This is a genomic window from Wolbachia endosymbiont (group B) of Ennomos erosarius (assembly GCF_964026905.1).
In the GTDB taxonomy this organism is placed as follows: Bacteria; Pseudomonadota; Alphaproteobacteria; order Rickettsiales; family Anaplasmataceae; genus Wolbachia.
The window spans coordinates 749,728-865,070 of the sequence record NZ_OZ034708.1 but is presented as its reverse complement, the minus strand read 5'-3'; the positions used below and the strand labels follow the sequence as shown (position 1 = coordinate 865,070).

Here is a 115,343-nt window from a genome sequence, read left to right as displayed (position 1 = left end):
GATGCTGAATTAAAGAATCCAAAAGTTTCTCGTCCTTTGCCTAAGTATTTAAGTGTCGAAGAAATATTTTTGCTAATGGACACAGTGAGAAAATCAGCAAGCGAATCGAATAAAGAGATAAGCAGTAAAAGGCTATGTGCGATTTTAGATATCCTTTACTCTTCTGGAATGCGTGTTTCTGAACTAATTAATATGAAGTTATATGAAGTGTCACATTTAATAAACAGTAATAACAAAGAATGCTATATAATAATAAAAGGAAAAAGTGGTAGAGAGAGGCAAATTCTTTTTAATGAACAAGCATTGCAGAGCCTTAGAAATTATTTATCAGTTCGTGACAATCTGATCCCTAACGGAAAGGAATCCGATTGGCTATTCCCAGGTGATAAACCTAATAAACCAATTACAAGGCAGAGGGTCGGTCAATTAATGAAGGAGTTAGCAAGAAAATGCAATATTGATGAAAATAAGATCTCTCCACACGTGATTAGGCATTCTTTTGCTACCCATCTACTGGATAGCGGAGCAAATATTGTGTTGATACAGAAAGTTCTTGGCCATACTAACCTTTCTACAACACAAATATATACTCATATTGCTAACGAAAAGTTAAAGGACAAATTAGCTGATTCGCATCCTATTACTCAGATGATCAATAATTAAACTTATTGCTTTTAATTTGTAGTAAAGTTAAATTTAAATAAATTTATGTGAGTTTGTGATTTCAAGTTTATTGTTTAACTTCTTCCTTATATTATGGGAAGTATTCTATACTTTAATTACTCTCCCTGTAATTTTCTTTCCTGAGTGTGTAATAACCATTTTCCTCGTCTGCTCGGTGAGAGTTGTATTGTTCATGCTGCGTTTATTATGTGGCATTAAATATGAAGTGAGGGGAATGGAAAACATTCCTAAGCAACCTTTTATAATTGCATCCAAACACCAATCTCCATTTGAAACATTTATTTTTATACTACTATTTAGAAAAGCGGTTTTTATTTTAAAACGTGAATTGAAATGGATTCCATTCATTGATTTGCACCTCATAGCGCTGAAAATGATTTTTATTAACCGTTCAGATGGTATCAGTTCTATACGTCATATAATCAAACTAGCAAAAATGCGTATAAAAGAAAATAGAAGCATAATAATATTTCCTGAAGGTACAAGAACGACTATAAACCAAAATATAAAATATCAACCAGGTATTGCTGCTTTATATAGCGTATTATCTGTTCCTGTGTTACCGGTTGCTTTAAACACTGGTTTGTTTTGGCCAAAAAGCATACTTTCTCTGAGAAAGAATCCCGGAAAGGCAGTAATAGAAATATTGCCCCCAATATATCCTGGGTTAAACAAAAATGAATTCTTGCAAAGTTTAGAAAAAATTATTGAAGAGAGAAGCGGTAGATTAACCACAGAAAAAACTGATATTGCAAATTAATAAAAAAATTTTATAATTAAAAGAAAAGTACAGTATTTTAGGTATTAATATATGGCAAATCATAAGAGTGCTAAAAAAATGATAAAGGTAATAGCAAAGCGCACTTTAATAAATAAGATGCGGAAAAGTAAAACTCGCACCTCTATTAGAAAATTGGTTGATATAATCAAGTCTGGCGACAAAGAAAATGTTGTTCTGGCATTTCGGAATGCTGAATCTAATTTACACAAGTGTGTAAATAAAGGTGTTATTCATAGGAATACTGCTGCGCGTAAAATAAGTCGCTTAAATGCAAAAGTAAAAGCATTGATGACCGCTTAATACGGTTAATGTAAAGTTAACTGTATTAATATATACTCTTCAGTTTGTATATTCTGTATAAAATTTAAGTAGCTTAAGTGATGGATAAAAAAGTGCTATTAGAACTAAGTAATGGATTAAAAATCGAGCTACCTGTATTAAGTGGAACAATAGGTCCTGACGTGTTAAATATCAAGGATTTATATAAGACGACAGGATTATTCACTTATGATCCGGGGTTTGTTTCTACAGCTTCATGCTCTTCCACAGTTACATTCATTGATGGAGATGAAGGAGTTCTTAAATATAGGGGACATGATATAGCTGATTTGGCAGAGAATAATAGTTTTACTGCTGTGATTTATTTATTGCTCTATGGTGAATTACCCAGTTCAGAGCAACACAAAAAATTTCTTCTCAAAATACAAAAATTATCCAAAGTATCAGAGCAAGTTACAAATGTAATCAAAGCATTTCCAAAAACTGCTCACCCTATGTCGATTTTAATTGCATGTTTTGCAAGTTTGTCAGCATCTTACCATGAAAAGCATGGCAACAATATCAATGGTGAAGATCTAGATTTTGGAATTTCTGCAATAGCACAAGTTCCTGCAATTGTTGCAATGATTTATAGGCATATCAACAATCAGGAATTCATAAATGCTAACAATGAATTAAGTTACAGTGAAAATTTCTTAAAGATGATATTTGGCGATGCTGTTGATAATGATAAAAGCGCCCTTTTTGCAAAAGCTCTAGATAAAATATTTACTCTCCATGCTGATCATGAACAGAATGCTTCTACGGCGGCTGTCAGATTGGTGGGATCGGCTGGTTCTAATCTGTTTGCAAGCCTCTCTGCAGGAGTTGCTACACTTTGGGGACCAGCACATGGTGGAGCTAATGAGGCAGTTATAAATATGCTAAAAGAGATAGAGCAAAGTGGAGATATAGATAAATTCATCGAAAAAGCTAAAGATGATAAAGATCCATTTAAATTGATGGGATTTGGACATCGTGTTTATAAAAATTATGATCCGCGCGCACGCATATTGAAAGACGCTTGCCATGAGGTTCTAAGTAAACTAGAACAAAATAATGAATTGCTCAAAATTGCAAAAAAACTTGAAGAAATAGCTTTAAAGGATGAATATTTTATTGTGCGTAAGTTATATCCAAATGTTGATTTTTACTCAGGTATAATAATGAATGCTATCGATATTCCCTCAAATATGTTCACGCCTATTTTTGCACTTGCAAGAACCACTGGTTGGGTTACTCAGTGGTATGAAATGATAAATGATAAAGAAACTAAGATCTGTAGACCAAGGCAACTCTATTTTGGTAAATAAATTTATTTTCACTTCATTAGACTTCTTGCATAACCCAAACTAAGTAGAAAAAAGGTGTCATCTGAGTAGCTGACACTGGAGTAATGCCCTCCTTTGTCATCCCAGTGCCTTGACTACTTGGATCCAGATTGGGCACTAAGTTGGTAAGCATAAAAGTATTATGTTAAAACACAGCGTTCTTGATGAGATTACGGCAAGGCTGGATTCCAGCGGGCTTTGTTGCATAGCACCTTAAGCAGTGATGGTTTACGACAAATTTATGTAATGATTTCAAATTTAGCCATACCAATATCAGTGAATTTGTTGAGCAAATAGCACTTAATTAGTAATTCTTTTTCACGATTTACTTCAGATTTATTCCTAAAGCTAAATCCAAATACTTGCTTCAACCTTGAGAAAAATCCTTCTATGTAAGATCTCTTTCCATAAATTGCTTTCTTTTTCCACTCTTTTACACCATCTTGTCCATATAATTTTATTAACCTAAAAACGCGAATTCTGGATTAAGGAAGGAAGAAAGTATAGGAAATAGAAGGCTTTTTGGATTTGATGGAATAGGAAATGAGAGTAGAAAAGATATGAACCAAAAAATTAACAGGGGATCTATGGCGAGTGTGTTCAATTTCTAGTCTATTTTTTAGGTAACCAAAAACAGTCTCAATGATAGACCTTTTTCTCAGTAAAATCTTCTCATTTAGCGAAATCAATGCATTTTTCATACCTTTTTTCACCTTGGTAACAAGTTTCAAACCTCGGTCAAACAGCTTCTGAAAAAGCTCTTTTGCAATATAACCTTTGTCACCAAACAAAAGGCCGGTTAATTTTTCCGTCAGATTTGGCACAGGTATCCTATCATCAACATTGCCTTTTGTTAGCGTAAGTGAATGAATTTCACCATTTTCATTGATTACCATATGTAATTTGAAACCAAAAAACCAGCCGTAAGTACTCTTGCTTAATTTTGCAATTCCAGCAAAAACTTTGTTTTTGGATATTCTTTTTGCATGACAAACTGCAATGGGAGTTGTGTCTATATATGAAATTCCAGTGTTTTCTGACTGTCCACAAAGCCAATGCAACAACATTGCTAAATGCCACAAAACCCTAGGCTTTAGAGCAACAAACCTGGTATATGAAGGCAACTTTGGAAACTCTGATTTGTAGAGCAACGTTAGGTAATGTAGATAGAAAGTTTTGAAATTTTTACACGGAGATTGTTGATATAGCAGGATTATTGTCATGATTTCGGAGTGCTCAATTTCCGTTGTTCTTGTGGGTTTTTTACCATTTGGCAGTAGTTTACCTGCAAAATTTTTCTCTATATCTCTGCAAAAATCATCGACCAAACAAAACAGTTTGTTATATCTTCCATGGTTAACCTCATCTGTTTTTTTATAACTGCTGAGTTTACCCTGTTTTCTTGCCTTTTCTATTCTCCTTTAATCCAGAATTCGCGTTATAAGTAAAAGAAATCTTCAAAGTAGGTAGGGCAACTATTTACAGATGGAAAAAAATCAAACAAGATACTGGAGATATAAAATCGAGGACCTGCTATCAAAAAGGTCATAGTCATATAATAAAAGATCAAGAAGAATTCAGGGAATTTCTCGATAAAAATAATGATAAAACTTTACAAGAACTATCGAAGATATGGCGAAAAAAAGTATCTCCAACAACAATACACCGAGCAATAAAAACACTTGGTTACAGCTATAAAAAAAACTTTTTATCATCCGAAAAGGGATACTGGAGCAAGAAAAAAGTTTCAAGAAATAATTGCAGAAATTCCAAGAGATAAGCTTGTATTTATAGATGAATCTGGCATTGAAGACAATGTGTGTGTTGAGTATGGATGGAGTGCAAAAGGCACTCGTTGTTATGGTGAAAAGGCCTATCGGCATAAGAGGAGAATAAGTATGATTGCAGGACTTCATAATAACCAAATTCTTGCACCTTTGATATTTGAAGGAAACTGTGACAAAGCTATTTTTGAAAGCTATGTTGAGCAAATTTTAATTAAGAATTTGCGGGCAGGACAGACTATTGTTTTAGATAATATCAACTTTCATAAAACGCCAAAAGTGAAAACTTTAATAGAGTCAGTAGGATGTAAAGTTTTATATTTACCAACCTACTCACCTGATCTCAACCCTATTGAGCACTATTGGTTTAAAATTAAGCACAATATTCGAAAAATATCTCACATGTTTGCTGATTTTTTCAATGCCGTTTACTTTATCCTTAAAAATGTCTCTACCTTTGTGGATTAAGCTATACAAGTGAAGAGGGGCTAATTAGTGAATTTTGTGAGAAGATAAAAGGTATAACAGCACAAAATAAACAAGAACCTGAAGAAAATATTCTAGAAAGTATTGAGAAAATAGTAAATGAGTACTTATAACGCGAATTCTGGATTAAGGAAGGAAGAAAGTATAGGAAATAGAAGGCTTTTTGGATTTGATGGAATAGGAAATGAGAGTAGAAAAGATATGAACCAAAAAATTAACAGGGGATCTATGGCGAGTGTGTTCAATTTCTAGTCTATTTTTTAGGTAACCAAAAACAGTCTCAATGATAGACCTTTTTCTCAGTAAAATCTTCTCATTTAGCGAAATCAATGCATTTTTCATACCTTTTTTCACCTTGGTAACAAGTTTCAAACCTCGGTCAAACAGCTTCTGAAAAAGCTCTTTTGCAATATAACCTTTGTCACCAAACAAAAGGCCGGTTAATTTTTCCGTCAGATTTGGCACAGGTATCCTATCATCAACATTGCCTTTTGTTAGCGTAAGTGAATGAATTTCACCATTTTCATTGATTACCATATGTAATTTGAAACCAAAAAACCAGCCGTAAGTACTCTTGCTTAATTTTGCAATTCCAGCAAAAACTTTGTTTTTGGATATTCTTTTTGCATGACAAACTGCAATGGGAGTTGTGTCTATATATGAAATTCCAGTGTTTTCTGACTGTCCACAAAGCCAATGCAACAACATTGCTAAATGCCACAAAACCCTAGGCTTTAGAGCAACAAACCTGGTATATGAAGGCAACTTTGGAAACTCTGATTTGTAGAGCAACGTTAGGTAATGTAGATAGAAAGTTTTGAAATTTTTACACGGAGATTGTTGATATAGCAGGATTATTGTCATGATTTCGGAGTGCTCAATTTCCGTTGTTCTTGTGGGTTTTTTACCATTTGGCAGTAGTTTACCTGCAAAATTTTTCTCTATATCTCTGCAAAAATCATCGACCAAACAAAACAGTTTGTTATATCTTCCATGGTTAACCTCATCTGTTTTTTTATAACTGCTGAGTTTACCCTGTTTTCTTGCCTTTTCTATTCTCCTTTAATCCAGAATTCGCGTTATTTGTAAACCAAATGTTAGCCAGTTCATCTTTAAATAACTCCAAATCCGCATCTGGCGTAATCACTTGATGATCAAGCTCATCATATATTCCTTTCACTACTTCTTGATGCTGCGGACAACTAAGTAAAATTTTGAAATCTTCTTTATCTGGATGTGCTCCTCAATCTCCACAAACTTTCAACACTCCTCTATCGAAGTCAGTTAATTCTGGAAACGGTGGCTGGTTGTGAACTGAAAAATGGTTCAAAATTGACCTTAACATTTTCTTCTACATAGCCGGTGTGAAAATAATGATCCTTAATATAAAAAATAAATCCTATTATTGGTATTATTAAACACAAAATTAGTTTAACTGTCTTCGACATAATCACGTTCACAAAAAAGCTAGCTTATAAGAAACAATTTAAAAAAGTTTTAATCTAATGTTGAGTGCATTTTTGCAGAGCAGCAACTCCCGGCATTTCATCGCCACCCAGCCAACTTAAAAACGCTCCTCCACCAGTGGAAACACATGTAAAATCCTTATCGGTAAGGCCTGCAGCGCTTATTGCAGATAGACTATCGCCTCCCCCTATTATGCTGGTTAACTTTCCTTTGTGCGTTAAATCACTTACGACTTTCATTACCCCTATTGTACCACTTGCAAAAGCTGAATGTTCAAAAACACCAATAGGTCCATTCCACAGCAGAGTCTTACTGCTTGCTATTATACTGCTTATTGTACTCAAAGTTTGTGGTCCGATATCCAAAATTATATCACCGTCCAAAATGGACTCAGTTTTTCTTGAAATACTAGTGCTGTAATCAGAGTTTACTGCAACCAGAACGTCTTCTGGCACAACTATTTTGCAATTGTTTTTATTTGCTGTTTCAACAATATTATGTAGAAGGTCGTCAACACCATTTTGAAAGAAAGATTTCCCTATATTTACTTTGCTAAATGACAAAAAATTATTGGCTATTGCACCACCTAGAACTAGGTAATCAACCTTTTCTGTTAGCTTTATAAGCATTTTTATCTTAGTTGACATTTTGGCTCCCCCAACTATCGCAGTAATAGGTTTAGCTTTAAACGATACAGCTTTTCCAAGATACTTTAGCTCATCTTGTAAGCAAAATCCTGCATAGGAGGGTAAAAATTCTGTAATGCGTGAAATAGAAGCGTGAGCTCTGTGAGAGCAAGAAAATGCATCATTGACATATATATCCGCTAGAGATGCTAGTTGTTTGGCAAAATTTGAGTCACTTTGCTCTTCCTCTTTATAAAATCTTAGATTCTCTAGTAATATTATATCTCTTGCATCCATAGCACTCACTGCTTTCTGCACTTTTTCACCAACGCAATCATCAATGAATTTCACTTTTTTATTTAGTAACTGCGATAAAGTGTCAATTACATTTTTTAGCGACAGATTATTGTCTCTGGCCTTTGGGCGTCCGAAATGCGATATAATAATAATCTTTGCACTCGCATTTACTAAATACTGAATAGTAGGCAATGCTCTCAAAATACGAGTGACGTCACGAATTTCTCCATCTTTTATAGGAACATTGAAATCAACTCTGAGTAAGACGGTTTTATTGTGAAGATCACAATTTCCTATACTAGGTATGTTCATTACAAAATTGAAGCTATAAAGTCACTATACAGCAGTTTGATCTAAAGTAAAGTTTTGAGTTATACGAACGTTTAAGGAAATTTGCATCCAGATGGTGTCATCCTAGTACCTTCTCCTGTCATCCGAGTAGCTGACTACTTGGATCCAGATTGGATACTGAGTTGGTAAGTATAAAAGTATGGCTAACGCTGACTAAGTTTCCCTACGTCATACCGCGATTCATTCGCGGTATCTTAGCATAGATCCCGCTAACACGTAGCGGGATGACGGTTGTCAGGGTGTCATCCAAGTAGCCTCTTTCTTGTCATCCCAGTGCCCAGACACTGGGATGGCTTTGTTGCATAGCAACCGAAAAATCTGGTGGCTACTGACTAAATTCATTATAAAATAGCGATTTAAGGATAAATATGCCACAAAAAATGAGAGTCAGTAACCATAGCGAATATAACAAATTTCTAGAAAAAAGAGGAAATATTTTTCGTCACATCGATAAAGCTATCGAAAATTGGTATGAAATTGGGCCAAAATGCAGGGTGGCAACAATATTTACAGCAATAAAGTGGTGATTTTGATACATATAATAACCCATCTATTCAGAATAGGTTTGAGTGGGATTTTTAGAAGGATACATTGAACAAATAGGAAAAAATTTAGGTTATTAGCTATTCACAAGCATCAAAAGAAACTTGATATTAAGATCAATGATTGCAGAAAATAACATGGAAGATATCGAAATTGCTATAGACAGTACAGGAATTAGTATATACAACAACACACAGCAAAGAAAATAGCAAAGATAGAGAGTATCGCGGCTATAAACAAGTAAGAAAATTGCACATAATGTTGGGCAAACAAGTCATAGCTACAAAATACAGTAATGACGCGAATTCTGGATTAAGGAAGGAAGAAAGTATAGGAAATAGAAGGCTTTTTGGATTTGATGGAATAGGAAATGAGAGTAGAAAAGATATGAACCAAAAAATTAACAGGGGATCTATGGCGAGTGTGTTCAATTTCTAGTCTATTTTTTAGGTAACCAAAAACAGTCTCAATGATAGACCTTTTTCTCAGTAAAATCTTCTCATTTAGCGAAATCAATGCATTTTTCATACCTTTTTTCACCTTGGTAACAAGTTTCAAACCTTGGTCAAACAGCTTCTGAAAAAGCTCTTTTGCAATATAACCTTTGTCACCAAACAAAAGGCCGGTTAATTTTTCCGTCAGATTTGGCACAGGTATCCTATCATCAACATTGCCTTTTGTTAGCGTAAGTGAATGAATTTCACCATTTTCATTGATTACCATATGTAATTTGAAACCAAAAAACCAGCCGTAAGTACTCTTGCTTAATTTTGCAATTCCAGCAAAAACTTTGTTTTTGGATATTCTTTTTGCATGACAAACTGCAATGGGAGTTGTGTCTATATATGAAATTCCAGTGTTTTCTGACTGTCCACAAAGCCAATGCAACAACATTGCTAAATGCCACAAAACCCTAGGCTTTAGAGCAACAAACCTGGTATATGAAGGCAACTTTGGAAACTCTGATTTGTAGAGCAACGTTAGGTAATGTAGATAGAAAGTTTTGAAATTTTTACACGGAGATTGTTGATATAGCAGGATTATTGTCATGATTTCGGAGTGCTCAATTTCCGTTGTTCTTGTGGGTTTTTTGCCATTTGGCAGTAGTTTACCTGCAAAATTTTTCTCTATATCTCTGCAAAAATCATCGACCAAACAAAACAGTTTGTTATATCTTCCATGGTTAACCTCATCTGTTTTTTTATAACTGCTGAGTTTACCCTGTTTTCTTGCCTTTTCTATTCTCCTTTAATCCAGAATTCGCGTAAAAAGAATATCCAAAAACAAAGTTTTTGCTGGAATTGCAAAATTAAGCAAGAGTACTTACGGCTGGTTTTTTGGTTTCAAATTACATATGGTAATCAATGAAAATGGTGAAATTCATTCACTTACGCTAACAAAAGGCAATGTTGATGATAGGATACCTGTGCCAAATCTGACGGAAAAATTAACCGGCCTTTTGTTTGGTGACAAAGGTTATATTGCAAAAGAGCTTTTTCAGAAGCTGTTTGACCGAGGTTTGAAACTTGTTACCAAGGTGAAAAAAGGTATGAAAAATGCATTGATTTCGCTAAATGAGAAGATTTTACTGAGAAAAAGGTCTATCATTGAGACTGTTTTTGGTTACCTAAAAAATAGACTAGAAATTGAACACACTCGCCATAGATCCCCTGTTAATTTTTTGGTTCATATCTTTTCTACTCTCATTTCCTATTCCATCAAATCCAAAAAGCCTTCTATTTCCTATACTTTCTTCCTTCCTTAATCCAGAATTCGCGTTAGCAATAACGACTTAATATAAACCATAACTTTTCTGGGTCTTTCGACCCAGAAAAGGTCGCCTTACACCAAACAAAGAATAGAGATAAGATAAACCTTCAACTAGCCCCACTTATTCGCTATATTGTTGGAGGTTTTCATAGTTTTTCTAGTCGATGAACATTTTTAAACAGGTTTCCTCTCTAATTTCCAGCAAATTAAATGAGTTGAAGCAAAGGGGTGTTATAAGCACGAATGCAACAAACTTTATCGTAGAGCCTCCAAGCAATAGAGCGCATGGAGATATTTACACAAACGTTGCTATGGTGCTCGCAAAGCATGAAAAGAAGAATCCAGTTGAGATTGCAGAGGTTTTAGCTAAAGAGTTTGAACTTTTTGATGAAGTTGCAAAAGTGGAAATAGCAGGCCCTGGTTTCATCAACATGCACTTAAAAATAGAAGTGTGGCATGGAATTTTAAAACAAATAAATGAGCTAAAAACAGAGTTTGGTACCCTAGATATAGGGAACAAGCAGGCCATCAATGTTGAGTTTGTATCTGCAAATCCAACTGGTCCACTGCATATTGGTCATGCAAGAGGGGCAGTATTTGGTGACGTTCTGGCAAATTTATTGAAAAAAGTTGGTTATAAAGTTACTAAGGAATACTATATTAACGATGCTGGAGCGCAGATAGATACACTAATAAAGTCAGTATATTTGCGGTATAAGGAAGCTCTGGGAGAAGAAATTAGCATTGAAAAAGGTTTATACCCAGGTGAATATTTAAAACCGATAGGGGAGGAGCTGGCTAAAAAATATGGCAAAGAGCTTCTAAAAAAGCAAGATAATCAGATAATTAGAGACTATACTTTAAGTTCTATCTTAGAACTAATAAAGGAAGACATGAACTTACTTGGAGTAAGTCATGATGTTTTTACTTCAGAGTATGAGCTACAAAAAAGTGGCAAAATTGAAGAGAGTATAAAGATATTGTCTGACAAGGGTCTAGTGTATGAAGGGTACTTGGAGAAACCAAAAGGCAAAGAAAGCGAAAATTGGACTTCCAGAAAAGAAATGTTATTTCGCTCTACAAAATTTGGCGATGATGTTGACCGTGCACTGAAAAAAGAGGACGGCAGTTGGACTTATTTTGCCTCGGATATCGCTTACCATTTTGATAAGATATCACGTGGTTTTAACAATATGATCTTAGAGGTTGGTAGTGATCATAGTGGTTATATCAAAAGGCTCAAAGCAGTCGTCTCTGCGCTAAGTGATGATCAAGCGAAAATAGAGGTAAAACTGCATAATATTGTGAATTTTTTTGAGAATGGCAAACCTGTTAAAATGTCCAAAAGATCAGGAAACTTCCTCACAGCAAGAGATGTAGTGGAAGAAGTTGGCAGGGACATAACTCGTTTTATAATGCTAACACGCAAGAATGATATGGTCTTGGACTTTGATTTTGCTAAAGTTAAAGAACAGTCAAAAGACAATCCTATTTTTTACGTGCAATATGCGCATGCTCGTGCTCATTCGTTAATGCGTAATGCTCCAAAAGAGCCCCCAACAGCAGATCCTTCACTTTTAAAGACCGATGGGGAGCTCTTCCTCATAAAAACCTTAGCAAAGTGGCCAGATGTGGTAAAAATTGCAGCAAGGCTTTATGAGCCACACAGAATTACTTTCTACTTACTTGAAGTTGCAGAAGCGTTTCACGTTTTATGGGGGTATGGCAAGAGTGATCTAAACATGCGGTTCATACTGGAAGACAACTTAAACCTCACCGCTGCAAGAATGTTTCTCGTACAAGCCTTAGCGCACGTCATCGCTTCTGGACTTTCCATCTTTAATATAGAACCTTTGGAAGAGATGAGTTGACTTTTTTTGTGCAAGATTGTTTTTTCAACGAATAAAGGAGTTGACAAAATTAAGTAAAAATGTTATAGTTTATAGTAGTATTTTTTGGTTAATATATGGCTCACAGTCAAAAAAAGCTCAATGTTAATGTAAGTTTTGACAGTAAATTGGCTCAGTATCTTACAGAAATGGCAGAGATTCAAAATAAAACTATCCCTGAAGTTTTAGTAGATTTAGTGGAAGAAGAGTTCGAAGAAGATGTAGAGCTATCCGAAATAGCTGACGATCGCCTCTCTGAAGGTGAAGAAGAAGTAGAGGATGATGAAAACATCTGGAAATAAAACTTACACTATAAAATTCTTAAAAAATGTTATTGAAAAAGAAATTCCAGCTCTTCCGGCAAAGATTAAATTAATGGTTCAGGAGGCCATAAAGAAACGCCTTACAGTTGATCCTTTTAATCTAGGAAAGCCTTTATGTCATAGCTTTAGAGGGCAATATAGGATAAGGGTTAGCAACTACCGTATAATTTACATTATAAATCATTCAGAACGTAAAGTACTTATTACTGCAGTGGGGCATAGAAAAAACATTTACAAACACAGAAGATTACACAATTAAAAATATAAGAAAGACCTCACCGCTGCAACTCGTACAAGCCTTAGCGCACGTCATTGCTTCTGGACTTTCCATCTTTAATATAGAGCCTTTGGAAGAGATGAGTTGACTTTTTTACTTTATGTGTAATAGTTAAAACGCGAATTCTGGATTAAAGGAGAATAGAAAAGGCAAGAAAACAGGGTAAACTCAGCAGTTATAAAAAAACAGATGAGGTTAACCATGGAAGATATAACAAACTGTTTTGTTTGGTCGATGATTTTTGCAGAGATATAGAGAAAAATTTTGCAGGTAAACTACTGCCAAATGGTAAAAAACCCACAAGAACAACGGAAATTGAGTACTCCGAAATCATGACAATAATCCTGCTATATCAACAATCTCCGTGTAAAAATTTCAAAACTTTCTATCTACATTACCTAACGTTGCTCTACAAATCAGAGTTTCCAAAGTTGCCTTCATATACCAGGTTTGTTGCTCTAAAGCCTAGGGTTTTGTGGCATTTAGCAATGTTGTTGCATTGGCTTTGTGGACAGTCAGAAAACACTGGAATTTCATATATAGACACAACTCCCATTGCAGTTTGTCATGCAAAAAGAATATCCAAAAACAAAGTTTTTGCTGGAATTGCAAAATTAAGCAAGAGTACTTACGGCTGGTTTTTTGGTTTCAAATTACATATGGTAATCAATGAAAATGGTGAAATTCATTCACTTACGCTAACAAAAGGCAATGTTGATGATAGGATACCTGTGCCAAATCTGACGGAAAAATTAACCGGCCTTTTGTTTGGTGACAAAGGTTATATTGCAAAAGAGCTTTTTCAGAAGCTGTTTGACCGAGGTTTGAAACTTGTTACCAAGGTGAAAAAAGGTATGAAAAATGCATTGATTTCGCTAAATGAGAAGATTTTACTGAGAAAAAGGTCTATCATTGAGACTGTTTTTGGTTACCTAAAAAATAGACTAGAAATTGAACACACTCGCCATAGATCCCCTGTTAATTTTTTGGTTCATATCTTTTCTACTCTCATTTCCTATTCCATCAAATCCAAAAAGCCTTCTATTTCCTATACTTTCTTCCTTCCTTAATCCAGAATTCGCGTTACTAATTAAGTGCTATTTGCTCAACAAATTCACTGATATTGGTATGGCTAAATTTGAAATTATTACATAAATTTGTCGTAAACCATCACTGCTTAAGGTGCTATGCAACAAAGCCATTCCAGTGTCAGCTACTTGCATGACATCATAGGGGCACTGGGATGACATCATTCTTGACCCCTATATCGCAACGTTCGTACAGTTGTGAGCGGTACAAGTTTAGTCCATATACCTTCCAAGCATAACACGCTCACGAAACTTTAATGCAATAGCTTGATTTCTACTGAAAGACAGCATTATGCCAAGTGCAATGCTCGAAGATAAAAGAGAAGAGCCACCATAACTAAGTAGTGGCAGGGTTATGCCGGTGGTGGGAAAAACACTCAATGTTACCCCTATGTTTATTATGAATTGTGTGATGAATTGAATTGAGATACCAAGAATCACCAACAGATTAAGTAGTTCATTTTCCCTATATGCAACGTAAAGCAAGCGGGCGGAAATGATGCCAAATAACATCAATGTGGCTAAGCACGTAATCAAACCAAATTCTTCTGCTAAAACAGAAAACACAAAATCTGTATGACAATCAGGAAGAGAGGTTTTTACGCTACCTTCACCAGGTCCAACTCCAGTTAATTGACCTCTTTTGAATGCTTCTAATGATTTTGTGACTTGAAAGTTATCGCGCTGCGTAAAAAAGACAAAATTGTAAATCCTTTGCTTTATATGTGGGAGGCATAAGTAAGCTATTGTAGTTCCAGTTGTGGCCATTCCTATTATGCATAGAAAGTATAAAAGTGGTATACATGCAATAAACATTTGACCAATAAAAGAATATGTTAAAAGCATGGACATACTGAAATCAGGTTGCAAAAGTAACAACACAAAAACTAACAGAAATATTATGATTGATATGTGCATTTTAAACTTCATTCCGCTGGCTAAGATACTAGCTATGACAACAGAAAAAAATGGCCTTACGAACTCAGATGGTTGAACTGAAATTTTGACAATATGTAACCATCGTTTCGCACCTTTTACCTCTATACCAAGTATTATCGCAGCTGCCACTAGAATAGTAAATAAAATGAAACCTGCGAATGAGAGGTTAAGTATAGTTCTTGTGTTGAGAAAAGAAAATGTTACTAAGGTAATCAGTGATAGAACTATATAAATTGTATGGCGCCGTATAAAATAATCCTGTGGTAGAGAAAGACGCTGCGCAATTACAGGGCTCGCTGAATAAACAAGAATGAAACTTATAGTGAGCAAAAAAAACACTGGAAGGATAAGATAATAATCTAGGGTTCTATACCAGAGTTTAATATTCATTTTGTTCCAATGTGTAATGCCACTATTCCATAGCTCATATTATGAAACTCAACATTCTTAAAGCCTACCTCTTCAATTTCCATTTTAAAATCAGCCTGAGTTGGAAATTCTCTGATGCTCTTCACTAAATATTCATAAGAACTCTCGTCTTGAGCAACTATGCTGCCAATTTTAGGAATTACTTTAAATGAATATAAGTCATAAAGTTTGGTAAATATCTCATTTTGATAGTGCATAGGGGCAAATTCTAAGCAGATAAATTTTCCATGTGGTTTTAATACCCTGTGCGCCTCATTTAAAGCCTTCTTGCGGTCAGAAACATTTCGAATGCCAAAAGCTATTGTGCAATAATCAAATTCGGAGTCTTCAAATGGTAAACTTTCTGCGTTCGCACATACCCAATCAAAATTAATTTGGTTTGAATTTATAGCTTTATCACGTCCTCTGCTTAGCATATTCTGATTTATATCGCATACTGTAACCTTAGCACTTGGCTCTTTTCTTACTATTCTTATTGCTATATCTCCAGTTCCTCCAGCAACATCTAAAACCTTAGAGTTTTTTGTAAAATGCACACTATTTACCATTTTATCTTTCCATAATCTGTGCATTCCAAGGCTCATTATATCATTCATGGTGTCGTAGCGACTTGCCACGGAATCGAATACCTCTTTAACTAATTGTGATTTCTTCTCGATTTTTATAGTAGACATTACGTAAAGTCGCTCAACTCCTTTATAATTAACGCGAATTCTGGATTAAGGAAGGAAGAAAGTATAGGAAATAGAAGGCTTTTTGGATTTGATGGAATAGGAAATGAGAGTAGAAAAGATATGAACCAAAAAATTAACAGGGGATCTATGGCGAGTGTGTTCAATTTCTAGTCTATTTTTTAGGTAACCAAAAACAGTCTCAATGATAGACCTTTTTCTCAGTAAAATCTTCTCATTTAGCGAAATCAATGCATTTTTCATACCTTTTTTCACCTTGGTAACAAGTTTCAAACCTCGGTCAAACAGCTTCTGAAAAAGCTCTTTTGCAATATAACCTTTGTCACCAAACAAAAGGCCGGTTAATTTTTCCGTCAGATTTGGCACAGGTATCCTATCATCAACATTGCCTTTTGTTAGCGTAAGTGAATGAATTTCACCATTTTCATTGATTACCATATGTAATTTGAAACCAAAAAACCAGCCGTAAGTACTCTTGCTTAATTTTGCAATTCCAGCAAAAACTTTGTTTTTGGATATTCTTTTTGCATGACAAACTGCAATGGGAGTTGTGTCTATATATGAAATTCCAGTGTTTTCTGACTGTCCACAAAGCCAATGCAACAACATTGCTAAATGCCACAAAACCCTAGGCTTTAGAGCAACAAACCTGGTATATGAAGGCAACTTTGGAAACTCTGATTTGTAGAGCAACGTTAGGTAATGTAGATAGAAAGTTTTGAAATTTTTACACGGAGATTGTTGATATAGCAGGATTATTGTCATGATTTCGGAGTGCTCAATTTCCGTTGTTCTTGTGGGTTTTTTACCATTTGGCAGTAGTTTACCTGCAAAATTTTTCTCTATATCTCTGCAAAAATCATCGACCAAACAAAACAGTTTGTTATATCTTCCATGGTTAACCTCATCTGTTTTTTTATAACTGCTGAGTTTACCCTGTTTTCTTGCCTTTTCTATTCTCCTTTAATCCAGAATTCGCGTTATTAGGTTAATAAAATTATATGGACAAGATGGTGTAAAAGAGTGGAAAAAGAAAGCAATTTATGGAAAGAGATCTTACATAGAAGGATTTTTCTCAAGGTTGAAGCAAGTATTTGGATTTAGCTTTAGGAATAAATCTGAAGTAAATCGTGAAAAAGAATTACTAATTAAGTGCTATTTGCTCAACAAATTCACTGATATTGGTATGGCTAAATTTGAAATCATTACATAAATTTGTCGTAAACCATCACTGCTTAAGGTCCTATGCAACAAAGCCGTCTGGAATCCAGTCTTTATTATACAGCCACTTGGTTAGAATTAAGTCTTCTGGATCCCAGTGGGCTTTGTTGCATCGCTACTTATGAAACGCGAATTCTGGATTAAAGGAGAATAGAAAAGGCAAGAAAACAGGGTAAACTCATTGGTTAGAATTAAGTCTTCTGGATCCCAGTGGGCTTTGTTGCATCGCTACTTATGAAACGCGAATTCTGGATTAAAGGAGAATAGAAAAGGCAAGAAAACAGGGTAAACTCAGCAGTTATAAAAAAACAGATGAGGTTAACCATGGAAGATATAACAAACTGTTTTGTTTGGTCGATGATTTTTGCAGAGATATAGAGAAAAATTTTGCAGGTAAACTACTGCCAAATGGTAAAAAACCCACAAGAACAACGGAAATTGAGCACTCCGAAATCATGACAATAATCCTGCTATATCAACAATCTCCGTGTAAAAATTTCAAAACTTTCTATCTACATTACCTAACGTTGCTCTACAAATCAGAGTTTCCAAAGTTGCCTTCATATACCAGGTTTGTTGCTCTAAAGCCTAGGGTTTTGTGGCATTTAGCAATGTTGTTGCATTGGCTTTGTGGACAGTCAGAAAACACTGGAATTTCATATATAGACACAACTCCCATTGCAGTTTGTCATGCAAAAAGAATATCCAAAAACAAAGTTTTTGCTGGAATTGCAAAATTAAGCAAGAGTACTTACGGCTGGTTTTTTGGTTTCAAATTACATATGGTAATCAATGAAAATGGTGAAATTCATTCACTTACGCTAACAAAAGGCAATGTTGATGATAGGATACCTGTGCCAAATCTGACGGAAAAATTAACCGGCCTTTTGTTTGGTGACAAAGGTTATATTGCAAAAGAGCTTTTTCAGAAGCTGTTTGACCGAGGTTTGAAACTTGTTACCAAGGTGAAAAAAGGTATGAAAAATGCATTGATTTCGCTAAATGAGAAGATTTTACTGAGAAAAAGGTCTATCATTGAGACTGTTTTTGGTTACCTAAAAAATAGACTAGAAATTGAACACACTCGCCATAGATCCCCTGTTAATTTTTTGGTTCATATCTTTTCTACTCTCATTTCCTATTCCATCAAATCCAAAAAGCCTTCTATTTCCTATACTTTCTTCCTTCCTTAATCCAGAATTCGCGTTAGAAGAATGTATGAGTAATTTATCCTATGTTGAACTGAAGAATCAAAACGAAGTGGTAAGGTAAATTATATTTCATTAAAGTCATTTATCTTGAAACATAAGCAGGATTTTGTGTAATTGTTTCAATTTAGACCTATTTATTGAAATAATGCGTGAAAATGACAGGTCATTGTACAAGAGGTACCTAATTCGCCGACAAGAATGCTAGATAAAGAAACTTACATTTCAATTATTTCATAATTTCTGTATAATCTTAAAAACTCAATTAGTGCGTTATGAAGATAATAATAGGTAATGCTAGTAAGGAATTAGGGGAATCAGTAGTTAACCGGCTAGATGTTCAACCATCCTCTGCTTGGATATCAAAGTTTACCGATGGCGAGGTAAATGTAGAAGTAGCAAATGATCTATATAATCAAGAAGTATATATAGTACAATCTCTTTCTCCCCCTGTGAATGATAACCTTATGGAGCTTCTGCTTATAATTGATGCAGTAAATAGATTAGGAGCCAAAAGAATAGTAGTAATTATTCCTTATTATGGATATAGCAGGCAAGATAGAGTTATCAAGAACAATAATATGCAATCTGCTTTAAGTGCCAAATTAGTTGCAAATCTTATTCAAACTGCAGGTGCAAGTAGTGTTGCAGTTATTGATTTGCACTCAAGTCAAATTGAAGGATTCTTTGATGTACCGATAACTAATTTGAACTGCTTTGAAGCATTTGTTGACTGTATATACACGAAAAATTTGGCAATTGTTGCACCTGATGTTGGAGCAATTGGCAGAGCACGTGCTTTTGCAAAGACTTTAGAGGAAAAGTGCAAGATAGGGTTAAGTGATAAGATTATTGTAGTAGATAAACATAGGGAGAAAGCAGGCACATCTCAAGTAATGAACATAATAGGAGAAGTTGCGAATAAAAATTGTGTCATTGTTGATGATATAGTTGACTCTGGTGGAACATTGTGTAATGCAGCTCTTGCTTTAAAAGCCCGTGGAGCAAAGTCCGTAATTTCATACATCACACATGGCGTGCTTTCAGGAAGTGCAGTTGAGAGAATTTCCTCCTCTTCTCTAGATAAATTAGTGATTACGGATACCATACTTCACAAACTTGAAAAAACTGGTAAAATAGAAGTTGTTTCGGTCGTAAATATTTTAACTCACTTCATCCAAGGAGGTAAAGATGCCAACTAGATCAACAGAAGATGTTATTACTTCACTAATAGAATTTGCAAATAAGAGAAAAATAACAATTACCAAAGAAGAAATGCTTAAAATTGCACAGCTTGTAAGGATTAAGTTATCAAATGATGAGATTGATCACTACTCCAAAGAACTGACAATGCTGGATTGGATACATGATACTTTATTGCAAGTTAATACTGAAGGTGTTTCTCCTATGCATTATGGCAGTATAGACAAGGACATTCATGTACGCGATGATGTTATAAATTCTCAAAACATTAAAGAAGAGATATTGTCCAATACAAAACCTGAGCATGGGTATTTCGTAGTGCCAAAGGTTATAAACGATTAAGGTATAGCTAACCCAAGAAAGGTTTCCCTACGTCATACCGCAATTCATTCGCGGTATAGATTCCGCTAACGAGTAGCGGAATGACGAATTTATTGTTTTTCAAATTGTAGGTAAACCTAAGCCACTTTAGCTATAAAAAGTAGATCATAGCTAACGTTTAAGCCACACATTAAAGCTTTTAAGAGGTCTTAGTTTACTTACTCCATTATTTTCTTTATTATCAGATATCACTTTTAAATAATATGGAGGAGTAAGTTGTCAGCAATTGCCATTATTGATTTTGGTTCACAGTTTACACAGCTTATCGCAAGACAAGTAAGAGGCATGGGCGTTTATTGTGAAATATTTCCAAGCAACGTCAGTTTTGAAACAATATCAAAATTCAATGGGTTTATTCTCTCTGGAGGACCGCAATCTGTAAATGATGATTGTTCTGAAACAAGTAGAGTAGTACATGAAATTATAAAACTCAATGAGGCAACAAACGTTCCTATACTTGGAATATGCTATGGACAGCAACTCATTTGTCATTATTTTGGAGCAAAAGTAAAAGAGAGTTTCAAACAGGAGTTTGGCAGAACTAAGATCAAGGTACTAAAAGAATCTCCCATTATAAAGGATACGTGGGATGTTAATTCTGAAGTGGATGTATTAATGAATCATGCAGACAGTGTTGATACTATACCACAGGGATTTACTGTTATCGCATCAGGTGTGATAAATCAAACAATTGCAATGATTGTCAACGAACAGCGGAAGATTTACTGTACTCAATTCCATCCTGAAGTGAGGCCCACAACAAATGGCAGTAAATTGCTCTCTAACTTCTTGGATATTGCAAATTGCGAAAGAGACTGGACAATGAAGTCGTTTATTGAGGAGCAGAAGGAAAAAATCAAAAATGTAGTAGGAGAGAAAAAAGTAATCGCTGCAGTAAGTGGTGGGGTTGATTCAAGTGTTGCAGCGGCTCTCACACATAAAGCTATAGGAAAACAATTGAACTGTATTTTTATCGATACTGGGTTGTTACGCAAGAACCAGACCATTACTATGTTGAAAGAGATTCCGATAAACTATGTTGATAAATCAAATTTATTTTTGAGTAGGTTGAAGGGAATAACTGATCCAGAAGAAAAGCGAAAAATTATCGGTAACACTTTTATTGAAGTGTTTGAAGAAGAAGCAAAAAAAATAGGTGATGTGGATTTTTTGATGCAAGGTACCATCTACTCTGATGTAGTTGAGTCAGGGCATGCCTCAGACAACACTAGTACAATTAAGTCTCACCATAATGTTGGTGGGTTGCCAGAAAAGATGAACCTGAAGCTAGTGGAGCCTTTACGTTACCTCTTTAAAGATGAGGTAAGGCTACTTGGAAAGGAAATTGGGCTTTCAGATGAGATAATATTTCAACATCCATTTCCTGGACCCGGACTTGCAGTGAGGATTATAAGTGAAGTCGATGAAGAAAAGGTGCGAATATTGCAAGAAGCAGATGAAATATATATTAATACGATGAAAAATTACGATCTATACGATAAGATATGGCAAGCTTTTGCTGTATTATTACCAATAAAAACTGTAGGCGTCATGGGAGATGGTCGTACGTACGGATATGTTTGTGCTTTGAGGGCTGTAACATCATCTGATGGTATGACAGCCGATGCATTTCCATTTGAAGATAAGGATCAACACTTGTTAGTATTTTGGGATTTTTTACGCAATGTCGGCAGTATCATTGTTAATAATGTTCCCGGAGTGAATAGAGTTGTTTATGATATAACTTCCAAGCCACCAGCAACTATTGAGTGGGAGTAAATCAAAAAGATCCCGCTGCTTGTTAGCGGCTAAGAGATACCTCGTCATCCCGCTACTTGTTAGCGGGATCTAGAGACGCGAATTCTGGATTAAGGAAGGAAGAAAGTATAGGAAATAGAAGGCTTTTTGGATTTGATGGAATAGGAAATGAGAGTAGAAAAGATATGAACCAAAAAATTAACAGGGGATCTATGGCAAGTGTGTTCAATTTCTAGTCTATTTTTTAGGTAACCAAAAACAGTCTCAATGACAGACCTTTTTCTCAGTAAAATCTTCTCATTTAGCGAAATCAATGCATTTTTCATACCTTTTTTCACCTTGGTAACGCGAATTCTGGATTAAGGAAGGAAGAAAGTATAGGAAATAGAAGGCTTTTTGGATTTGATGGAATAGGAAATGAGAGTAGAAAAGATATGAACCAAAAAATTAACAGGGGATCTATGGCGAGTGTGTTCAATTTCTAGTCTATTTTTTAGGTAACCAAAAACAGTCTCAATGATAGACCTTTTTCTCAGTAAAATCTTCTCATTTAGCGAAATCAATGCATTTTTCATACCTTTTTTCACCTTGGTAACAAGTTTCAAACCTCGGTCAAACAGCTTCTGAAAAAGCTCTTTTGCAATATAACCTTTGTCACCAAACAAAAGGCCGGTTAATTTTTCCGTCAGATTTGGCACAGGTATCCTATCATCAACATTGCCTTTTGTTAGCGTAAGTGAATGAATTTCACCATTTTCATTGATTACCATATGTAATTTGAAACCAAAAAACCAGCCGTAAGTACTCTTGCTTAATTTTGCAATTCCAGCAAAAACTTTGTTTTTGGATATTCTTTTTGCATGACAAACTGCAATGGGAGTTGTGTCTATATATGAAATTCCAGTGTTTTCTGACTGTCCACAAAGCCAATGCAACAACATTGCTAAATGCCACAAAACCCTAGGCTTTAGAGCAACAAACCTGGTATATGAAGGCAACTTTGGAAACTCTGATTTGTAGAGCAACGTTAGGTAATGTAGATAGAAAGTTTTGAAATTTTTACACGGAGATTGTTGATATAGCAGGATTATTGTCATGATTTCGGAGTGCTCAATTTCCGTTGTTCTTGTGGGTTTTTTACCATTTGGCAGTAGTTTACCTGCAAAATTTTTCTCTATATCTCTGCAAAAATCATCGACCAAACAAAACAGTTTGTTATATCTTCCATGGTTAACCTCATCTGTTTTTTTATAACTGCTGAGTTTACCCTGTTTTCTTGCCTTTTCTATTCTCCTTTAATCCAGAATTCGCGTTATAGCAGCTCTCCAGAAAAACAGGATGACTGAAGCAAACGTAATATAAAGTTCAGAGGCTTCTTCTATTTTCGTTTTTGAGCAAAATCAATAATAAGAGAGTTTCTTATTTTCATTTTTGACTTTATTTGAAAATAATATATACTATAAAAATAGCGTGCTAGGTTGAATGAATGTATATTAAAGGATCACCATCAGGCAAAGTATTCGCTGGTTATCAGGCATTTATACCTAACCCCTTGCCACCAAAATTTGAATGGGACAATGATTTAGTTAATAGTCTTTCCAGAGCAGATCATATTTTGGGTATGTTATCCAGGGAAGGAGCTAAATTGCCTAACCCTCATCTTCTCATACGACCCTTTATAACACGTGAAGCAGTTCTTTCAAGTAGAATCGAGGGAACTCAAGCAACTCTTGGTGAAATTTTGGCTCAAGAAGCAGGTGCTAACGTAGATCGCAATCCCGATGATTTACAAGAAGTACGCAATTATATATCAGCGCTCGATTATGGACTAAAACGTTTACAATCTTTTCCACTGTCGCTTCAGTTGGTTAAAGAAATTCACGGAAAACTTATGCAAGGTGTAAGAGGTTCTCACGCAATTCCAGGAGAATTTCGCCGAGTGCAAAATTGGATTGGAAGCCCAGGATGTACAATAGACACAGCAAAATATGTGCCACCAATGCCAGGTGAACTGATGGGTTGCTTGAACTCTTTTGAAAAGTTTCTACATGATAGAACATTACCCCCACTTATACATATAGCTCTATGTCATTATCAATTTGAAGCGATTCACCCATTCTTGGACGGCAATGGACGTATTGGACGTTTATTAATAACATTACTTCTGATCGAAAGAAAATTATTACCATTACCTCCGTTATACTTAAGTGCATTTTTTGAAGCTACAAAAAGTGAGTATTATGACCAACTTTACAATATAAGCAACAGAGGCACGTGGCATGATTGGTTCTCTTATTTCTTAAATGGTGTAGTACTGCAATCATTGGATGCATTGTCAAGAGCAGAACGAATTAACATTTTGATTGCAAATTGGCAAACTGAAGTTAGTTCTAAAACTGAGGGAGTTGCGAGTGGTATTGTAAGGTATCTCGCTGTAAACCCTTACTTTACTAGAAACGCGAATTCTGGATTAAAGGAGAATAGAAAAGGCAAGAAAACAGGGTAAACTCAGCAGTTATAAAAAAACAGATGAGGTTAACCATGGAAGATATAACAAACTGTTTTGTTTGGTCGATGATTTTTGCAGAGATATAGAGAAAAATTTTGCAGGTAAACTACTGCCAAATGGTAAAAAACCCACAAGAACAACGGAAATTGAGCACTCCGAAATCATGACAATAATCCTGCTATATCAACAATCTCCGTGTAAAAATTTCAAAACTTTCTATCTACATTACCTAACGTTGCTCTACAAATCAGAGTTTCCAAAGTTGCCTTCATATACCAGGTTTGTTGCTCTAAAGCCTAGGGTTTTGTGGCATTTAGCAATGTTGTTGCATTGGCTTTGTGGACAGTCAGAAAACACTGGAATTTCATATATAGACACAACTCCCATTGCAGTTTGTCATGCAAAAAGAATATCCAAAACAAAGTTTTTGCTGGAATTGCAAAATTAAGCAAGAGTACTTACGGCTGGTTTTTTGGTTTCAAATTACATATGGTAATCAATGAAAATGGTGAAATTCATTCACTTACGCTAACAAAAGGCAATGTTGATGATAGGATACCTGTGCCAAATCTGACGGAAAAATTAACCGGCCTTTTGTTTGGTGACAAAGGTTATATTGCAAAAGAGCTTTTTCAGAAGCTGTTTGACCGAGGTTTGAAACTTGTTACCAAGGTGAAAAAAGGTATGAAAAATGCATTGATTTCGCTAAATGAGAAGATTTTACTGAGAAAAAGGTCTATCATTGAGACTGTTTTTGGTTACCTAAAAAATAGACTAGAAATTGAACACACTCGCCATAGATCCCCTGTTAATTTTTTGGTTCATATCTTTTCTACTCTCATTTCCTATTCCATCAAATCCAAAAAGCCTTCTATTTCCTATGCTTTCTTCCTTCCTTAATCCAGAATTCGCGTTATATGCACTTGATTGACAAATGCTCTCTTATCAAAATCTCAAGAATCTGCACTATATTTAGTGCTGCACCTTTGCGCAGGTTATCAGCCACTATCCACATATTTAATCCGTGCTCAACAGTATTGTCTCGTCTAATACGCGATACATATACAGCATTTTCCTGTACAACATCAATTTGAGTTATGTATTCACTGTCTTCACGCCTGTTGTATACTAAAACTCCACTATCTTCGGCTTCACTTAGCACTTCACGAGCTTGTTCTTCAGTGATATGTTGATCAAATTCCACATTTACTGCCATAGCGTGGCCGATAAAGACGGGTACCCTTACACAAGTTGCAGTAACTTTTATATCTTCCTCTAAAATTTTTTTTGTCTCCTCTTGCATTTTCCATTCCTCTTCTGTAGAACCATTCTCCATGAATTCTCCTACATGGGGAATGCAATTAAACGCTATTTGCTTAGGGAATATCTCAGGCTTTTTAGTCTCATTCATGAAGATTTTTTTTGTCTGATTATAAAGTTCATCCATTGCTGCTTTACCTGCACCAGAAGTTGATTGATAAGTTGAAGCAACGATTCTCTTTATTTTTGCTTTCTGGTGTAATAGATGTAGTACTAGCAACATCTGTATTGTAGTACAGTTTGGGTTGGATATTATGTTGTGGTTTTTATATTCCATAATTTTTTCTTTATTAATCTCTGGAATAATGAGCGGCACACCTTCTTTCATTCTAAAATGGGAAGTGTTATCTATTACGATGCACCCAGCCTTAATTGCAGTCGGTACGTGTTTCTCAGAAACATGAGATCCGGCACAGAAAATGGCTACATTAGTTCCAATGAAGTCATAATCCTCAAGGCATAAAACTGTTAACTCTTTGTCACCAAAACTCACCTTCTTCCCTTCTGATTTTTTCGACGCAAGTGCAATAACAGAATCTATCGCCTCATCTTGAAACTCAGCAAGCGTGCTTAACACCTCACGCCCTACTCTTCCGGTTGCTCCAATAACAGCAATTTTGTATCTCATATAGATAAACCTCTAACTTTAAAGTTATATTATATTTTTACTGACAAAATTTACAATTGTTTTAATATTTTCACCTTGCAATTAATTGTAATTTAGCTATTATTATGCAATATTAGTAATATTACATAATAAAATGAAAGATGAGTAAAGAATACGATGAAACTAAGGTTAAACCTGCAATGTCTACACCTCAAGAGCCTGAAAGAACCAATGGATTAAAGGCTCAAAATGTTCTTTCGAAAAAAAGAAAGCCTGCAATAAATTTTGATGATAAAAAGTATGGTGTAAAAAACCTTAAAATAGACCAACAGTTCCTAAATAAAAGACAAGAACCTTCAAAGCTAAGAGATTTCTTAAGATCAATACCAATAATAGGGAGATTTTTAGCAAGGATTTTCACACCTGAAAAAATAGAAATCATCAGTAACCCTATAATGGAAGCATATGAAAAATCGCAGGCAGGTCACTCCAGTAAGATAAAAGATGAGACTAGTATAGATGATGAACACGCAAAAGAAGTAGATAGTAAACTTGAGAAGGGTAATGTTGAACGAGTGGACAATAAGAAAAGTCGTTATTAAATAAAAGGCCTTAAACTCTATTTTATTGTGCAGAAACTCTGCGATACCAAAATAAATAAAGAGGTACGCCACTTGCGGTGAATAAGCTTGCGATCAGCAAAGTATTCACAGAAGTTTCAAATATTACCCAGCAGCAAAAGGTTGTTGCTATACTGCCAATTAAAAATTTGTAACAACTCTTTTCTTGCACAATAACTTTGAGAAAAGCAAGGCTGCATGCAAGGTAAACAAATAAAAATGAAACTACAGAAAAGTCGATAATTGATGTGATCTGTTTAGCAAAATTGTTGCTTGAAGTGAGAATTAGTAGAACTGAAGTGCCAACAGAGCTGATTATTATGCCCCAGAAAGGAGAACCGTGCTTATTTCTTTTAGCAAAGAACTGTGGCATCAGTTTATCTTCTGCAAGGCCAAGAGCCACTTGTCCACTAGCTAGTACCCAAGCATTTAAACTGCCAACACAAACAATAAAAGCAACAATAGAAATGATCAAATGCCAGTTACCTGGAAACATAATTTTTATTGCGTCAACATACGGCGCTTTTGAATTAACTAGATCATTGCCGTTTATCAATCCCATGATTGCAAGGCTATTAATGAAATATATAACTGCAACAGAGATTGTGCCAAGCACTATGGCTCTTGGTATAGTCTTGGCTGGATCGTTGACTGATCCTGCAGGTGCTGTTGCTGATTCAAGTCCAATAAAACACCATAGAGTGAGTAGTGTAGAGCGAGCAAGGACTTGAGACATCGTGAGGCTTGATATTTCCTCACTTATGATAAAATTATTCCTATCAAAGAAAAACAACGCTGTTACCGGTATAGCAAGCAGTGCGGTAATTTTGACAGTCATCAATAAAAGCTCAACACATCCAGCAGCAGTGACACCTCTTAAATTTATTAGTGTAATGATCGTAAATAATAGTATTTCTAAAAATAAGCGTATATTTTGAATATCTCCATGAAAAAGCGAAGTAAGATAGCCAATACTTGCAACGATTACTGCTGTCGTGCTAACCCATGAAATCACCCAATATGTCCAACCAACAAAGAAAGCTGCAGCAGGGCCAAAAGCATGCTTTACATAAACGTGAGGACCACCCGTTTCCGGAAATTTTGCACAGAGTAAGGCAAAAACCAAAGCAAGAGATATAGCACCAAGCCCTGATATCACCCAGCTTACAAGGCTGTACATGCCATATGGAGCAAGGCTAATTGGAAGCATAAAAATTCCAGAGCCAATTTGGCTACTAATCACTAAGGCAAAAATAGCCCAAAAACCTATTTTATTTGACACAATAATTTTTATCTAAATAGACTAACGATATAACTGAAGCTCAGAAATTTCAATCGATCTTTATAAAAACTTGCATTTTTTTAATTTATGCATATAATGAAATAGATTATTAGGAGAAGGCTATGAATCTGAGGTTAAAAACATTTTTGGTTGTTTGTGGGTATGTTTTATTAATTGGTGCTGCTATTGGAACATTATTTCATCATGATTCTCTGCTTAAGATCTTTATTAATGCGCTTTATGCATTCCTTCTTGCCAAAACTTCAAGTGAGGTATTAGCTGCTTTTGGAACACTTGCAATTTCTCTTGCTGCCTGTGTTGCATGCTATGGCATACATAAGCTCTGTTCTATCTTTACAGAAAAAATTACAAGCAACTATCAGTCTTTCAAAAATGAAAACAGTGATGATAACATTTTTTCTGAAGTATATAATGACCCAACAATAGGGTTAAAAGATAAAATTTTGTTTTTCTCTATATATTTAGTATATTGCATTCAATTACCATTTTTGTACTGTGCATCGAAAATATCTGCCCTTAATCGGGGGCTGCTACTGAACACTGACGGAAGGACACCAGGTATTAACATATTTTTTATGCTTATAAGTGCTGTATTATTAATCCCAGTGGCACTTCTTGAATTGATAAAGTATCCATTAGTGAGGCTTTTCTCACCTTTGGGTTTGAATGTAAAGCAGCTAAGCTTTTTGTTTAATGTAAGTGATGTGGGCACTGGCAGTCAAAGTGTTCATACTAGAAGTTTTGAGGAAAGTGTTATAAAGTGTGCTGAGGAGCTAAAACAGAAATTTGGAACTCAGTCAAATGCACTCAATAAAAAGTATGAAGATTATATAAACAACTCAGATGAGTTAACAGCTGAACAAAGAAATCAATTGCAGAATTATCTTAACTTTAATCATTCTAATATAGCAAATTGGCGAGAATCAAAAACTGGCCTAACTCTTACACAAACTGCAAACTTAGTTTTAGCTGCTGCTGAGAATCAAAAATTAGATGTGAATTCACTATTATTAATGAATTTAAAGGATGGACTTGGTTTATGTCCTCTGGGAATGTTCGATCGTATTATTTATTCGCTTAGTTGTCTTGAAGTACAAAATAATTTCTCGGTTCAAATAAATGGAACAGTGAACGTATTAACGCCTAAAATTACTGAAAGATTTTTAAAAGAATATTGCAATTATAAAAAATTAAAAATTTTGGTAGACAAGTTTGAAGATTTTTACTCCGAAGATTATGCGGATAAAAATAATATAAGCGATGAGGTGAAGAGCAACATTAACCAATCAATAATAGAAATAAGGGAATTTGTCTTTAAAGAGCTTTACATAAAATTTTACGAAGATTATGGAGAACATATTCAAAGGAGTGTCATAAAGCAGAAATTAAGGGAATTAATTACAGATGATAGTATAAAGGAAGCAATTTATTATTCAATGTATAATATAGAAATCCCTGCAGTACCACCTACTTATCTTGAAAGAATAAAAGTATTTTTTGGAGGTCATGCAAGGTCTCCTGCTACTTAGTGGTTTAATTCGTGCTATATAGCTAAAGTGGCTTAGATTTACCGACAATTTGAAAAACGACGAATTCGTCATTCCGCTACTCGTTAGCTGATGAGATGCCGCGAATGAATCCATAGCTGTACGAACATTGTGATTTGAGAGCAATTTCCACAAGGGAGGATGTCATTCCAGTGCTTGGCACTGGAATGGCTTTGTTGCATCGCTAGCTATGATGGATTAAAGATAAAAAAGATGGAGAATATCAGTAGCTTATTATTCTGGTATTTATAACAAGAACGGTCAGTGAATACCTAAATTTGAGTAAAAGAAATTTCACTACCACTCACTAATCCGGCTAAAATTCAAGAATTTCAATCCTTTAGCTATTTTCAATAGAATTAAGTTTATTAATATAAATAATAAATTACTATTCTTAAATTTGATCAGATTGATTGCAAAAAAACAAGATTTTCAATAGGTTGCTTATAATCCTAACTATAGTTAGCCTTTCATAAGTAGCGATGCAACAAATCCCACTGGAATGGCTTTGTTGCATAGCAACCGAAAAAATCTGGTGGCTACTGACAAAATTCATTATAAATAACCATTTAACTGTTGAAGAAAAAATATGCCACAGAAAATGAAAGTCAGTAACCAAAACGGGTATAACAAATTCCTTGAAAAAAGGGGAAATATTTTTCGTTACATCGATGAAGCTATCGAAAATTGGTATGAAAATAGTCCAAAAATGCAGGGCGGCAACTATATTTACAGTGATAAAGTCGTAATTTTGGTGCATATAATTGTCAATCTTTTTAGAATTGGTTTAAGACAAACGGTGGGGTTTATAAAAGGATATCTGCAACAAATAGGAAAAAATTTGGCAGTTATCAGCTATTCACAAGCATCAAGAAGGTTTAAAAAACTTAATATTAAGATAAATGATTGCAGGGTTGATAAAAGCAACATGGAAAATATTGAAATTATCATAGATAGCACAAGTATCAGCATTTACAGTAACACTCCTGGCCACAGTAAGGAAAACAGTGCAGATAGAAAGTACCGAAGCTACGAGCAAGTAAGAAAGTTACATGTTATGTTAAGTGTAAATAGTAAAAAAGCTATAGCTGCAAGATACAGTAATGGCTTCTACTCTGACCACTATGGAGCTTGCGATTTGCTTGAAGAAGTTAATTTTCAGCACAAAATAAAAGCATTATATGCAGATAGGGCATACGATAGGCACAAACTTTATAAATTGTGTAAGAAATACGATATAAAGACAAAAGTTCTACCAAAAAAGGATGCAGCAGAACATTCAAAATAGATTATATGTCTGACAGAAATGCTGCTATTAGGTTAATAAAATTATATGGACAAGATGGTGTAAAAGAGTGGAAAAAGGAAGCAATTTATGGAAAGAGATCTTACATAGAAGGATTTTTCTCAAGGTTGAAGCAAGTATTTGGATTTAGCTTTAGGAATAAATCTGAAGTAAATCGTGAAAAAGAATTACTAATTAAGTGCTATTTGCTCAACAAATTCACTGATATTGGTATGGCTAAATTTGAAATCATTACATAAATTTGTCGTAAACCATCACTGCTTAAGTTGCTATGCAACAAAGCCATCCCAGTGTCACGCACTGGGATGACACCCTTCCTGGCGGAGATTGTTCTCAAATCACAATGTTCGTACAGTTGTGGATTCATTCGCGTTATAAGGAGACATGCAGAAAGGAAAAATCTTATTTTACAAATTAAAAATACAATATACTCAAAAACTTTTCAGAAGATCCATAGGAGGGTTTGCTAATGAGGACTCTTAAGTTGACGCCATTGGCTGAACGGATCAGTTGTGGACGTCAAGCCTATCCTAGTGCTGCATATCAAGCTCATACTCAGTATGTAAATCTTTGACCAAAGCTACAGCGTATTCTTTTTGAACAATTATACTAATTTTGATTTCAGATGTTGTGATAGCAAGTATTTCTATCTTTTTTTCGCTTAAAACCTTGAGTGTGCGGTGCATCACTTCAGTGTTAGACATAACACCAATACCAATTATTGAAATTTTAGCTACATTACCATTTATAGCATAATTTTCATTCTTATTCAGTAACTTTTCCATTAAATCAATATCAAATTTGGAGATAACAAAACTTGACCCATGTATCATATCGATTTTAACGTTTGCCCCTACTATATCTCTTAAAGTACGCAAGTTATTTGCAAGGTTAATGAGAGTTACAAGAGCTTCATTAGTGCTATAAGTTATTCCAGTAATTAAGTATCTCTCTAGTACATCCCTTTTGTGTAGTACTGCGGTGCCTTCTACTTCCTTAAAAGTGGATAGCACTTGCACTTTAATGTTATGTTTCATTGCAAGTTGTACTGAACGATTATGCAGTATTTTAGCACCAGATGACGACATTTCCAACATTTCATCGTAAGAGATAAATTTAAGCTTGCGTGCCCTTGGAACAATTTTCGGGTCTGCTGTATATATTCCATCAATATCAGTAAAAATTTCGCAAGCTCTAACACCAAAGGCTATCGCGAAGGCAACTGCTGATATATCAGAGCCTCCTCTTCCAAAAGTAGTGATTCTATCATCATTTATACCCTGAAAACCAGCGATGATCGCAGCAGTATAACCCTCAGCAAAAGATCTTTTCACACGGTCAATCTTTATTGTTTTTATTTTAGACTCAGAATAAAAATCATCAGTTACAATTGGTAACTGCCAGGCAAGCCACGATTTAGCATTAACTCCGATCGATTGGAGAGTGATAGCTAATAGACTGCAAGAGATTTGTTCTCCTGCTGAAAGCAGGACGTCATACTCTGATAACTCTTGTCTGCAACTTAAATTTGAGATTTTTCTAGCCTGAAAAGCCATTTGGTCAGTAAATCCTGCAACAGCAGATACAACAACGATTACATTACAACCTTTCTCAATATCGTTTTTTATCAAATTTGCAACTCGGTTTAAATCAGTTAGCGAAGTCCCACCAAATTTTTTTATGATTATTTTGTCCATAGTTACAATATAGCTCTCTTCTGAAGAAAAATATAGTTTTTGTAGAGATAGCAGCTTGCAAGCCATTCAGAAAAGGGAAGACAAAGCTATAGCTAACGCGTCATACCACGATTCATTCCATAGCTGTACGAACATTCATTTTTGAAGGTAAATTGCACAGCAAATGGTGTCATCCCAGTCTGGAATGGCTTTGTTGCATAGCACCTTAAGCAGCGATGGTTTACGACAAATTTATGTAATGATTTCAAATTTATCCATACCAATATCAGTGAATTTGTTGAGCAAATAGCACTTAATTAGTAATTCTTTTTCACGATTTACTTCAGATTTATTCCTAAAGCTAAATCCAAATACTTGCTTCAACCTTGAGAAAAATCCTTCTATGTAAGATCTCTTTCCATAAATTGCTTCCTTTTTCCACTCTTTTACACCATCTTGTCCATATAATTTTATTAACCTAATAGCAGCATTTCTGTCAGACATATAATCTATTTTGAATGTTCTGCTGCATCCTTTTTTGGTAGAACTTTTGTCTTTATATCGTATTTCTTACACAATTTATAAAGTTTGTGCCTATCGTATGCCCTATCTGCATATAATGCTTTTATTTTGTGCTGAAAATTAACTTCTTCAAGCAAATCGCAAGCTCCATAGTGGTCAGAGTAGAAGCCATTACTGTATCTTGCAGCTATAGCTTTTTTACTATTTACACTTAACATAACATGTAACTTTCTTACTTGCTCGTAGCTTCGGTACTTTCTATCTGCACTGTTTTCCTTACTGTGGCCAGGAGTGTTACTGTAAATGCTGATACTTGTGCTATCTATGATAATTTCAATATTTTCCATGTTGCTTTTATCAACCCTGCAATCATTTATCTTAATATTAAGTTTTTTAAACCTTCTTGATGCTTGTGAATAGCTGATAACTGCCAAATTTTTTCCTATTTGTTGCAGATATCCTTTTATAAACCCCACCGTTTGTCTTAAACCAATTCTAAAAAGATTGACAATTATATGCACCAAAATTACGACTTTATCACTGTAAATATAGTTGCCGCCCTGCATTTTTGGACTATTTTCATACCAATTTTCGATAGCTTCATCGATGTAACGAAAAATATTTCCCCTTTTTTCAAGGAATTTGTTATATTCGTTTTGGTTACTGACTTTCATTTTCTGTGGCATATTTTTTCTTCAACAGTTAAATGGTTATTTATAATGAATTTTGTCAGTAGCCACCAGATTTTTTCGGTTGCTATGCAACAAAGCCATCCCAGTGTCACGCACTGGGATGACAACTAGAATTATCTTCAGATCACACGTTTGTACAGAAAGTTTACAGTAGGGATTTAATGCGATGAATAAGATAATCAATAACGTATTTGCAAGAGAAATTTTAGATAGCAGGGGTTACCCCACTGTTGAGGTAGAGATTGAGCTCTGTGATGGAGCAATAGGCAGAGCATCTGTACCTTCTGGAGCTTCAACCGGTAAATTAGAAGCCTTGGAACTCAGAGACCAAGATGAGAAAAGGTATTGTGGTAAAGGAGTGCTGAAAGCTGTTCAAGCTGTAAATGGGATAATAGCAGATGAAATCATTGGAATGAATGCAGCGGACCAAAATGCAATTGATAAAGCATTAATTGAACTAGATGGAACAAAAAATAAATCTAAACTTGGAGCAAATGCAACTTTGGGTGTGTCTCTTGCGGTTGCAAAAGCAGCAGCAAACAGTTTCAAAATACCGTTGTATAGATATTTGGGAGGAGAGCAGATGAGTGTTATGCCGGTTCCATTCATTAACATAATTAATGGTGGAGTACATGCAGACAATAAGCTCAATTTCCAAGAATTCATGATTCTTCCAGTCGGTGCTGAGACTTTCAGTGAAGCAATCAGAATATCTGCGGAGGTGTTCCACAACTTACGTAGCATTCTTAAGAAAAAAGGTTATAGCACAAACGTAGGAGATGAAGGTGGTTTTGCACCAAATATTGAAAGTACTGAAGAAGCACTTGATTTGATCATATACGCTATAGAATCAGCAGGTTATTCAGCGCAAAATCACTTTGCACTAGGCCTTGATGTTGCTTCATCTACTTTTTATGAAGATGGAATTTACAAATTTGAAAACAGAGATCTTACTTCAGAGAAATTGGCTGAATACTATTGTGACCTTGTGGAAAAATATCCAATAATTTCTATAGAAGATGCAATGAGTGAAGACGATTACGAAGGTTGGAAATTACTTACTGCAAAATTGGGGAGTAAAGTTCAATTAGTAGGGGATGATTTGTTTGTTACAAATTGTGAACTGATATGCAAAGGAATAGAGGAAAAAATGGCAAATGCTGTACTGATCAAGCCAAATCAAATAGGGACGTTAACAGAAACTTTTGCTGCTATTGAAATGGCAAAATCAAATGGCTATAAAGCTGTTATTTCTCATCGCTCAGGTGAAACAGAAGACACAACAATATCTCATATAGCAGTTGCATCAAATTGCGGGCAGATAAAAACCGGGTCGCTATCGCGTTCTGATAGACTCGCGAAGTATAACGAGCTAATGAGAATAGAAAGCGCATTAGGAAAGGATGCTAAATATTATCGTGGGTTAGCATGGGTTTTATAGACGAAGTAAAATTGTGTTTAAAAGCCGGTGACGGTGGTGACGGCTGTGCAAGTTTTCGTCGAGAAAAGTTCGTTGAATTTGGTGGTCCAAATGGTGGTAATGGAGGAAAGGGTGGAAACATAGTTTTCATCAGCGACGCTAATCTCAACACTTTGCTTCATTTTCGTTATAGAAGACACATTAAAGCAGATAGTGGGAAAAATGGTGCAGGCAGGGATAGATCTGGCACAGCAGGGAAAGACGTTATACTTCGAGTTCCAGTCGGTGCACAAATAATTGATGAAGAAAGTGAAGAGATAATAGTCGATCTTGACAAGCCTGATATGGAATTTTTAATAGCACAGGGTGGAAAAGGTGGACTTGGAAATACTAATTTTAAATCTTCTACTAATAAGGTACCAAGACATTTTACTTACGGTCATCCTGGCGAAGAAAAACATGTATTGTTAAAACTAAAAGTTTTATCAGATGTTGGAATTATTGGCATGCCAAACGCAGGTAAATCAAAATTTTTGACTCGCTGTTCGAATGCGGATACAAAAGTAGGCGATTATCCATTTACCACCGTAAGACCCCACTTAGGTGTGGCAAAAGTGGATGATAGCGAAGTTGTAATAGCAGATATTCCTGGAATAATTACTGATGCTCACCTTGGGGTTGGGCTCGGGCATAAATTTTTAAAGCACATAGAAAGGTGTAAAATTTTACTTCATTTAATCGATGTAACTCACGATGACATTGTTTCTGCTTATAGTTGTATCCATAATGAATTGGAACTTTACAATGGTGATCTTGTTGAAAAAGAAGAGATTGTAGTATTAAACAAATGCGACTTATTGAGGGAAGCAGAAATTCTGGAAAAGAAGAATCACCTAGCTAATTATCTTAATAAAGAAGTACTGTGCTTATCAATTAATGGTGATTTACAGCCCATTTTGAGATTATTAAGTGAAAAATTGAAAAAGAGTAATCCTAAGGAAATCGATGTATATGATCCTTTTAAAGCGTAAATTTTCTATTTGTGGCTGTACAAGAATGGTAGCGTGCGACCAGAACTAAGCGTACAACTGTGCAAACATTGTGATTTGAGTCTACCAGATCCCAGTGGGCTTTGTTGCATAGCACCTTAAACGCGAATTCTGGATTAAGGAAGGAAGAAAGTATAGGAAATAGAAGGCTTTTTGGATTTGATGGAATAGGAAATGAGAGTAGAAAAGATATGAACCAAAAAATTAACAGGGGATCTATGGCGAGTGTGTTCAATTTCTAGTCTATTTTTTAGGTAACCAAAAACAGTCTCAATGATAGACCTTTTTCTCAGTAAAATCTTCTCATTTAGCGAAATCAATGCATTTTTCATACCTTTTTTCACCTTGGTAACAAGTTTCAAACCTCGGTCAAACAGCTTCTGAAAAAGCTCTTTTGCAATATAACCTTTGTCACCAAACAAAAGGCCGGTTAATTTTTCCGTCAGATTTGGCACAGGTATCCTATCATCAACATTGCCTTTTGTTAGCGTAAGTGAATGAATTTCACCATTTTCATTGATTACCATATGTAATTTGAAACCAAAAAACCAGCCGTAAGTACTCTTGCTTAATTTTGCAATTCCAGCAAAAACTTTGTTTTTGGATATTCTTTTTGCATGACAAACTGCAATGGGAGTTGTGTCTATATATGAAATTCCAGTGTTTTCTGACTGTCCACAAAGCCAATGCAACAACATTGCTAAATGCCACAAAACCCTAGGCTTTAGAGCAACAAACCTGGTATATGAAGGCAACTTTGGAAACTCTGATTTGTAGAGCAACGTTAGGTAATGTAGATAGAAAGTTTTGAAATTTTTACACGGAGATTGTTGATATAGCAGGATTATTGTCATGATTTCGGAGTGCTCAATTTCCGTTGTTCTTGTGGGTTTTTTACCATTTGGCAGTAGTTTACCTGCAAAATTTTTCTCTATATCTCTGCAAAAATCATCGACCAAACAAAACAGTTTGTTATATCTTCCATGGTTAACCTCATCTGTTTTTTTATAACTGCTGAGTTTACCCTGTTTTCTTGCCTTTTCTATTCTCCTTTAATCCAGAATTCGCGTAAAAAGAATATCCAAAAACAAAGTTTTTGCTGGAATTGCAAAATTAAGCAAGAGTACTTACGGCTGGTTTTTTGGTTTCAAATTACATATGGTAATCAATGAAAATGGTGAAATTCATTCACTTACGCTAACAAAAGGCAATGTTGATGATAGGATACCTGTGCCAAATCTGACGGAAAAATTAACCGGCCTTTTGTTTGGTGACAAAGGTTATATTGCAAAAGAGCTTTTTCAGAAGCTGTTTGACCGAGGTTTGAAACTTGTTACCAAGGTGAAAAAAGGTATGAAAAATGCATTGATTTCGCTAAATGAGAAGATTTTACTGAGAAAAAGGTCTATCATTGAGACTGTTTTTGGTTACCTAAAAAATAGACTAGAAATTGAACACACTCGCCATAGATCCCCTGTTAATTTTTTGGTTCATATCTTTTCTACTCTCATTTCCTATTCCATCAAATCCAAAAAGCCTTCTATTTCCTATACTTTCTTCCTTCCTTAATCCAGAATTCGCGTTATTAGCACTGTTAGCTCTGAAATATCTGTTGATGATGCAACTGCCGCTAATAAAAATAATAAAGAAGGGCCACAACCTACATATAGCTGACCCAAGTATACCGCGATTCATTCTACAACTGTACGAACATTGTCTAGCAGGAGGGTGTCATCCCAGCGCCCCTATGATGTCATTCCAGCGCGTGACGCTGGAATGACAACTGATACTCCTACTCTTTATGTCATCCAAGTAGCTAACACCGTGATCCAGGAAATCTAATTGTTTTAAATTTTCCCCTCTATACACCTATTTAAAATTTATGTTATTCACATGTGCAATATAATCTATAATAACATTGAATTTATTACCAATACAATATATTAAAAAATATTATGAGCTTTGTGAAAGAAAGAAACACTCCTGTGATGGAGCAATATTTGAACCTGAAAGCTCAATACAAGGATCATCTGCTATTTTATAGGCTAGGAGATTTTTATGAGTTGCTTTTCGATGATGCTATTAAAGCTGCGAAATTGCTGAATATAGTGCTCACTAAGAGAGGTAATTCGTGTGGGCAAGAAATACCAATGTGTGGAGTGCCAGCACACAGTAGCGAATCTTACCTACACAAGCTAATAGATTTAGGATTCAAAGTAGCAATCTGTGACCAATTAGAAACTGCTGATGAAGCAAAAAAGAGGGGCTATAAATCCATAGTAAAACGTGATGTAGTGCGAGTTGTAACTCCAGGTACAATTATAGAAGATTCACTATTAGAGGATAAAAGCAATAATTATCTCGCGTCCATAGTTGAACAAAATGACGAATATGCTATTAGTTGGCTTGAATTATCAACGGGAAAATTTTTTCACACTTTAACGAGTTTGAAAGCTCTAGATAGTGATTTGTTGCGTATATCACCAAGAGAATTATTAATTTCTGAAAAATTCACTGAGGACGAAAAAATTAGATCGGTTTTAAAAAATTATAAAATATCAATTACGCAACACGCACAGAGCTTTTTTGAGTATAGTAAATCTCACAGAACATTATGCGAGTTTTATAAAATCACGGAACTTGGGAGTATAGGAAATTTCAGCAAAGTAGAAATCATGGCGTGTGGTGCACTACTTGAATATGTCAGAGTAACACAAAGGGGCTCTATTCCAAGGCTTGAATTCCCAAAAACCTATAAGCAACAAAATTTCATGCTTATTGATGCTTCAGCAAGGAGAAATCTTGAGTTGTTTTCAACTCAATTTGGTGAAAAGAAAGGTTCACTAATTTCAGTTATTGATCACACAGTTACAGCCTCTGGTGGACGCCTGTTAAAACAAATGCTTGCTTCACCACTTGCTTGCTCCAAGGCAATCAATTTGAGGCTCAGCACCGCTCAATTTTTTGTAAATAATCATGAGCCACGCAGAAAAATACGAGAAATGTTATCTAACATTCCAGATATTGAGAGGTCTTTATCGCGCTTAATACTAGGGCGTGGTTCACCAAAGGATATGAACCTATTAAAAATAGGCCTCGGAAAAACTTTAGAGTTGTCTGAGTTTCTGTCTACCTTGCATAATTATTGTTTAAGTGAAAAATCAGCAACTAACTCTCAGATGTCATTCCAGTGCTTGACCAGAGGAAAGGAATCAGTGTCTACTACTCAGGTGATAAGTAGTGACGAGAGTGAACTAAACACAATACATAAAAGCCTTGGCAATCATAAAGATCTATTTGAACTGCTAAATAGTGCTATACTTGATAATAACCTCAGTTCCATGAAAGAAGGAGGGTTTATTCACTCAAAATACAACTCAGAATTATCTGAGTTATCCTACATATTAAATAACAGTAACAAGTTGATAACCAAACTCCGTGAATCTTATCGCAACCTAACTGGCATTGCCGCACTCAAAATATTACACAACAACATACTCGGTTATTACGTTGAAGTGTCGGCAAATCACAAAATAACTTTGGATATATTTATTCATAGGCAAAGCTTAGCAAATAGCATGCGCTACACTACTAATGAATTGAAAGAACTAGAAAATAAAATTCTTACGGCACGTGATGCTGCAATCGGCTTAGAAATGAAAATTTTTAGTGAACTGTGTAGTGAAGTCGCTAAAGAATCTGAAAAAATTGCTTCTGCTGCAAATGCTTTGGCAAAACTTGATATTAGAACCGCGTTTGCAGAGCTTGCAGTGCAAAATAATTACGTAAAACCCATTATTGATGACAGCAAAGAGTTCAATATCTGTAGCGGAAGACATCCAGTGGTTGAAATTAACGATAAATTCATTGCAAATAGCATCAATTTAGCTGGTATACATCTAATTACTGGTCCTAATATGGCTGGAAAAAGCACTTTCTTGAGGCAAAACGCTCTCATTGCAGTTTTAGCTCACATGGGGTCATTTGTGCCAGCAGAGAGTGCGCATATTGGAGTGATTGACAAGATATTCAGCAGGGTTGGTGCAACAGATAATATAATAGCTGGTTATTCTACCTTCATGGTAGAGATGATCGAAACAGCAACGATAGTAAATCAGGCAACGGACCGTTCCTTGGTGATACTTGATGAAATTGGTAGGGGCACAGGGGTGTATGATGGATTATCTATTGCACAGGCGGTGATTGAACATATTCACAATGTAAATAAGTGCCGCGCCATTTTTGCAACTCATTATCATGAATTAACTAAAGTAAGCAAATACTTGAAGAACGTGAAATGTTTTTGTGTAAAAATAAGAGAGTGGAACGGAGAGGTTATCTTTCTACATGAAGTAATTGAAGGCATTGCAGATGAGTCATATGGAATACATGTGGCAAAACTTGCTGGTTTTCCTGATTCTGTTTTAAATAGAGCAAGTGAGGTGTTTGAGGAGCTAAAGGCTTGAGAGGAAATTCTTACATAACTATTGTTTAAGTGAAGAGTTGCCCACACAGTCCACCATATGTGTCAAATTAAGCTCAAAATTGTAAGCTTAAAATATGGTTGAATAATTGTGTGTATAATTATTAATCTTTTCTCAGTATTTTTACTATGGCTCTTTCTAAATTTCTTGATCCCAAGAATGATGTTGCGTTCCGGCGTATCTTTGGCACTGAAAAAAAATAAAGACATCCTCATTCACTTTCTCAATGATATTTTGGGGTTCACTGGCAAAGATGAAATAAAAGAAATAGAATTCCTCAGCACTATTCAAGATCTTACTAACGCGAATTCTGGATTAAGGAAGGAAGAAAGTATAGGAAATAGAAGGCTTTTTGGATTTGATGGAATAGGAAATGAGAGTAGAAAAGATATGAACCAAAAAATTAACAGGGGATCTATGGCGAATGTGTTCAATTTCTAACGCGAATTCTGGATTAATAGATGAGGTTACCCTGTTTTCTTGCCTTTTCTATTCTCCTTTAATCCAGAATTCGCGTTGAAAAAGCTCTTTTGCAATATAACCTTTGTCACCAAACAAAAGGCCGGTTAATTTTTCCGTCAGATTTGGCACAGGTATCCTATCATCAACATTGCCTTTTGTTAGCGTAAGTGAATGAATTTCACCATTTTCATTGATTACCATATGTAATTTGAAACCAAAAAACCAGCCGTAAGTACTCTTGCTTAATTTTGCAATTCCAGCAAAAACTTTGTTTTGGATATTCTTTTTGCATGACAAACTGCAATGGGAGTTGTGTCTATATATGAAATTCCAGTGTTTTCTGACTGTCCACAAAGCCAATGCAACAACATTGCTAAATGCCACAAAACCCTAGGCTTTAGAGCAACAAACCTGGTATATGAAGGCAACTTTGGAAACTCTGATTTGTAGAGCAACGTTAGGTAATGTAGATAGAAAGTTTTGAAATTTTTACACGGAGATTGTTGATATAGCAGGATTATTGTCATGATTTCGGAGTGCTCAATTTCCGTTGTTCTTGTGGGTTTTTTACCATTTGGCAGTAGTTTACCTGCAAAATTTTTCTCTATATCTCTGCAAAAATCATCGACCAAACAAAACAGTTTGTTATATCTTCCATGGTTAACCTCATCTGTTTTTTTATAACTGCTGAGTTTACCCTGTTTTCTTGCCTTTTCTATTCTCCTTTAATCCAGAATTCGCGTTACATATACACCACTACCACATATCATAGAAAAATTTGCACTATTATTTATGGTGTCCACAGATATCAATTTCAGTTCATGTATTTTGACTTGTCGGGACTTTATATTCACCTTTTGCCCACTTCTTGCCAATTTATACGCCCTTGCTCCTTTGATTTTTATTGCTGAAAATTGAGGAGGAGTCTGCTTGATCTCACCAATAAAATTTTTAATTGCACAATTTATTTGATTATATTGAGGTTCTATAGTGCTAGTTCTAATAATATCACCACCCAAATCGTCCGTTGTTCTTTGTTCACCCCATTTTATTGTGAAATCGTATGCTTTTAAGTCGCAAGATAAATACGGTATAGTTTTTGTTGCCTCGCCAAGAGCAATTGGCAGCACACCTGAAGCTAAAGGATCAAGTGTTCCCAGATGACCAGCCTTTTTTATCCCAAAAATCCTTTTAATTTGAGTTACAGCTTGTGCAGAACTAATTCCTATTGGTTTATCGAGATTCAGCCAACCATGTTTCATAGTTAATTATATACAATTGGTAACAGTTTAGCTTGAAATATATACTTTATGTAAAAAATGGCTTGACCAACATGCATTATTAACACATACTTAATCCTTTTATTAACCTTACTTTAAGAGGACTATTATGACTATAAAAAACATATTGAAGTGGGAAAATACTGCACATATAACAAAAATGAGTATTGAAGGTTTAGTTGCAGTTGCATCTTTAGCGGGAGCAATAACAGCAATATTAATTGCTACTAAAGTAATTGCTGGACCTGCATCTTTAGCACTTGTTGCTAGCCCTGCTGGAATTGCAGTTCTATTTATTGCCGCTGTATATTTTGCCGCAGCAGCTTACTGTTCATATCAGCAAATGAATGCAATAGAAGGCGCGAAGGGTGCACAAGGACCTGAAGGTAAACAAGGACCTGAAGGTAAACAAGGACTACAAGGTGAGAAGGGTGCACAAGGACCTCAAGGTGATAAAGGACCTGAAGGTGATAAAGATAACGTTGTAAAAACATTACTTGATGGACTTAGTGATGATGCTGTTAAACAGCAATTTAAGACTGCGCTTAATATTTCAAACTAATTAAATAAATTAGCATAACCAGAGGTAGATTTTCTACCTCTTTCTTTTTCCTTTCATTTGAATATGTAAAGGTTAAGGCAATCTATCCCACACCTCAGCTACATCCTCACTAAACTCTATTATCTCTGTTTTTTTGAACTGGTAACATTTGTTAATAGATTGAATTCCTAAATTTCCTATAAAAGGAGTGGCGTCATTACCTAAAATTTTACCACTGCGGCAGATTATCAACCTATCGATTAAACTATGCTTCAGTAGCTCTGTGATTAACACTCCTCCACCTTCAACTAATAACCTTGTTATGCCAATTTCTGAAACAAGCTTTGATGCCATGTCTTTTAGACAGACTTTGCCGATAACATCAGGTTCCGATGTCATTCCAGCGCGTGACGCTGGAATCCAGTTTTCATTATGCAATTGCTTGAAGTTTTCTGGATCCCAGTGTCTGGGCACTGGGATGACAGGAGAAGGCGTTGGAATGACAGGAGAGTGTGTTGGGGTGACATCTGGAATAACAGGAGGTTTGTGATTTGAATTGACTATCAAATAATTAATGTTTTTTATTTTTCTCTCTACTTCCTTATTTGTAATCACCCAAGTTATTACTTTATCTGCAGTCTTTGCAATATTGTGCTCTTCCTTCAATTTTGCTTGGCTATCAATAATTAGCCTTATTGGCGATCTATTTTCAAGTCCTGGTAATCTGCAAGTTAAGAGTGGATTATCGTTAATAAGAGTATTGCTGCCAATCATAATCGCATCATATTTTGTTCTAAGCTTCTGTACCCAATTTCTCGTATCTTCACTTGTTATCCATTTGCTATCGCCTATAAATGTTGCAATTTTCCCGTCAAGAGTTGTTGCGATTTTACAGGCTATAAATGGCCTGTGTAGTTTTTTAGTGGTGAAAAAGCCGACATTCAGTTCTTCTGCCTCTTTTTGCATAATTCCTTGTTTCACTTCAATTCCTGCTTCTTTCAGAGCTTTAATGCCTCCACCTAAAACTCTACTATCTGGGTCAATAGTTGCAATTACTACCCTTTTGACTCCAGCTCTTATAATTCCTGCGGTGCAAGGTTCTGTAACTCCAAAATGGCAACATGGCTCGAGCGTGATATACATAGTTGCATCTTGAGTTGAATCTTTCGCGTTTTGCAAAGCGACTACCTCCGCATGCGGACGCCCACCGATCCCTGTATATCCCTCACTAATAATTGTACCATCCTTTACAATAACACACCCGACAGCAGGATTTGGTGCAACATTTCCAAGATTTTTTTCTGCAAGTCTTAATGCAATTGACATGAAATGATCATCAGTCATTAGAAAGAAGTCATTTCATATGAGGTATCAAAAATTCTTCTGTGCTCGTGTATGGCAAATCTATCTGTCATACCCGAGATATAGTCACATATTATTACTGAACGCTGAGATTCACAAGCGAGTTTGCTCCACTCTGTGGGAAGTAATCCTGGGTTTTCATAAAAACATTGAAAAAGTTCCTGTATTATGCGTTTTGCTTTGTTCATCGTTCTACTCAGTTTATAGCTTCTGTATATTTTCTCCATGTTGAATCTTTTCATTTCTTTTGTAGCATTCGCAACTTCTGGTGAAAATGTGACTAGCATTTTATTTAGACTTCTTACGTCTTCTACGCTTTTTATTTTGTGATCTTCAATATTTCTTTCAGTCTGAGAAACAACATCGCTTATCATAGTTCCTATAGTTCCACTCAGTGATTCATGTATGAGTTTGCTCTGAGGTAATTCTGAATATCTGCTCCTTATGTCTTTAAACATTTTTCCAATTAAAGGGACATTCAGCAAATCTTCGATGGTTACTAAATTCGCCCTGAGTGCATCATCAAGATCGTGAACACTGTAAGCAATATCATCGGCAATTGAAGCAACTTGCGCTTCAATGCTTGAAAATTCTCCAAGTTTTAGATCATATTTTTTGTTGTATTCTAGCAATAGCTGATTATTTGTGTGAGATACTGCATTCTGACCAAGTAAGGGACCGTTATGTTTTGCAACCCCTTCAATCACCTCCCAACTTAGATTCATACCATCAAAGTCAGCGTGTTTTTGTTCGAGGTAAGTTAAAATCCTTATAGCTTGAACATTATGATCAAACTCATACTTCTCGTTATCAAGATTCAAATCTTGAACTGATTTCTTTAGAGCATCTTCACCTGCATGACCAAATGGAGGATGACCAAGATCATGTGCGAGCGCTATGCATTCAGTGATATCCTCATTTAAGCCAAGTCTACGCGCAATGGACCTTGCAATTTGTGCAACTTCAAGGCTATGAGTAAGCCGAGTGCGATAGTAGTCGTGCTCATAATTGATAAAAACTTGTGTTTTGTACTCCAATTTTCTAAACGCATTAGAGTGAATGATACGGTCCCTATCACGCTGAAAGCAGCTGCGATTCTCATCTTCTGGCTCTTTGAAGTATCTCCCTTTTGTTTTGCTTGGAAAGCATGCATAATTTAATAGAAAATTATTGTTTGACATGTAAAATTTCTACTATAATAAGTTATTAATAATAAACGGTGGTTACTATGTCAACAAATTACAACATCAACTTAACTGATAATGCACTAAAAAAAATCCACTCTCTTGCAGAGCAGGAAGGGGATAAGAGTTCCATTTTGCGTGTTGCAGTTTCAGGTGGTGGATGTTCTGGCTTCAAATACAATTTTCTTATGGATCAAATGAATAAAAATCTATCTTTGGATGATGAAGATGATGATTACGATGATGAGTTTGATGACGAAGACGAAGATGATGATTATGAAGAAAGCGAGGACTATAGAAGCCACTCCAGTTTTAGCGAAAAAGGTAAAGATATAGTAATTAATGATGAAAATGGCAATCCTGTATTAATGGTTGATAATTGTTCAGCAAAATTTTTAAATAACTCAGTTATAGATTATACTCAGAATCTCAGTGGTTCTGGTTTTCAAATAAAGAATACCCTTGCTAAGTCTCAATGTGGTTGTGGTAACAGTTTTTCGGTTTCCAAAACTTAGATGCCTTCTGGGTCTTTTAAACATGGGTGGTAATGTAGCACTAGAACTAACTTCTGTAGATAAAAGCTTCAAGGACAATTCTGCTGTTGTAAAGGATATCAACTTAAGTGTCACAAGAGGGCAAGTAGTAGCGCTGATTGGCGATTCAGGTGCAGGGAAAACAACTATATTGCAAATCGCAGGCTTGTTGGATAAGCCAACTTCAGGTATAGTTACGATAGATGGAATAAATTGCACACAAGCCAGTAATAAGCATAAAACCCATGTAAGAAGAAATTTTCTTAGTTTTGTTTATCAATTTCACTATTTGTTACAAGAGTTATCGGTGTTGGAAAATATTATGCTTCCTCAACTCATTGCAGGAAAAAGCAAAGCTGAAGCAAAAAAAAATTCGCAAGCAACATTGGAAAAATTTGGTCTGGAAAACAAAGCAAGTAGTATGATATCTGAAGTTTCAGGTGGGGAAAGGCAGAGAGTTGCAATTGCAAGAAGCATTGTAAATTCTCCAAAGCTTTTACTTGCAGATGAGCCAACAGGAAACTTAGATCCAACAAATTCTTTTAACGTGTTTTTACTGCTACATTCATACGTAAAGGAAAATAACAGCTCTATGCTTATAGTAACGCACAATCATCTCCTTGCAGAAAAGGCAGACTGCATTTTCCAATTGAGAGATCGATCATTAGTGAAGTTGTGAATAGGAAAAATAGCACAATTTAAAACTACCTATGCCTTATACTTATCTAACCAATGATCATTAACAGAGTACAACTCGCATGAAATGCTTTCATTGCTTTTTATACACGGACTTTTTAACTTACGCTGTTTACTTAGGGAACACCCCGATAACATAAACACAGCTAAAACAAAAAATAATAGCTTTTTAAACATAACAAAACCTTTTCATTTATATTACTACACTCATTTCTCTTGTTTGTAAAGATTAGGCATATTCTTTTACCCTTACCTCTTTTTTGACCTTTTGAGAAGAAATAGCTGCACTATTCAAGCGCAGTTTTATATAATCGTCTACGATTTGAGTCACTTCCTCTTCTTTATCCCTTAGAAAGTGATTAGTCTCATCTATTATATGGTATTTCATGTGATCACTTTTTACTGAATTTATCAACCTTTTTGCTAATTCTGTTACATCGCTTTCTTCTGAGATTGTATCATTACTGCTTTGTATTATAAGCCCAGAAACTGGACAGGGAGAAAGAAAAGAAAAATCGTACTTAGTTACCGGAAGAGAAAGAGCAATAAAACCCACTATCTCAGGGCGGCGCATTGTTAGCTGCATAGCCACCCATGCTCCAAAAGAAAAACCAGCGATCCAAATTGGAACGTTGCTAGAATTATGTTCCTGAAGCCAATCAATAGCTACCGCAGCGTCAGTTAACTCTCCTATACCCTTATCAAAAGTTCCAGTAGATTTTCCCACACCCCGAAAGTTAATTTTCAATGCAGAAAAATTGTTATCGATAAAAGACGTATATGTACTATGTACAATTTTACTATCCATATTACCACCATATTGAGGATGATGATGTAAAACCAGCACAACCGGCGCGTTGGCATCTTTGCTTTGGTGGTATTCACCTTCTATCTTTTTTGTTGTATTATTCAAAAAAACTTCAACCATGGTAACCCCTAATAAGAACCTGCTTGACAGGTATTGATGACGTGAGTTATTAATTATGTATTAATTTCGCTGTTTTTGCAATAAATTTTTTATCGTATTAAAGCTAACGTACATAGTTATGGTTATAGTTGATGGTAAACTTATTTAAGTGACAGATGAGTCCATTCTCTTTAGAAAATAGTGGTTGCGTATATGCTGATTACAATGCAACTGCTCCAATTAGTGAAAATGTAAAAAAAAGTATATTTGAGGTCTTGTTAAAACAAACGCTCAATCCATCATCACTACATAAAAGAGGACAAGAAGCGAGGAAGATTCTTCAGGAGGCAAGAGATAACGTACGTGGTGCTATTGGCGTCTCAAGTGATAAAGAAATAGTTTTTACGTCTGGTGCAACTGAAGCGAATAACCTTGTTATGAGAGGAATAGCAGGCTACCTGCATGTAATTTCAGCTATAGAGCATCCTTCAATTCTTAATTCTGCATGTAATCCATATATAATACCCGTTAATCAGGAGGGCATTGTTGACTTTTTAGAGCTAGAAAAAATTCTAAGCGAACTTAAAGGAAACAAAGCAATAGTTTCAGTTATGATGGCAAATAACGAAACCGGAGTTATTCAACCTATTGAGGAAATAGCTGAAATAGCACACAAATTTGGAGCAATTTGCCACACTGACACTGCTCAAAGTGTTGGGAAAATTAAAGTTAATATGGAAGATTTAGGAGTGGATTTACTCACTTTATCCGCCCATAAATTTGGCGGTGTAGCAGGCAGTGGAGTTTTAATATTCAATAAAGAACTTGCGATAGAACCTATTATAATAGGTGGTGGACAAGAGAAGGGATTTCGTGGTGGTACGGAAAATATTGTTGCAATTGCAGGCCTTTCTGCTGCACTGCAAAATATTCCAGATCTTCTATCAAAAATGGATGAAGTAAAGGAGCTACGTGATCAATTAGAGTGTGAATTATTAAATCTTGCCAGTGACATAAGAATCTTCGGTAAAAACTCTAAGAGGCTGCCAAACACAAGTTTTATTTATATGCCAGGAGTAAAGAGTGATGTGCAGCTCATGCATTTTGACTTGAATCATATTGCAGTTAGTAATGGTTCTGCATGTTCTTCTGGAAAAGTTGAGCCTTCCCATGTTTTGCTTGCAATGGGGGCAACAAAAGAGCAAGCAGAGTGTTCAATTAGAATCAGCATAGGTCCAGAAACTAAACCACAAGACATAAAAAAAATAGTGGATTGTTGGTATAATATCTACAAGCAGAACACCTTGGTATAGATAATACGTGGTATCATGCAGGGAGCTATAAATTAAATGTAAAAAATTACTTTACAAACTCCGCCAGCCCTCTTATCATGAAACTGAAGGTATTCAGTTATCTTCATCTATGCAGATTAAACAGCAAGAAAACAACGTAGTTGGCGTCTTATTTTTAATTTTTTGCACTATGTGCACCTTATGTCTTCACAGTATTTCTAGGTTTTTACCTACACAAGCTGAAACGCGCTTATAAGTCGTTTAAGACAGTATAGTACGCCAATTTGCAGGATTAGAGAGTGACAACTAGCTAACACGGGATATCTTTTGCCTTTTTTTCTGCTTAGTAAATTTCTTAAACATTTAAACTAAGGTGAGTTGCAATTAAAAGCAGCTAAATTGCAGTGTTTAAGACTAAAAAAACGCCAATACTGAAAATAGACAATGACCAGGGTTTCTTTTGCCTTTTTTTTCGTTTGGTAAATTTCTTAATGTTTACAGCTAACATGAACAAACATTTGAGAGTAATTTCCGCTAGTAACGCGAATTCTGGATTAAAGGAGAATAGAAAAGGCAAGAAAACAGGGTAAACTCAGCAGTTATAAAAAAACAGATGAGGTTAACCATGGAAGATATAACAAACTGTTTTGTTTGGTCGATGATTTTTGCAGAGATATAGAGAAAAATTTTGCAGGTAAACTACTGCCAAATGGTAAAAAACCCACAAGAACAACGGAAATTGAGCACTCCGAAATCATGACAATAATCCTGCTATATCAACAATCTCCGTGTAAAAATTTCAAAACTTTCTATCTACATTACCTAACGTTGCTCTACAAATCAGAGTTTCCAAAGTTGCCTTCATATACCAGGTTTGTTGCTCTAAAGCCTAGGGTTTTGTGGCATTTAGCAATGTTGTTGCATTGGCTTTGTGGACAGTCAGAAAACACTGGAATTTCATATATAGACACAACTCCCATTGCAGTTTGTCATGCAAAAAGAATATCCAAAAACAAAGTTTTTGCTGGAATTGCAAAATTAAGCAAGAGTACTTACGGCTGGTTTTTTGGTTTCAAATTACATATGGTAATCAATGAAAATGGTGAAATTCATTCACTTACGCTAACAAAAGGCAATGTTGATGATAGGATACCTGTGCCAAATCTGACGGAAAAATTAACCGGCCTTTTGTTTGGTGACAAAGGTTATATTGCAAAAGAGCTTTTTCAGAAGCTGTTTGACCAAGGTTTGAAACTTGTTACCAAGGTGAAAAAAGGTATGAAAAATGCATTGATTTCGCTAAATGAGAAGATTTTACTGAGAAAAAGGTCTATCATTGAGACTGTTTTTGGTTACCTAAAAAATAGACTAGAAATTGAACACACTCGCCATAGATCCCCTGTTAATTTTTTGGTTCATATCTTTTCTACTCTCATTTCCTATTCCATCAAATCCAAAAAGCCTTCTATTTCCTATACTTTCTTCCTTCCTTAATCCAGAATTCGCGTTATAAGGAAAGTGGTTGAAAACTTAGGTGTCGTATTTACAACAGCCCAAAGAGCAATCGTAAAGCTTGAAGATTTAGGCATCGTTTCACAAACTTCTCAAGGAAAGAGAGATCGGGTTTATTGTGCAACTGATATTTTGAATATTCTAGAAGAACCAACTAAGATTACAGAGAACTTCGATAGCACATTGTAGCTATTGTGATGAATAAATTCAGCAAACAGCAAGCTTAAAGAGTCTGATCCAATGGACATGCTGAACAAAAAGTAAGGAGCTCCTTTTGGAGAATTATATTAACTTATTAATCAATTGCTTGACTTTTAGCAGGATTTATTATATTATTTATTAATGAGTAATGCAATCAAATCAAGGAGGATAGCATGACTGGTGACGATAACAGAAAAACTTTACAATCGATAATTGCTGGCGAAAATAACAGTATAAGTAGAATTGAGAAGTTAAGAGATTTTCTTGGAAAAGAAAAAGAAATAACTATTAATAAAGACACATTTGCATGTGCTTTACGCTGCCCACAAACTACAAAGGAAGCGATAGTACACGAAATTCTGCTTCATTTTATACAAAATCCTGGCGAGCAATCACTAGAACAAGTAATACAATACTTAGATGGAGCAATAAAACCTAGGATATATGCAAAAAACAACCCAATAAGAAATCTAGATGAAGAATTTCGTACTCATATAAACTTTAAAGATGAAAAGGGAAGTACATTACTACATCATGCAGTTATAGGTAATAAAACTGAAGAAATAACCACCCTTCTTGTTACATATAGTGCAAATCCTTTGATACAAAACGCGGATAATAAAATTCCTTTAGATTTAGCTCAAGGAAAAACAAAAGAAGTGCTTATTAAAAGTATGAAAAAACAAGCTAATACGAAAAAAGAAAGCGCTATGATAGGCAGTTTGGTGCCTGGCATAATGATTGGTGGTTTTCTTGGTGTTGTACTTGGAGCTGGTGTATGTGTTGCAGTAAGTCTTTCTGGTGGTATGATACTAGGTGTAATGATAGCACCTGTTCTTGTTGCTAGTATAGCTGTTGGGCTGGCCATGTATTTTTTGAGTCAAGACTATGAACAGGCTAAAGCGATAGAAAAAACTATAAACGCGAATTCTGGATTAAGGAAGGAAGAAAGTATAGGAAATAGAAGGCTTTTTGGATTTGATGGAATAGGAAATGAGAGTAGAAAAGATATGAACCAAAAAATTAACAGGGGATCTATGGCGAGTGTGTTCAATTTCTAGTCTATTTTTTAGGTAACCAAAAACAGTCTCAATGATAGACCTTTTTCTCAGTAAAATCTTCTCATTTAGCGAAATCAATGCATTTTTCATACCTTTTTTCACCTTGGTAACAAGTTTCAAACCTCGGTCAAACAGCTTCTGAAAAAGCTCTTTTGCAATATAACCTTTGTCACCAAACAAAAGGCCGGTTAATTTTTCCGTCAGATTTGGCACAGGTATCCTATCATCAACATTGCCTTTTGTTAGCGTAAGTGAATGAATTTCACCATTTTCATTGATTACCATATGTAATTTGAAACCAAAAAACCAGCCGTAAGTACTCTTGCTTAATTTTGCAATTCCAGCAAAAACTTTGTTTTTGGATATTCTTTTTGCATGACAAACTGCAATGGGAGTTGTGTCTATATATGAAATTCCAGTGTTTTCTGACTGTCCACAAAGCCAATGCAACAACATTGCTAAATGCCACAAAACCCTAGGCTTTAGAGCAACAAACCTGGTATATGAAGGCAACTTTGGAAACTCTGATTTGTAGAGCAACGTTAGGTAATGTAGATAGAAAGTTTTGAAATTTTTACACGGAGATTGTTGATATAGCAGGATTATTGTCATGATTTCGGAGTGCTCAATTTCCGTTGTTCTTGTGGGTTTTTTGCCATTTGGCAGTAGTTTACCTGCAAAATTTTTCTCTATATCTCTGCAAAAATCATCGACCAAACAAAACAGTTTGTTATATCTTCCATGGTTAACCTCATCTGTTTTTTTATAACTGCTGAGTTTACCCTGTTTTCTTGCCTTTTCTATTCTCCTTTAATCCAGAATTCGCGTTTCTAGTATTTCCTCCTTTTTATCATTACCTAGTCCACTGCTAAACCCCTGACACTTTTTCTCAAGAGCTAAGCGTGTAGCTATGATATACATTACTGTTTCAGGTGAGACCTTTGGTAATTCATTTCGGACTTTTTCTTGTTCTTCTTCAGAAAAATTACTGAGGTTTTCCCTGGCCATTTCAGGAAATTTTTGAGTAATCGTTTCTTTTATCATTCCACCAACTTCCTGTTTATTTAGTGTAATAACTACCGATGGATGCAAGCCAGATAAAGACTCAACCATTTTATTATATGTTCCACCAGCACAACTTTGACCGTGATTACCATAAGTTGTTGCTGCATCTATAAGACCTTTAATAAACATATCCTTTCTGTTTTTTATGTCCTCATCACTTAAAACGCGAATTCTGGATTAAAGGAGAATAGAAAAGGCAAGAAAACAGGGTAAACTCAGCAGTTATAAAAAAACAGATGAGGTTAACCATGGAAGATATAACAAACTGTTTTGTTTGGTCGATGATTTTTGCAGAGATATAGAGAAAAATTTTGCAGGTAAACTACTGCCAAATGGTAAAAAACCCACAAGAACAACGGAAATTGAGCACTCCGAAATCATGACAATAATCCTGCTATATCAACAATCTCCGTGTAAAAATTTCAAAACTTTCTATCTACATTACCTAACGTTGCTCTACAAATCAGAGTTTCCAAAGTTGCCTTCATATACCAGGTTTGTTGCTCTAAAGCCTAGGGTTTTGTGGCATTTAGCAATGTTGTTGCATTGGCTTTGTGGACAGTCAGAAAACACTGGAATTTCATATATAGACACAACTCCCATTGCAGTTTGTCATGCAAAAAGAATATCCAAAAACAAAGTTTTTGCTGGAATTGCAAAATTAAGCAAGAGTACTTACGGCTGGTTTTTTGGTTTCAAATTACATATGGTAATCAATGAAAATGGTGAAATTCATTCACTTACGCTAACAAAAGGCAATGTTGATGATAGGATACCTGTGCCAAATCTGACGGAAAAATTAACCGGCCTTTTGTTTGGTGACAAAGGTTATATTGCAAAAGAGCTTTTTCAGAAGCTGTTTGACCGAGGTTTGAAACTTGTTACCAAGGTGAAAAAAGGTATGAAAAATGCATTGATTTCGCTAAATGAGAAGATTTTACTGAGAAAAAGGTCTATCATTGAGACTGTTTTTGGTTACCTAAAAAATAGACTAGAAATTGAACACACTCGCCATAGATCCCCTGTTAATTTTTTGGTTCATATCTTTTCTACTCTCATTTCCTATTCCATCAAATCCAAAAAGCCTTCTATTTCCTATACTTTCTTCCTTCCTTAATCCAGAATTCGCGTTAGAACAGTAGAAACTGTCATTTTTTTAAAAGCAACAATCGTACCAACATTTGGTTTGTTAGACAGAAAAGATAAGAATTTATATATATATTAAATCATTACTGAAAATTAAATATCAAACCAACTTCAATATTGTGAGTAGATATGTCATCTGCAACAGGTATCGGAATGCTAAAGTAACGATAGCCGAGAAAGGTTTTGACTTCTGGGATTATTGAATAATCAACACCAAGTTTTATTTGATAAGCAAACCAAGGAACATTGAGTGGCATTGAATTTTGGGGTGACCCATTAATCCTTTTTAATCTAAAAACTGTTGGCCCTATGCCAAGACCGATGTACGGAGCAAATTGTGTATCCTGAACGCTGGGATTATAATAGAAGTTTAACAAAAACGCAAATATACTTGCTGATTTATCAAATACCAGAGGAGAAGTACTATCTTCAATATTGACTCTAGAATACATGGCTTCAAAATCAACTCGGCCATTTTCTCCAGCATAGTAACCTAAAGATATGCTGTTAAGCCACTGGAAATCAATTTTACCATCAAATTGCTGTATACTTTTAATTTCATTTGCCGCTATATTTTTTATTATAAAACCATAATGACTTTCAACTAAAGTTAGGACTCTTTTCCCTATTTCTTGTATACCCTTTACAAATGTTTCTGAATTATCATGGTATACCTTACCACCGTTAGCGCTAACATAAAAATCAAGTTTTTTTGATTTTTCTTTTGTAGGCTCAGCTTGATCTGCAATACGTGACCACATATTTTTCTGATCAGCTACTTGGAGAATAGAAGGTTGCTTAATAGGACTACTTTCAAGTTCTTGATATTTTAAATCATTTATTAGTATTTCTTTTTCAGTAACCTCTTCAGAACGTATTACACTTTCATTATTGTCTGTTTCTAATTTTAAGGGTTGTACTTGCTCAATGTGTGTACTATTACTAATATAAGTAATAAAAAAATAGACACATGGAATGAAAATTAAAAATAAAGCAATAGATATTTTAGTTATCACAAATGAACCCATAATTATCATTTATAGTATAACTACTATATCATATATTTCTTTAATGTACAAAAAATTAAGGTAAGATACTTCCGATTAGATAATTATTTTCCACTCTTTTAACATTAACTTTCACAATACTCTTGGCTTGAGCTTTTGATTCAAGCTTTACTAATGCAAAATTTTCTGTTCTACCGATATGATTTTGCTCAACCAGAACACTTTGTTCAGTGCCTATCAAAGATTGATAAAAGCTACTCATCATTTCTCTATTCATTTCTCTTAAATTTTTTACTCGTTCTTTACGCACATTCTCTGGTACTTGTGGCATTCGTGCAGCAGGTGTATTCTTCCGCTCTGAATATGGAAAAGCATGTAGGTAAACTATATTTGTTTTTCTCAGTAAATCAACTGTATCCTGAAACATTTCATCAGTTTCTGTTGGAAATCCAGCAATAATATCAGCGCCAAATGCTATATTAGGCCTCAAGCTCTTCATTTTATGACAAAATTCTATCACTTGTTCTCTGTTGTGACGACGCTTCATTCTCTTTAGTATTAAATTATTACCAGATTGTAGACTCAAATGTAAATGAGGCATAAGTCTTGACTCATTAGCTATTAAATCCATTAATTCGTCGTCAACTTCAGCAACATCGATAGAGGAAAGTCTTAGTCTCTTCAACTCTGGTATATCTTTTAAAACTCTCCTAATCATTGAACCAAGTGATGGCTTACCCAACAAATCTGTACCAAAGTCAGTAATATCAACACCTGTAAACACTACTTCTTGATATCCATTTTCTATAAAGATCCTGATTTGCTCTATAATACTGTTTATTGGCACAGATCGATTATTCCCTCTTGCCTCAGTAATTGAGCAAAATGTGCAGCTATGATTACAACCATTTTGAATTTCAATAAATGCCCTTGATTTATCTTCAAATCCATTAATTAGAACAGGTTCTGACTTGTTTACTTGGTTATCACTGACTAAGATTTTATCATCATTTAGTAAGTAACTTTCAGCTTTTAGCTTATCTTGATTACCGAGCACTTTACTTACACCAGGAATATCACTATACGATTCAGGATCCAACTGAACAGCACAGCCAACTACGATAATTTCTTTACTTGGGTCATTTTTATAGATCTTACGTATTTTTTGCTTTACTTGACGTTCTACTTCGTTTGTCACTGCACAGCTGTGCACCACAACAACATTTTCTCTCTTTGCTTTTTTTAATGCTTCTTTGATTAACTCACTCTCGTAAAAATTTAGACGACAACCAAATGTTATCACTTCATTCATGCTAGTATTCTTTAGACCTTACAATTTAAATTATATCAAACATCCAAGCAAAGTCATTAAGCCTCTTGCATGACCATTGTTTTGGTAGATAAATGCTATGCAAGCAGCGGACACTGGTTTTCATCCAAGAGGGTGTCATCCAAGTAGCCGACACTGGGATGGCTTTGTTGCATAGCAACGTAAGTTTTTTTTCCAGAGTAAATAATTTTATGCGACTATTTCAAATTTAGGCATACCAATTGCAGTAAATTTGTTCATTAAGTAGCATTTAATAAGTAGTTCCTTCTCTCTATTTGTCTCAGATTTATTCTTAAAACTAAACCCAAATATTCGCTTCAACCTTGAGAAAAATTCTTCAATATACGATCTTTTTCCGTAATTTACTTCTTCTTTCCATCTTTTTATACCATTCTCACCATGTAATTTCATTAACTGAATAGCGGCATTTCTATCAAGCATATAATCCAATTTTGGATGCTCTGCTGCGTTGTTTTTCGGAGGAATTTTCGTTTTTATGCCATATTGATTACACTGCTTAAGACGCGAATTCTGGATTAAAGGAGAATAGAAAAGGCAAGAAAACAGGGTAAACTCAGCAGTTATAAAAAAACAGATGAGGTTAACCATGGAAGATATAACAAACTGTTTTGTTTGGTCGATGATTTTTGCAGAGATATAGAGAAAAATTTTGCAGGTAAACTACTGCCAAATGGTAAAAAACCCACAAGAACAACGGAAATTGAGCACTCCGAAATCATGACAATAATCCTGCTATATCAACAATCTCCGTGTAAAAATTTCAAAACTTTCTATCTACATTACCTAACGTTGCTCTACAAATCAGAGTTTCCAAAGTTGCCTTCATATACCAGGTTTGTTGCTCTAAAGCCTAGGGTTTTGTGGCATTTAGCAATGTTGTTGCATTGGCTTTGTGGACAGTCAGAAAACACTGGAATTTCATATATAGACACAACTCCCATTGCAGTTTGTCATGCAAAAAGAATATCCAAAAACAAAGTTTTTGCTGGAATTGCAAAATTAAGCAAGAGTACTTACGGCTGGTTTTTTGGTTTCAAATTACATATGGTAATCAATGAAAATGGTGAAATTCATTCACTTACGCTAACAAAAGGCAATGTTGATGATAGGATACCTGTGCCAAATCTGACGGAAAAATTAACCGGCCTTTTGTTTGGTGACAAAGGTTATATTGCAAAAGAGCTTTTTCAGAAGCTGTTTGACCGAGGTTTGAAACTTGTTACCAAGGTGAAAAAAGGTATGAAAAATGCATTGATTTCGCTAAATGAGAAGATTTTACTGAGAAAAAGGTCTATCATTGAGACTGTTTTTGGTTACCTAAAAAATAGACTAGAAATTGAACACACTCGCCATAGATCCCCTGTTAATTTTTTGGTTCATATCTTTTCTACTCTCATTTCCTATTCCATCAAATCCAAAAAGCCTTCTATTTCCTATACTTTCTTCCTTCCTTAATCCAGAATTCGCGTTTCTAGAGGAGAAAAAGATATTACAAGTAATATCGGAGGGTGCAACTTTAAATAAATTTACTAAAGAGAGGTACGATGATTATGTAAATTGTATTTACAGAGAAAAAGAGATTTTAAGTCAAAGGAATAAAAATATTTTAGGACTTAATAATTTAGCATATGAAAGTATTGTAAACAAAAGCAAGCAGACTCAAAATGTATTAGGAGTAGACAAGGATAATGGATATTTTTGTATAGAATACTCGCAAGATAGTATTGTTGAAGTTGCAGAAATCCTAAACAATGAAAAAGCCAAAGGCTTAAATTTAAGAGTTGGCATACTCAAAATTGGAGAAAGTATAGTAAGAGTTGAAAATGTAGAAGAAATAGGGGGAAAAAGAAATTACATGGATGTCTCAAAAGGTGGTATTGAAATGTCTTTTACCACTGAGGTAGGAGAGATAAGTATTTATCTAAGTCCTAGTGAGAAAGGCAGCAATAAAATAAAAGTAGAGATTGATGAGGAAAATAGAGCAAGGCTTAACAAGTTAAAAAATAAGGGAAAAAGTTTAGGGGAAAACTGTCTTTTTGGGGGAAAAAGTGTTGAGGAAGCTATAGAGCATGAAAGTTTTGAAAGGTATGGCAGTGTATCTAACACTGCTATGAAGGAACCTAGCTTAGGTTGCGTTGCTAACATAGCAAGGGGGGGATAAGCTTGCAGAGATAAAATAGATGGGCCAAATTGGCGGTATTTTGCTCTTGTAATGTACTTCAAAATTGCAAAGTTTGCACTAGATAGAACTTAATTGACAGACAAGAATCAACTGACAGAAAAATTTACATAGTTAAACAACCACAGAATAAACTAGTGAATTTTTTGAAAAGTATATAAAATTCAAGTGATTACTTTAAGTAAATAGCATGGCACTTAGACTCATTCCAGATAACCTCAATATCAAGTTTAGTAAATATAGGGATTTGACTGCATTAATTAGCATTATTCTTATCATCTTTTCAATGTTCACTGTTGTGCTGCGTGGAGTGAACTTAGGCATAGACTTTGCAGGCGGAATTTTGATAGAGATAAAATCTTCAGATGAGAATCACTCTATTCTCGATGCATTAAAAGGAAATGGTTTTACAGTGCAGAGTTCAAAAGCGGGTGACAATTTAGTCATGCGTTTTAAAGATGAAGGAGATGAAAATAAAATCAAAAAGATAAAAAGCATACTAGAAGAAAAGCTGGGGAGCTCAATAAGCTATCGTAAAATAGACTATGTTGGCCCACAAATAAGCTCAACACAAATATTTGAAGGAATGTTATCCATGTTGATCGCGATTGTTGGAATATTTTTTTACGTTTGGTTTAGATTTAATTGGCAATGTGGATTCAGTGGAATAACAGCACTGATTCATGACGTGATTTTAACTGTTGGTTTTATTAGCCTAACTGGCATTGAGTTTAATATTTCATCAGTTGCAGCTCTCCTCACTGTCATTGGTTATTCAATCAATAACTCAGTAATTATATACGATCGAATTCGAGAGTATTGCAAGAGTGGTAAAAGTGGGCGGATGAGTGAGATAGTAGATGCAAGTATCAACGCTACATTATTTCGCACTATATTAACCTCGGGTACAACCCTTCTTGCTGCTCTTCCTTTGGCATTAATCTGCACAGATGAAGTGAAAGACTTCAGCTTGATCATTTTTTTTGGTATTTTGATTGGCACTTGTTCTGCAATATTTATTTCTGCTCCTATATTAACCTACAGAGCTTTGATAAGCAGATTGTAGAAGTGTTTAGTCGCGGTATAATATCAACTTATTATCTCTTATAGTGAAATGAAAATACCTTAAAAAGCTCATTCCAAGTAGTGAATAAGACATAGAATGAGTGTTAACGCTTGCCTGTACATCATTAATCAAAAAATTTCCTATTTTAACTTGAGGTATTTGGACCACTCCAGCTTTTATTTGACCTTTCGCAGTTTCATATATTTTAAAATCCTGAACGTTTTGTAAGTTAATACCAGCATGTAATGCGTCTTTTTGTGATAGAACAATATCGGTTGCTCCAGTATCAAGCAAAAACGTTATATTGCTATCATTGACTTGAGCCTGAATATAAAAGTGTCCATCATATGACTTCGTAAATTCAATACTTCCACTATTCTGACCGCTATTTTGAATTCTTCCTTTATATGGTAAAAAAGTACTGAGAAATCTGTCGCTTAGTTTGTCCCTTTGTGAATCAATAAGCATTGCAGTAGTGGCTATTATTAGCAACCAAATAACTAGATTTTTCACCGCGTTCATATTGTCAAAATTTGAAGCTATTAAAATAAATTTTAAAGATCAGCGTTAAAAGTTATTATTAAAAATAAGTAAATTTCATTGTTTTAGTACAATATTTAGTATACACTTTAAGAAGATATGTTTGATTTAATTTCATGTCAGAAGCAAAAAGTTTAATTTTAGCAGCTATCCTTTCCATGTTGATCATGGTATTTTGGCGTATTATTTATGATAATTTTTTTAGTGCAAACCAAAATCAGCCATTGATTGAAAATATTGAACATATCGAATCTTTTAACGACCTTGCTCCTATAATACACCAAAATCGTTCTGAAATTATTAATTCTACTCGAGAACAGAGGGTTAGTTTAACCAATAACATGATTAAAGGATCAATTTCTCTGAAAGGTGCAAGGTTTGATGACTTAATTTTAACTAATTACCACTTAGAACCGAGTTCTTCTTCTCCACAAGTGGTGTTACTGTCACCCGCAGAATCAAAAGATATATATTTCGCAGAATTTGGGTGGCTCGATCCGAATAACAAAATTAAAGTTCCAGATTCTAAGACAGTCTGGCAAGCTGATGGGGCTGAACTGACTAATCAAAAAGTAGTTAATTTATTTTGGGACAATGAGAATGGCATTGTGTTTAAAATGAAAATTAGCCTTGACGATAACTACATGTTTAAAATTGAGCAGATTGTTGAAAATAACACAAAAGATAATGTAGTTTTGGTTCCTTATGGTAAAATTAACCGTAAACGTGACAATATCAACGAATCTTATTGGATATCCCATGAAGGAGTACTGGGTGCATTTGATAATAAACTAGAGGAGTGGAAATATAAGGATATTTCCAAAAAACATTTAGTAAAAGCAAGCACGAGTGAAAGAAATTGGTTTGGTTTTGCTGATAAATACTGGCTTACAGCCATCATACCTGAGAAATCCGATAAAATAAATGTAAGCATTAAACACACAAACGTTAATAATACTGATAAATTCCAAGTAGATTTTGTCAAACCTTACAAGAGCATACTTCCTGGTGCAAGCATTTCTAATGTGAATTATTTTTTTGCTGGAGCAAAAAAGTTGAATTTACTGGATTCTTATAAGGATACTCTCAATATACCTTTATTTGATAAAGCTGTAGATTTTGGTGTTCTTTATTTTATAACCAAGCCAGTGTTTTTACTGCTTGAATATTTTAACTTCGTTTTAAAAAATTTTGGCTTAGCAATATTATTGCTGACTTTAGTAATCAAACTTTTGATGCTTCCCTTATCTAATAGATCACATATTTCGACACTTAAGATGAAAAGCCTGCATCCTGAAGTAGCTCGTATAAAGGAGCTGTATAAAAGTGATAGTTTAAAGCAGAGTAAGGAAATAACTGCATTATACAAGAAAAATAATGTAAGTCTAATGTCAAACATCTTTCCTGCGCTAATACCAATGCCGGTATTTTTTGCTCTATATAAAGTGTTATTTGTTACTATAGAGATGAGACACGCCCCTTTTTATTTATGGATTAAAGATCTTTCAGCTCCTGATCCAACGAACATTTTTACATTATTTGGGTTGTTTAATTACAATTTCCCTATTTCTATAGGTATTTTGCCTATAATTTTTGGTATTACTGTGATAATTCAGCAGAAGCTAAATGAGAAAGATCAAACTAGCAAAGATAACACTCAAGTAAATGCTATGAAGTTTGTACCTTACATTTTTGTCTTTATTTTTTCTTCTTTTCCTGCTGGCCTGGTAATATATTGGATATTTAGTAATATTATAACTTTAATTCAACAATCATTAATAAAGTTGTTTTTAACGAAAAAAGTGGTAGTGAATGTCGAAAATACTAATAGTTAATTCAATTTATTATACTGAAATAGCGAACCTTTTGCTTGAGGGTGCAATTGATAAATTCAAAGGAAACAATGTTGATTATGAGATAATTGAAGTCCCTGGTGCATTTGAGATACCAGCTACAATTCTTTTTGCAGTCAAAAGCAAGAATGATAATTATGACGGTTATTTAGCTCTTGGGTGCGTGATTCGCGGTGAAACCGATCACTATCAATATGTTTGTAAAGGAGTAATCGAAGGCTTAAATGAAGTTATTATGCATTATGCAATGCCCCTTGGTATGGGCGTAATTACCGCTAACAGCAAAGATAAAGCACTAGTTAGAGCTGACAAAAACAAAAAGAACGTTGGTGGCCATGCAGCCTCAACTGTTTTGCGTATGATAGATTTACACAATAAATTAAAATAATGGAGGAAAAACCAGTAGATAAAAAGTGGCGCATAAAAAGAAGCACGGCAAGATTTCTTGCTGTACAAATTGCTTATTCAAATATTTTCGTAGGTTACAACAAAAGCACTTTTAAACTGGAAAATTGTGAGCTTAAGGACTACATAAGTAAGTTGAGAGATATATTTGAATGTGAAGAATTTGAACATCAGTTCTTAGAAAACTTGTTATATAAGGTTATAAAAAACAGTGAAGAATATGATAAAATAATAGAGTCTTACTTACACCCAAGCTGGTCCCTTTCACGGTTAAATCTTATAAGCTTATCTATTTTGCGTGTTGCAATATGTGAGTTGATTAATTGCGATACGCCAGTTCCAGTTGTCATTAATGAATATACTAACATTGCATCTGATTTACTTGATAAACCAAGCGAAATTGGCTTTATTAATGGGTTATTGGATAAGGCAAAAGATGCAGTTAAATTAAATAAAAATCCTTAGCAGCTTCTCACAACTATATAAAAGTTAAGGCAATTTCCATAATGAATAATGTCGTTTGAACTAAAAAAATAAAGAGGCAGACTTAGCCTGCCTCTTTTACTTCACTTGGCCATACTGTCTATTTTCCTTGTTGTTGAGAAGCAACTTGTTCAACAGAAATAAGTTGGCCTAAATAAGTGTTAACCTCTTCAGCACCCTTTTTGTCTAAACCTAATGTTTTACTCCACTTTGTTTCATTTACTGTCTCGAACTTACCTTCATCGTTTTTCTCTTTTAGTGAATCTATCTTGAAGAGTAAAGTATTGCCTAGCGTCTTGGTAAGCTGATCAATATCAACAATAATACGGTAGTTCTTGCCTTCTAAGCTGAAGTCTATATAATATTTATCCTTTTCTACCTTACCTTCTTCATCTTTAACTTGGTTATTCCTTGCAATTTCCCTAAATGCGTCTTCTGTTACTAGCAACCCATCCTTAATAACCTTCAGAGCTTTCAACTCAGATTATTTCGTTATTTTTGCTGATAGCATATATTGCTAAATAAGTCAGCGCAGCAGCAACAAATGCTAAAACGCCCATTCCAAGTGGTGTAGCTGCAAAAGCTGCTAGCTTGCAAGTTGAAGGCCTCCAAAGCGGTGTTGAAAGTATTGCTAATCCACCTATAACGTATATAGCAGTAAATGCAACAAATACAGTGTTTGCTTTGTGGAGCTGGCCACAATGATTTTTGAAAGTTAGCATAAACGACTTCATTTAATAAAATATTAATATGCTTAAATTGTGTATAAAAGAACTGTCATAGTCAAGCTTTTTCGTAAGCTACCTGCCGCTTGAGCCAAAGCCCCCTGCATTGCGACCGGTTTCTTCTGCGCAGAATTCTTCTCTGTCATCCCAAATTACCTGAGATACAGGAGAAATAAGGATTTGTGCGATTCTATCTCCTCTTTTTATTTCGTATGGCTGATTACTTAGATTAATTAGACAAATTTTAACTTCACCTCGATAATCAGAGTCTATAGTGCCCGGAGAATTTAAGACAGTGATTCCATGTTTTGCAGCAAGACCAGAACGTGGGCGGATTTGCCCCTCAAAACCGTTTGGTATTGCAATCACAATTCCAGTTGGAACAAGTAATCTTTCAAGTGGATTTAAAACAGCAGAATCATTCAATGCAGCATAAAGATCCATGCCAGCACTCTGCGTAGTTGCATAACATGGAAGAGACAAGTCTTCTCCGTGTGATAATCTTTTTATTTCTACTTTAATTTTACTTCTTTGCACTCCAATTTACCATCTATGAAGACTCAATTATAGCATGTAAATTGTATCTGCAAAAGTGATAAATGTTACATCGTAAATGATGTCATTCCAGCGCGTGACGCTAGGCCATAAAATTCCTTGACAAGTTCAGTGCTCCTTTTTTTGTCATCCCAGTGCCCCTATGACGCGAATTCTGGATTAAGGAAGGAAGAAAGTATAGGAAATAGAAGGCTTTTTGGATTTGATGGAATAGGAAATGAGAGTAGAAAAGATATGAACCAAAAAATTAACAGGGGATCTATGGCGAGTGTGTTCAATTTCTAGTCTATTTTTTAGGTAACCAAAAACAGTCTCAATGATAGACCTTTTTCTCAGTAAAATCTTCTCATTTAGCGAAATCAATGCATTTTTCATACCTTTCTTCACCTTGGTAACAAGTTTCAAACCTCGGTCAAACAGCTTCTGAAAAAGCTCTTTTGCAATATAACCTTTGTCACCAAACAAAAGGCCGGTTAATTTTTCCGTCAGATTTGGCACAGGTATCCTATCATCAACATTGCCTTTTGTTAGCGTAAGTGAATGAATTTCACCATTTTCATTGATTACCATATGTAATTTGAAACCAAAAAACCAGCCGTAAGTACTCTTGCTTAATTTTGCAATTCCAGCAAAAACTTTGTTTTTGGATATTCTTTTTGCATGACAAACTGCAATGGGAGTTGTGTCTATATATGAAATTCCAGTGTTTTCTGACTGTCCACAAAGCCAATGCAACAACATTGCTAAATGCCACAAAACCCTAGGCTTTAGAGCAACAAACCTGGTATATGAAGGCAACTTTGGAAACTCTGATTTGTAGAGCAACGTTAGGTAATGTAGATAGAAAGTTTTGAAATTTTTACACGGAGATTGTTGATATAGCAGGATTATTGTCATGATTTCGGAGTGCTCAATTTCCATTGTTCTTGTGGGTTTTTTACCATTTGGCAGTAGTTTACCTGCAAAATTTTTCTCTATATCTCTGCAAAAATCATCGACCAAACAAAACAGTTTGTTATATCTTCCATGGTTAACCTCATCTGTTTTTTTATAACTGCTGAGTTTACCCTGTTTTCTTGCCTTTTCTATTCTCCTTTAATCCAGAATTCGCGTTAACAAAAGGCAATGTTGATGATAGGATACCTGTGCCAAATCTGACGGAAAAATTAACCGGCCTTTTGTTTGGTGACAAAGGTTATATTGCAAAAGAGCTTTTTCAGAAGCTGTTTGACCGAGGTTTGAAACTTGTTACCAAGGTGAAAAAAGGTATGAAAAATGCATTGATTTCGCTAAATGAGAAGATTTTACTGAGAAAAAGGTCTATCATTGAGACTGTTTTTGGTTACCTAAAAAATAGACTAGAAATTGAACACACTCGCCATAGATCCCCTGTTAATTTTTTGGTTCATATCTTTTCTACTCTCATTTCCTATTCCATCAAATCCAAAAAGCCTTCTATTTCCTATACTTTCTTCCTTCCTTAATCCAGAATTCGCGTCTATGATGTCATTCCAGTCTGGAATCTAGTCCTTATTATGCAGCCACTTGGTTGAAATTAAGTCTTCTGGATCCCAGTATCTGGGCACTGGGATGACATCATAAGGGCGCTGGGATGACACCCTGACAACCATCATCCCGCTACTTGTTAGCGGGATCTAGAGATACCGCGAATGAATCGCGGTATGACGTAGATTGCTGTCATTCCAGTGTCAGCTACTTGAATGACACCCTCTTGGTATTCGTGTAGTTGCAAGCAGTATAGCTATAAATCACTCACAATCGATATGCTTGAATTACTCTCAGTAAATAAATCAAGCATAATGTTAGGTATTCTACCATCAACTATGTGAACAACTCCAGCACATTCCTCCGCCATTTTAACGTATGCCATAAGCCTTTCAATAAATTTTTCCCCTTTAATTTTCCCACAATCAATCGATGCATTTAAATTTTTAACAGATATCTTCCTGCCACCAATTTTATCTATTTCTTCATCTGTGTCACTCAAGATTATCATTTTAGATGCAGAAACTGCGATTGCGATTGCGCTTGCAGTGCTATCGGCATCAATATGATATGTTTCCCCATCTTTTCCATGACCAATTGGTGCAATAACTGGTATAAAATCTGATTCTTCAATAAAAAATAATATATCAGGATTGATTTCAGTGGGTCTACCGATGAACCCCATGTCTAATATCTTTTCGATATTATTTGATCTATCTTCTCTAAGCGTAGCGGTTATTTTTTCGGCTTTAATTAAGTGACCATCTTTTCCACATAATCCAATAGCTGAACCACCAGCAGAATTTATATGCTGAACAATTTTTTTATTAACTGAACCACACAGTGCCATTTCAATGATTTTCATAGTGTCTTTGTCTGTAAGTCTGATACCATTCACAAATTTACTGTCCATACCCAGCACTTTTAACACCGAGTTAATTTCATATTCTCCGTCATGAATTATTACCGGATTTATACCAAGCTGCTTCAACAAGACAACATTATGCACAAAAGTATTAAATAGTGTTTCATCTAAGATTATTGTACCACCGCATTTAATGACAAAAGTCTCGCCTACAAAGCTAGGTATGTTAGATAGCACTTCAAGTAATATTTCTGCTTTTTGTTCAAATGATACCTCACCCTTTAAAAATTCACTACTCTTCATTTTTTATCTTGTAAACTTGAAAAACTCATCTCTTACCTTGGTTATTTTATGCTTAACACGGATGCTCATTTGATGAATTGACACATTCTCATTATTAATCCATTTTTGAATATCTTCTATAACAGCACCTAAGCTTTTTTGACTTACTTTATCTATTTTTGTTAGTACAATGTTAAAGTTAATGTTATTATATATTAACCAATAAATGAAGTCTTTGTCTATTTCTTTTAATCCTACCTTGCTATCTATCAACACAAACACTCTTCTTAGATTTCTTCTTTGAATTAGATAATACTCAATTAAGTTTAAATATTGTATAATTTCCTCCTTACCTGCATGAGAATAACCATACCCTGGTAGATCAACAAGCCTGAACTTATCATTGTACATAGAGTAAAAATTTATTTGTCTAGTGCATCCAGGTTTAGAGGAAACTCTGGCAGCTTTTTTGCTGTTTATCAGTAAGTTGATCAGACTGGATTTTCCTACATTTGATCTACCAGCAAACGCAATCTCTGGAGCCGATTCATCTGGTAATGTTTTTATGTCCGAAGCTCCAAATATGAAATTGCAGTTTGATGTTATCTGTTTTGCCATTATATTCAACTAGAAGGTAGTAGGTATATTATAGTGTTATTGCTTGATATAAGAAATTTTTTATTTCAGTATATATTACTTAGCTAGATCTGTGCTATATGGATATGGAAAATAATTTACAAGACTTAAAGAAAAAATTTAATGATATAGAGAGGAATTTGGAAAATCCTACCAATTTAAGTCAAAAAGAATTCATTACCCTTTCAAAGGAATACTCTGAGCTCAGGCCAATAATCAAGATAATTGATGAATATAACACGCTGAAAGAGGAAATTTCAGACTTAGAAGAAATAATGAAAGATGAAAACAGCGAAGGTGATATAAAAGAGTTAGCAAAAGAAGAATTCTTCGAAAAGCACAAGGTATTATTACCAAAAATAAAAGCAAAATTAAAGTTAGCATTATTGCCCAAAGATGAAGATGACTCAAGAAATGCAATATTAGAAATTAGAGCAGGTACAGGCGGAGAAGAAGCAGCATTATTTGCAGCAATGTTATTTCGTATGTATCAAAAATATGCAGAAAGAAGAAATTGGAAGTTCGAGCCAATAAGCATTTCTAATACAGGTATAGGTGGCTATAAGGAAGCTTCTGCACTCATTAATGGAACAGAAGTTTTTGCAAGGTTGAAATTTGAATCAGGGGTGCACAGAGTACAGAGAGTGCCAGAAACTGAATCCTCAGGAAGGTTGCATACCTCTGCCGCTACTGTTGCGATATTACCTGAAGTAGAAGAGGTTGACTTTAAAATAGAAGAAAAAGACTTACGCATAGATGTTTATAGATCCAGTGGCCCTGGAGGGCAGTCAGTGAATACAACTGACAGTGCTGTAAGAGTTACTCATTTACCAACAGGAATAGTTGTAATACAGCAAGATGAAAAATCGCAGCACAAAAATAAAGCTAAAGCGCTCAAAGTATTGAGGGCAAGGCTATACGAAATTGAAAGACAAAAAAAAGAAATGGAAAGGTCAACAATGAGAAAAAGTCAGATTGGCTCTGGGGATCGCTCCGAGCGCATAAGAACATATAACTTTCCACAATCAAGAATAACAGATCATAGAATTAATCTAACTTCACATCGGCTAGAGCAGATTATAAAAGAAGGTGAACTAGATGAATTTATTGAGGCATTAATTTCACGTAATGAAGCAGAAAGATTGGCCGGAGAGAGTTAAAATTGATTAAACAATTCTGCAATTGTTTTTTAATCAAAACAGGCTTATACACGTACTCTGCTTGTAGTTCTTTTCACAGAGATCTCAAACCCTCTAATACTTAATGCTAAGACTAATCTATTTTTTTTAAATATTTCTATTGATTTCTTGATAAATATTAATATAACATTAATGTACTGATTAATAGTGGTGGTAGAGAAATGCATAATAGTCCTAATGATATAAGCAGTGAAGTAATTCAAGAATTGAACGATTCAGCGAGATGCAGGCGAATAAACAAATTTAGAGAGACGTTTAATAGCCTCAGTAACTACCATAAACAGTATTACCTTAACATAACAACACTGAAGGGTCATACTAGAGCTATGTTTTTTATGTTTCAAACGCGAATTCTGGATTAAGGAAGGAAGAAAGTATAGGAAATAGAAGGCTTTTTGGATTTGATGGAATAGGAAATGAGAGTAGAAAAGATATGAACCAAAAAATTAACAGGGGATCTATGGCGAGTGTGTTCAATTTCTAGTCTATTTTTTAGGTAACCAAAAACAGTCTCAATGATAGACCTTTTTCTCAGTAAAATCTTCTCATTTAGCGAAATCAATGCATTTTTCATACCTTTTTTCACCTTGGTAACAAGTTTCAAACCTCGGTCAAACAGCTTCTGAAAAAGCTCTTTTGCAATATAACCTTTGTCACCAAACAAAAGGCCGGTTAATTTTTCCGTCAGATTTGGCACAGGTATCCTATCATCAACATTGCCTTTTGTTAGCGTAAGTGAATGAATTTCACCATTTTCATTGATTACCATATGTAATTTGAAACCAAAAAACCAGCCGTAAGTACTCTTGCTTAATTTTGCAATTCCAGCAAAAACTTTGTTTTGGATATTCTTTTTGCATGACAAACTGCAATGGGAGTTGTGTCTATATATGAAATTCCAGTGTTTTCTGACTGTCCACAAAGCCAATGCAACAACATTGCTAAATGCCACAAAACCCTAGGCTTTAGAGCAACAAACCTGGTATATGAAGGCAACTTTGGAAACTCTGATTTGTAGAGCAACGTTAGGTAATGTAGATAGAAAGTTTTGAAATTTTTACACGGAGATTGTTGATATAGCAGGATTATTGTCATGATTTCGGAGTGCTCAATTTCCGTTGTTCTTGTGGGTTTTTTACCATTTGGCAGTAGTTTACCTGCAAAATTTTTCTCTATATCTCTGCAAAAATCATCGACCAAACAAAACAGTTTGTTATATCTTCCATGGTTAACCTCATCTGTTTTTTTATAACTGCTGAGTTTACCCTGTTTTCTTGCCTTTTCTATTCTCCTTTAATCCAGAATTCGCGTTTATAGTAAAAATTAATTTGAATTAACATAAATATTAACGACAGGCCTTGAGCCTGTTAAAATCTTCTTCAGCGTGGTATGATGACCGAGTTAGTGGGCTTGATGCAACCACTAAGAAACCTTTGGAGTAAGCAATGTATTTATAATGCTCAAACTCTTCTGGGGTAACATACCTATCAAGTTTTGCATGTTTTGGAGTTGGTTGTAGATATTGACCAATTGTAATAAAATCAACTTCAGCACTGCGCAAATCGTCCATAACCTGAAGTATTTCCTCTTTTTTTTCTCCAAGACCAACCATAAGCCCTGACTTTGTGAAAACTTTAGGATTAATCTGCTTTACCATCTTCAGTAAATATAGTGAATGAAAATAGCGAGCTCGTGGTCTTATTTTTGCATACAATCTCGGCACTGTTTCAATATTGTGGTTATAGACATCAGGTGATGCAACAGCAATTGCTTCAAATGCTCCTTTCTTATTTAAAAAATCAGGAGTTAAAATCTCTATTGTTGTTTCTGAAGTTATCTTTCTAATTTCTTCTATGCACTTTATAAACTGATTTGCGCCACCATCTGGCAAATCATCACGATCAACAGAGGTAATGACAACATGTTTTAAGTTTAACTTTTTTATCGCTTTTGCTAAATTTTCTGGTTCATGAGGGTCTAGTTTATCAGGAATGCCAGTTGCAACGTTGCAAAATGCACAAGCACGAGTGCAAACAGAACCAAGAATCATCACAGTAGCATGACGTTTATTCCAACATTCACCAATATTTGGACATGCAGCTTCTTCACATACCGTATGTAAGTTATGCAGTTTAACGATGTTTAAAGTTTCATTGAATACTTCACCGGTCGGAGCTTTTGCTCTGAGCCATTGAGGTTTGCTATGCATCTGAAACGGCTAACTCTACCTCTTGCTTTACTAAAACTTTTTTCAACCTTCTTTTTATCTTCTGCGCTTTCTCACTTAGTTTAATCGTTCTTGTGTTGAGCAAAAAAGCATCTAAATCACCTTTGTAATCTATAGTTCTCAAAGTTCTTGTTGCCACACGAAATCTAAACTTTTTATTCAATAGATCACTTGTTAACGTAACCTTATGTAAATTTAAAAGAAAGGTACGCTTTGTTTTACGATTCGAATGTGATACCTTATTACCAAAAGATTTTTTTCTATTTGTTAATTCACAAACTCTACTCACTTCAATATACCAAATTATTCTATGTACTTAGATTACCTTATATAGTCAAATAGTCAATACTCTCTTGCTTAATTTTTATACCATATACTGCTTTGTAGCCAAAAAATATCGTAATTTTTTCTATTATAAGAGAAATCATATGCTGAATTTCTAATGCTTTACTGCCATTTGTTACTACCAGATGCAATACACCCGAATTTATATTCTGTGCATATGAGATCTTTTTCGGTTTTGTACACTCTGCTATTTCTTTCCCTACTATATTTCGCCAGTTTAAAATCAGACGTATTTCATTTTTGCTAATCTTATTTTTCATGCATTTTAATGCGTAATTTTCAATTATAGACTTTAATTTTTTTGGACCGCTACGTTTGAGCATTTTTCTGTTTTGTTTCTAGTATAACTAAATAAGTAAGGTTTACTACTACATTGGATTTCCTCAGTGCCAAATCCAAGTAGCTAACACTGGGATGACAACCTTCTAACTACTTTACAAACCTCTAGCCTCACACCATAAAAGCAGTATTTTTATGTAACAATCTACCTTAACGTAGCACTTGTTAAGTAAGTCGTTCCATTCAAAAATTTTTGTTTTGCCTCATAATTAACCTTCTAGCTGTTTTAATTGTAATTAGTTAAATTATTATTAACCTGAGTGAATTTTAAATTAGATTTAAAAAGTACAGTATTGTCTAAAATGAATGATATACGGTGTCCGAATTTTAGACTCCTTCTTTTTTGTTGTCATCCCAGCTGGGATCCATTTTTCTTTTTTTTCTGGATTCCAGCGGGCTTTGTTGCATAGCACCTTAAGCAGTGATGGTTTACGACAAATTTATGTAATGATTTCAAATTTAGCCATACCAATATCAGTGAATTTGTTGAGCAAATAGCACTTAATTAGTAATTCTTTTTCACGATTTACTTCAGATTTATTCCTAAAGCTAAATCCAAATACTTGCTTCAACCTTGAGAAAAATCCTTCTATGTAAGATCTCTTTCCATAAATTGCTTTCTTTTTCCACTCTTTTACACCATCTTGTCCATATAATTTTATTAACCTAATAACGCGAATTCTGGATTAAGGAAGGAAGAAAGTATAGGAAATAGAAGGCTTTTTGGATTTGATGGAATAGGAAATGAGAGTAGAAAAGATATGAACCAAAAAATTAACAGGGGATCTATGGCGAGTGTGTTCAATTTCTAGTCTATTTTTTAGGTAACCAAAAACAGTCTCAATGATAGACCTTTTTCTCAGTAAAATCTTCTCATTTAGCGAAATCAATGCATTTTTCATACCTTTTTTCACCTTGGTAACAAGTTTCAAACCTCGGTCAAACAGCTTCTGAAAAAGCTCTTTTGCAATATAACCTTTGTCACCAAACAAAAGGCCGGTTAATTTTTCCGTCAGATTTGGCACAGGTATCCTATCATCAACATTGCCTTTTGTTAGCGTAAGTGAATGAATTTCACCATTTTCATTGATTACCATATGTAATTTGAAACCAAAAAACCAGCCGTAAGTACTCTTGCTTAATTTTGCAATTCCAGCAAAAACTTTGTTTTTGGATATTCTTTTTGCATGACAAACTGCAATGGGAGTTGTGTCTATATATGAAATTCCAGTGTTTTCTGACTGTCCACAAAGCCAATGCAACAACATTGCTAAATGCCACAAAACCCTAGGCTTTAGAGCAACAAACCTGGTATATGAAGGCAACTTTGGAAACTCTGATTTGTAGAGCAACGTTAGGTAATGTAGATAGAAAGTTTTGAAATTTTTACACGGAGATTGTTGATATAGCAGGATTATTGTCATGATTTCGGAGTGCTCAATTTCCGTTGTTCTTGTGGGTTTTTTACCATTTGGCAGTAGTTTACCTGCAAAATTTTTCTCTATATCTCTGCAAAAATCATCGACCAAACAAAACAGTTTGTTATATCTTCCATGGTTAACCTCATCTGTTTTTTTATAACTGCTGAGTTTACCCTGTTTTCTTGCCTTTTCTATTCTCCTTTAATCCAGAATTCGCGTTGGAAGCACTGCAAAACGTTGATGGTGTCAGCAATGCAGCGATATCTGCCATCTTTTGTGTAAAACAAGCCTTTGTTCGTTCTGCAAGAGAAGAAATAAAAGACCTGCCTATAATCGATAACTGGGAAAAATTGCTTGATTATTTAAGAATAAGTATAGGAAGCCTCAATAAGGAAAATTTTCGCGTCATCTATATGAATAAAAAGTATCGTCTAATAGCGGAAGACCTGCAAAACATTGGTACAGTAGATCAAACTCCTCTTTATGTCAGAGAGATCATCAAGCGCGCACTTTTGATTGGTTCAACGTCCATTGTAATATCTCACAATCATCCAAGCGGAGATACACAACCTTCAAACGCGAATTCTGGATTAAAGGAGAATAGAAAAGGCAAGAAAACAGGGTAAACTCAGCAGTTATAAAAAAACAGATGAGGTTAACCATGGAAGATATAACAAACTGTTTTGTTTGGTCGATGATTTTTGCAGAGATATAGAGAAAAATTTTGCAGGTAAACTACTGCCAAATGGTAAAAAACCCACAAGAACAACGGAAATTGAGCACTCCGAAATCATGACAATAATCCTGCTATATCAACAATCTCCGTGTAAAAATTTCAAAACTTTCTATCTACATTACCTAACGTTGCTCTACAAATCAGAGTTTCCAAAGTTGCCTTCATATACCAGGTTTGTTGCTCTAAAGCCTAGGGTTTTGTGGCATTTAGCAATGTTGTTGCATTGGCTTTGTGGACAGTCAGAAAACACTGGAATTTCATATATAGACACAACTCCCATTGCAGTTTGTCATGCAAAAAGAATATCCAAAAACAAAGTTTTTGCTGGAATTGCAAAATTAAGCAAGAGTACTTACGGCTGGTTTTTTGGTTTCAAATTACATATGGTAATCAATGAAAATGGTGAAATTCATTCACTTACGCTAACAAAAGGCAATGTTGATGATAGGATACCTGTGCCAAATCTGACGGAAAAATTAACCGGCCTTTTGTTTGGTGACAAAGGTTATATTGCAAAAGAGCTTTTTCAGAAGCTGTTTGACCGAGGTTTGAAACTTGTTACCAAGGTGAAAAAAGGTATGAAAAATGCATTGATTTCGCTAAATGAGAAGATTTTACTGAGAAAAAGGTCTATCATTGAGACTGTTTTTGGTTACCTAAAAAATAGACTAGAAATTGAACACACTCGCCATAGATCCCCTGTTAATTTTTTGGTTCATATCTTTTCTACTCTCATTTCCTATTTCATCAAATCCAAAAAGCCTTCTATTTCCTATACTTTCTTCCTTCCTTAATCCAGAATTCGCGTTTCAAATAGCGATATATCTCTCACTAGACAACTAGCAGAAGCTTGCCAAAGTATAGGAATAGAATTAATAGATCACATTATTATTACATTCAGTAGCTATTTTAGTTTCAAGGAAAATAGGTTATTGTGAAAGCTTTTATAGCTACAGTAACTTAGGTTTACCGACAATCGTCATCCCGCTACTTGTTAGCGGCTAAGAGATACCGCGGCGGTATAGTAACTCGTCATTCCGCTACGTGTTAGCAGCTGAGATACCGCGGCGGTATGACGTGTTGCTTGGGCCAGCTATACATATTAACTTAAAGGGAATTTATATCTCAAAACCGCAAAAAAAGGTGTGTGTATTTGTGAAAAAAAATCTCCATGAAATTTGTGAAGCAATGTGGTGGGACTAGTGCGATTCGAACGCACGACCTTCGGATTAGGAGTCCAACGCTCTATCCTGCTGAGCTATAGTCCCGTGTTTCCTACCATTCATGTAAAGTTATAGCAAAAAATCCTTTCTTTTCTAGATTTCTTGCATAACCAATTTATGACGACAAAAAACATTTCTGTACTTCTTGAGTATAATGCTATTATATTTAATAACATGGTTCAAGTAAGATTAATGCTAGTTAACAACATTGGTTATTTCTATAACAATCAAAACGACTTTGCTTTAAACAATATAAACATTAAAGTAAAGAAAGGAAATGTTGCATGTTTATTGGGGCATTCTGGCTGTGGCAAGTCAACAATTTTGAAATTAATTGCGGGGATAGAAAATCCAAAATCTGGAACTATTTTTATAAATGATAGGTTAGTTGCAAGCAATAAGGCATCAGTCACTATAGAGCATAGAAATATCGGATTGATTTTTCAGCATTCTGCATTATTCCCTCATAAAACAGTAGTAGAAAATATAACCTTTGCTATCCGCAGCTCTTCCAAGAGAGAAAAGCACCTAATTGCATTGGAAATTTTGAAGTTACTTAATATAGAAAAATACGAAAATATGTACCCTAACGCCTTATCTGGAGGACAGCAACAATTAGTTGCAATAGCAAGAGTGATGGCACAAAACCCTGATGTTGTGTTGTTAGATGAACCATTTTCTAATTTAGATATACTGCTCAAGTGCCGAATAAGACAACATATATTGTCCCTTTTTAGAAGTAAAAATATCCCTGTGCTAATGGTAACTCATGACCCGCAAGAAGCATTGAAAGTTGCAGATTTTATCTACGTAATGAAAAATGGTAAAATTATTCAATCAGGAGTTTCTAGCGATATATACCATAGGCCTAAAGATGATACGCTAGCAAAGTTTTTTAGTGAGCTCTCTTCTACTCTATAGTTAAGCGAAAAGTTTCCACTTATTCGCTGCAAGAAAATAATCTAGTCTGGAATTGTTATAAGATATAGCTCACACAGATAAAGTTTACTCTTTTGTCATCCTATGGCTTGACCATAGAAAAAAATCTAGATTCCAGCGGGCTTTGTTGCATAGCAACCGAAAAAATCTGGTGGCTACTGACAAAATTCATTATAAATAACCATTTAACTGTTGAAGAAAAAATATGCCACAGAAAATGAAAGTCAGTAACCAAAACGAATATAACAAATTCCTTGAAAAAAGGGGAAATATTTTTCGTTACATCGATGAAGCTATCGAAAATTGGTATGAAAATAGTCCAAAAATGCAGGGCGGCAACTATATTTACAGTGATAAAGTCGTAATTTTGGTGCATATAATTGTCAATCTTTTTAGAATTGGTTTAAGACAAACGGTGGGGTTTATAAAAGGATATCTGCAACAAATAGGAAAAAATTTGGCAGTTATCAGCTATTCACAAGCATCAAGAAGGTTTAAAAAACTTAATATTAAGATAAATGATTGCAGGGTTGATAAAAGCAACATGGAAAATATTGAAATTATCATAGATAGCACAAGTATCAGCATTTACAGTAACACTCCTGGCCACAGTAAGGAAAACAGTGCAGATAGAAAGTACCGAAGCTACGAGCAAGTAAGAAAGTTACATGTTATGTTAAGTGTAAATAGTAAAAAAGCTATAGCTGCAAGATACAGTAATGGCTTCTACTCTGACCACTATGGAGCTTGCGATTTGCTTGAAGAAGTTAATTTTCAGCACAAAATAAAAGCATTATATGCAGATAGGGCATACGATAGGCACAAACTTTATAAATTGTGTAAGAAATACGATATAAAGACAAAAGTTCTACCAAAAAAGGATGCAGCAGAACATTCAAAATAGATTATATGTCTGACAGAAATGCTGCTATTAACGCGAATTCTGGATTAATAGATGAGGTTAACCATGGAAGATATAACAAACTGTTTTGTTTGGTCGATGATTTTTGCAGAGATATAGAGAAAAATTTTGCAGGTAAACTACTGCCAAATGGTAAAAAACCCACAAGAACAACGGAAATTGAGTACTCCGAAATCATGACAATAATCCTGCTATATCAACAATCTCCGTGTAAAAATTTCAAAACTTTCTATCTACATTACCTAACGTTGCTCTACAAATCAGAGTTTCCAAAGTTGCCTTCATATACCAGGTTTGTTGCTCTAAAGCCTAGGGTTTTGTGGCATTTAGCAATGTTGTTGCATTGGCTTTGTGGACAGTCAGAAAACACTGGAATTTCATATATAGACACAACTCCCATTGCAGTTTGTCATGCAAAAAGAATATCCAAAACAAAGTTTTTGCTGGAATTGCAAAATTAAGCAAGAGTACTTACGGCTGGTTTTTTGGTTTCAAATTACATATGGTAATCAATGAAAATGGTGAAATTCATTCACTTACGCTAACAAAAGGCAATGTTGATGATAGGATACCTGTGCCAAATCTGACGGAAAAATTAACCGGCCTTTTGTTTGGTGACAAAGGTTATATTGCAAAAGAGCTTTTTCAGAAGCTGTTTGACCGAGGTTTGAAACTTGTTACCAAGGTGAAAAAAGGTATGAAAAATGCATTGATTTCGCTAAATGAGAAGATTTTACTGAGAAAAAGGTCTATCATTGAGACTGTTTTTGGTTACCTAAAAAATAGACTAGAAATTGAACACACTCGCCATAGATCCCCTGTTAATTTTTTGGTTCATATCTTTTCTACTCTCATTTCCTATTCCATCAAATCCAAAAAGCCTTCTATTTCCTATACTTTCTTCCTTCCTTAATCCAGAATTCGCGTTATTAGGGTGCATTAAAGCAACTTTCATAACTTCATCAATATTCTTAGCAAAAACTACGTTGATCCCCTCTTTGATGCTTGCAGGAATCTCTTGCATATCTTTCTCATTTTCACTTGGTATAATCACAGTTTTGATTGATCCTCTGAGCGCTGCAAGCAATTTTTCTCTCAAGCCCCCGATAGCTAAAACTCTACCACGCAATGTCACTTCGCCTGTCATAGCAACATTTTTGTTAACTGGTATATTTGTCATAAGAGAAACAATAGACGTACATACCGCGCCGCCAGCAGAAGGGCCATCTTTTGGTACAGCACCCTCAGGTACATGCAAATGTATATCATTATTTTGGAATTTTTCGGGCTTTATACCAAAAAATAAACAATTTGATCGAATATAACTATACGCAGCTTTTATAGATTCTTGCATAACCTCTCCAAGCTTTCCTGTGTATTTTATTTCTCCCTTGCCCGGAATTAGGACTGATTCTATCATCAAAATATCACCACCTGTTTCAGTATAGGCAAGCCCAGTTACTATTCCCACCAAACTCTCATTTTCTGCAATACCAAAGGTATATTTACGTACCCCTAAATAATCTTGTAAATTGTCAACTCCTACGGATATTTTCTTATTTTTATCAGTCAATATTTCTTTAACTGCCTTTCTCATGAGCTTTGCAAGCTCCCTTTCCATACTCCGCACACCACTTTCACGTGTATATAAACGTATCAACTCGTATAACGCCTCATTAGTTATGTCCCATTCCTTCTGATACAAACCATGCTCCTTCTTTAACTTCGGAATAAGGTGGTGTGTAGCAATACTGATTTTTTCATCTTCAGTATACCCGGACAATTGTATAATTTCCATCCTATCACGCAAAGGATGTGGCAAATTTAAGCTGTTTGCCGTAGCTACAAACATTACACTTGAAAGATCAAACTCAACTTCCAAGTAATGATCCGTAAAGTGTTTATTGTGCTCAGTATCTAAAACCTCAAGTAATGCAGATGCAGGATCGCCACGCGAATCAGAACCCATCTTATCTATTTCATCAAGCAGAAAAAGCGGGTTGCATGAATTAGCTTTTTTCATGTGTTGAATGATTTTACCAGGCATTGAGCCAATATAAGTTTTCCTATGCCCTCGTATCTCGGACTCATCACGCACACCACCAAGAGCTATGCGAACAAAATCTCTTCCTACTGCTCTTGCCATAGACTTAGCTAAAGAAGTTTTACCAACACCTGGCGGTCCAACTAAGCAAAGTATAGGACCTTTTATCTCTTTTACTCTTTTTAATACTGCTAAAAATTCTATTATTCTATCTTTTACTTTCTCTATGCCATAATGATTTTCATCTAAGATTTTTTTAGCTGCATTTAAGTTAATTTTTGCATCTTTGTACTTTCCCCACGGCAAATCAAGTAACCAATGCAAGTAACTAGATATAACTGTAGCTTCAGGAGAAATGGGATTCATTTTCTTGTATCTCTTCAAATCAGTTATAGCTTTCTCTCTTGCTTCCTGAGAAAGCTTTGTTTCATTTATCTTTTTTTCAAATTCATTGAGTATATTCCCTTCATCACCATTCTCAAATTCGCCTAATTCTTTCTGTATAGCTTTCAATTGCTCGTTAAGGTAGTAAACTTTCTGAGTGCTTTCAACTTGCGATTTAATTGTCTTATATAAACGGTTTTGTGCGTTCAAAATACTTATTTCTCTCTCAATAAAAGCAAAAGCTTTTTTTAAAAGCTCTTTTGGGTCATAAGCCTCAAGTATGCTTTGTTTATCCGATACTTTTATATTTAAATGTGAAGCTACCGTGTCTACAAGTTGATCAACTTCTTTGATTTGATCAATGGGGTTAATGGCAACTTCAGGCTGATTTTTCTTGTTTAGCTTACACCAGCTATCGAACGCGTCTATAACAGATCGCCTTAAAGCTTCTAAGTCAATATTGTCTTCATCTTCTTTATAATGATTGTCTAACTCTACCCTGGCTTGTAATAAAGTATGAGAGCTAATATATTCTACAACTCTTCCCCTTCTTATCCCCCGGATTATAACTTTTACTGCATTGTCAGGCAATTTTATTAATGGTTGTATAATGTTTGCTAACACACCTACTTCATAAAGATCTTCTGGCTCTGGATTATCAACAGAGCCATCTTTCTGTGCTACAAGAAAAATCTCATTTTGGTGACTACTACTACTTATTGCATACTCTAGTGCATTAACAGATTTTTCTCTGCCTATGAATAAAGGCACCATTATATTTGGAAAAATTACTACATCTCTTAAAGGTAATACTGACAATGCAGCAAAACCAGAGCTCACAGCACGTTCAATGTTCATAATATATGCCTCAAATTAATCATTAACCGTTATAACATTGCCATTATTATTATGATTAACCGTTGCTTTTCCTAACTCTACCATTTTCTTAGTGATTACTATAGTGCTACCTTCAAAGCCTCCGTTTCCAGATGTATACATAATGTCAAGCAAAAGTGACTCTAAAATAGCACGTAACATTCTTGCACCTGTTTTATAACTTATAGCCTTTTTAGCAATAGCTGATATTGCTTCATCTGAAAACTCGAGGTTTACTTTGCTAAACGCAAGCAATGCTTTGTACTGTTTTATTAGCGCATTTCTTGGTTCTGTCAAAACATGTATTAAATCTTCATGATCCAGCTCATCTAAAACAGCAGTTATTGGAACCCGCCCTACAAATTCGGGTATTAAACCGAATTTGATTAAATCTTCAGGTTGAACATCATGTAAAGCATTTTTTTTCTTTTGCTCTTTAGACTGACTTATATCTGCTCCAAAGCCAACTGATGTTCCCTTTTTTCTCGCTTCAATAATTTTATCGAGGCCTTCAAAAGCTCCTCCACAAATAAACAGTATGTTACTAGTATCCACTTGTATAAACTCTTGTTGTGGATGTTTTCGCCCTCCTTGTGGCGGAACATAAGCAACTGTACCCTCCATAATCTTAAGCAGAGCTTGCTGGACCCCCTCACCTGAAACGTCACGGGTTATTGAAGTGCTTTCAGATTTTCTTGTGATCTTATCTATTTCATCTATAAACACTATACCACGCTGTGCTTTTGCAACGTCATAATTTGCAGCTTGTAATAAACGCGACAACACGCTTTCTACATCATCACCCACATAACCTGCCTCAGTTAAAGTTGTCGCATCAGCCATAGCAAATGGCACATCTGAAACTTTAGCAAGTGTTTTGGCCAGCAAAGTCTTACCAGAACCAGTGGGACCAATAAGCATTATATTTGACTTCTCGATTTCGATATCACTTATAGCATGAAATTGTGCCATGGATTGACAATGGTTATACATAGCTACAGATAAGACATGTTGCGCATGTTCTTGACCTACAACATGCTTGCTAAGAAAATTTTTTATATCCTCAGGTTTCTTTAGTAATAGCTTCATATCAGATATACGATCTGAATTAAAAGATCTATCTTTCTTTTGACTTATTGCTTTATGGGATAATTCTATGCACTCATTACAAATAAACACCTTTAAACCATCCGAAGAGTTAGTAATCAATTTATCTACTTCATCTTGCGCCTTGTTGCAAAAAGAACAGTAGTGTAAATCATTATTGTTATCCATTAACCCACCTTTTGTTTAACTTTAGTATTTTCAATTTCAATATCTGTACGCTCAGCTATCACCTTGTCAATTAAGCCAATTTTCCTTGCTTCTTCAGGATCCATGAACTTATCTCTTTCCATCATTGCTTCAATTTTCTTCAGTGAATTTCCAGTATGTTTTTCATAAATTTGATTTAGTTTTTTCTTAACTCGCAAAATCTCATTAGCATGTATTTCTATATCAGTTGCTTGACCATGATAACCACCAGATGGCTGATGTATCATAATTCTTGAATGAGGTAGAGAGTAGCGCTTACCTTTTGTACCAGCTGCAAGCAATAAAGAACCCATAGATGCAGCTTGACCTATACATAAAGTTGAAACGTCTGGGTTTATATACTGCATTGTATCGTAGATCGACAAACCAGCAGTTACAACACCACCTGGTGAGTTGATGTACATACAAATGTCTTTATCGGGATTTTCCGATTCTAAAAATAAAAGCTGTGCTACTATTACGCTAGCCATGTTGTCCTCAATAGGACCTGTTACGAAAATTATTCTTTCTTTCACTAGTCTTGAATATATGTCATAAGCGCGCTCACCGCGACTAGTTTGTTCAACTACAATTGGTATAAGAGTCATACCTTTTCCTATTAAATATTACCAAACAATTCCTTTAATTCTTTCACAGAAATAATCTGCTCTTCTTTACTAACTTTTTCTATTATATAATCTGTCACTTTATACTCAAGCGCTTGCCCTCTAACTAATTCTTGAAATTGTTTATTTGATTCAAAATGCTTAAGTACTCTGTCAAACGGTACATCCTTACTGACATATTGATTTACAATAACATTCAAAACATCATTTTGAGTTAATGATATTTTATGTTCTGCACTAAATTTCATAAATAACATAGCAAGCTTTACACGTTTTTCAGCTTCTTTACGAGAATCATTTTGAGCACCCAGTTCTCCTTCCATTCTTTGTTGCTCCTGTTTTACTATGTCTGTGGGTAAATCAAAACTATAATTAGCATCCAAATAATCAAACAGCTCCTTTTTAATTAAGAGATTTCTCATTTCGGTACACTGATCACCAATCATTTTTTTTGCATGATTTATTAGCAAAGAATAATCTTTAAAACCAATACTCTTAGCTATTTCATTATCATTTTCAAAATCTTTGGCAACCTGAATCTCATTAATTCGCACAGAAAAATCAGCTTCCTGTCCTGCAAGGGAAATGGCTTGGTAATTTTCAGGAAATTTCAACTTAAAGTTCTTTGTTTCTCCCTTTTTCATACCAGTTAATTGATCTTCAAAACCATTAATAAATGTGCCAGACCCTAAATTAACGGCAAAATTTTTGCTACTTCCACCCTGAAAGAGCTTATTCCTAATCCGCCCTTCAAAATCAATTATCAATTTATCCCCATTTTTTGCTTGATAAGAAGCATCATCAACAGAGGCGAAATTGGGGAATTTTGTTTTAATAGAATCAATAAATTCTTTTATATCTTCCTCTTCAATCTTTGCTTCAATTTTCTTTAAGTTTATTTTGTCAAGATCTATCACTGGTACTTCAGGCATCGACTCAAAAGATAGCTTGTATACAAAATTGCCCTCCTCATTTTCTTTGTCCAGATCTGGTAATGATATCACATCAACCTTAGGATAAATGTGAGACTTGACTTCAATTTTTTTCATCAAATCACTTGAGCAATAATCAATTGTATTATTTACCACATATTCCAAAGCTTCGTTTTTATAATTTGCAACAACAAGGTCATAGGGCATCTTTCCAGCCCTAAACCCAGGTGATTTTGCATTTTCTGCTATCTCCTGCAACCTAGAATCTACCTTTTGTTTTATATAATCACTACTAACTGTGATTTCATACTCATGCTTTAGTTTATCTATACTAAGCTCTTTGTAGGTATATACGCTACTTACTTCGACTGTATTTTGAGGTATATTATTAGACATCATAATTCATTTATTAATATTTTAATTCATATCTTAATAGAGTCATTTTACCAGAATTTAAGTTAAACACAATCCTTAAGAACAGGTTTTTATACAAACAAAAGTGTATTTAGTGATTATAAATTTTTCCTTAAAACCTAAGTTACATGACTTTAAAGTGCGGATAGAGGGACTTGAACCCCCACGAGCAAGCTCACCAGGACCTAAACCTGGCACGTCTACCAATTTCGCCATATCCGCAAGAAATCTTCAGTAATTTATAGCTAACTCAATCGAAGCTGCCTGACGTTATCCCGCCGCGGTATCTCGCTATAGATTCCGCTAACAAGTAGCGGAATGACGAGTTTTCTGTTTACCAGATTCTGAATAAATTTAAACTACTCCAGTTTTATTATAAGTATCGTCTTGAAAATATTCAAGGTTTAAAGCTTTAATTAACTTATGACGCGAATTCTGGATTAAGGAAGGAAGAAAGCATAGGAAATAGAAGGCTTTTTGGATTTGATGGAATAGGAAATGAGAGTAGAAAAGATATGAACCAAAAAATTAACAGGGGATCTATGGCGAGTGTGTTCAATTTCTAGTCTATTTTTTAGGTAACCAAAAACAGTCTCAATGATAGACCTTTTTCTCAGTAAAATCTTCTCATTTAGCGAAATCAATGCATTTTTCATACCTTTTTTCACCTTGGTAACAAGTTTCAAACCTCGGTCAAACAGCTTCTGAAAAAGCTCTTTTGCAATATAACCTTTGTCACCAAACAAAAGGCCGGTTAATTTTTCCGTCAGATTTGGCACAGGTATCCTATCATCAACATTGCCTTTTGTTAGCGTAAGTGAATGAATTTCACCATTTTCATTGATTACCATATGTAATTTGAAACCAAAAAACCAGCCGTAAGTACTCTTGCTTAATTTTGCAATTCCAGCAAAAACTTTGTTTTTGGATATTCTTTTTGCATGACAAACTGCAATGGGAGTTGTGTCTATATATGAAATTCCAGTGTTTTCTGACTGTCCACAAAGCCAATGCAACAACATTGCTAAATGCCACAAAACCCTAGGCTTTAGAGCAACAAACCTGGTATATGAAGGCAACTTTGGAAACTCTGATTTGTAGAGCAACGTTAGGTAATGTAGATAGAAAGTTTTGAAATTTTTACACGGAGATTGTTGATATAGCAGGATTATTGTCATGATTTCGGAGTGCTCAATTTCCGTTGTTCTTGTGGGTTTTTTACCATTTGGCAGTAGTTTACCTGCAAAATTTTTCTCTATATCTCTGCAAAAATCATCGACCAAACAAAACAGTTTGTTATATCTTCCATGGTTAACCTCATCTGTTTTTTTATAACTGCTGAGTTTACCCTGTTTTCTTGCCTTTTCTATTCTCCTTTAATCCAGAATTCGCGTATGAAAAATGCATTGATTTCGCTAAATGAGAAGATTTTACTGAGAAAAAGGTCTATCATTGAGACTGTTTTTGGTTACCTAAAAAATAGACTAGAAATTGAACACACTCGCCATAGATCCCCTGTTAATTTTTTGGTTCATATCTTTTCTACTCTCATTTCCTATTCCATCAAATCCAAAAAGCCTTCTATTTCCTATACTTTCTTCCTTCCTTAATCCAGAATTCGCGTTTATGGTATTTACACAATCAAAAAAGCTTACTAACATTTCTTAATGAAAGCTCTAAATCCTGAAAATCAATAATGAGATTAATAACAAGCTTCTTACTCGCAATTTTTTTGATTACACAAAGCGGTTGCACAACCCTTATAATAGGTGGTGTGGTGGCTACAGCGACAGCAACAGCAATAACAATGCAGGACAAATCCTTGGGAAATATCATTGATGATACGACTATGGTCATCAGAATTAATAAGGGACTCTTAAAGCATGGACTATTTTCATCCATAAAGGTTAAAGTAAGTGAAGGAAGAGTATTGCTCATTGGAAGTGTTGACACTCCTGAAAAACAACTTACAGCAGAAAAAATAGCTTGGCAGCAAAAAGAAATTAAAGAAGTGATAAATGAAATAAGAGTAATACCAATTCAAATGGCTTCCATGCTAGACACCACTGTAGATGGCATGATAACAGCGGAAATAAGAACAAGACTTCTGGGGAAAAGAAATATTAAGTCAATTAATTATAGCGTTAATACGGTTGATAGAGTTGTTTATTTGATGGGCATAGCCCAAAATAAAGCGGAATTAAAAGCTGTAATAGCAATTGCAAGAAAAGTAAAGGGAGTAAAACAAGTTGTAAGTTATGTACGATATAGGTACAGTAAATTACGCCATTAGGCAAAAATCGCCTTCAAATTATAACATTTGTACAGTTGTGACAATAGGTAGAGAACATAAATGAAAGTTGCCTTTCAGATGGATAAAAATATAAATTTTGAAACTGACACTACATTTACATTGATAAAAGAAGCACAAAGGAGGGGGCATGAAGTTTTTGTCTATGCTCCTAACAATTTAGCACTAAAGCTAAACCATCCAATTGCTTTAGCCCAGAAAGTTACAGTTGATAATTGTGGATTCATTTCTAAAGAAGATATGGCAATCAACTTGAATGAAATGAACATCGTATTTATCAGACAGGATCCACCCTTTGATATGCGTTATATTACAACAACATATATCTTAGAAAAAACTAGCGCATTGGTAATTAACAATCCAACAGAAATAAGAAATTGTCCTGAAAAATTGATAACTTCATTATTTCCAGAGCTAATTCCGCCGACTTTGATTACTGAAAATATATCAATGATTAGAGATTTTTACCGCAACTATAAAGATATTATTCTGAAGCCATTGTATAGTTATGGAGGAAACGATGTGATAAGAATACAAGACGAGAATAGTATTCAAGTAGTAGTGGATCTCATGATAGCAAAATATGAATGTCCTGTAATTGCGCAATCATTTTGTAAAAACATAGATAAAGATAAAAGAATATTGCTACTTTATGGTCAACCAATTGGTGTAATGAAACGAGTTCCAAAGATTAGTGGAGAGATTAGGACAAATGTGCGGCTCGGAGCAAGTTTTGAGCCCGCTCAAATGAACGATAGGGACAATGAAATATGTAACAAAATTGGTCCTGAATTAAAGAAAAGAGGGCTAATATTTGTTGGTATTGATATTATAGATGACTTCCTGCTCGAAATTAACACAACTTCACCCACGGGAGTAGTTCATATCAATAAATTGTATAATATATCGCTAGAAAAAGATCTTTGGGACGTGTTTGAAGAAAAAGCAAGCAGCCATCAACTAAACCTGTGAACAATTACCTTAACAAACTCAGTAGTCCCATTCTTTATCCCTGTTTTTTTTGTATTATTGGTCATATCACGCAATTTTTGAGAATTACTGAGTAGATCAAATAGTAACTCTGTTAGATTTTTTTTTGCTTCACTATTTTGCTCAACTATTACAGCTGCTCCCGAATCTTCAATATATTTTGCGTTATAAAATTGGTGATTATCTTTTGAGTAAGGGTAAGGAATATATATAGTAGAACGCCTAGCAAGAGTGATCTCTGCTATTGAAGTTGCTCCTGCTCTGCTAATTACCAAGTGAGCATTGGCCAGTCTATTCTCCATATCATCAAAAAATTCACTTAATTCACAATCGATCTTTTCACTTTTGTATAGACTCTTGACCTTGTTTACATTTTTCTTCGTACATTGCTGCGTCACTCTAATTTTCTTTTTCATTTTAATAGGTAAATCACAAATTACGCTGCTTACCACATCATCAAAAAAATTTGCACCTTGGCTGCCTGCTATGACCAATATGTTTAGGGCTTTCTCAGTGCTAGAATGGCTCTGTGCTTTTATATCAACAAAATTTCCTGTAAAAATACATTTATTGCCCTCTGCATATTTAGTCTCCGGAAAGCTGGTTGCAATTAATTTTGCACTCTTGAAAAAGAATCTATTTACTCTCCCTAAAACTGTGTTTTGTTCATGTAAAATTATAGGTATAGAAAGAACCTTTGCTGCAAGAAGAGTTGGAAAAGAAGCGTAGCTACCAAAACCAATTACTAATCTTGGCTTCAATTTTCTGATTTTATATATTGCTAGCACACAACTATACATTAATAAAAGGAAAAACTTAAATTTGTTGCTGCTTGGTTTACATAATGGCAAGGTGTAGTTTCCCACGTCAGTATTTTTATTTGTTTTTTTATCAGTAAATACTATGCAACTATATCCTTGTGCCTTTAGTGCTCTTGCTAAAGTTATAGCTGGAAAAATGTGTCCGCCTGTGCCACCTGTTGCTAGGGTGATATCCATCTGTAAATAATAAATCCTAGATTGTTAACTGTTATTTAATAATTTGCACGTAGAATTTTATTAAGCTTTATGATAGTTGAGTTAAAAATGCCTAAAAGTAATAGTAAAAAAGAACCTAATGAGAAAAATAAACCTCAAGAACAAAGAGAAGGCAGAAGCGGAGGTTTTTTAGAACTGCTAAAAAATATAACAAAAATTCTTTTCAATTCGGTCGTTGACCTACCTGGGCACGAGCAGCATAATAAAATGAAAAGCACTAATCTACAACAAGGTTTGAATACTAAAGGAAAAGGCCTAGAAGATCTTCATCCAAAGGCAAAGCTTGAAGTCAAAGAAGCAGCTAAGGGATTGAAAGAAGAGTTACAGAATTCTGATGCTGGTGGTAATCAATCTATTGAAACTAAAGTGCCTAATCAAACTACTACTCAAGACATTGACAACTCTAAAACGATGGAACGTTAGTTCAACTATTTAACATCTGCAGCAAGCACTGATTCATGTATCATCTCTGAAATGGTTGGATGAGGAAAAATCGTAGATTTTATGTCGAAGTCTGTTCCTTCTAGTTGCTTTGCAAGAGCAAAATTGCTAATTAACTCCGTTACTTCTGCACCTATCATGTGGCTACCCAGAATTTCTCCGGTTTTTTTATCTATAATCGTTTTCACTAACCCTTCAGTTTCACTGAGTGCAACAGACTTACCATTAAAGTTAGAGTGAAATTTTCCTATTTTTATATCATACCCACCTTTTATTGCCTGTTCCTCAGTAAGGCCGATGCTCGCTATTTGTGGATGAGAATAAGTGCAATTTGGTATGCATTCTTTTTTTAACGCATGAGCATTTTTACCAGCAATCTTTTCAATGCAGATCACGGCTTCATGGCTCGCTTTATGTGCTAAACATGGTGGGCCAGCTACATCACCTATTGCATACACATTTGATTCACTAGTTTCATACCATTCATTCGTTTCAATAAAACCAGAAGGGCTTAATTTAATTTTTGTATTTTCTAAACCTATATTTTCAGTATTTGCCTGAATTCCAACCGCAACAATCACCCTATCAAATTCTTTGCTCTCACCACTACTTAGTAGCACTTGAGCAGAGTCTTTACTTTTAGTCAAAGCTTTTACGCTACTGTTTGTATATATTTTTATCCCCTGTTTTGTGAATATTTCTTGTGCTAAATCTGAAATGTCTTTATCCTCCAGCGGCAAAATAGTGCTCTTTATCTCTATGATTGTTACATCAACCCCCAAAGTGCTATAAAAACTTGCAAATTCTATTCCAATTGCACCAGACCCTATAATTAGTAGTGATTTTGGTAATTTGCCCGGCATCATAGCGTGCTGTGCATTCCATATTAAATCTCCATCTACCTCTATTCCAGGCAGATTCCGTGCCCTCACGCCTGTTGCTAAAATAATATGCTTGGAAACAATTTCTTGTTCTTCCTTATCGCTAACAATTTTTATAGTACTATTGCCTGCAAGTTTACCAAAGCCTTGATGAACTTTGATGTTATTTTTTTTCATCAAATATGCAACGCCACTTGATAATTTATCAACAACGCTTCTTGAATATTTCACTATTGATTGTATATCAAAACTCGCTCCTTTTACTTCTATACCAAACTCTTTTGATCTTTTTATTAGCCTATAAACCTCAGATGCTCTAAGCAGTGATTTTGTTGGTATACATCCCCAATTTAAGCATATACCGCCTAAATTTTTTTCTTTTTCCACAATTGCAGTTTTAAACCCAAGCTGTGCCGCTCTAATTGCTGCTATATAACCACCAGGACCGCTACCTATAACTGTAATATCATACTCATTCATCAGTTTTCTTCGTATTCAAAAAGATTATATATAACAGATGGAACCCGTATGATCAATATTCAGGTAGCTGACAACATAGAAACGAAAAAACTTACTTGACAAACTCCGCCAGCCCCCTTATCATGAGACTGAAGCTATTGTATTTGCTTTCGCCAATCTGCAGATTAAAAGGTAAGGATTACTTAATGTATCGGCGTCTTATGTTTAATTTTTTGCAGTATATAGATACTGTATGTCTTTACAAAACTTCATCTACATCTAGATTTTTATCTAAATAAGCTGAACGCGCTTATAAAGCGTTACAAGACATCAAAAAATGCCAATACTCGACAGAGATAGTAAAAGACTAGCTAACTCGGGGATTCTTTGTCTTTTTTTCTGCTTGGTAAATTTCTTAAACATTTGCAGCGTAAGTTAGTTGCAATTAAAAGCAGCTGAATTTCGCTTGTCAAGCGTTTAAAACGCGAATTCTGGATTAAAGGAGAATAGAAAAGGCAAGAAAACAGGGTAAACTCAGCAGTTATAAAAAAACAGATGAGGTTAACCATGGAAGATATAACAAACTGTTTTGTTTGGTCGATGATTTTTGCAGAGATATAGAGAAAAATTTTGCAGGTAAACTACTGCCAAATGGTAAAAAACCCACAAGAACAACGGAAATTGAGCACTCCGAAATCATGACAATAATCCTGCTATATCAACAATCTCCGTGTAAAAATTTCAAAACTTTCTATCTACATTACCTAACGTTGCTCTACAAATCAGAGTTTCCAAAGTTGCCTTCATATACCAGGTTTGTTGCTCTAAAGCCTAGGGTTTTGTGGCATTTAGCAATGTTGTTGCATTGGCTTTGTGGACAGTCAGAAAACACTGGAATTTCATATATAGACACAACTCCCATTGCAGTTTGTCATGCAAAAAGAATATCCAAAAACAAAGTTTTTGCTGGAATTGCAAAATTAAGCAAGAGTACTTACGGCTGGTTTTTTGGTTTCAAATTACATATGGTAATCAATGAAAATGGTGAAATTCATTCACTTACGCTAACAAAAGGCAATGTTGATGATAGGATACCTGTGCCAAATCTGACGGAAAAATTAACCGGCCTTTTGTTTGGTGACAAAGGTTATATTGCAAAAGAGCTTTTTCAGAAGCTGTTTGACCGAGGTTTGAAACTTGTTACCAAGGTGAAAAAAGGTATGAAAAATGCATTGATTTCGCTAAATGAGAAGATTTTACTGAGAAAAAGGTCTATCATTGAGACTGTTTTTGGTTACCTAAAAAATAGACTAGAAATTGAACACACTCGCCATAGATCCCCTGTTAATTTTTTGGTTCATATCTTTTCTACTCTCATTTCCTATTCCATCAAATCCAAAAAGCCTTCTATTTCCTATACTTTCTTCCTTCCTTAATCCAGAATTCGCGTTTTTAGGTTAATAAAATTATATGGACAAGATGGTGTAAAAGAGTGGAAAAAGAAAGCAATTTATGGAAAGAGATCTTACATAGAAGGATTTTTCTCAAGGTTGAAGCAAGTATTTGGATTTAGCTTTAGGAATAAATCTGAAGTAAATCGTGAAAAAGAATTACTAATTAAGTGCTATTTGCTCAACAAATTCACTGATATTGGTATGGCTAAATTTGAAATCATTACATAAATTTGTCGTAAACCATCACTGCTTAAGGTGCTATGCAACAAAGCCATCCCAGTGTCAAGCACTGGAATGACACCATTCTTTTTCCTGGATTCCAAACTGGGATGACAGCTAGCCTGACAATCGTCATCCCGCTGCTTGTTAGCGGGATCTAGAGATACCGCGGCGGTATGACGTAGATTGCTGTCATTTCGCTACTCGTTAGCGCCGCAGCGGTATGACGGTTCGCGGTGGTATAGCTATAGAAAACTTGTATAGATTTTTTCTACTTCTGTGATATCATAAGCCCGTAATGATAAAATAAGTAAATATGGATAAGTCAGCGTATGAGATCATAGAACATGAGTATGACGTGGTAGTAGTAGGTGCAGGTGGAGCAGGGCTCAGAGCAACGCTTGGGATGGCTGCAACTAATTTTTCAGTTGCCTGCATTTCGAAAATTTTCCCTACACGAAGTCATACAGTTGCAGCACAAGGCGGAATTAGTGCAGCTTTAGGTAATATCGGTGAAGACAATTGGCGCTGGCATGCGTATGACACAATAAAAGGTTCAGACTGGCTTGGTGATCAAGATGCAATAGAATATATGTGTAAAAACGCTGCTAAAGCTGTTATTGAACTTGAAAATTTTGGCGTACCTTTTTCTCGTACAGAAGATGGCAAAATATACCAGCGCTCTTTTGGTGGAATGACAACTCACTTTGGTAAAGGAAAATCAGCTCAACGCACTTGTGCGGCAGCAGACAAAACTGGGCACGCAATCCTTCACACTCTATATCAGCAGTGTCTTAAATTCAACGCTGAGTTTTTTGTTGAATACTTTGTGATTGATTTAATTATGGATAGCGAAACCGGAGCATGCTGCGGAGTTCTTGCTTGGTCGCTATGCGACGGTACATTACATAGATTTCGTGCGCATAGAGTGGTGCTAGCAACAGGTGGATATGGACGTGTTTATTTCTCTGCAACAAGTGCGCATACCTGCACAGGTGATGGTAATGGCATGGTAGTAAGGGCTGGATTACCACTTGAAGATATGGAATTTGTACAATTTCATCCAACAGGAATATATGGCTCAGGGTGCTTGATGACAGAAGGGTGCCGTGGCGAAGGGGGATATCTCGTTAATTCTCAGGGCGAAAAGTTTATGGAACGTTACGCACCAAAAGCAAAAGATTTAGCTTCTCGTGATGTGGTAAGTCGCGCAATAACAATTGAAATTAGAGAGGGAAGGGGAGTTGGACCGAAAAAAGATTACATGTATTTAACTATAGCACATCTTGATCCGGAAGTAATAAAACTCAGATTGCCGGGCATTAGCGAAACCGCAAGAACTTTTGCTGGAGTTGATGTCACTAAAGATCCAATACCGGTCATTCCGACTGTTCACTATAACATGGGTGGCATTCCAACCAATTATTATGGAGAAGTGATCACGCTGAAGCAAGGTAAGGAAGAAGTGGTAGATGGACTATTTGCAATTGGAGAAGCTGCGTGTGTCTCTGTGCACGGTGCAAATCGACTTGGTTCTAACTCGCTTCTTGATCTTGTGGTTTTTGGCAGAGCTGCAGCGCTCAGAGCAAAAGAGAAACTAAAATCCTGTACACCACATAAAAAATTGAGCTCAGATTGTACAGATTGGATAATAGATAGGTTTAATAAAATGCGATTTGCTTCTGGAAAGCTCAAAGTAGCAAAAATACGCAGCGAAATGCAGCACACTATGCAAAAGTACGCATCAGTGTTCCGTGTTGCTGAAGTTTTAGAAGAAGGTAAAAAAGCTATAAAAAAGGTAGCAAAAATGATGCCTGATGTTTCACTTGAGGATCGCAGTATGATGTGGAACAGTGATTTAGTTGAAGCGCTGGAGCTTGCTAACATGATCCCACAAGCGGTTATTACCATGGAATGCGCAGCCAATCGAAAGGAAAGTAGAGGTGCCCATGCTCGTGAAGACTTTCCTGAACGTGATGACAAAAACTGGATGAAGCACACTATAGCGTGGCTTGAAGAAAAGAAAGGGCAAATTAACGTAAAAATTGACTACAAAAAAGTTGCTGAAAAAACTCTGAGCGGTGAGATTGATTTCATAGCGCCAGAGAAGAGGGTTTATTAGTCAGCCCATCTAGCTTATTTATGAATTGACGTAGTATTGATATATCGCTCATTTTGGTAGCTGGATTTTCTGCACATTCTGATTGATTTGATGATTTTTGCACCTCTTGCTCTTCTAAATCGTTGGACTTATTTTCTATATCTTTAACAGAGTTATTGCATTGTGTATCATTTTTTGGTGCGTTATCTTGAAGTGTAAGTTGCTTTTCTTCAGTAAACTTTCCTTTAATTTTTCCAAATCCTTCATAAATATTTTCTAAATTCAAGTAAATAAGATAACAAACTCCAATAACTGCTATAATAGATGAGGCAGTTGCAATTGTAATAATTCCTTGAGAAGTACTGAATATTACTGCACAGGCTAAAGCAGCAAATACAAGCGTTGTCACTACTTTACAAACAACATTATTGACATACTTCACAATATCGCGTGCTTTTAACTTCTTGCCAAAATTGCACTTCAGTTCAGTTCTCATATCATCTGGAATAAGCGCTCTACCCGTTGGTTTCTCTATTCCTTTTATAGTTTTATAATACTCTTTGCTCCATAATCTTTTGGGTAGTATTAACTGCTTTGGATCAACACCATTTTGCAATAATTTTACACAGAACTTGATCGTGTTATCACGGCTCTTAGGATTGACCAAATTATGTTTATCTTTTGTCGTCTTAGTAATTAACGCTACTTGTAGTGGTGTTCGTTCTTTTTCGTTAGTGGCGTTTGCAGCTTTACTAAATTTCTCTTTTTCCACCGAATTTAAAATCAACTTCAAACATGCAACTTTTTGTTCTCCTTTGAATGAAGCAATATAGTGCAGAGCATTTTTTTCATCTTTATCTTGCACAGTAATATCTGCACCATTTTGTAGAAATAACTCTAAGGCTTTATACCTCTTTGTTTTTTCAAATTTTCTATCTGTACATGATCGATCCTCATTCTTTTCTTTTATATGCTGAAGCAGCTGATGAAGAGGTGTTTGTTCTTCCTTGTTAGTAGTATTTACAGCATTACTAAATCCATCTTTATCTGAAATCAATTCCAAACATGCAACTTTTTGTCTTCCTTTGAATGAAGCAATATAGTGCAGAGCATTTTTTTCATCTTTATCTTGCACAGTAATATCTGCACCGTTTTGTAGAAATAACTCTAAGGTTTTATACCTGCCAGTATCCTTAAATTCTTTTTTTACTACATTTTTTATTTTATTTTTCAATGAAGGTTCTTTACTCTTTTCTTGTATGCGCTGGAGTAGTTGATAGAGCGGTGTTTGCCCTTTTTTGTTTTTATCATTTACAGCTTTTATAAATTGCTCTTTTTGACCTGCTTCTAGCAATATATTGAGAAGTTCAAGTTTTTGTTTTGTTTCAGGTTTAACAATCAAGTGTAAAGCATTATTACCATCTGTGTCTTTAAGGCTAATATCTGCCCCTTTTTGCAATAACTCTTCAAAACGTTCTTTATCATTATCTTTAATTGCTAAATGTAATTGATAATTATCATTACTATCTGGAGTATTTATGGTACGTGGTATAATTTCTTTAATTTTTGCTTCTGTATTGATTTTTATTTCTGGCTTTAATTTAGATTTCTTTCCTTGCTCTGCTAATTTTCCTAAGAGATTACGGTAGTATGTTTTTTGTCTTTCATCTAAACCTTGTAATTCTTTTGTAGATAATCCTAAATTATCAGGGCTAGCTCCATGCTCTAACAATTTTGTAAGAAACTTAAGTGTGTTATCGTTATCTTGGATTGTATGAGACTCATGTTTTTCTTTTGTTATCTTGTTGATTAGTGCCACCTGAAGAGGAGTTTTTTCGTCCTGATTTTCACTATCAACAAGTTGTGCTAAATCTTCCTCGGTGACCGTTTTTATTAAGGTACCTAGAAATTTGCATTTCTGTTTCTTTTCCAACGACGCGATAAGGTGTAAAATATTGTTGTCTTTTTCACCTTTCACACTATTAATATCCGTACAATCTTTTAGATATTTTTTTAATTTCCTGTTATTTCCGTTTTTGATCGCTTTTAATAACAGAGCATTGCTATTTGTTATTTCGTTGCTTTTCTCTACTTCTTGATCTTCATTTGCTGTATTAGGGTTACTGATTGAATGTTTCTCATAATCATCACCAGCATCGCTACTGTAGTCACTTTCAATTCCACTGTCTTCACTATTCCTACGATCATTTTGGTTACAATATTTGCTATTATAAGTAATTTCTGAAATTGCTTGCTTTACTCGCTCTTTTGTTTCATTTGATATTTTTTTCGATCGTTCTATTGCTTTATCTAGCACTGGAAGGAAGCATTGGACATAATACCTATAATATTTTTCTTGTTCTCTAAGTGATTCTTCTAATTTAGTTAATACTTCAGGACTAGCATCTTTCTCAAATAACCTTTTACACTTCTTGAGGGTTCCATCTTGACCTCTTGGTTTTTCACGCTTGTGTTCTTCTTTTTTTACCTTTCTCTCTATATTGCAGTGCAATTGCTCGTCTTTTCTATCCTGCTCTCGCTCTCGCTCTTGCTTTTTATTTTTATCTATGCATTCACCTAATTTATCTGCATTAGTAGTTAGTGCAGTTATATCTATACCCATACTAAAACCTCAATATTAAAAGCTATTTAAGTTGTCAGCACTAAACTAACAACCAAGAAGTTTGACTTTTAAATTGAGCTAAACGTTGTATATGTGATCAAAATATAGGTGGAAAGGCAGAAAACTAGTTTCTATTAGAAAATCTGTTATCATAGTCAAATCCTCACTTGAACAGTTGCTACTATTTTAACCATTTAATCTTAAAAAATAATAAATATAGCTAAACTGTGAAACGTGCTATTGGCTAAAATAGGATAAGAAACTATAGCTGCAAATATCCAAATTGATTTTTTATAAATCTTCCAGGCTTGGTTTTTCTTCTGATTTTTTAGTCTTTCTTTATTTAGTATGGAGCTTATCTCTTCTACACTTTTGTCAATATCATCATTGATTATTACATAATCATATTTATCACGTTTGCTTATCTCTTTTTGAGCTTCGGCTAATCTGCGCTCTATTTCGCTTGCATCATCACTATTACGCTTTTGCAAACGCAACCTAAGCTCTTCCATTGAAGGAGGAAGTATAAAAACACTCACAACTTTTTTTCTCATGAGCTTGAATAAGTGAAATGCTCCTTGCCAATCTATGCTTAGTAAAACGCTTATTCCACTGCTCAGGTTTTGCTCTATAAAATCTCTTGGTATACCATAAAAATTCTCAAAAACTTTGGCGTATTCAAGCATTTGGCCAGCTTTGCATAACTCGTGAAATTTTTCTTCGGTAACGAAAAAATAGTCTTTTCCATTTATTTCGCCGGGGCGAGGCTTGCGCGTAGTCGTAGAAACAGACCTAACTAAATTAGTTGATCGCTCAAGTAATTTTGCTGATATGGTAGTTTTTCCAGCTCCAGAAGGGGAGGATAGAACCAATAATACGCCCTCACTTTTTACGGTCATTTTTCTTTGCATTTTTTAACATGGCGCTTTTTGGATCAGAGTTTAAAAAGCTAGAACCTTCTAAATTAGAATTTGATAAGTTGGTGCCAATAAGAGAAGAATTATCAAAGACAGTATAGCGCAAATCGGTTTTTTCAAGATTTGCCTTATTCAAATTAACGTTTACAAACTTTGCTCTACTCAATGTTGAATTAGAAAAATCAGCATTTTCTAAATTCATATCCTTAAATTCAAAGTAAGAATAATTTACATTAAATTTTTCACCCTGTGATATTTTCTCTTGCAAATCTTTAATCGAAGTTATAGCATTTTCTGAACCTGCAAGTTTTTTCTGTCCTTTATTGTCAATCAAAATTGAATTATCAAATTTGCAACCTGTTAAGTGAGCATCAACAACTGAACTTTTATATATGCTTGAAGAGAGAAAAGACATATCACTAATTGTTGAATTGCTCAAATTGCTAAGAAAAAAGCTAGTTTTCCTAAAGGCATTAGCGTGAAGCAAAGAAGATCTGAAATCGCTTTCAATAAAATTTGAATTAGTTACTTTTAAATTAGACCAGCTTGAATTATCAGCTAATAAATTAAAGAATGTTGAATTTTCTATTTCACTGGAATCAATATTATGGCGAGAAAGTGTACTGTTATAAACTTGAGAGTCTTGGATTTTTATCTTATACATTGAAGTTGTAGAAAGGTCTGAATCTTCTATCTTCACATAGGTGAATAGTGAATGGTCAAAAAATGAGCCATTCATGGTAGAATTTGCAACTTTAGTATTATGAAACTTTCCGTGACGAATGTCAGCATTAGAGACATTAACTTGATGCAGTTCACTAAAACTAAAATCAATATTGGATAAATCAGCATCATGAAGATTTGCTTCAGAAACATATGCATGTTTTATCTTGGAACCATTTAGTATAGATTGAACAAAACTTGAATTATCGTCATTCACATAGGAAATTTGTGTGTTGCTTAAATTAGTTTCGTCGAAGTTACTGTTAATTATGATAGAAGAATTAAGGTAGGCAGCGGAAAGATTGCTACCTGTAAAGTCTGATTCTTTTAACTCTGCACCATATATGTTAGCATTTTTTAATGAAGAAAATTGTATCTTTAATTTATATGCATCCACTCCAAAGAAACTTGCATTATCAAGGTTGTTTTTCTGCATAACGGTATCGTTTATTTCACTATCACTAAAATTTACGTGGCCAACATTCGAGTTTGATAAGTTGGAGAAATTCATTTTCACATTCGAGAAATTAGTATGCAAACCAATTACGTTGTGCATACTTACTTTTTTGAGATCGGAACTGATAAAATCAGCATAACTAACATTAGACTGATCAAATACGATATCTGTTAAGTTTGCAGAAACAAATTTTGTAAAACTCAAATTTGTACCTTTTATTTTAATGCCATGTAAATTAGCATTGGAAAAATTAGCACCACGTAAATCAACATCAATGAAAGACACATCTGATAAATCGGTGTTAGAAAAATCAGCACCAATTAGACTTACTCCATCAAAAACAGATTTACTTAGGTACAGTTGGCTAAAATTAGCTCCATTTAAGTTAGAACCAAAACCTTTCTTAAAATCTTCTGGCACGCCCTCTTTGTGGCACTGCACCAAAAATTCAGCAAAGTCTTTTTTACTGTAAGATACGTATTTTGCATCATGCAGAGCGTTTAAAAAATCACTAATCTGATTTTTTTCATCATTTATTTCTTTTCCATAACATAAATGACCAACTAAAATTAATATCAAAAATCTAATCATCTTGCTTATCGCACTGTATTTCTTTCGTTTTCACAGCCCAATCGTACATTGCTGAGCTTTCTTTATTGTCTATTTTTCTATCCTCCAAAAGGTGTGGCATCATTTCGGCAATCACGTTTATTATATTGACCTGCTTTCTTTCGATTGCTATATCAATTGGGGATTGAAAATTATTATTAACTACTCTAAGATCAGCACCTTGTAATAAGAGAAAACGAACTGTGTCTATTTCACCTTGCTTCACTGCATAAATTAGAGAAGTGTCACCCAATTTATTTCTAAACCTTAGTATCTCTTGAGTTGTTAATCCAATTTTTTCTAGCTTACTTATTATTCCTCTTAAGCAAGTTAAGTTGTTCTTCTTAATGCAGTAAAAAAATTGTTTACTGTAATCGTCAATAAATATAGTCGTAGGAAGATGCTCATTAAGGCTATCATATTGTCGTTTATATATTGACTTGCTTTGTATATCTTTATGACCCCATTCTTTTATTGGTTCTCTGTTTAGCTTTGTCCATTTTTGTAAATTTTTCTTTTCACTTTGCTCTTCTTCATCTTTTTTAGTTATAGGTTTTACTCTATTGCGGTCCTTAGAATTATTACTTCTTCTTTTTACTTTTTTTTCTTCAAACTGACTCTCTACTTTTTCTTTTTTTTCCTCTAATAATTGACTCGCATCACTTTTTGAAAGTTCATTATCTTTTATATCAATCTTCTGATCAGCTTGTAGATTTTTTTGCAGATCAGCTATATTCTCATTTAAATCAGCACTTAAAGGCAAAGGCTCTGGTTTTAAATCTTTATTCACTTCTTTATTGGCCACATTTGGTAAATTTCGAGCAAATTTGTCTGTGCTTTCTTCTAGCGGGTCATTTGGCAAATCTTTATCAATCTTTTCACCCTCACTTATAGTTTTTTCAACCACGGAAGCCTTGTTCTCATTGTGTTGCAGCTTCTCTTTATCGGTAGTGCCGTCTAATCTTTTGCTCTCAGCTTCTTGTGTTTGTTTAGCATCGACGTTGCTTTTCAACTCATCTTTTTGATTTGTGCTGCTCAGTAAATCTTGCTTCCTTGCACCTACATTTTCGTTTTTATGAACTGATTCAATTTTCTTTTCTTCAAATTGCTCTACAGCAAACAGGATGGGTGATCCGAATACGACAGCTAATAATATAAAATATAAAATATTCTTCATAAATATCCCAAGCATAAGCTTAATTAAAATGATACTATAATCAAATGATTAATCTACAGTAAAAAATGCCTTAGGATTTAATTTATAAAAAAACAATAGATTTTTTGCACTTTAATTACTATAGGTTAAAAAGTTAAGACAAAAAAATAAAAATGTGGGTTTTGTTTTGACTTTTTGTGTTAATTTTGCAGAATATTAAGATTATCATTTAAATAAAATACATGACGAAAGAGGATTGGGAAGCGGTAATTGGGCTTGAGGTGCACGCTCAAGTTTCTTCTAATACGAAGCTATTTTCTAGCTCATCAACGGAGTTTGGTGCTGAGCATAACACTCAAGTTTCTCTAGTTGATGCGGCAATGCCAGGTACACTGCCAATACTAAATTATTACTGCATAGAGCAAGCAATACGCACCGGTCTTGCACTTTCTGCAGAAATTAATAAGTGTTCTTACTTTGATCGGAAAAATTATTTTTATCCCGATTTACCGCAAGGTTACCAGATAACCCAGTTTTTTGAGCCAATAGTTAAAAATGGTAGAGTATTTATCAACGACAATGAAAAGGAAATAAGAATCGCGAGAATTCATTTAGAGCAAGATGCAGGGAAGAGCGTTCATGAGGAAAGCAAAACTTATGTGGATTTAAATCGTGCAGGAGTTGCTTTAATGGAAATTGTTTCAGAACCAGATCTCCGTTCATCTTCAGAAGCTGCAGAATGCATGAAAAAATTGAGGCAGATTTTGCGTTACATTGGTTCATGTGATGGTAATATGGAAAAGGGATCACTTCGTTGTGATGCAAATGTTTCTGTCCGCCTAAAAGGCAGTAGCACATTTGGCACTCGTTGTGAGATAAAAAATCTGAACTCGATACGTTATATTGTGCAAGCTATAGACTATGAAATACAAAGACAAATTGAAATTTTAGAAAGTGGGGAAGAAATAAGTCAGGATACCTTATTGTTTGACGTTGCTTCGGGAAAAACAAAAGTGATGCGAAACAAAGAGGATGCAAGCGACTATAGATACTTCCCTGAGCCTGATTTATTACCTGTTGAGGTAAGCCAGGAGAAGATTGATTTAATTCAATCATCTTTGCCCGAGTTGCCAGATCAAAAAAAGCTGCGATACATTGAGGAATTAGGTATCAATGAATACGATGCAAACGTCATTACTTCCGATAAGGCAACCGCTGATTACTTTGAGGAATTGATAAAAAAACATGATTCAAAGCTCGCGGTTACCTGGTTAACTGTAGAGCTTTTCGGTCGTTTAAATAAAGCAAATATTGATATTGTGAGCTCCCCAATCAAAGCAAATGCTTTGTCCGAACTCTTAGATTTTATCGTTGATGGAACAATCTCTGCTAAACTTGGCAAACAAGTATTCGATAGTATGTTTGAAACTGGCAAACCTGCATCTCTCATCATAGAAGAGCAGGACCTAAAGCAAATAACCAATAAAGGTCAAGTATCAGAAGTTATCGACACAATCATCAATAGCAACCAAGATAGGGTTCAAGAATACAAAAGCGGTAAAACAAGATTATACGGATTCTTTGTCGGCGAAGTTATGAAACTTACCAAAGGAAAAGCCAGCCCTGATGTCGTGAATTCAATTTTGAGTGAAAAGTTAGATAAGGTGCCCGAAGGTTATCCTGCTGGAGAGGTAAAACGCTTTTACCATGGTATTACCTATCAAAAATTGTGGCTCATATTCTTTCTCGAACGTGCGATGGATAAAAAGTGTCCTTTCCTCTTGGCTACGGAAATGGAGTTAGCTGAAGGTTTTGGTGATATTGTTCTTCGGTATGAACAAAACAGAAGAATAATACATAGATTCATACAAATCAAGCACAAGCAAGATGGACACAGAAAAATCAGCATAGGTGACTTATTAACATGGCGAAAAAGTAGTGAATTCAGCTTAGTAAAATATCTTGTTGCTTATTTAAAAATCAAAAGTAGAGGAAAGTTCGAGGGTGAAATAGAAGATTTTGTTATTGCCACAAATGTCGGTTTTGACTTTGAAAGTCTAGCAGATAAGGGAATTTCATTTACAATGATGAACACAGAAGATGAGTTTCTGAATATAGGCAGTAGTGTAAGATATAAATTTGATAATAGTATTATCTCACACTTGCAGGAGAATATGGATTTTATAAAGGGTGAGGTAGGTGGACAAGTTAGCGATGGAGAAATAAATAAGAAAATAGAGGAATTTCTAGATAAATTGGTGTTTGCAGTTAATTTACCTAACCATGCTGAACTGGAAGGATTAATCAAAAATGAGATAAGTAACAAATTGATCGAAAAGTTCAACTACTTTGGTAATGACGAAACTGCTTACAACGCGCTTTTTATGAAAATATGGGGTTGGATGAAGGATAGAGAAGGACGTTTCCTTTCACATAAAGAAGGCGAAGAGCTTTTCCGAAAAGTAGAGATGTGTGCTAGTACTTTAAGTGAGATAAGACAAGAAGTAGAGAAAGGGAATAAAGAAATAGGTAAAATAGCAAAACAACAGCGTAAGGATAGTAAAATACTGCATAAAATGCATGCAGTTGCAACAACACAGAATAACAAGCAGATAGAGAAGCCTATTCAGTTTAATATGGTATATCCAGTTGAGATGTTTGTTGGGAGGGACAGCGAATTGCAAGAAATATATGGTAAATTGCATGAAAGTACTGGCAAACTAACGGCAATATCACAAATGGTTGTTATCGGTGGTCTTGGAGGAATAGGAAAAAGTGAGTTAGCTAGGAAATATGCTTATGAGTATAGAAAACATTATGATGGCAATGTTGTATGGGTAAACGCTGAAAACTTTGGAATTATGAAGAATTCTTTTCTGAAGTTAGCTGAGGATGATAAACTAGGTATTCCTCCCCAGGATAAGTACGGAAATGACAAGACGATAGAAACTATTGTTAAAGAAATATATGCTTTCTTTGCAAGAAGGGGAAGGAAAAGCCTGTTCATTTTTGATAATGCTGAGGGATATGAGGATATTAGTAAGTTTTTGCCATTCTCTTTAGGCCAGGACTATAACAAGCCTTGCGTATTAATTACTTCTCGTAGTAAAGATTGGAAAGTAGGAGAAGAGGAAGGTAAGATACAAGTAATACAATTAGATGAGTTTACTGAAACAGAAGCTTTGAGGTTTGTGAAGAAGGCTTTGAATATAAGAAATAATTTACAAGATGAAGAAATAAAAAAACTAACAAAAGAATTGCAGTATTTTCCATTAGCTTTGGGGCAAGCAGTAAAATATATAAACGAAAGCAATATTGTACTAAGTCGTAGAAGTAAGAAAAAAATTAGTGTTAGTGACTACCTGAAAGAGTATGAAGAAGAAGCAGAGAAACTGCTTGACTTTCAATCCAAATATAAAAGTGACTGTTATACTAAAACAACATTTGTAATTTGGAAAATTACAAATGTCCTACCTTGCTCCTGATGATATTTGTATAAGAGAAATTTTTTCAAATAAAGTTACTTTTAGCTCATGGTGCATCCCGTGACTATTGAAATTTTGCATTTAATTTATAGCTCAGCCTCTGTCAGGCCATAGGATGACAGAAGTGGGCTTTAATGGCTGTAGTACTATAGCTGTTATACGCCAAAAGTAAGTATTAGATATAACAAATAGAAGAAATTAGATAGAATGATTAAAGGGGCAAGGATATAAAGGTTTAACTTAAAATAACCTGATAAAATTTGAATCACACTTCCAAGTGCTGGCACCCACGAAAGTAATAAAGTTGCAAAAATTAGCAAATTTTTTGTAACTTTTGGCATTGTATATTCGTTTTCTAATTTGTGGTATGATTTTCGTATAGAGATTGTTATTTTACCTAAGTACCAATTAACTATTCCACCAAGGCTTGATCCTAGTACTCCAAAAAATAACATAAGTAGTGGAGTGTAATACGACCTGAAATAAAGCATGGTATTGAACACAAAACCTTGATGTATGGGTAAGACTAATGATGATAATAGGCTGTCTTTAAACAGCAGAAAGTAATCTTCCATATAAGTTACCAAGTTGTTGTACCATCTTCATTGTCAGAAATTGTAATCCCCATTTGTTTCAACTGATCCCTTATTTTGTCTGCAGTATCGTAATTTTTATTTTTTTTTGCAATTTTTCTTAAGTCTATCAACCTTTCTATTTCTTGATGATTTACATCCACAGCAAACCACTCTTGATAACTTGACTCAAGAAGACCAATAAATCTGGCACTCTTAACAAAACTCTCAGTTAATTTAAGCTTTTCACTTTCATTACTCATTTTGTTGATTTTTGCAGCCATTTCATGTAATATAGCTAGGGCTTCAGGAATGTTTAAGTCGTTTTTTAAAGCGTCTATAAAATCTTTAGAAATCTCTGCATTACTTTCATCAATATTTATTGTATCTAAACCACGTGATAACCGATTAAATTTATTTAAGGTTTCCTGTGCATCAGAAATAACGTTTTCTGTCCAATCAAGTGGTTTTCTGTAGTGAGTTTTGAGCAGTGCATAGCGTATTACTTCACCCTTTATTCCACTATCTAGCAAATCCCTTACTTTGACTATATTAAATAAGGACTTGCTCATTTTTTCTTCATTTACTGTAAGAAAACCGTTATGCATCCAGTATTTTGCAAACATTGATCCAGCAAATGCAGACTTACTCTGTGCGATTTCATTTTCATGGTGAGGAAATTGTAAATCTATGCCGCCACCATGAATATCAAAATCTTTGCCAAGGTAAGCATATGACATCGCTGAACACTCTATATGCCATCCTGGTCTTCCTTCTCCCCATGGGCTATTCCAATAACTTGAAAGTTTGTAGTCAATATCACTTGCAGGTTTCCACAGTACAAAATCTCCAGGGTGCTTTTTATTTTCATTAACTTCAACTCTGCTACCTGGAACCAATTCATCAGTTTTTTTTCCTGATAAAGCACCATATTCATGGTAAGATTCTATATTAAAATACACGTGTTTGTCAGATTCGTAAGCGTGACCTGATTGCAGCAAATGTTCAATTAATTCTATAATATAATCTACGTTTTCCGTTGCTTTTGGCTCGTGTGTTGGCTCTTTACAATTTATGCTTTCCATATCATCATGAAAAGCTTTAATGTAATATGTGGTTATACTTTCTATGTTGCTATTTTTCTCACTTGCTGCATTAATTATCTTATCATCAATGTCGGTTATGTTACGCACATAGGTAACTTTGCCATAACAAAACTTAAGTAGCTGAAATAACACATCATACACAACAACAGACCGTGCATTGCCTATATGGGCTGTGTCATATACTGTTGGTCCGCAAACATACATTTTCACATGATCTTTATCGATTGGTGTAAAAAGTTCCTTTTTTTTTGTTAAAGTGTTGTAAAGCCTAACCATACACGAAGCTTTTGAGAAAAGAAAATGCCCCAATGATAAGTTGTGGCCCTTTGACTACTACAACAAGTAGTAAGCAATAACCCACACAATGATATTAAAACTCCCAATATGGATAGAAACCCATCTTTACTCATAATGCCAAGTGAAATAAGAGTCGTACCAATTGCAGGAATAAAGTTGGTAAGAGGTAATGGAAGAGCTATTGATAACGCACAAAGCAACATTATAAAAGCTAAAATCTTTTCACCGGGCCCATAGAAAATAAAAGACATTCTTGGTTTCATGAACTTTTCTATTTTTCTTAATGCTGGAGAAGTTTTTTCCACCACAAGAGCTAGTGTTGAACGCTGAAAAGACCTTCTTTCCAACCAATGCGGCATCCAAGGAGAATCAAATCCAAATAAAAGTTGCAGTGAGAATAAGATTAAAGGTATAGAAAGAATAGTTGTATAACCAGGTGGAACCGGTATAGGCGCCGATAGCGGCAAGGAGAAGATGATTATTAAAATACCAAAACCGCGCTCATGCAAAGCTGTTTTAATGTCAAACAAAGTTACTTTATCGCTATCATTGTTATTGGTATCTGCAACCTCTTTTAGAATATCAGAAGCTAATTTTTTATTTTCGGTCAGTTTCTTACTTTTTTGCACAGTTACTCTTTAATAAAACTATTCTTTCTAACTAACATAATTATTGCCATATTTCAATATGCATTATTCATTTTGCGCTAGTAATTCGTTCTTTTGTTAAAGTGTTGTAAAGCTTTTAAGAAGAGAAAGTGCTCCGGTTATAAGTTGTGGTCCTTTGACTATTACAACAAGAGTAAGCAACAACGCACACAATGATACTAAAACTCCCAATATGGATAGAAACCCGTCTTTACTCATAATGCTAAGTGAAATAAGAGTTGTGCCAATTGCAGGAAGGAAGTGAGTAAAAGGTAATGGAAGAGCTATTATTATTGCACAAAGCAACATCATAAAAGCCAGAATCTTCTCACCAGGCCCATAGAAAATGAAAGACAGTCTTGGCTTCATGAATTTTTCTATTTTTTCTAATACAGGGGAAGTTTTCTCTACCACAAGAGCTAGTGTTGAACGCTGAAAAGATCTTCTTTCTAGCCAACTGGGCATCCAAGGAGAATCAAATCCAAATAGAAGCTGCAGTGAGAATAAGATTAAAGGTATAGAAAGAATAGTTGTATAACCAGGTGGAACCGGTATAGGCGCCGATAGCGGCAAGGAGAAGATGATTATTAAAATACCAAAACCGCGCTCATGCAAAGCTGTTTTAATGTCAAACAAAGTTACTTTATCGCTATCATTGTTATTGGTATCTGCAACCTCTTTTAGAATATCAGAAGCTAGTTTTTTATCTTTAGTTAGTTTCTCACTTTTTTGCACAATTATCCTTTAATAAAATATTCCTTCTAAGCTAACATAGTTGTTGCTGTATTTCAATATTTGTTATTTATTTCATACCAACACTTCATCTCTTTCATTCTTTAACCTGACTAAGTTTTTAAACAGATGACATGCACTAAGGTGCATGTCACGAAGTATGAGGACGCTAACGATCTGGTTCGTTAGGCGATAATTTTTCTGAGTCCTTAAGCTCCTGTTTAAGGTTTTTGATGCCTTTTCCTAAATCACCCATAACTTGCGGTAATTTGCCTGCACCAAACAGAACTAAAATTATTATTAAGACTAGAAACAATTGCCATGGTCCTAAACTCATTTCCACCTCCATTTAAAATATTGACCTTTAAATATTAAAACTTGACTGAAGTCAAGTAACACATAGATTATATCACCTTTATTTAATTATAAATCAAGGTTTTTTAATATTTAATTCTATAGCTAACCCAAATTAGGTTTACCGAAACAAATTTTATGGTTGTATTGAACAATTTAAGTTAGCGCGTGACGCTGGAATGGCTTTGTTGCATAGCACCTTAAACGCGAATTCTGGATTAAAGGAGAATAGAAAAGGCAAGAAAACAGGGTAAACTCAGCAGTTATAAAAAATAGATGAGGTTAACCATGGAAGATATAACAAAACTGTTTTGTTTGGTCGATGATTTTTGCAGAGATATAGAGAAAAATTTTGCAGGTAAACTACTGCCAAATGGTAAAAAACCCACAAGAACAACGGAAATTGAGCACTCCGAAATCATGACAATAATCCTGCTATATCAACAATCTCCGTGTAAAAATTTCAAAACTTTCTATCTACATTACCTAACGTTGCTCTACAAATCAGAGTTTCCAAAGTTGCCTTCATATACCAGGTTTGTTGCTCTAAAGCCTAGGGTTTTGTGGCATTTAGCAATGTTGTTGCATTGGCTTTGTGGACAGTCAGAAAACACTGGAATTTCATATATAGACACAACTCCCATTGCAGTTTGTCATGCAAAAAGAATATCCAAAAACAAAGTTTTTGCTGGAATTGCAAAATTAAGCAAGAGTACTTACGGCTGGTTTTTTGGTTTCAAATTACATATGGTAATCAATGAAAATGGTGAAATTCATTCACTTACGCTAACAAAAGGCAATGTTGATGATAGGATACCTGTGCCAAATCTGACGGAAAAATTAACCGGCCTTTTGTTTGGTGACAAAGGTTATATTGCAAAAGAGCTTTTTCAGAAGCTGTTTGACCGAGGTTTGAAACTTGTTACCAAGGTGAAAAAAGGTATGAAAAATGCATTGATTTCGCTAAATGAGAAGATTTTACTGAGAAAAAGGTCTATCATTGAGACTGTTTTTGGTTACCTAAAAAATAGACTAGAAATTGAACACACTCGCCATAGATCCCCTGTTAATTTTTTGGTTCATATCTTTTCTACTCTCATTTCCTATTCCATCAAATCCAAAAAGCCTTCTATTTCCTATACTTTCTTCCTTCCTTAATCCAGAATTCGCGTTATTAGGTTAATAAAATTATATGGACAAGATGGTGTAAAAGAGTGGAAAAAGAAAGCAATTTATGGAAAGAGATCTTACATAGAAGGATTTTTCTCAAGGTTGAAGCAAGTATTTGGATTTAGCTTTAGGAATAAATCTGAAGTAAATCGTGAAAAAGAATTACTAATTAAGTGCTATTTGCTCAACAAATTCACTGATATTGGTATGGCTAAATTTGAAATCATTACATAAATTTGTCGTAAACCATCACTGCTTAAGGTGCTATGCAACAAAGCCATTCCAGTGTCAAGCACTGGAATGACACCGGTACTTGCATTTATTCTATCGTTTAACTAGATGTTTGTATAGTTTCTGCTATGAGCTTCGCAGCTTCCTTTGCTAATTTAGCTATATTACTACCAGCACCAATAAATAATACTATATCACCTGGACTTGTCGAATCACTAATAAAATGTGAAATGAGTAGAGAATCATTCATGATTTTTACGCTATCAAACCCATTACTGATTAAAGCTTCTTGTATATCATTAATCCCACAACCAGGAATAGGCTTGTCTTCTGGGGGATGAACAGGGGTGAGGATGACATAATCAAATATCATGAAAATTCGTATGAATTCATCAAAAAAATTACGAATGCGAGCAAAACGAAGTGGTTCGATAATTCCTATTATCTTTCCTTTGGTAATCGAACGTGCTGCTGTTAAAGTTGCTTGTATTTCGTTTGGATGATGAGCATAATCCTCAATTAGCTTAACACCCTTAATATCGGCAATTAAAGAAAATCTTCTTGCTACTCCTTTGAATTCAAAAAGGCCTTTTTTAATGTCTGCATCGCTAATTCCGAGCTTTATCGCAACTGATATTGCAGCTAAGGCGTTGCTGACCTTATGCATCCCTATTGCGTTTGCTAGTATTACATTTTTTATGTTTCTGGATCCCAGTGTCAGGCACTGGGATGACAGAAGGTGATGGGATGACACCTGTTCTTCTGTCATTCCAGTACTTGATACTGGAATCCAGTTGTTCAATACATCAAATTCTATGCTGTTAGCATGCTGCTTAATATTAACAGCTTTAATATTGGCACCCTCAAATCCAAACATCATAGAGTTACTTGCATCATAATTAATGCCTACAGAATCAGGCAAAACTGCAAAATCTGCTTTGCTTATAAACTGAGAAAACGCATTTTTAATATCGTCAAATGTACCATAATGATCCATATGATCGTCGTTAATACTCGTTATGACAGCAATATTTGCAGGAATTTTTAGCATAGTTCCATCTGATTCATCAGCTTCGATTAAAAAAATGCCACTACCTCCAAGTCTTGAATTACTCTGGTATGAATTTAGTATTCCTCCCACAATTACAGTTGCATCGATATTAGAATGATCAAAAATGGAAGCAATCATTGCCGTTGTCGTTGTCTTACCACTTGAACCTGAAACTGCTATCACATATTTATCTCTTAAAAGTTCAGCAAGTATGTCTGATCTATGCAAAATGGTTTTATTGTTATTTTTTGCCGCAATTAACTCCACATTATCAGATTCTATTGCAGAAGAATGTACAACTATTTGAGCTTGGCTTGTATTATTAGCATTGTGACCAATATAAACCTCTATACCTAGCTTTTGTAACCTATCTACATTGTCGTTTGACTGCGCATCACTGCCTTGAACTTTGTAATTGGAATTATGGAGAATTTCAGCAATGGCACTCATTCCGATTCCACCTATACCAATAATATGTATTATTCCTTTTTGAGTTTTGTTAATATTTAGCAGTAGATGTTTACTCATTACTAAATTTATTATAGTATAATTTAAAATCCTCATAGTATCGAGCCCTCTTACCGAATACAATGATAAAAAACCTAACCTTTCTATGTCTAACATTTGTTTTGATAAGTAGTTGCAGTTTTAGCAACAGGTTTAATTGCACTGCAGGTCATTACAAAATTGGCAGCAGCTACACAATAAATGGTATAACTTATCACCCAAAAAACTGTAAACATCACGAAGAAATAGGAATAGCATCGTGGTATGGAATAGAAGATCATGGCACGCTTACAGCAAATGGTGAAGTGTTTAACCGCCACTTGATCTCTGCAGCGCATAAGACTTTGCCCCTACCCTGCTTTGTTCTTGTCACTAATTTAGAAAATGGAAGAAAGCTTGTTACAAGGGTTAACGATAGAGGACCATTTATTGAAGGCAGAATAATAGACTTATCAGAAAAAGCAGCTCAAGTCTTAGGATTTCATAAAGTAGGGCTTGCAAAGGTAAAAGTCCAATACCTAAGAAAGATGTCAGAACAATTGATACAAAATACTCCTCATTACAGAAAGCAATATGAAAAAGAAATGCAGAAACGTCACCCAAAACAAGACAGTGCAGAAAGTAAAGGATATGTCGCATTTTTTAAAAGTGCTCAGGCTGCTAAATCAGCTGCATCGAAGCTTCGTAATCAAGGAATGAAAAATGTTAGATTGCTTTTTAAGAACAATCAATATTGTGTGAAAGTGAGTTATAGGTAGTGGTGAGTGCAGAATTTGAAAGATTTGGTTAATGTAAGAAACGCTGGCTAACTATTGTAAGTTAAAAATGTGATATAAAAAAGATATCAACAATTTATAGCTATACCGCCGCGGCGCTAACTAGTAGCAAGATGACGAGGTTATCGTCATGCCGCCGCAAACCGTCATACCGTGATTCATTCCACAACTGTACGAACATTACAATTTGAGCCTACCAGAAGGATGTCATCCCAGTGCCCAGACACTGGGATGGCTTTGTTGCATAGCACCTTAAGCAGTGATGGTTTACGACAAATTTATGTAATGATTTCAAATTTAGCCATACCAATATCAGTGAATTTGTTGAGCAAATAGCACTTAATTAGTAATTCTTTTTCACGATTTACTTCAGATTTATTCCTAAAGCTAAATCCAAATACTTGCTTCAACCTTGAGAAAAATCCTTCTATGTAAGATCTCTTTCCATAAATTGCTTTCTTTTTCCACTCTTTTACACCATCTTGTCCATATAATTTTATTAACCTAAAAACGCGAATTCTGGATTAAGGAAGGAAGAAAGTATAGGAAATAGAAGGCTTTTTGGATTTGATGGAATAGGAAATGAGAGTAGAAAAGATATGAACCAAAAAATTAACAGGGGATCTATGGCGAGTGTGTTCAATTTCTAGTCTATTTTTTAGGTAACCAAAAACAGTCTCAATGATAGACCTTTTTCTCAGTAAAATCTTCTCATTTAGCGAAATCAATGCATTTTTCATACCTTTTTTCACCTTGGTAACAAGTTTCAAACCTCGGTCAAACAGCTTCTGAAAAAGCTCTTTTGCAATATAACCTTTGTCACCAAACAAAAGGCCGGTTAATTTTTCCGTCAGATTTGGCACAGGTATCCTATCATCAACATTGCCTTTTGTTAGCGTAAGTGAATGAATTTCACCATTTTCATTGATTACCATATGTAATTTGAAACCAAAAAACCAGCCGTAAGTACTCTTGCTTAATTTTGCAATTCCAGCAAAAACTTTGTTTTTGGATATTCTTTTTGCATGACAAACTGCAATGGGAGTTGTGTCTATATATGAAATTCCAGTGTTTTCTGACTGTCCACAAAGCCAATGCAACAACATTGCTAAATGCCACAAAACCCTAGGCTTTAGAGCAACAAACCTGGTATATGAAGGCAACTTTGGAAACTCTGATTTGTAGAGCAACGTTAGGTAATGTAGATAGAAAGTTTTGAAATTTTTACACGGAGATTGTTGATATAGCAGGATTATTGTCATGATTTCGGAGTGCTCAATTTCCGTTGTTCTTGTGGGTTTTTTACCATTTGGCAGTAGTTTACCTGCAAAATTTTTCTCTATATCTCTGCAAAAATCATCGACCAAACAAAACAGTTTGTTATATCTTCCATGGTTAACCTCATCTGTTTTTTTATAACTGCTGAGTTTACCCTGTTTTCTTGCCTTTTCTATTCTCCTTTAATCCAGAATTCGCGTTAATAATGCTGTCAAACCACCATAAAAAACGCTTTTTTTAAATGCTCGTTTTCCCAGTTGTGTTTCTTCTGCTTCCTCTAGAAGTTTCTTTATAACATCATCTTGAGCTAAGTCTCTTGGAGTTTTACCATGTTCATCCTTTATTAAAGGATCTGCTCCATTTTCTATTAGAATTTTTACTATCTCTGTACAGCCTTCTTCAGCAGCCAAGTGTAAAGGAGTCCGTCCACCTCTACCTCCAGCTACTGCATCAACTTTTGCACCTTTTGCTATCAGAATTTTTACTATCTCTGTATGGCCTTTTTCAGCAGCTAAATGTAAAGGAGTATTACCATATCTCCCTACTGCATTAACATTTGCTTCTTTTGCTATCAGAATTTTACTATTTCTGTATGGCCTTCTTCAGCAGCTAAATGTAATAATGTATGTTTTCCAATTTTTCCTAAAAAAATACCCCAAAACAGGTTATTTACACTAAAATCAGCTTTTTCCCATTTTTCATACTCATACTCATCTTCTACTTTCTCTTTTATTTTTTCAATTACGTTGTCCTTACTTAAACCTTCCTCCTTATCAATTACACTTAATATTTTTCCAATTGCACATATTTCCCCATAACTTCACCTCTGATTTTAATAACATTTTAATTATCACATACCATAATAAAAAAGTCAACACCATATGTTTAGGTTGTAAAATCCCAAAAAGCAGCCAGAATAGAATAAGCAAACATTTACGAATTGAATTTAGTGCAAACAAGGGTGTTGATATCAACCATACTCTGCAGAATCGCAATATGGTATGACTACATGCTCTTTATTGATTTGATTAACATAATCAGCAGAGAGTTTTGTTTTGTAAAAGATGTCTACAGTAACATACTGCAATTATTTGGAATTGTAGGGCTAGGCGCAATTGTAAGGCCACTTGGTGCATTCATATTTGGTCACGTTGGTGACAGGTATGGAAGGAGGATAGCATTAATAATTACTATCTTGCTAATATCGATACCATCAAGTCTCATTGCATTTATTCCAAGTCACAATCAAGTAGGTATAATTTCTACTATATTGCTTCTTGCAATCCATGTGACACAAGGAATTGCACTTGGTGGTGAACAAGGAAGTTCTGTTTATCTTATAGAACATTTATCCAGTAGGAAAGAGAACTTAGGGATGTATTTTGGAATAATGGGCTTTGGTCGTTCCATTGGTGTACTGCTTTCTGCGGTGATAGTAATTATCTGCAAAAAAACTACTGATTTTTGTATCTGGGGTTGGAGATTGCCATTTATTTTCTCAGCTATTTTAGGATTAATTAGCGCGTATAGCATATACACATTGGGAGAAACTCCAGCATATGAAAAAAATCGAAAACAAAGAAATTTACCTGATTTGCCAATAATAGAGCTTATAAAGCGCCACAAGAGAGCTCTTATACTTGCTATTTTAATATCTGTACCTGTTAATGTTGCTGTTGGATTTACCATATTTCTTCGAACACTCGCAAAGGAAATAGCATCAGTGGATGTTTATGTAACGACATATATCAACGAAATTGTATTGATTATAACCAGTATATTAATGCCGATATCTTCAATAGCGTTTGGAATGTTGGCTGATAAAGTTGGAAAAGAGCGCACTGCAATCTTATTTATAGCAATTACAATGGCACTGTGTTGTCCTGCGTTATCTATTGCATATTACTACAAAAATTATCTTGTGATTGCGTTGAGCGTAATGGTTCTCTCTATAATAGAAAGGGGTATAGTTCCCATAGGAATAGTTGCATCTGAACTCTTTCCCACCAATGTCAAATTTAGTGGCGTAAGCTTATCACGTAACATCTCTTATGCATTACATGGAGGATTTACCCCTATGGTTTGTATTTGGTTGACTGTAACATTTCCTCAAACAAACCTTGCTGCTGGGCTTTATATAGTCTTCTGCTTGTTGGTCAGTGTGGTAGCAATATTGCAAATAAAACCGCAAGATAAGAAATTTGATTGGTCTTAGTTTTCTCCTATGTGATTTGATAGACCGGGAAAGGGTTTCATCTAACACCCTGACAACCTTCATCCCGCTGCTTGTTAGCGGGATCTAGAGATACCGTGACGGTATGACGTAGGACTGCTGTCATTCCAGTCTGGAATCCAGAAAAAAGGATGATGTCATCCCAGTGTCCCTGTAATGTCATTCCAGTGCTTGACACTGGAATGGCTTTGTTGCATCGCTAGCTATGATGGATTAAAGATAAAAAAGATGGAGAATATCAGTAGCTTATTATTCTGGTATTTATAACAAGAACGGTCAGTGAATACCTAAATTTGAGTAAAAGAAATTTCACTACCACTCACTAATCCGGCTAAAATTCAAGAATTTCAATGCTTTAGACGCGAATTCTGGATTAAGGAAGGAAGAAAGTATAGGAAATAGAAGGCTTTTTGGATTTGATGGAATAGGAAATGAGAGTAGAAAAGATATGAACCAAAAAATTAACAGGGGATCTATGGCGAGTGTGTTCAATTTCTAGTCTATTTTTTAGGTAACCAAAAACAGTCTCAATGATAGACCTTTTTCTCAGTAAAATCTTCTCATTTAGCGAAATCAATGCATTTTTCATACCTTTTTTCACCTTGGTAACAAGTTTCAAACCTCGGTCAAACAGCTTCTGAAAAAGCTCTTTTGCAATATAACCTTTGTCACCAAACAAAAGGCCGGTTAATTTTTCCGTCAGATTTGGCACAGGTATCCTATCATCAACATTGCCTTTTGTTAGCGTAAGTGAATGAATTTCACCATTTTCATTGATTACCATATGTAATTTGAAACCAAAAAACCAGCCGTAAGTACTCTTGCTTAATTTTGCAATTCCAGCAAAAACTTTGTTTTTGGATATTCTTTTTGCATGACAAACTGCAATGGGAGTTGTGTCTATATATGAAATTCCAGTGTTTTCTGACTGTCCACAAAGCCAATGCAACAACATTGCTAAATGCCACAAAACCCTAGGCTTTAGAGCAACAAACCTGGTATATGAAGGC

At 34.9% G+C, this 115,343-nt stretch carries 110 protein-coding genes, 2 tRNA genes and 14 pseudogenes (2 of these 126 only partly in view); 61 read left to right on the top strand and 65 right to left on the bottom strand.

All coding sequences use genetic code 11. The annotated features are described in order from the left end of the window. From AAGD95_RS04530 to AAGD95_RS04515, 4 genes are all read left to right on the top strand, one after another. Window positions 1-663 carry the 3' portion of a tyrosine recombinase gene (locus tag AAGD95_RS04530; protein WP_265026006.1) on the top strand. Its footprint begins 324 nt before the window's first position, so only the last 663 of its 987 coding nucleotides appear in the window; its start codon lies beyond the left edge, outside the window; the stop codon is at window positions 661-663. A gap of 55 nt (window positions 664-718) precedes the next feature. Then, window positions 719-1,444, top strand: a complete 726-nt coding sequence (locus AAGD95_RS04525) for a lysophospholipid acyltransferase family protein (RefSeq protein WP_341818320.1) — start codon at window positions 719-721, stop codon at window positions 1,442-1,444. A 51-nt stretch (window positions 1,445-1,495) separates the two neighbouring features. Next, window positions 1,496-1,765, top strand: a complete 270-nt coding sequence (gene rpsT / locus AAGD95_RS04520) for a 30S ribosomal protein S20 (RefSeq protein ID WP_012673338.1) — start codon at window positions 1,496-1,498, stop codon at window positions 1,763-1,765. An 80-nt stretch (window positions 1,766-1,845) separates the two neighbouring features. Then, window positions 1,846-3,096, top strand: a complete 1,251-nt coding sequence (locus AAGD95_RS04515) for a citrate synthase (protein WP_341818319.1) — start codon at window positions 1,846-1,848, stop codon at window positions 3,094-3,096. 257 nt (window positions 3,097-3,353) lie between these two features. Here the strand turns inward: AAGD95_RS04515 and AAGD95_RS04510 are convergent, their stop codons facing one another. Both AAGD95_RS04510 and AAGD95_RS04505 read right to left on the bottom strand, forming a co-directional pair. Continuing rightward, a complete protein-coding gene (locus AAGD95_RS04510; RefSeq protein WP_265015624.1) occupies window positions 3,354-3,485 on the bottom strand; it encodes a hypothetical protein in 132 nt (43 codons plus the stop codon). A 114-nt stretch (window positions 3,486-3,599) separates the two neighbouring features. Then, window positions 3,600-4,451 (bottom strand): IS982 family transposase, encoded by an 852-nt coding sequence (locus AAGD95_RS04505; protein WP_410542088.1) that lies wholly within the window; start codon window positions 4,449-4,451, stop codon window positions 3,600-3,602. Window positions 4,452-4,567: 116 nt separating this feature from the next. Between AAGD95_RS04505 and AAGD95_RS04500 the strand changes: the two genes are divergently transcribed. Both AAGD95_RS04500 and AAGD95_RS04495 read left to right on the top strand, forming a co-directional pair. Next, the gene (locus AAGD95_RS04500) at window positions 4,568-4,894 is read left to right on the top strand and encodes an IS630 transposase-related protein (protein WP_341818835.1); all 327 of its coding nucleotides are present in this window, start codon (window positions 4,568-4,570) and stop codon (window positions 4,892-4,894) included. Beyond that, the gene (locus AAGD95_RS04495) at window positions 4,797-5,366 is read left to right on the top strand and encodes an IS630 family transposase (protein WP_341818318.1); all 570 of its coding nucleotides are present in this window, start codon (window positions 4,797-4,799) and stop codon (window positions 5,364-5,366) included. The genes AAGD95_RS04500 and AAGD95_RS04495 overlap by 98 nt, the downstream gene beginning before the upstream one ends. A 144-nt stretch (window positions 5,367-5,510) precedes the next feature. Here the strand turns inward: AAGD95_RS04495 and AAGD95_RS04490 are convergent, their stop codons facing one another. The 3 genes from AAGD95_RS04490 to AAGD95_RS04480 all read right to left on the bottom strand — a co-directional run bounded on the left by AAGD95_RS04490 (window position 5,511) and on the right by AAGD95_RS04480 (window position 9,832). Next, window positions 5,511-6,362 (bottom strand): IS982 family transposase, encoded by an 852-nt coding sequence (locus tag AAGD95_RS04490; protein WP_410542088.1) that lies wholly within the window; start codon window positions 6,360-6,362, stop codon window positions 5,511-5,513. 524 nt (window positions 6,363-6,886) lie between these two features. Next, window positions 6,887-8,086, bottom strand: coding sequence for a phosphoglycerate kinase (locus AAGD95_RS04485; RefSeq protein ID WP_341818317.1), 1,200 nt, complete (start codon window positions 8,084-8,086; stop codon window positions 6,887-6,889). 894 nt (window positions 8,087-8,980) lie between these two features. Beyond that, entirely contained in the window at window positions 8,981-9,832 is an 852-nt protein-coding gene (locus AAGD95_RS04480; RefSeq protein WP_410542096.1) for an IS982 family transposase, read from the bottom strand. Between the two features lie 103 nt (window positions 9,833-9,935). Between AAGD95_RS04480 and AAGD95_RS04475 the strand changes: the two are divergent. From AAGD95_RS04475 to AAGD95_RS04455, 5 genes and pseudogenes are all read left to right on the top strand, one after another. Further along, a pseudogene (locus tag AAGD95_RS04475) lies at window positions 9,936-10,433 on the top strand (IS982 family transposase); the annotation flags it as partial. 169 nt (window positions 10,434-10,602) lie between these two features. Further along, complete coding sequence (gene argS / locus AAGD95_RS04470; protein ID WP_341818316.1) at window positions 10,603-12,309, top strand: arginine--tRNA ligase; 1,707 nt, start codon at window positions 10,603-10,605, stop codon at window positions 12,307-12,309. A gap of 95 nt (window positions 12,310-12,404) precedes the next feature. Beyond that, a complete protein-coding gene (locus tag AAGD95_RS04465; RefSeq protein WP_174132978.1) occupies window positions 12,405-12,629 on the top strand; it encodes a hypothetical protein in 225 nt (74 codons plus the stop codon). Then, window positions 12,610-12,909 (top strand): type II toxin-antitoxin system RelE family toxin, encoded by a 300-nt coding sequence (locus AAGD95_RS04460; protein ID WP_250295924.1) that lies wholly within the window; start codon window positions 12,610-12,612, stop codon window positions 12,907-12,909. Before AAGD95_RS04465 ends, AAGD95_RS04460 begins: the two co-directional genes overlap by 20 nt. A 236-nt stretch (window positions 12,910-13,145) precedes the next feature. Beyond that, window positions 13,146-13,997, top strand: coding sequence for an IS982 family transposase (locus tag AAGD95_RS04455; RefSeq protein WP_410542091.1), 852 nt, complete (start codon window positions 13,146-13,148; stop codon window positions 13,995-13,997). Window positions 13,998-14,228: 231 nt separating this feature from the next. On the opposite strand, the gene AAGD95_RS04450 is transcribed toward AAGD95_RS04455, so the two are convergent. The 3 genes from AAGD95_RS04450 to AAGD95_RS04440 are packed head-to-tail and all read right to left on the bottom strand — an operon-like array spanning window position 14,229 to window position 16,954. Beyond that, window positions 14,229-15,344 carry an FtsW/RodA/SpoVE family cell cycle protein gene (locus tag AAGD95_RS04450; RefSeq protein ID WP_341818314.1) on the bottom strand — a complete coding sequence of 372 codons (1,116 nt, stop codon included), beginning with the start codon at window positions 15,342-15,344 and terminating at the stop codon, window positions 14,229-14,231. Further along, the gene (gene ubiE, locus AAGD95_RS04445) at window positions 15,341-16,057 is read right to left on the bottom strand and encodes a bifunctional demethylmenaquinone methyltransferase/2-methoxy-6-polyprenyl-1,4-benzoquinol methylase UbiE (protein ID WP_265025511.1); all 717 of its coding nucleotides are present in this window, start codon (window positions 16,055-16,057) and stop codon (window positions 15,341-15,343) included. The genes AAGD95_RS04450 and ubiE overlap by 4 nt, the downstream gene beginning before the upstream one ends. Before the next feature lie 45 nt (window positions 16,058-16,102). After that, window positions 16,103-16,954 (bottom strand): IS982 family transposase, encoded by an 852-nt coding sequence (locus AAGD95_RS04440; protein ID WP_410542088.1) that lies wholly within the window; start codon window positions 16,952-16,954, stop codon window positions 16,103-16,105. Between the two features lie 202 nt (window positions 16,955-17,156). Between AAGD95_RS04440 and AAGD95_RS04435 the strand changes: the two genes are divergently transcribed. Continuing rightward, entirely contained in the window at window positions 17,157-17,288 is a 132-nt protein-coding gene (locus AAGD95_RS04435; protein ID WP_265015624.1) for a hypothetical protein, read from the top strand. Between the two features lie 199 nt (window positions 17,289-17,487). On the opposite strand, the gene AAGD95_RS04430 is transcribed toward AAGD95_RS04435, so the two are convergent. After that, complete coding sequence (locus AAGD95_RS04430) at window positions 17,488-17,622, bottom strand: hypothetical protein (RefSeq protein ID WP_341818313.1); 135 nt, start codon at window positions 17,620-17,622, stop codon at window positions 17,488-17,490. 15 nt (window positions 17,623-17,637) lie between these two features. On the opposite strand from AAGD95_RS04430, the gene AAGD95_RS04425 reads away from it, so the two are divergent. The 4 genes from AAGD95_RS04425 to guaA all read left to right on the top strand — a co-directional run bounded on the left by AAGD95_RS04425 (window position 17,638) and on the right by guaA (window position 21,867). Continuing rightward, window positions 17,638-18,489: an IS982 family transposase gene (locus AAGD95_RS04425; protein ID WP_410542088.1), complete on the top strand. Its 852-nt coding sequence runs from the start codon at window positions 17,638-17,640 to the stop codon at window positions 18,487-18,489. Between the two features lie 290 nt (window positions 18,490-18,779). Further along, complete coding sequence (locus AAGD95_RS04420) at window positions 18,780-19,706, top strand: ribose-phosphate diphosphokinase (protein WP_341818312.1); 927 nt, start codon at window positions 18,780-18,782, stop codon at window positions 19,704-19,706. Further along, on the top strand, window positions 19,696-20,049 hold the full coding sequence (gene gatC, locus AAGD95_RS04415) for an Asp-tRNA(Asn)/Glu-tRNA(Gln) amidotransferase subunit GatC (RefSeq protein ID WP_265025593.1): 354 nt from the start codon (window positions 19,696-19,698) through the stop codon (window positions 20,047-20,049). The genes AAGD95_RS04420 and gatC overlap by 11 nt, the downstream gene beginning before the upstream one ends. 255 nt (window positions 20,050-20,304) lie before the next feature. Further along, a complete protein-coding gene (gene guaA, locus AAGD95_RS04410; RefSeq protein ID WP_341818311.1) occupies window positions 20,305-21,867 on the top strand; it encodes a glutamine-hydrolyzing GMP synthase in 1,563 nt (520 codons plus the stop codon). A gap of 89 nt (window positions 21,868-21,956) precedes the next feature. On the opposite strand, the pseudogene AAGD95_RS04405 reads toward guaA, so the two are convergent. Continuing rightward, window positions 21,957-22,193 (bottom strand): annotated as a pseudogene (locus AAGD95_RS04405) (transposase); the annotation flags it as partial. A 12-nt stretch (window positions 22,194-22,205) separates the two neighbouring features. Further along, window positions 22,206-23,057 carry an IS982 family transposase gene (locus tag AAGD95_RS04400; protein WP_410542088.1) on the bottom strand — a complete coding sequence of 284 codons (852 nt, stop codon included), beginning with the start codon at window positions 23,055-23,057 and terminating at the stop codon, window positions 22,206-22,208. A gap of 275 nt (window positions 23,058-23,332) precedes the next feature. Here AAGD95_RS04400 and AAGD95_RS04395 point away from each other — a divergent pair, with 275 nt between their 5' ends. Both AAGD95_RS04395 and AAGD95_RS04390 read left to right on the top strand, forming a co-directional pair. Then, entirely contained in the window at window positions 23,333-24,352 is a 1,020-nt protein-coding gene (locus AAGD95_RS04395) for a Fic family protein (protein WP_341818310.1), read from the top strand. Between the two features lie 52 nt (window positions 24,353-24,404). Continuing rightward, window positions 24,405-25,255: pseudogene (locus AAGD95_RS04390) on the top strand (IS982 family transposase). Between the two features lie 13 nt (window positions 25,256-25,268). Here the strand turns inward: AAGD95_RS04390 and AAGD95_RS04385 are convergent. After that, complete coding sequence (locus AAGD95_RS04385; protein ID WP_265035070.1) at window positions 25,269-26,303, bottom strand: aspartate-semialdehyde dehydrogenase; 1,035 nt, start codon at window positions 26,301-26,303, stop codon at window positions 25,269-25,271. Between the two features lie 140 nt (window positions 26,304-26,443). On the opposite strand from AAGD95_RS04385, the gene AAGD95_RS04380 reads away from it, so the two are divergent. Continuing rightward, window positions 26,444-26,884 (top strand): hypothetical protein, encoded by a 441-nt coding sequence (locus AAGD95_RS04380; RefSeq protein WP_341818309.1) that lies wholly within the window; start codon window positions 26,444-26,446, stop codon window positions 26,882-26,884. 22 nt (window positions 26,885-26,906) lie between these two features. Here the strand turns inward: AAGD95_RS04380 and AAGD95_RS04375 are convergent, their stop codons facing one another. After that, window positions 26,907-28,184, bottom strand: coding sequence for an APC family permease (locus AAGD95_RS04375; RefSeq protein WP_341818308.1), 1,278 nt, complete (start codon window positions 28,182-28,184; stop codon window positions 26,907-26,909). 146 nt (window positions 28,185-28,330) lie between these two features. Here AAGD95_RS04375 and AAGD95_RS04370 point away from each other — a divergent pair, with 146 nt between their 5' ends. The 3 genes from AAGD95_RS04370 (at window position 28,331) to AAGD95_RS04360 (ending at window position 31,297) form a co-directional block, all read left to right on the top strand. Next, window positions 28,331-29,734 carry a hypothetical protein gene (locus AAGD95_RS04370; protein WP_341818307.1) on the top strand — a complete coding sequence of 468 codons (1,404 nt, stop codon included), beginning with the start codon at window positions 28,331-28,333 and terminating at the stop codon, window positions 29,732-29,734. 607 nt (window positions 29,735-30,341) lie between these two features. Further along, window positions 30,342-31,040 carry a transposase gene (locus AAGD95_RS04365; protein ID WP_341818306.1) on the top strand — a complete coding sequence of 233 codons (699 nt, stop codon included), beginning with the start codon at window positions 30,342-30,344 and terminating at the stop codon, window positions 31,038-31,040. A 5-nt stretch (window positions 31,041-31,045) separates the two neighbouring features. Beyond that, window positions 31,046-31,297 (top strand): hypothetical protein, encoded by a 252-nt coding sequence (locus tag AAGD95_RS04360; RefSeq protein ID WP_341818200.1) that lies wholly within the window; start codon window positions 31,046-31,048, stop codon window positions 31,295-31,297. A 291-nt stretch (window positions 31,298-31,588) separates the two neighbouring features. On the opposite strand, the gene AAGD95_RS04355 is transcribed toward AAGD95_RS04360, so the two are convergent. The 3 genes from AAGD95_RS04355 to AAGD95_RS04345 all read right to left on the bottom strand — a co-directional run bounded on the left by AAGD95_RS04355 (window position 31,589) and on the right by AAGD95_RS04345 (window position 33,942). After that, the gene (locus AAGD95_RS04355; protein ID WP_341818305.1) at window positions 31,589-32,755 is read right to left on the bottom strand and encodes an aspartate kinase; all 1,167 of its coding nucleotides are present in this window, start codon (window positions 32,753-32,755) and stop codon (window positions 31,589-31,591) included. A gap of 231 nt (window positions 32,756-32,986) precedes the next feature. After that, a complete protein-coding gene (locus AAGD95_RS04350) occupies window positions 32,987-33,238 on the bottom strand; it encodes a hypothetical protein (protein ID WP_341818304.1) in 252 nt (83 codons plus the stop codon). 5 nt (window positions 33,239-33,243) lie between these two features. Continuing rightward, complete coding sequence (locus tag AAGD95_RS04345) at window positions 33,244-33,942, bottom strand: transposase (protein WP_341818189.1); 699 nt, start codon at window positions 33,940-33,942, stop codon at window positions 33,244-33,246. A 172-nt stretch (window positions 33,943-34,114) separates the two neighbouring features. Between AAGD95_RS04345 and eno the strand changes: the two genes are divergently transcribed. Next, window positions 34,115-35,389 (top strand): phosphopyruvate hydratase, encoded by a 1,275-nt coding sequence (eno, locus tag AAGD95_RS04340; RefSeq protein ID WP_341818303.1) that lies wholly within the window; start codon window positions 34,115-34,117, stop codon window positions 35,387-35,389. Beyond that, window positions 35,377-36,399 carry an Obg family GTPase CgtA gene (gene cgtA / locus AAGD95_RS04335; protein ID WP_341818302.1) on the top strand — a complete coding sequence of 341 codons (1,023 nt, stop codon included), beginning with the start codon at window positions 35,377-35,379 and terminating at the stop codon, window positions 36,397-36,399. Before eno ends, cgtA begins: the two co-directional genes overlap by 13 nt. Before the next feature lie 134 nt (window positions 36,400-36,533). Here cgtA and AAGD95_RS04330 read toward each other — a convergent pair whose 3' ends face one another. Further along, window positions 36,534-37,385 (bottom strand): IS982 family transposase, encoded by an 852-nt coding sequence (locus AAGD95_RS04330; RefSeq protein ID WP_410542088.1) that lies wholly within the window; start codon window positions 37,383-37,385, stop codon window positions 36,534-36,536. Between the two features lie 103 nt (window positions 37,386-37,488). On the opposite strand from AAGD95_RS04330, the pseudogene AAGD95_RS04325 reads away from it, so the two are divergent. The 3 genes and pseudogenes from AAGD95_RS04325 to AAGD95_RS04315 form a co-directional block, all read left to right on the top strand. Then, window positions 37,489-37,986: pseudogene (locus AAGD95_RS04325) on the top strand (IS982 family transposase); the annotation flags it as partial. A gap of 386 nt (window positions 37,987-38,372) precedes the next feature. Next, window positions 38,373-40,883 carry a DNA mismatch repair protein MutS gene (mutS, locus tag AAGD95_RS04320; protein ID WP_341818301.1) on the top strand — a complete coding sequence of 837 codons (2,511 nt, stop codon included), beginning with the start codon at window positions 38,373-38,375 and terminating at the stop codon, window positions 40,881-40,883. Between the two features lie 146 nt (window positions 40,884-41,029). Then, window positions 41,030-41,195: pseudogene (locus AAGD95_RS04315) on the top strand (PD-(D/E)XK nuclease family transposase); the annotation flags it as partial. Window positions 41,196-41,216: 21 nt separating this feature from the next. On the opposite strand, the pseudogene AAGD95_RS06475 reads toward AAGD95_RS04315, so the two are convergent. The 3 pseudogenes from AAGD95_RS06475 to truB form a co-directional block, all read right to left on the bottom strand. Continuing rightward, window positions 41,217-41,342: pseudogene (locus AAGD95_RS06475) on the bottom strand (IS982 family transposase); the annotation flags it as partial. A gap of 71 nt (window positions 41,343-41,413) precedes the next feature. Then, a pseudogene (locus AAGD95_RS04310) lies at window positions 41,414-42,004 on the bottom strand (IS982 family transposase); the annotation flags it as partial. Window positions 42,005-42,097: 93 nt separating this feature from the next. After that, window positions 42,098-42,625, bottom strand: a pseudogene (gene truB / locus AAGD95_RS04305) (tRNA pseudouridine(55) synthase TruB); the annotation flags it as partial. 145 nt (window positions 42,626-42,770) lie between these two features. On the opposite strand from truB, the gene AAGD95_RS04300 reads away from it, so the two are divergent. Next, window positions 42,771-43,205 (top strand): hypothetical protein, encoded by a 435-nt coding sequence (locus AAGD95_RS04300; protein WP_341818300.1) that lies wholly within the window; start codon window positions 42,771-42,773, stop codon window positions 43,203-43,205. Between the two features lie 72 nt (window positions 43,206-43,277). On the opposite strand, the gene ribD is transcribed toward AAGD95_RS04300, so the two are convergent. Continuing rightward, window positions 43,278-44,528, bottom strand: coding sequence for a bifunctional diaminohydroxyphosphoribosylaminopyrimidine deaminase/5-amino-6-(5-phosphoribosylamino)uracil reductase RibD (ribD, locus tag AAGD95_RS04295; RefSeq protein ID WP_341818299.1), 1,251 nt, complete (start codon window positions 44,526-44,528; stop codon window positions 43,278-43,280). Then, entirely contained in the window at window positions 44,528-45,727 is a 1,200-nt protein-coding gene (locus AAGD95_RS04290; protein WP_341818298.1) for a deoxyguanosinetriphosphate triphosphohydrolase, read from the bottom strand. Before AAGD95_RS04290 ends, ribD begins: the two co-directional genes overlap by 1 nt. Before the next feature lie 47 nt (window positions 45,728-45,774). Here AAGD95_RS04290 and AAGD95_RS04285 point away from each other — a divergent pair, with 47 nt between their 5' ends. Both AAGD95_RS04285 and AAGD95_RS04280 read left to right on the top strand, forming a co-directional pair. Then, window positions 45,775-46,245 (top strand): heme biosynthesis protein HemY, encoded by a 471-nt coding sequence (locus tag AAGD95_RS04285; RefSeq protein WP_341818297.1) that lies wholly within the window; start codon window positions 45,775-45,777, stop codon window positions 46,243-46,245. 22 nt (window positions 46,246-46,267) lie between these two features. Next, entirely contained in the window at window positions 46,268-46,942 is a 675-nt protein-coding gene (locus AAGD95_RS04280; protein ID WP_265035059.1) for an ABC transporter ATP-binding protein, read from the top strand. Between the two features lie 246 nt (window positions 46,943-47,188). Here the strand turns inward: AAGD95_RS04280 and AAGD95_RS04270 are convergent, their stop codons facing one another. Further along, entirely contained in the window at window positions 47,189-47,887 is a 699-nt protein-coding gene (locus AAGD95_RS04270; protein ID WP_341818296.1) for an alpha/beta hydrolase, read from the bottom strand. Window positions 47,888-48,042: 155 nt separating this feature from the next. On the opposite strand from AAGD95_RS04270, the gene AAGD95_RS04265 reads away from it, so the two are divergent. Then, the gene (locus AAGD95_RS04265; protein ID WP_341818295.1) at window positions 48,043-49,179 is read left to right on the top strand and encodes a cysteine desulfurase family protein; all 1,137 of its coding nucleotides are present in this window, start codon (window positions 48,043-48,045) and stop codon (window positions 49,177-49,179) included. Between the two features lie 621 nt (window positions 49,180-49,800). Next, on the top strand, window positions 49,801-50,652 hold the full coding sequence (locus tag AAGD95_RS04260; protein WP_410542096.1) for an IS982 family transposase: 852 nt from the start codon (window positions 49,801-49,803) through the stop codon (window positions 50,650-50,652). A 1,154-nt stretch (window positions 50,653-51,806) separates the two neighbouring features. Here AAGD95_RS04260 and AAGD95_RS04255 read toward each other — a convergent pair. Together AAGD95_RS04255 and AAGD95_RS04250 are read right to left on the bottom strand one after the other, a co-directional pair. Next, complete coding sequence (locus tag AAGD95_RS04255; RefSeq protein WP_410542088.1) at window positions 51,807-52,658, bottom strand: IS982 family transposase; 852 nt, start codon at window positions 52,656-52,658, stop codon at window positions 51,807-51,809. Window positions 52,659-52,742: 84 nt separating this feature from the next. After that, the gene (locus AAGD95_RS04250; RefSeq protein ID WP_341818293.1) at window positions 52,743-53,126 is read right to left on the bottom strand and encodes a hypothetical protein; all 384 of its coding nucleotides are present in this window, start codon (window positions 53,124-53,126) and stop codon (window positions 52,743-52,745) included. 145 nt (window positions 53,127-53,271) lie between these two features. On the opposite strand from AAGD95_RS04250, the gene AAGD95_RS04245 reads away from it, so the two are divergent. After that, the gene (locus AAGD95_RS04245) at window positions 53,272-54,114 is read left to right on the top strand and encodes an IS982 family transposase (RefSeq protein ID WP_341818192.1); all 843 of its coding nucleotides are present in this window, start codon (window positions 53,272-53,274) and stop codon (window positions 54,112-54,114) included. 112 nt (window positions 54,115-54,226) lie between these two features. On the opposite strand, the gene AAGD95_RS04240 is transcribed toward AAGD95_RS04245, so the two are convergent. The 3 genes from AAGD95_RS04240 to AAGD95_RS04230 form a co-directional block, all read right to left on the bottom strand. After that, window positions 54,227-55,159 (bottom strand): outer membrane protein, encoded by a 933-nt coding sequence (locus tag AAGD95_RS04240; protein ID WP_341818834.1) that lies wholly within the window; start codon window positions 55,157-55,159, stop codon window positions 54,227-54,229. Between the two features lie 67 nt (window positions 55,160-55,226). After that, the gene (mtaB, locus tag AAGD95_RS04235; protein WP_341818292.1) at window positions 55,227-56,462 is read right to left on the bottom strand and encodes a tRNA (N(6)-L-threonylcarbamoyladenosine(37)-C(2))-methylthiotransferase MtaB; all 1,236 of its coding nucleotides are present in this window, start codon (window positions 56,460-56,462) and stop codon (window positions 55,227-55,229) included. A gap of 207 nt (window positions 56,463-56,669) precedes the next feature. Then, window positions 56,670-57,089: a transposase gene (locus AAGD95_RS04230; RefSeq protein WP_341818291.1), complete on the bottom strand. Its 420-nt coding sequence runs from the start codon at window positions 57,087-57,089 to the stop codon at window positions 56,670-56,672. Between the two features lie 15 nt (window positions 57,090-57,104). Between AAGD95_RS04230 and AAGD95_RS04225 the strand changes: the two genes are divergently transcribed. The 3 genes from AAGD95_RS04225 (at window position 57,105) to secF (ending at window position 59,746) form a co-directional block, all read left to right on the top strand. Then, entirely contained in the window at window positions 57,105-57,956 is an 852-nt protein-coding gene (locus AAGD95_RS04225) for an IS982 family transposase (protein ID WP_410542088.1), read from the top strand. Continuing rightward, on the top strand, window positions 57,838-58,662 hold the full coding sequence (locus AAGD95_RS04220) for a hypothetical protein (protein WP_341818290.1): 825 nt from the start codon (window positions 57,838-57,840) through the stop codon (window positions 58,660-58,662). Before AAGD95_RS04225 ends, AAGD95_RS04220 begins: the two co-directional genes overlap by 119 nt. Window positions 58,663-58,870: 208 nt before the next feature. Further along, window positions 58,871-59,746 (top strand): protein translocase subunit SecF, encoded by an 876-nt coding sequence (secF, locus tag AAGD95_RS04215; RefSeq protein ID WP_341818288.1) that lies wholly within the window; start codon window positions 58,871-58,873, stop codon window positions 59,744-59,746. A gap of 6 nt (window positions 59,747-59,752) precedes the next feature. Here the strand turns inward: secF and AAGD95_RS04210 are convergent, their stop codons facing one another. Further along, on the bottom strand, window positions 59,753-60,268 hold the full coding sequence (locus AAGD95_RS04210; RefSeq protein ID WP_341818287.1) for a TIGR02281 family clan AA aspartic protease: 516 nt from the start codon (window positions 60,266-60,268) through the stop codon (window positions 59,753-59,755). Window positions 60,269-60,402: 134 nt separating this feature from the next. Between AAGD95_RS04210 and yidC the strand changes: the two genes are divergently transcribed. Genes yidC through nusB form a run of 3 tightly spaced genes read left to right on the top strand, consistent with a single transcriptional unit; the run spans window position 60,403 to window position 63,009 of the window. After that, entirely contained in the window at window positions 60,403-62,121 is a 1,719-nt protein-coding gene (gene yidC, locus AAGD95_RS04205; RefSeq protein ID WP_341818286.1) for a membrane protein insertase YidC, read from the top strand. Continuing rightward, complete coding sequence (locus AAGD95_RS04200; protein ID WP_341818285.1) at window positions 62,099-62,527, top strand: 6,7-dimethyl-8-ribityllumazine synthase; 429 nt, start codon at window positions 62,099-62,101, stop codon at window positions 62,525-62,527. The genes yidC and AAGD95_RS04200 overlap by 23 nt, the downstream gene beginning before the upstream one ends. Next, window positions 62,527-63,009, top strand: a complete 483-nt coding sequence (gene nusB, locus AAGD95_RS04195; RefSeq protein ID WP_182366495.1) for a transcription antitermination factor NusB — start codon at window positions 62,527-62,529, stop codon at window positions 63,007-63,009. The genes AAGD95_RS04200 and nusB overlap by 1 nt, the downstream gene beginning before the upstream one ends. A 118-nt stretch (window positions 63,010-63,127) precedes the next feature. Here the strand turns inward: nusB and AAGD95_RS04190 are convergent, their stop codons facing one another. The 4 genes from AAGD95_RS04190 to AAGD95_RS04175 form a co-directional block, all read right to left on the bottom strand. Then, window positions 63,128-63,475, bottom strand: a complete 348-nt coding sequence (locus AAGD95_RS04190) for a hypothetical protein (protein WP_341818284.1) — start codon at window positions 63,473-63,475, stop codon at window positions 63,128-63,130. 31 nt (window positions 63,476-63,506) lie between these two features. After that, window positions 63,507-63,749 (bottom strand): hypothetical protein, encoded by a 243-nt coding sequence (locus tag AAGD95_RS04185; RefSeq protein WP_341818283.1) that lies wholly within the window; start codon window positions 63,747-63,749, stop codon window positions 63,507-63,509. Window positions 63,750-63,827: 78 nt separating this feature from the next. Then, window positions 63,828-64,289, bottom strand: a complete 462-nt coding sequence (gene dut, locus AAGD95_RS04180; protein WP_006279458.1) for a dUTP diphosphatase — start codon at window positions 64,287-64,289, stop codon at window positions 63,828-63,830. Window positions 64,290-64,466: 177 nt separating this feature from the next. Further along, window positions 64,467-65,318, bottom strand: coding sequence for an IS982 family transposase (locus AAGD95_RS04175; RefSeq protein WP_410542089.1), 852 nt, complete (start codon window positions 65,316-65,318; stop codon window positions 64,467-64,469). Between the two features lie 65 nt (window positions 65,319-65,383). Here AAGD95_RS04175 and AAGD95_RS04170 point away from each other — a divergent pair, with 65 nt between their 5' ends. After that, window positions 65,384-65,791 carry a transposase gene (locus AAGD95_RS04170; RefSeq protein WP_341818282.1) on the top strand — a complete coding sequence of 136 codons (408 nt, stop codon included), beginning with the start codon at window positions 65,384-65,386 and terminating at the stop codon, window positions 65,789-65,791. A gap of 278 nt (window positions 65,792-66,069) precedes the next feature. Here the strand turns inward: AAGD95_RS04170 and argB are convergent, their stop codons facing one another. Together argB and yihA are read right to left on the bottom strand one after the other, a co-directional pair. After that, window positions 66,070-66,981 carry an acetylglutamate kinase gene (argB, locus tag AAGD95_RS04165; protein ID WP_341818281.1) on the bottom strand — a complete coding sequence of 304 codons (912 nt, stop codon included), beginning with the start codon at window positions 66,979-66,981 and terminating at the stop codon, window positions 66,070-66,072. Between the two features lie 3 nt (window positions 66,982-66,984). After that, window positions 66,985-67,578, bottom strand: a complete 594-nt coding sequence (gene yihA, locus AAGD95_RS04160; protein WP_015588868.1) for a ribosome biogenesis GTP-binding protein YihA/YsxC — start codon at window positions 67,576-67,578, stop codon at window positions 66,985-66,987. 98 nt (window positions 67,579-67,676) lie between these two features. Between yihA and prfA the strand changes: the two genes are divergently transcribed. Beyond that, window positions 67,677-68,756: a peptide chain release factor 1 gene (gene prfA, locus AAGD95_RS04155; protein ID WP_007548640.1), complete on the top strand. Its 1,080-nt coding sequence runs from the start codon at window positions 67,677-67,679 to the stop codon at window positions 68,754-68,756. Between the two features lie 397 nt (window positions 68,757-69,153). Here prfA and AAGD95_RS04150 read toward each other — a convergent pair. The 6 genes and pseudogenes from AAGD95_RS04150 to AAGD95_RS04125 form a co-directional block, all read right to left on the bottom strand. Beyond that, window positions 69,154-70,004 (bottom strand): annotated as a pseudogene (locus AAGD95_RS04150) (IS982 family transposase). Window positions 70,005-70,140: 136 nt separating this feature from the next. Beyond that, window positions 70,141-71,004, bottom strand: coding sequence for a lipoyl synthase (gene lipA, locus AAGD95_RS04145; RefSeq protein WP_265025512.1), 864 nt, complete (start codon window positions 71,002-71,004; stop codon window positions 70,141-70,143). Beyond that, on the bottom strand, window positions 70,997-71,311 hold the full coding sequence (gene rpmB / locus AAGD95_RS04140) for a 50S ribosomal protein L28 (protein WP_265025513.1): 315 nt from the start codon (window positions 71,309-71,311) through the stop codon (window positions 70,997-70,999). Before rpmB ends, lipA begins: the two co-directional genes overlap by 8 nt. Before the next feature lie 37 nt (window positions 71,312-71,348). Continuing rightward, a complete protein-coding gene (locus AAGD95_RS04135) occupies window positions 71,349-71,690 on the bottom strand; it encodes a DUF721 domain-containing protein (RefSeq protein ID WP_010082513.1) in 342 nt (113 codons plus the stop codon). Between the two features lie 456 nt (window positions 71,691-72,146). Next, window positions 72,147-72,278 carry a hypothetical protein gene (locus tag AAGD95_RS04130; protein ID WP_265015624.1) on the bottom strand — a complete coding sequence of 44 codons (132 nt, stop codon included), beginning with the start codon at window positions 72,276-72,278 and terminating at the stop codon, window positions 72,147-72,149. A gap of 114 nt (window positions 72,279-72,392) precedes the next feature. After that, window positions 72,393-73,244 (bottom strand): IS982 family transposase, encoded by an 852-nt coding sequence (locus tag AAGD95_RS04125; protein WP_410542088.1) that lies wholly within the window; start codon window positions 73,242-73,244, stop codon window positions 72,393-72,395. 15 nt (window positions 73,245-73,259) lie between these two features. Here AAGD95_RS04125 and AAGD95_RS04120 point away from each other — a divergent pair, with 15 nt between their 5' ends. Genes AAGD95_RS04120 through AAGD95_RS04105 form a run of 4 tightly spaced genes read left to right on the top strand, consistent with a single transcriptional unit; the run spans window position 73,260 to window position 74,801 of the window. Continuing rightward, entirely contained in the window at window positions 73,260-73,409 is a 150-nt protein-coding gene (locus AAGD95_RS04120) for a hypothetical protein (RefSeq protein WP_341818280.1), read from the top strand. Then, window positions 73,346-73,753: a RadC family protein gene (locus tag AAGD95_RS04115; RefSeq protein WP_341818279.1), complete on the top strand. Its 408-nt coding sequence runs from the start codon at window positions 73,346-73,348 to the stop codon at window positions 73,751-73,753. Before AAGD95_RS04120 ends, AAGD95_RS04115 begins: the two co-directional genes overlap by 64 nt. A gap of 52 nt (window positions 73,754-73,805) precedes the next feature. Beyond that, a complete protein-coding gene (locus AAGD95_RS04110; protein WP_410542095.1) occupies window positions 73,806-74,657 on the top strand; it encodes an IS982 family transposase in 852 nt (283 codons plus the stop codon). A gap of 6 nt (window positions 74,658-74,663) precedes the next feature. Then, window positions 74,664-74,801: a JAB domain-containing protein gene (locus AAGD95_RS04105; protein WP_341818833.1), complete on the top strand. Its 138-nt coding sequence runs from the start codon at window positions 74,664-74,666 to the stop codon at window positions 74,799-74,801. Window positions 74,802-75,054: 253 nt separating this feature from the next. Here the strand turns inward: AAGD95_RS04105 and AAGD95_RS04100 are convergent. Next, window positions 75,055-75,131 (bottom strand) — tRNA-Arg (locus tag AAGD95_RS04100). A 147-nt stretch (window positions 75,132-75,278) separates the two neighbouring features. On the opposite strand from AAGD95_RS04100, the gene AAGD95_RS04095 reads away from it, so the two are divergent. From AAGD95_RS04095 to AAGD95_RS04085, 3 genes and pseudogenes are all read left to right on the top strand, one after another. Beyond that, a complete protein-coding gene (locus AAGD95_RS04095) occupies window positions 75,279-76,007 on the top strand; it encodes an ABC transporter ATP-binding protein (RefSeq protein ID WP_265034347.1) in 729 nt (242 codons plus the stop codon). Between the two features lie 223 nt (window positions 76,008-76,230). Then, window positions 76,231-76,929: a transposase gene (locus AAGD95_RS04090; RefSeq protein ID WP_341818189.1), complete on the top strand. Its 699-nt coding sequence runs from the start codon at window positions 76,231-76,233 to the stop codon at window positions 76,927-76,929. A 47-nt stretch (window positions 76,930-76,976) separates the two neighbouring features. Further along, window positions 76,977-77,854, top strand: a pseudogene (locus tag AAGD95_RS04085) (IS982 family transposase); the annotation flags it as partial. On the opposite strand, the gene lon reads toward AAGD95_RS04085, so the two are convergent. From lon to AAGD95_RS04055, 6 genes are all read right to left on the bottom strand, one after another. Next, window positions 77,735-80,233 carry an endopeptidase La gene (lon, locus tag AAGD95_RS04080; RefSeq protein ID WP_341818277.1) on the bottom strand — a complete coding sequence of 833 codons (2,499 nt, stop codon included), beginning with the start codon at window positions 80,231-80,233 and terminating at the stop codon, window positions 77,735-77,737. The pseudogene AAGD95_RS04085 and the gene lon overlap by 120 nt on opposite strands. A 15-nt stretch (window positions 80,234-80,248) precedes the next feature. Next, on the bottom strand, window positions 80,249-81,526 hold the full coding sequence (clpX, locus tag AAGD95_RS04075; RefSeq protein ID WP_265035398.1) for an ATP-dependent Clp protease ATP-binding subunit ClpX: 1,278 nt from the start codon (window positions 81,524-81,526) through the stop codon (window positions 80,249-80,251). Beyond that, complete coding sequence (clpP, locus tag AAGD95_RS04070; protein ID WP_341818276.1) at window positions 81,526-82,152, bottom strand: ATP-dependent Clp endopeptidase proteolytic subunit ClpP; 627 nt, start codon at window positions 82,150-82,152, stop codon at window positions 81,526-81,528. Before clpP ends, clpX begins: the two co-directional genes overlap by 1 nt. Before the next feature lie 11 nt (window positions 82,153-82,163). Next, window positions 82,164-83,498, bottom strand: coding sequence for a trigger factor (gene tig, locus AAGD95_RS04065; protein ID WP_341818832.1), 1,335 nt, complete (start codon window positions 83,496-83,498; stop codon window positions 82,164-82,166). A 158-nt stretch (window positions 83,499-83,656) separates the two neighbouring features. After that, window positions 83,657-83,738 (bottom strand) — tRNA-Leu (locus tag AAGD95_RS04060). Between the two features lie 218 nt (window positions 83,739-83,956). Further along, entirely contained in the window at window positions 83,957-84,808 is an 852-nt protein-coding gene (locus AAGD95_RS04055; RefSeq protein ID WP_410542094.1) for an IS982 family transposase, read from the bottom strand. A 102-nt stretch (window positions 84,809-84,910) separates the two neighbouring features. Between AAGD95_RS04055 and AAGD95_RS04050 the strand changes: the two are divergent. The 3 genes and pseudogenes from AAGD95_RS04050 to gshB all read left to right on the top strand — a co-directional run. Further along, a pseudogene (locus AAGD95_RS04050) lies at window positions 84,911-85,126 on the top strand (transposase); the annotation flags it as partial. 86 nt (window positions 85,127-85,212) lie between these two features. Then, window positions 85,213-85,809, top strand: a complete 597-nt coding sequence (locus AAGD95_RS04045) for a BON domain-containing protein (protein ID WP_006279461.1) — start codon at window positions 85,213-85,215, stop codon at window positions 85,807-85,809. A 60-nt stretch (window positions 85,810-85,869) separates the two neighbouring features. Continuing rightward, the gene (gshB, locus tag AAGD95_RS04040; protein WP_341818274.1) at window positions 85,870-86,799 is read left to right on the top strand and encodes a glutathione synthase; all 930 of its coding nucleotides are present in this window, start codon (window positions 85,870-85,872) and stop codon (window positions 86,797-86,799) included. On the opposite strand, the gene murG is transcribed toward gshB, so the two are convergent. Then, entirely contained in the window at window positions 86,784-87,815 is a 1,032-nt protein-coding gene (murG, locus tag AAGD95_RS04035) for an undecaprenyldiphospho-muramoylpentapeptide beta-N-acetylglucosaminyltransferase (RefSeq protein ID WP_341818273.1), read from the bottom strand. The two genes, gshB and murG, sit on opposite strands and share 16 nt — an antisense overlap. Before the next feature lie 69 nt (window positions 87,816-87,884). Between murG and AAGD95_RS04030 the strand changes: the two genes are divergently transcribed. Next, the gene (locus AAGD95_RS04030; protein WP_341818272.1) at window positions 87,885-88,277 is read left to right on the top strand and encodes a hypothetical protein; all 393 of its coding nucleotides are present in this window, start codon (window positions 87,885-87,887) and stop codon (window positions 88,275-88,277) included. A gap of 5 nt (window positions 88,278-88,282) precedes the next feature. On the opposite strand, the gene lpdA is transcribed toward AAGD95_RS04030, so the two are convergent. Both lpdA and AAGD95_RS04020 read right to left on the bottom strand, forming a co-directional pair. Further along, complete coding sequence (gene lpdA / locus AAGD95_RS04025; protein ID WP_341818271.1) at window positions 88,283-89,656, bottom strand: dihydrolipoyl dehydrogenase; 1,374 nt, start codon at window positions 89,654-89,656, stop codon at window positions 88,283-88,285. A 350-nt stretch (window positions 89,657-90,006) separates the two neighbouring features. Then, window positions 90,007-90,204, bottom strand: a complete 198-nt coding sequence (locus AAGD95_RS04020) for a hypothetical protein (protein ID WP_341818270.1) — start codon at window positions 90,202-90,204, stop codon at window positions 90,007-90,009. Window positions 90,205-90,219: 15 nt separating this feature from the next. Between AAGD95_RS04020 and AAGD95_RS04015 the strand changes: the two genes are divergently transcribed. The 3 genes from AAGD95_RS04015 (at window position 90,220) to sdhA (ending at window position 93,430) form a co-directional block, all read left to right on the top strand. Then, window positions 90,220-91,071: an IS982 family transposase gene (locus AAGD95_RS04015; protein WP_410542088.1), complete on the top strand. Its 852-nt coding sequence runs from the start codon at window positions 90,220-90,222 to the stop codon at window positions 91,069-91,071. Between the two features lie 114 nt (window positions 91,072-91,185). Further along, window positions 91,186-91,317: a hypothetical protein gene (locus AAGD95_RS04010; RefSeq protein WP_265015624.1), complete on the top strand. Its 132-nt coding sequence runs from the start codon at window positions 91,186-91,188 to the stop codon at window positions 91,315-91,317. Window positions 91,318-91,624: 307 nt separating this feature from the next. Further along, on the top strand, window positions 91,625-93,430 hold the full coding sequence (gene sdhA, locus AAGD95_RS04005; RefSeq protein WP_341818269.1) for a succinate dehydrogenase flavoprotein subunit: 1,806 nt from the start codon (window positions 91,625-91,627) through the stop codon (window positions 93,428-93,430). On the opposite strand, the gene AAGD95_RS04000 is transcribed toward sdhA, so the two are convergent. The 4 genes and pseudogenes from AAGD95_RS04000 to AAGD95_RS03985 form a co-directional block, all read right to left on the bottom strand. Continuing rightward, window positions 93,402-96,032 carry an ankyrin repeat domain-containing protein gene (locus tag AAGD95_RS04000; RefSeq protein WP_341818268.1) on the bottom strand — a complete coding sequence of 877 codons (2,631 nt, stop codon included), beginning with the start codon at window positions 96,030-96,032 and terminating at the stop codon, window positions 93,402-93,404. The two genes, sdhA and AAGD95_RS04000, sit on opposite strands and share 29 nt — an antisense overlap. A 314-nt stretch (window positions 96,033-96,346) precedes the next feature. Beyond that, window positions 96,347-96,931, bottom strand: a pseudogene (gmk, locus tag AAGD95_RS03995) (guanylate kinase); the annotation flags it as partial. Next, complete coding sequence (locus AAGD95_RS03990; protein ID WP_341818267.1) at window positions 96,915-98,720, bottom strand: pentapeptide repeat-containing protein; 1,806 nt, start codon at window positions 98,718-98,720, stop codon at window positions 96,915-96,917. The pseudogene gmk and the gene AAGD95_RS03990, both read right to left, overlap by 17 nt. Beyond that, window positions 98,713-99,930 carry an ankyrin repeat domain-containing protein gene (locus AAGD95_RS03985; protein ID WP_341818266.1) on the bottom strand — a complete coding sequence of 406 codons (1,218 nt, stop codon included), beginning with the start codon at window positions 99,928-99,930 and terminating at the stop codon, window positions 98,713-98,715. Before AAGD95_RS03985 ends, AAGD95_RS03990 begins: the two co-directional genes overlap by 8 nt. A 206-nt stretch (window positions 99,931-100,136) precedes the next feature. On the opposite strand from AAGD95_RS03985, the pseudogene gatB reads away from it, so the two are divergent. Both gatB and AAGD95_RS03975 read left to right on the top strand, forming a co-directional pair. Further along, window positions 100,137-101,552: pseudogene (gatB, locus tag AAGD95_RS03980) on the top strand (Asp-tRNA(Asn)/Glu-tRNA(Gln) amidotransferase subunit GatB); the annotation flags it as partial. Between the two features lie 99 nt (window positions 101,553-101,651). Next, window positions 101,652-103,379 (top strand): NB-ARC domain-containing protein, encoded by a 1,728-nt coding sequence (locus tag AAGD95_RS03975; RefSeq protein ID WP_341818831.1) that lies wholly within the window; start codon window positions 101,652-101,654, stop codon window positions 103,377-103,379. Window positions 103,380-103,534: 155 nt separating this feature from the next. Here AAGD95_RS03975 and AAGD95_RS06470 read toward each other — a convergent pair whose 3' ends face one another. The 5 genes and pseudogenes from AAGD95_RS06470 to AAGD95_RS03955 form a co-directional block, all read right to left on the bottom strand. Next, window positions 103,535-103,954 (bottom strand): DedA family protein, encoded by a 420-nt coding sequence (locus tag AAGD95_RS06470; protein WP_410542074.1) that lies wholly within the window; start codon window positions 103,952-103,954, stop codon window positions 103,535-103,537. Between the two features lie 5 nt (window positions 103,955-103,959). Next, the gene (cysS, locus tag AAGD95_RS03970) at window positions 103,960-105,333 is read right to left on the bottom strand and encodes a cysteine--tRNA ligase (protein ID WP_341818265.1); all 1,374 of its coding nucleotides are present in this window, start codon (window positions 105,331-105,333) and stop codon (window positions 103,960-103,962) included. Beyond that, window positions 105,326-105,983 (bottom strand): annotated as a pseudogene (locus AAGD95_RS03965) (exopolysaccharide biosynthesis protein). The gene cysS and the pseudogene AAGD95_RS03965 overlap by 8 nt, the downstream one beginning before the upstream one ends. 96 nt (window positions 105,984-106,079) lie before the next feature. Next, the gene (locus AAGD95_RS03960; RefSeq protein WP_341818264.1) at window positions 106,080-106,736 is read right to left on the bottom strand and encodes an exopolysaccharide biosynthesis protein; all 657 of its coding nucleotides are present in this window, start codon (window positions 106,734-106,736) and stop codon (window positions 106,080-106,082) included. Between the two features lie 166 nt (window positions 106,737-106,902). Then, window positions 106,903-107,070: a twin-arginine translocase TatA/TatE family subunit gene (locus AAGD95_RS03955; protein WP_265025453.1), complete on the bottom strand. Its 168-nt coding sequence runs from the start codon at window positions 107,068-107,070 to the stop codon at window positions 106,903-106,905. Window positions 107,071-107,375: 305 nt separating this feature from the next. Between AAGD95_RS03955 and AAGD95_RS03950 the strand changes: the two genes are divergently transcribed. Together AAGD95_RS03950 and AAGD95_RS03945 are read left to right on the top strand one after the other, a co-directional pair. Further along, entirely contained in the window at window positions 107,376-108,245 is an 870-nt protein-coding gene (locus AAGD95_RS03950) for an IS982 family transposase (RefSeq protein WP_341818263.1), read from the top strand. Between the two features lie 114 nt (window positions 108,246-108,359). Beyond that, a complete protein-coding gene (locus tag AAGD95_RS03945) occupies window positions 108,360-108,491 on the top strand; it encodes a hypothetical protein (protein WP_265015624.1) in 132 nt (43 codons plus the stop codon). A 97-nt stretch (window positions 108,492-108,588) separates the two neighbouring features. Here AAGD95_RS03945 and murC read toward each other — a convergent pair whose 3' ends face one another. Next, window positions 108,589-110,103, bottom strand: a complete 1,515-nt coding sequence (murC, locus tag AAGD95_RS03940) for a UDP-N-acetylmuramate--L-alanine ligase (protein ID WP_341818830.1) — start codon at window positions 110,101-110,103, stop codon at window positions 108,589-108,591. Window positions 110,104-110,129: 26 nt separating this feature from the next. Here murC and AAGD95_RS03935 point away from each other — a divergent pair, with 26 nt between their 5' ends. After that, window positions 110,130-110,804: a septal ring lytic transglycosylase RlpA family protein gene (locus AAGD95_RS03935; protein WP_320157466.1), complete on the top strand. Its 675-nt coding sequence runs from the start codon at window positions 110,130-110,132 to the stop codon at window positions 110,802-110,804. Between the two features lie 296 nt (window positions 110,805-111,100). On the opposite strand, the gene AAGD95_RS03930 is transcribed toward AAGD95_RS03935, so the two are convergent. The 3 genes from AAGD95_RS03930 to AAGD95_RS03920 form a co-directional block, all read right to left on the bottom strand. After that, window positions 111,101-111,232 (bottom strand): hypothetical protein, encoded by a 132-nt coding sequence (locus AAGD95_RS03930; protein WP_265015624.1) that lies wholly within the window; start codon window positions 111,230-111,232, stop codon window positions 111,101-111,103. A gap of 114 nt (window positions 111,233-111,346) precedes the next feature. Continuing rightward, window positions 111,347-112,198 carry an IS982 family transposase gene (locus AAGD95_RS03925; RefSeq protein WP_410542088.1) on the bottom strand — a complete coding sequence of 284 codons (852 nt, stop codon included), beginning with the start codon at window positions 112,196-112,198 and terminating at the stop codon, window positions 111,347-111,349. A gap of 84 nt (window positions 112,199-112,282) precedes the next feature. Continuing rightward, window positions 112,283-112,672 (bottom strand): ankyrin repeat domain-containing protein, encoded by a 390-nt coding sequence (locus AAGD95_RS03920; RefSeq protein WP_341818829.1) that lies wholly within the window; start codon window positions 112,670-112,672, stop codon window positions 112,283-112,285. Between the two features lie 437 nt (window positions 112,673-113,109). On the opposite strand from AAGD95_RS03920, the gene AAGD95_RS03915 reads away from it, so the two are divergent. Beyond that, the gene (locus tag AAGD95_RS03915) at window positions 113,110-114,315 is read left to right on the top strand and encodes an MFS transporter (protein ID WP_341818828.1); all 1,206 of its coding nucleotides are present in this window, start codon (window positions 113,110-113,112) and stop codon (window positions 114,313-114,315) included. 391 nt (window positions 114,316-114,706) lie between these two features. Here the strand turns inward: AAGD95_RS03915 and AAGD95_RS03910 are convergent, their stop codons facing one another. Then, window positions 114,707-115,343 carry the 3' portion of an IS982 family transposase gene (locus AAGD95_RS03910; protein WP_410542088.1) on the bottom strand. Its footprint extends 215 nt past the window's final position, so only the last 637 of its 852 coding nucleotides appear in the window; its start codon lies beyond the right edge, outside the window; its stop codon occupies window positions 114,707-114,709.

Coding starts and splice junctions, on each gene's coding strand:
- lon (WP_341818277.1), bottom strand. CDS start 80,233: ATGAACATTGAACGTGCTGTGAGCTCTGGTTTTGCTGCATTGTCAGTA.
- sdhA (WP_341818269.1), top strand. CDS start 91,625: ATGGATAAGTCAGCGTATGAGATCATAGAACATGAGTATGACGTGGTA.
- AAGD95_RS04135 (WP_010082513.1), bottom strand. CDS start 71,690: ATGCTCAAACGTAGCGGTCCAAAAAAATTAAAGTCTATAATTGAAAAT.
- AAGD95_RS04265 (WP_341818295.1), top strand. CDS start 48,043: ATGAGTCCATTCTCTTTAGAAAATAGTGGTTGCGTATATGCTGATTAC.
- AAGD95_RS04360 (WP_341818200.1), top strand. CDS start 31,046: ATGTCTGACAGAAATGCTGCTATTAGGTTAATAAAATTATATGGACAA.
- clpX (WP_265035398.1), bottom strand. CDS start 81,526: ATGGATAACAATAATGATTTACACTACTGTTCTTTTTGCAACAAGGCG.
- AAGD95_RS03975 (WP_341818831.1), top strand. CDS start 101,652: ATGGATAAAAAGTGTCCTTTCCTCTTGGCTACGGAAATGGAGTTAGCT.
- AAGD95_RS03950 (WP_341818263.1), top strand. CDS start 107,376: ATGGAAGATATAACAAAACTGTTTTGTTTGGTCGATGATTTTTGCAGA.
- AAGD95_RS04465 (WP_174132978.1), top strand. CDS start 12,405: ATGGCTCACAGTCAAAAAAAGCTCAATGTTAATGTAAGTTTTGACAGT.
- AAGD95_RS04095 (WP_265034347.1), top strand. CDS start 75,279: ATGCTAGTTAACAACATTGGTTATTTCTATAACAATCAAAACGACTTT.
- AAGD95_RS04450 (WP_341818314.1), bottom strand. CDS start 15,344: ATGAATATTAAACTCTGGTATAGAACCCTAGATTATTATCTTATCCTT.
- AAGD95_RS04365 (WP_341818306.1), top strand. CDS start 30,342: ATGCCACAGAAAATGAAAGTCAGTAACCAAAACGGGTATAACAAATTC.
- AAGD95_RS04270 (WP_341818296.1), bottom strand. CDS start 47,887: ATGGTTGAAGTTTTTTTGAATAATACAACAAAAAAGATAGAAGGTGAA.
- ribD (WP_341818299.1), bottom strand. CDS start 44,528: ATGACTGATGATCATTTCATGTCAATTGCATTAAGACTTGCAGAAAAA.
- AAGD95_RS04200 (WP_341818285.1), top strand. CDS start 62,099: ATGTCGAAAATACTAATAGTTAATTCAATTTATTATACTGAAATAGCG.
- murC (WP_341818830.1), bottom strand. CDS start 110,103: ATGAGGATTTTAAATTATACTATAATAAATTTAGTAATGAGTAAACAT.
- yihA (WP_015588868.1), bottom strand. CDS start 67,578: ATGGCAAAACAGATAACATCAAACTGCAATTTCATATTTGGAGCTTCG.
- argS (WP_341818316.1), top strand. CDS start 10,603: ATGAACATTTTTAAACAGGTTTCCTCTCTAATTTCCAGCAAATTAAAT.
- AAGD95_RS04230 (WP_341818291.1), bottom strand. CDS start 57,089: ATGGTTAACCTCATCTGTTTTTTTATAACTGCTGAGTTTACCCTGTTT.
- cysS (WP_341818265.1), bottom strand. CDS start 105,333: ATGGTTAGGCTTTACAACACTTTAACAAAAAAAAAGGAACTTTTTACA.
- AAGD95_RS04250 (WP_341818293.1), bottom strand. CDS start 53,126: ATGTTTATTAAAGGTCTTATAGATGCAGCAACAACTTATGGTAATCAC.
- AAGD95_RS06470 (WP_410542074.1), bottom strand. CDS start 103,954: ATGGAAGATTACTTTCTGCTGTTTAAAGACAGCCTATTATCATCATTA.
- murG (WP_341818273.1), bottom strand. CDS start 87,815: ATGGATATCACCCTAGCAACAGGTGGCACAGGCGGACACATTTTTCCA.
- AAGD95_RS04045 (WP_006279461.1), top strand. CDS start 85,213: ATGAGATTAATAACAAGCTTCTTACTCGCAATTTTTTTGATTACACAA.
- prfA (WP_007548640.1), top strand. CDS start 67,677: ATGGATATGGAAAATAATTTACAAGACTTAAAGAAAAAATTTAATGAT.
- AAGD95_RS04460 (WP_250295924.1), top strand. CDS start 12,610: ATGAAAACATCTGGAAATAAAACTTACACTATAAAATTCTTAAAAAAT.
- mutS (WP_341818301.1), top strand. CDS start 38,373: ATGAGCTTTGTGAAAGAAAGAAACACTCCTGTGATGGAGCAATATTTG.
- AAGD95_RS03915 (WP_341818828.1), top strand. CDS start 113,110: ATGCTCTTTATTGATTTGATTAACATAATCAGCAGAGAGTTTTGTTTT.
- mtaB (WP_341818292.1), bottom strand. CDS start 56,462: ATGAATGAAGTGATAACATTTGGTTGTCGTCTAAATTTTTACGAGAGT.
- AAGD95_RS04380 (WP_341818309.1), top strand. CDS start 26,444: ATGAGTAAAGAATACGATGAAACTAAGGTTAAACCTGCAATGTCTACA.
- gatC (WP_265025593.1), top strand. CDS start 19,696: ATGCCAACTAGATCAACAGAAGATGTTATTACTTCACTAATAGAATTT.
- AAGD95_RS04345 (WP_341818189.1), bottom strand. CDS start 33,942: ATGCCACAGAAAATGAAAGTCAGTAACCAAAACGAATATAACAAATTC.
- AAGD95_RS04090 (WP_341818189.1), top strand. CDS start 76,231: ATGCCACAGAAAATGAAAGTCAGTAACCAAAACGAATATAACAAATTC.
- ubiE (WP_265025511.1), bottom strand. CDS start 16,057: ATGTCTACTATAAAAATCGAGAAGAAATCACAATTAGTTAAAGAGGTA.
- nusB (WP_182366495.1), top strand. CDS start 62,527: ATGGAGGAAAAACCAGTAGATAAAAAGTGGCGCATAAAAAGAAGCACG.
- gshB (WP_341818274.1), top strand. CDS start 85,870: ATGAAAGTTGCCTTTCAGATGGATAAAAATATAAATTTTGAAACTGAC.
- AAGD95_RS04515 (WP_341818319.1), top strand. CDS start 1,846: ATGGATAAAAAAGTGCTATTAGAACTAAGTAATGGATTAAAAATCGAG.
- eno (WP_341818303.1), top strand. CDS start 34,115: ATGAATAAGATAATCAATAACGTATTTGCAAGAGAAATTTTAGATAGC.
- rpsT (WP_012673338.1), top strand. CDS start 1,496: ATGGCAAATCATAAGAGTGCTAAAAAAATGATAAAGGTAATAGCAAAG.
- argB (WP_341818281.1), bottom strand. CDS start 66,981: ATGAAGAGTAGTGAATTTTTAAAGGGTGAGGTATCATTTGAACAAAAA.
- AAGD95_RS04285 (WP_341818297.1), top strand. CDS start 45,775: ATGTCAACAAATTACAACATCAACTTAACTGATAATGCACTAAAAAAA.
- AAGD95_RS04030 (WP_341818272.1), top strand. CDS start 87,885: ATGATAGTTGAGTTAAAAATGCCTAAAAGTAATAGTAAAAAAGAACCT.
- lpdA (WP_341818271.1), bottom strand. CDS start 89,656: ATGAATGAGTATGATATTACAGTTATAGGTAGCGGTCCTGGTGGTTAT.
- clpP (WP_341818276.1), bottom strand. CDS start 82,152: ATGACTCTTATACCAATTGTAGTTGAACAAACTAGTCGCGGTGAGCGC.
- AAGD95_RS04290 (WP_341818298.1), bottom strand. CDS start 45,727: ATGTCAAACAATAATTTTCTATTAAATTATGCATGCTTTCCAAGCAAA.
- AAGD95_RS04350 (WP_341818304.1), bottom strand. CDS start 33,238: ATGTCTGACAGAAATGCTGCTATTAGGTTAATAAAATTATATGGACAA.
- lipA (WP_265025512.1), bottom strand. CDS start 71,004: ATGCATAGCAAACCTCAATGGCTCAGAGCAAAAGCTCCGACCGGTGAA.
- AAGD95_RS04280 (WP_265035059.1), top strand. CDS start 46,268: ATGGGTGGTAATGTAGCACTAGAACTAACTTCTGTAGATAAAAGCTTC.
- AAGD95_RS04485 (WP_341818317.1), bottom strand. CDS start 8,086: ATGAACATACCTAGTATAGGAAATTGTGATCTTCACAATAAAACCGTC.
- AAGD95_RS04000 (WP_341818268.1), bottom strand. CDS start 96,032: ATGGGTATAGATATAACTGCACTAACTACTAATGCAGATAAATTAGGT.
- yidC (WP_341818286.1), top strand. CDS start 60,403: ATGTCAGAAGCAAAAAGTTTAATTTTAGCAGCTATCCTTTCCATGTTG.
- AAGD95_RS04385 (WP_265035070.1), bottom strand. CDS start 26,303: ATGAGATACAAAATTGCTGTTATTGGAGCAACCGGAAGAGTAGGGCGT.
- AAGD95_RS04355 (WP_341818305.1), bottom strand. CDS start 32,755: ATGGACAAAATAATCATAAAAAAATTTGGTGGGACTTCGCTAACTGAT.
- AAGD95_RS03985 (WP_341818266.1), bottom strand. CDS start 99,930: ATGCTTGGGATATTTATGAAGAATATTTTATATTTTATATTATTAGCT.
- AAGD95_RS04210 (WP_341818287.1), bottom strand. CDS start 60,268: ATGAACGCGGTGAAAAATCTAGTTATTTGGTTGCTAATAATAGCCACT.
- cgtA (WP_341818302.1), top strand. CDS start 35,377: ATGGGTTTTATAGACGAAGTAAAATTGTGTTTAAAAGCCGGTGACGGT.
- secF (WP_341818288.1), top strand. CDS start 58,871: ATGGCACTTAGACTCATTCCAGATAACCTCAATATCAAGTTTAGTAAA.
- AAGD95_RS04120 (WP_341818280.1), top strand. CDS start 73,260: ATGGTTAACCTCATCTGTTTTTTTATAACTGCTGAGTTTACCCTGTTT.
- AAGD95_RS04020 (WP_341818270.1), bottom strand. CDS start 90,204: ATGGTTAACCTCATCTGTTTTTTTATAACTGCTGAGTTTACCCTGTTT.
- AAGD95_RS03990 (WP_341818267.1), bottom strand. CDS start 98,720: ATGATTAGATTTTTGATATTAATTTTAGTTGGTCATTTATGTTATGGA.
- AAGD95_RS04395 (WP_341818310.1), top strand. CDS start 23,333: ATGTATATTAAAGGATCACCATCAGGCAAAGTATTCGCTGGTTATCAG.
- AAGD95_RS04420 (WP_341818312.1), top strand. CDS start 18,780: ATGAAGATAATAATAGGTAATGCTAGTAAGGAATTAGGGGAATCAGTA.
- AAGD95_RS03935 (WP_320157466.1), top strand. CDS start 110,130: ATGATAAAAAACCTAACCTTTCTATGTCTAACATTTGTTTTGATAAGT.
- AAGD95_RS03955 (WP_265025453.1), bottom strand. CDS start 107,070: ATGAGTTTAGGACCATGGCAATTGTTTCTAGTCTTAATAATAATTTTA.
- AAGD95_RS04185 (WP_341818283.1), bottom strand. CDS start 63,749: ATGCTAACTTTCAAAAATCATTGTGGCCAGCTCCACAAAGCAAACACT.
- tig (WP_341818832.1), bottom strand. CDS start 83,498: ATGTCTAATAATATACCTCAAAATACAGTCGAAGTAAGTAGCGTATAT.
- AAGD95_RS04430 (WP_341818313.1), bottom strand. CDS start 17,622: ATGGTTAACCTCATCTGTTTTTTTATAACTGCTGAGTTTACCCTGTTT.